Source organism: Candidatus Enterovibrio altilux, assembly GCF_002381345.1.
Taxonomy (GTDB): domain Bacteria; phylum Pseudomonadota; class Gammaproteobacteria; order Enterobacterales; family Vibrionaceae; genus Enterovibrio; species Enterovibrio altilux.
Genome location: NZ_CP020660.1, coordinates 173,015 through 288,357, shown reverse-complemented (window position 1 = coordinate 288,357; position 115,343 = coordinate 173,015). Strand labels below are relative to the sequence as shown.

Sequence of the window (115,343 nt, the reverse complement as noted above, 5' to 3'; positions counted from 1 at the left end):
TTGTTCATAGCAAGCTCAATAATATGTTCTTTTATACCAGGCTTGCAAGCTATGTAGGTATATTCAAGTTGGAAGGTTCGACAGCATTGTTTACAACGGTAACGTTGGTGTCCACCGTGGCCTACTCCATACTTTGAGACTGCACTTGTTTGCTGGCAAAAACGACATTTAACATTAATGGTAACCACAATAATCACTCCATAAAAATAGCACATTACACTAAGTTCAATGGATTGAATACATAACCTGTATCTGTACATGGATTGAGTATAGAGCGTAATTTATTTGACAAACGAAAGTTTCAAATTAATCAATGCTAAATTTACCTTTCTTATACTGATTTTCAGCAAAATAAAAAAATATTTATGCAATACGAATGTTATCTAGTTTCTAGAATCTGATTTTATTTCCTAAGCCAGGGAACTAAGTTATCAATCTTCGCTGCAAAACAATTAACTAAAAGAAGTATAGTCAAACTTTAAGTAATCATGATTCACTAATATTCTGGGTTGATGAAAAAGCCATTCAATTATGTAATTACATTAAGCCGGGTAATTATGGGAGACCTCGTTTATTTAGCGACTTAGCCATTACAACAGCTCTCATGGTCAAACGCTTATTTTAGTGCTATTGAGAGGTTAGTAAGGGTTCATTACCTCTGTTTTCCAACTTTTCCAACGGCCGTTACTATGCTCTCACTACCCATGCATTCGCAAGCGAGCCAACACAATTAACGTCGCGTTCAAGGTGAAGATTAAAGGAACGATCCAGTACTTCGCTAATGATTTCACACGGCTAAAAGTCTACGGTAGAGACTAATGAAAAGTAAAAAGCATGGTACTGATGGGAAACGATGAGTCTGGATCAAGTCACATTTAGCGGTAGATATAGATGTGTATGAACTTATTGCGACTGAGTTAAACTCATTAAATTTGATTGACGGTGAAGTGCTACCTAACTTTCTCAAACAGACCTGCCGAAAAATCAGTATAATATCAGACAATGGCGCTTACGACATTACACAGTGTGACGAAATCGAACGTATTAAACGAGCGGCTCTACTCATTTCACTAAGAGAGGAGCAATTTTTTAAAAATGAGATTATCCGTGTAATCTCATGGTCAGTTACCAAAAGTTATACGGTTCAAATCAGCATTGGAAAAGGAGATATAGTTACTATAAACATTCCCTATTGAAGACGGTAATATTTGGAACCAAAAAACTTTCTGAAAAACATTGAGCTTAATAGATCAGATTAGCGCAATGTATATTATGATAAAAGCATTAAATAAGCGGACTGGGCTAGGTATGCCTAAAGCAATAGCGATTGTTCAATCGTTCATATATTGGGATTGATTATCTAAACTCAAATTAGGAAAAAAACTTCTAGAATATGTCTTTTTTTGCCTCTTACTTTTAAACATAATTAAACAGAGTTAATTGTTTCACTTTTGCAAAAGCTTTTTGTGAGGCTTGAAGTGCCAATAAATTTTCATTCATTTCAATAACGGCAGTGGGATAATCTAGATCTTCCATTGTTCCCAAAGAGCGATGCAGCACCAATTTAAAATCTTTGTGCATGTTTTCCTGACGATCGAGCGTACTCAAACGAGTACCAACTTCGGACCTCGTTTTATTCAAATGCTTAAATGCTGCAGTAAACTGCTCTGTTACCTGATGCAATTCTGCCGTTGCAGATGCATCAAAAATACTTTCTTGAGATAGTTCCATCCCTTTCCTAAATGTATCGAATATATTGAAACTATCCTGACGTACTAAAGAGACGGAATCACCATCTAGTATTTCGCCTGCAAAATTTATGTTTAATGTTCCCCATTGAACACCTGCTTGAGGGTCGTATTGTCCCGAACTTACTACCGCACCATTTTGTGTTAATTCATAAAGTGTCTGCTCATTACCGTCCACACTGAAGTTGATCGCATAATTTGATAAATCAGTGTGATTGGTATTGGTAGCCGATGAAAGTAACAACAACGAACCACTTTTTATTGTATAATCTGGTTGGTAATTGCCAAACGGATTTTTGACAGTCATAAAAATTTCATTACCTGAATCGCTGGTCTGCACTTCAACCGATGGCGCTATTTGCGCTGTCCGATGGTAGCTGTCGCCAGCATATTGCACGCTACCTCTATTGTCACGAAAGAAAGGTTGTTTGTTGGCTTGGGTACCAGAAAACAAGAAATTACCTGATTCATCCTTGGCATTTACTAAGTTCATAAAGTTATCATATAAACCTTTTAAATCTTGACGATGTGCCATGCGATCATTATCTGACAATGAACCATTGATCATTTCCATTGTTTTACGCTTAGCCCTATCAATTATTTGCTCAGAATTATCAATAGCAATTTCAGCGCGTGTTTGGCGGTTACGAGCTAACGTGATCGAATTAATGTATTGATCAAGTTGCTTGTCTTGTTGTCGAAAATTTTGAATATAAATTGAAGCAACAGGATCATCACCAGAGGTAAGCACACGCTTACCTGTCGCCAACTGAACTTGATTATTTTGTAATTTTACCTGCTGGCGCATCAAACCATTCGAGACAGCTTGATAGTTATGAAAACTGGCAATACGGACAATCATTAGTCATATCCTTATCTGGTTGCGCTCAACAGAGCTTGGAAGGTTTCATTGGCAGCTGTCATTATGCGTGACGATGCCATGTATGCCTGTTGAAATTTCATCATATTAGCCGCTTCTTCGTCCAAGTTCACTCCCGAAATTTCGGCGATGCGCCCAGCGGCTGCATCATGCTCAATCCGGCTAACATCTTCAAGACGTGCAAATGATGCTTTTTGAACACCAATATTAGTATTCAGTCCTTCATAAACATCAATGAAACTGGAACGGCCATTATCCATCAATTTTTGTGTTTGCAGTTTCTGCATTCGGATTAAATTACCATTCTCTCCGTTTGCTGGCAGTAAGCTAATAGCAAAAAGGTCTTCAGGGGCTGCTCCCTTTGATAGCTCAAAAACAGTACCGTTTACATTGACGGCACTTACTGGTGGATACGTTTGTAATGCGACCAATATATTATTTTGCATGTCTAAGACCGTGAATTGTGAAGCATCTGACGAAATCGCTACTTGGAATTCTTTTTGCGCACCCTGAGTAATAACTTTCACATCACCTTGACCCATAATATTTGAGTTGGAGCTGACATAACTCTGAGCGGCAATTTTTGCCGGATCTTCCATGGTCACACCAATCTGGCCTGCAGCGTGACGTATGGGACGAATAATCACACGTTCGCCTGCCGCCAAACCAGAATCCATTTGCACTGTAAGTCCGTCAAACTCAAACGATGCCGGTGTTCCCATTGGTATTACGTTTACTACATTCTTTTCCGGATCCACCATCATGTATTGGCTGCCGTCGAATTTTAACTGATAGTCTCCTATTTTTAGCCCCAATAGGTCGCTAATCGTAATTTTTATATCAGCTGTTGATGTAGGACTTTTGAGCACGCGCTCACGTGAAATATTATCACCATTAAAGTCAGTAAATATATCTTCACCCACTGTACCATTCAAATCAAATCCTTGGGCTTGCATTTCATTTAAAGACAGAGCAAAACCTGCCGCAAGGCGGCCTAGCTCATCATGCGCTTGCAACAAAGACTTATCGCGATATTCAAATATCGCTCCTAATTTTCCGCTAATATCATTATAATCAATAGGTTTGAAAGTTTTTCCTTCCACTAGTGCTAGTCGGCGTTTTTGATGGTCAAGAATACCAGGTACAGTCCGTAGTTTACTGTGATTAAGCCTTGAAACAAGCGTGTGACCACTACCAATAATTACATTATAAAGATCATCATCACACTGATTCACGCTCACTTTGGTAAACTCAGACAATTCGTTGATTAATCGCTGATGGCGATCGAGTAAGTCATTATTTGTTGCCTGGTTCTTTATTATTGCTTTATGAATATTAACAATGGCTAGGCCAATATCATTCATTTTGGTGAGCGTGGCATCTATTTCAATCGAAATATCCTTTTCTTGCGACTGCAAAATGGTGTGCATATTATTCAGACCTGCCGCTACCATACGCAATTTTTCAAGGACCATTTTGCGCGCACCTATGTCATTCGGGCTATCAGCCAACCCTTGTATTGCGCTATAAAACTCGTTCATATTGCCAGAAATTTTTTTGGTTGAATGAGACATGATATTATCAAGCATAGTGAGCTGGCTGTTACGGGTGGTTGCATGACTTAACGATGAGTTAGTAATACTAAATTCGTTAGCAATAAATTTATCATAGTTTCTTCTTACAGAAGCTGCATATACGCCCTGCCCCCATTGGTTAGCTGATGACCCATAAGCAGAATCATTAGAACGCTGCTCTATAAACTGACGGCTATATCCTTTCGTATTCACGTTAGAGATATTATGGCCAGTTGTATTTAGTTGTTGCTGTGCTGTTAAAACGCCTTGAGAACCTAGTGCAAGCAAATCTGACCCCATTCAACCACCATTATGCGATAATGCATAGTTGCTAATATTTAAAATATCACTGCATGTTCACAAGTTATACAATGATAACACTCTTTATATATCGGCAAAAGAAGGAGAGAATGAAGTTATTTATGCAAAAATCACACAATGTAACACAATAATTTGACATTAACTTCACGCTAACACAACCAAAATACAGTCAAACCTGGTTATGAAAACAGTCAATATCAAAGGCTTAAGTATACGTTTGGTATCAGATCAATACCAATATACGCACTATATTCGATAGCAATTTCTCAATATACGTTAAATCCCATTGGTTTTGGGCGATCAAAAAAATGAAATAATAGTGCTAACCAAAAGTATAGAGCACAGTACGAACGTCAATAGCATGCTGAGTTTTGGTACACGTATAGATTTTAGCTACGTTATTAGGTATTTTTTCGAGGAATCCTCAAATAAAGGAGCTAGTTGAATTGAACCCATATGGAGACCAGCAGTCTCGCAATAGACCAATTAATAATTGGGCTAAGCTTTCTCTATTTGAGCAGGCTTTGTTTCCTACATCAAGGAACTCAATTATAAATTTACGCTGTTAAACAGCGAGGTTTACTTAAATCTTCAGGTCTGTGGGCAAGCGTCGCTATAAAACAACTCATTGGAAACAGTATATTGATCAATCGTGGTTCACTAACATTCTGGATTGCTAAAGAAGCTATTCAGCTATGGCATCCAACGAAGCAGGGCAATCATGGGAGACCTTGTTTATTCAGCGACTGCGTTATTACGATGACCTACATAGTTAAATGCGCATTTTAAACGCCATTGAGAGGTCTGCAAGGATTCATTAATTCTGTTTTCAAACTTGCTCCACTGCTATTGTCATTTCCTCACTATTTATGCATTAGCAAGTGAGCCAAAACGGTTAACGTCACGTTTAAAACGAAGAATAAAGGAAACATTCAGTGCTTAGCCATTGATGCTACGGGACTCAAAGTCTACGATGAAGAAAAATAATAAGTAAAAAAGCATGGTATTGATGGGAAGTGGCGAGTCTGACACAATTGACATTTGGCAGTAGATATAAATACGCATGAAATCATTATTGCTGAGTTAAGTGCATCAAATATGACTGGCGGTGAAGTGTTATCTAACTTACGCAAGCAGATCTGTAAAAAATTAATGAAACATCAGCGATGGTGCTTACGACACCAGACAATTTTATTAAACTGTTCGTATTAAATGAGTAGATTAACTCATTCTACCAAGAAAAGAACAACTTTTTGAAAGCGAGGTTATCCACGTAATTTAGTGGTCAGTTACCAAAAGTTATACGGTTCAAATCAGCATTGAAAAACGAGGTATGATTACCAGAAACGTTCTCTATCAAAGAAGGTAAAGTTTTGAGTCAAAAAATACTAGGAGAGATATTGAGCTTAAGAAACCATAAGGCTCAGATTAGCGAAATTCACGCCATAAGAAAAGCGTAAAATAATCTGAGAGGGCTAGATATGCTAGGCATGAAAGCGATTGTATAATAGTGAATTATGTGGAGGTTTGTGATCTACACTCGAATTAGGAAACAAAGTCTAATGCATCCATAGTAGGAGCATAATAATGGCAGTTTAGTAAATTTAAAAAATAGGATTAATGAATCCTCGTAAACTATTCAATGGCATTAAAATACACGTAAGTTGCTAAATAAGTGAGATCTTTCATAATTATCCGGCTTAGTTTAATGCACTAGCTGAATAGCTTCTTCATTAATCTAAAATGTCAGTGCGCTACGATTAGACCATATATTAATTAGATTATACTTAGCACAATATACTTACTTTTTTAAATTATTATTGTGACTACTATTAATTTGAGGATTAATAGTTAAACTATAATCAACGTATTGAATACATAATTTTGACGGTGGAAAGGTGGCTGATTAGAGCCACCACCTTTAAATTTCAGTTTTTCAGACTACTCGTAAATTTTGAGGCAATGTAAATGCATTTTTTTATAGATCCGTAAAACTATAGAAATCATGAATGTATTCCAACTTACGGATATAAGAAGCACTGTTTTTATGCGGTCATGCTCTTACCCCCCCCTGCCGCGAGCCTTATCATGTTTGATTTCAAATATTCTCAAGGGTTATTGGTATATCAATTACTTTTTATTTTTTTTAGGACGTTGAAAGATGCGCGGTCGCCTAGGGCTTCTTCAATACGGATAAGTTGGTTGTATTTAGCAACACGGTCAGAACGACTCATGGAACCTGTTTTGATTTGGCCAGCAGCAGTACCAACTGCTAGGTCAGCAATGGTTGCATCTTCAGTTTCACCTGAACGATGCGAAATAATTGTAGTGAAACCAGCATCCTTAGCCATTTTGATGGCGGCTAAAGTTTCTGTCAAAGAGCCAATTTGATTGAACTTAATCAGGATAGAGTTCATGATGCCTTCTTCTATACCGCGCGCAAGAATCTTAGTATTAGTAACGAACAGATCATCACCAACTAGCTGAATTTTATCGCCAAGAAGCTCAGTCTGGTGTTTGAAACCAGTCCAATCAGATTCGTCCAAACCGTCTTCAATAGAAACAATGGGGAACTGCTTAACCAGGTCTGCCAAGTAGTAGTTAAACTCTTTAGCAGTGAAAGTTTTGCCTTCGCCTTTTAGGTTGTAGAGGCCAGCTTCTTTGTCGAAGAACTCAGATGCAGCACAGTCCATCGCTAGAGTAATATCCTTACCTAGCTTATAACCAGCAACAGCAACAGCTTCCGCAATTATTTCCAACGCTTCAACGTTAGACGCCAGATTGGGAGCAAAACCACCTTCGTCACCAACTGCAGTATTGTAACCTTTAGATTTTAGTACTTTTGCAAGGCTGTGGAATATTTCTGCACCCATGCGAACTGCATCTTTCAAAGTTTTTGCGCCAACTGGTTGAATCATGAACTCTTGGATGTCTACGTTGTTGTCAGCATGCTTACCACCATTAATGATGTTCATCATTGGTAAAGGCATAGAGAATACGCCTGCAGTACCATTCAGTTCAGCAATGTGCTCGTACAGTGGTATGCTTTGGGCAGCAGAGGCTGCTTTTGCGTTTGCTAGAGAAACAGCTATGATTGCGTTTGCACCAAACTTAGATTTATTCTCAGTACCATCCAGGCCAATCATGATTTGATCAATGTTTGCTTGGTTTGTCGCATCTTTGCCTTGTAGCACGTTAGTAATTTCATCATTTATTGCGCCGATTGCTTTTAGTACGCCTTGGCCTAAGAAACGTGCTTTGTTGCCGTCACGGAGTTCTAACGCTTCGCGTGAACCGGTAGATGCGCCTGATGGTGCAGCTGCCATGCCAACAAAACCACCTTCCAAGTGAACTTCTGCTTCTACTGTTGGATTACCACGTGAATCGATGATTTCACGACCCAAAACTTTAATAATCTTAGACATTATGTTTCCTCTCGTATGTTAATAGCTTATAATGCGGTTACACAATGCTCGCAACTGTATATTATTCATTTACAGATCACCACGCTGATATTTACTTGCCGCTGCAACAAAACCAGTAAATAGCGGATGGCCATCACGAGGTGTCGAGGTAAACTCAGGGTGGAATTGGCACGCAACAAACCATGGGTGTTCAGGGTTTTCAATGATTTCAACTAGCTTTTTGCCCGCAGACAAGCCAGAGACAACTAAACCTTCTTTTTCGAGCTGAGGACGCAATATATTATTTACTTCATAACGGTGACGGTGACGCTCATGGATTGTAGCATGACCGTATAATTCACGAGCCTTAGTACCGTCGGCTAGGTGGCAAATCTGTGCACCGAGACGCATGGTGCCACCTAGACCAGATTTTTCACTACGCTCTTCAACGTTACCTTCTTCGTTAATCCACTCCGTGATCAAACCAACAACAGGAAATCGGCTTTCTTTGTTGAATTCCGTAGAGTTAGCGTCTTCCATGCCAACGACATTACGCGCATATTCAATAAGTGCAACTTGCATGCCTAAACAAATACCCAAATACGGGATCTTTTTTTCTCGTGCGAATTTTGCCGCTAAAACTTTACCTTCAATACCACGATCACCGAAGCCACCTGGTACAAGGATTGCGTCCAAGCCGTAAAGTACTTCTGTACCTTTGCTTTCAACATCTTGTGAGTCAATGTATTTAATTTTTACAGTTAGACGATTTTTCAGGCCTGCATGCTTCAATGCTTCGTTAACGGACTTGTAGGCATCTGGCAGTGCAATATATTTACCCACCATACCGATGACAATTTCACCAGTAGGGTTAGCTTCTTCAAAAATAACTTGTTCCCACTCAGCCAAGTCCGCTTCTGGTGTTTCAATACCAAAACGTTTACAAACAAAATTATCTAATCCTTGTGAACGGATCAGCGAAGGGATCTTGTAGATAGAATCTACATCTTTCATTGAAATAACGGCTTTTTCTTGTACATTACAGAAAAGTGCAATTTTAGCACGTTCATTAGCTGGAATAGCACGATCACTACGACAAACCAAAATATCAGGTTGAATACCAATAGACAGCAATTCTTTCACTGAATGTTGAGTTGGCTTGGTTTTTACTTCACCTGCCGCAGCAAGGTAAGGAACCAAAGTAAGGTGCATGAACATAGTACGTTCACGGCCTAATTCAACTGCTAATTGACGAATAGCTTCAAGGAATGGTAATGATTCGATGTCACCTACAGTGCCTCCAATCTCAACTATAGTAACGTCGTGATCTTCCCCGCCTGCAAGCAAGCGTTCTTTAATAGCATTGGTGATATGTGGAATAACCTGGATGGTCGCACCCAAGTAATCACCACGACGTTCTTTATGCAATACATCTGCATATACACGTCCTGACGTAAAATTGTTGTGCTTAGTCATCTTAGTACGGATGAAACGTTCATAGTGACCTAAATCAAGGTCAGTTTCTGCGCCATCTTCCGTAACGAATACTTCACCGTGTTGAGTTGGGCTCATTGTGCCCGGATCTAAGTTAATGTAAGGGTCAAGTTTCATCATGGTTACGTTAAGACCACGAGCCTCTAAAATTGCTGCCAAAGACGCTGCTGCAATACCCTTACCTAGGGAAGAAACCACGCCACCCGTTACAAAAATGTAATTTGTTGTCATGCTAAACCTGAGAGTTGGATTTAAGGTAAATTATTGGTAATCTGGATGGATGTTAACTTTACCAGAACCAGAAACTTGCTTCAACGTAAAAACTATCAATACTACACGACGTCTTTTGAGCACATATTCATTAGATTGAGCCTAATGTAAGATCTTTTTGCCTATATTAGGGAATTCCATTATTAAGTTACGTTCTAAACAACTAGATTTACTCAAATATTTAGGTCTATGAAAAAATCACGTTATAAAATAACCAACTGGGAATAGTATGCTTAAACTTTAAGTAATTGTGGCTAACTAGCATTCTGGGTTGAGGAAGCTGGGTTTTGTTTCCTAATGCAAGTGAGTTCAGGTAGCAAATCCCAATATGATTAGCAATCAAACAATTGTTTTTGCCTTAGACATACCTAATGCTGTTTAGCGTATTTAACGCTTTTATCATGGCGTAAATTTCGCTAATCTACGCATTATACTCTCTTAAACTCAAGGTCCTTCCTAGTAGTTTTTAACTCGAAACATTATTGTTTTTGAAAAAAAAGATTTATGGTAACCATATCTCCTTTTTCAATGTTGATTGGAACTGTATAACTTCTGGTAACTGACCGCTAAATTACGCGGATGACCTCCCTTTCAAAAAGCTGCTCTTTTTCTTGGTAGGATGAGTGGAGCCGCTCGTTTAATACGAACGGTTGCGTAATATTATCTAGTGTTGTAAGCATCAACGGCTGATATTTCATTGATTTTTCAATGGGTCTGTTTGAGTGCGTTATGTAACACTGTACCGTCAGTCACATTTAATGCATGGAACTCAGCAGCAATTATTTCAGACATATTTATATCTACCGCTAAATGTGATTTGCGCCAGACTCGCAGTTGCTCATTAATGCCATTCTTTTTTACTTGCGAGTCTCCTTTACCGTAGGCTTTGAGCCCCGTAGAATCAATGGCTAAGTGCTGAACGTTTCCTGCATTATTCGTCTTGAACGTGACGTTAACCATTTTTATTCGTTTGCTAATGCGTGGATAGTTAGGGTATGACAACAGCAGTTGAGCAAGTTTGAAACTATAATTAATGAATCCTGGCAGGCTTCTCAATGGCATTGAAAATAAGCCTTTAACCATTAGGGCTGTCGCAATGGCTAAGTGACTAAATAAACGTGGCTTCCCATGATTACCCTACTTCGTTTGACTTCACAGCTGAATAGCCTCTTAATTAAGCCAGAATCTTAGTGAGTCACGATTGATTAAAACTTGATTATATTGCTTCCAGTTAGTTATTTTGTAGCGAGGATTGTTCATAGACCTGAATATTTCAGTGAGCCTCACTGTTGAGAGTCTTGATTAAAAATTTAGTTCCCTTGTTTAATAAATAAAGTTGGTTACCGTAAATGTTCCCTAGCAGAAACAGTCATGGTTCGAGTAAACAAATTACTTGAAGGGACATTGAGCCTGAGGAATCACATAACTCAGGATAGTGAAACCGACGCCATGATAAAAGCATTAAATAAGTTGACAAAATGCAGTCTCTATAACACGAAAGTGATTGTCTAATAGTGAATCATGTCGGAATTTGCTAACTGAACTAAAATTAAAAAACAAAGGCAGTATTTAGGAAATAATAGATTGAACATGTTAGAATAGACTAAACAAAATGTTTTAGCGCTCGCTATTATTACATTGGAATAGAGAACAATATGTTAGAGATGTTTAACCGTTGGTGTCAACGACGGTTTTCTGATCCCCACGTGGTTAGTTTAGTCGCGATGCTAGTGGTGGGTTTCATTGTTATTTACTTTTTTGGCTATCTTATAGCACCACTTTTGGTTGCTATTGTTCTTGCTTATCTGCTTGAATGGCCGGTATCTACATTGAGAGTATTTGGTCTCCCGCGGTTTGTTGCTGTGATCGTAGTGTTGACCTTATTTATTGGATTCATGTTGATGGCTTGTTTTGGTTTGATGCCGACGATATGGACTCAGGTAGTAAATCTAATTGCTGATGTTCCGACAATGTTTAATGATTTCCAAAATTTCGTTTCTCACTTGCCGGAGCAGTACCCTGACATCATTCAACCTTACATGGTGAATACATTTATAGACACATTGCAAAGTCGTGTCCTTGGATTGGGTGAAACGGTAGTGAAAAGCTCCTTGTCTTCTTTGGTGAGTCTTGCCGGGCTGGCTGTGTACTTCATTCTTGTTCCTCTACTGGTATTCTTTTTACTGAAAGATAAACAAGAAATGCTGCGCACTTTCAGTGTGATTCTGCCACGTAATCGTCGTTTGACCAACAGAGTGGCAAATGAAATGAGCCAACAAATTTCAAACTATATCCGTGGTAAGGTCACGGAAATTATTATCGTCGGCATTGCTAGCTATATTACGTTTGCTTTACTTGATTTGCGCTATGCAGCATTGTTAAGTGTTGCAACTGGCTTGTCTGTGTTGATCCCTTACATCGGTGCGGCAGCAGTAACATTGCCTATTTTTATGGTTGCTTTGTTTCAGTGGGGGATCAGCCCAGATTTAGGATATTTGATGTTAGCTTACGGCATTATTCAAGCATTAGATGGTAATGTTCTTGTTCCTGTATTGTTTTCAGAAGCTGTGAACTTACATCCAGTCGCTATCATTGTTGCAGTACTTGTGTTTGGTGGTCTATGGAGTTTCTGGGGTGTATTTTTTGCGATTCCTTTAGCAACCTTAGTAAAAGCAGTGTGGAATGCATTACTTGTAAATAATGCTGACAAAGATGCAAATACCACTGTGCAATCTTAATCTTTAATTATGATCCTAAGCGCAATGATTAAGGTGAAAAATAAGAGACCTTAATGAGTATCTTTTCATTTTATAAAGAAACGAATAAAATAAAATCGAAAAATATCATTACACGACCTAAAATAAGAATGTCTAAGACATGTGATCGTGAGTGCTATTGATGAAGGGACAAAAGTAACAAAGATAGATTTATCGTTCAGGTGGATGTCGTCAGCGAAGGTGTTGCAGTTAGCTAGCATATTTTAGTTAATGACCCACTGGTTGATCATTTGTCTGTGGGAAGCAATCTCTATCGTGCACTTTTAAAAAATTTAATGTATTATTTTGGGATTGGTTCTCTGAACTTGAATTAAGAAACAAGGCTCATCGTCAGTTACATGTGATGCGCTGAACTCGATAGCAATGATTTCATGCGTATTTATAGCTACCGCTAAATGTCACTTGCACCAGACGGGCCGTTTTCCATCAATACCCTGCTTAATTTGATTCCATAGCTAAATGGCTTTTTAAGTAATCCAGAATATTAGTGAACCACGATTTATTCAAGCATGATAATATTGTTTCTGATTAGTTTTGTGGTTTTGTAACTTAGCTTTCTCATAGACCTGAATATTTAGGTTAATTTAGCTGTTTAGAATGTATATTAATAAGTGAATTCGCAGATTTAGAAGATAAAGTACTATATGATCAAACTACCTCATTATGCATGCATTAGCAAACAAACCAAAATAGTTAAAGTCAAGTTCAAACTGCAAACTAAAGGAATAATCTAGCATTTCTACTTTGGAGGCAAATGTAAAGTAAAAAAACATGCATTGATAGGAAACGTTAAACTTGCCGCATATTATATTTAGCGATAGAGGCAAATACACATGAAATCATGTGCGAAGACGTAAGGTAACTGACGGTGAAGGGTTACCTTACTTCTTCAAACAGACTCGTTAAAATATTAAGGATATGGCAGAAATGATATTTATGGAAGCGTTCATATTAAACAAGTGGTTACACGAATACCACCCAAAAATAACACAGCTTTTTTGAAACGGGGGCATTAATGCCATTTGGTAGTTAATTCTCAGGATAGTTATATGATTCAAATCAATATTGAAAAATTAGGCAATGTTTCGAGTCAACAAACTGTTCAGAGGGACAGTGAACCTAAAGGATCATAATGCCCAGGTTAACGAAATTTACGTAATAATAGAAACAGCTCATAAAGATAAGTATGCCTAAAACGAAAGCAAGCTCCTAACAGTGAATTAGGTTGAGGTTTGTTAGCTGAACTTGAATTAGGAGATAAAGTCATATAAAAGCAACAGTTCTTATATTATAAAGTTGGAGCATAGCCAAAATTACTCAAGCTCTAGATATCCATAAAAATTTATTCTACGTAACCTCAGAAATTACGAACTGTATAATAGACTGAAATTTAAAAAGGGTGGTTAAATAGTCCTTTTTACACCTCCGAAACCATGATCCTTATTGAACATCTAAAAAAGTTTACTGGCCACTAAAATTTAGTAAATTATTACTTATGCTTAGGAGTGGTATGGAGTGAACAAGTGGTGCTCTCATAATGTGTTTCGTTACAAAATGCCGCAATGGATGTCAAACAAGTTAAGTGCTGAAAAACAAGAAGACATTATACGTTGCTATGATGCATTCAATGCAAGCGATAAAAATTACACATGAGTGGATATACAAAGGACCGAATAAAGCCTTCGTAGTGACTGATAATTATTTTCATCTTATTGGCATCTTGAATTTTAACAAAATTGCGGTCAGCAAATATAAGATAATAAACGGCAAATACATTATTTGTTATGAACTAAGAAAAAATTACCTATTAACCCATTAGTTCCATATTATTCTAGATGAAGTGGAGTATTATCGAAGTGACATCCTCAAAAATTCGGGATTTGTTATCAACATTAAGTTTTCTTATCCTCTTCCTTATAACCCAAATTTCAATACGACAGAGCCACTGTGGTAAGTAATAAATGAACAGTCAAGAAATAGTATTTGCTTTAAAAATAAATGTTATTATAAAGAGGCTATGTAATAATTATTTTTTGAAATTTTACCAAAAATTATACAATTTTTGACGTCCCAAATGGATAATAAGTTGCAGGTATTCAAACCTGCATCTTCAAGCTGATTGAGTACAGCTCTAATGCACATCATACCCATAGCTTTATTCTTCATCCCCGGCCTTCTCCTCTGGACGCCTAAATTTAGCGTTACTATTGGTTTACTCACGGTTATTTACGCATTATTCTATTGCTTTAAATATAAATCAAAATTAAACATCAATAAGGATGATTTCCTTGTGTTTGCTATATTTGGTTCATATTTAATCACCAATATACCAATCACACTAGCAGATGAAAATAACTTTAGATATATAGATGCACCCAGTAGGATTCTTTTGTTTTTCCCTGTTTATCTCATGTTCAAAAATGAATTGCCCAAACTTAGCATTAGAACACCTTTCGAGTACGGCATAATCGTGGGAGCAATAGGTGCGTTTTTTATTAGCATTTATCAATATTATATACTTGAGATGCCAAGGGTTGAGGGGTTTTTATTTAGCATTAACTTTGGTTACCTTGCTTGTTCATTAGCATTTTTAAATCTGTCATTCATAAAAGGTTCATCACGAAAAGGGCTACTCATCTGCGGATTTTTATGTGCAAGCATTGCTACAACTCTGACTCTCACTAGAGGCGCAATAATAGCAATTCCCGTTCTGTTTACTCTGTTAACTTGGATATACAGAAAAGAAATTAATGGACGCCTGTGCATTTTGGGTGTCGTTTTTTTTATTTTTATATCTGGTGTCATCTACTCATTGTCCTCTGGAGTTCAGAATAGGGTTGGCTACACTATTTTAGAATTTAGTTCTATTGCAGCTGGTGATGTATCAGTATCTGTGTCTTCTGGGGGCCGATTACAGCTTTGGTTGGCTTCAATTAAAGCTTTTCAACAAAGTCCATTTATTGGTCTGACTCATTCGGAGAGAGAAGCTCTAAACCTCTCACTTTACAACAATGGTACCGTGACTGAATGGGTAACAGCAGTGAGTCGCGGGCATGCTCACAACCAATACTTTGAGATGCTCGCTTCCAACGGGATATTGTCTTTCATAACCATTATTATGTTGTTTGGCGTAACAACATATTTATTATTTCGAAACCTTGATTCAATATACAGTGTTTCCGGTGTTATTTTTATGTCTGGCATCGCTATATTTGGACTCACGGAGGTTTTACTCCATGCAAATATAATCAATATTTACTTTGGTTTTTTCTTGGCTTTTTTTCTGGCTTCTAGTTTGTATGGAACGAAAGATTGCAAAGGATTCATTATGCTAAAAGCATCAACTTCATAGATATTCTTATGAATATACTCATTATTGGCCCCTCTTGGATTGGTGACATGGTGATGTCACAGAGCCTTTATAAACGCTTAAAAGGGCGTCATCCTGAAGCATGTATTGATGTATTGGCTCCAGCGTGGTGTAAGCCGATTTTAGGGCGTATGCCAGAGATAAATCGTGTGATAGAGATGCCTGTTGGGCATGGTCAATTTAACATATGCACTCGTTGGGCTCTGGGTCGTTCTTTACGCAGTTATCATTATGACCATGCTTATGTGCTCCCTAATTCAGTAAAATCTGCACTCATTCCGTTGTTTGCTAAGATCCCCAAACGTACAGGTTGGAAAGGAGAGTTTCGTTTCGGCTTTCTAAGTGATTTACGCCCTGATAGAAACATTTTCCAATTTATGGTTGAACGCTATGTTGCACTCGCTCATGACGAAAATAAAATGCTATCTGAAGTTAGCTTGGAAAGTATTGCCAATCCAGCACTTAATGTCGATAAAGAAAATCAATCTGTATGTTTGCAACGATTCCAAATTTCACCAAATTTACCAATTATTGGTTTATGTTCTGGCGCTGAATTTGGACCAACCAAACGATGGCCTGAACGTTATTATGCTGATATAGCAAGTAAATTAATCAGCGAAGGCAACCAAGTTTGCTTATTCGGCGGTCCCAATGACAAAGCTGTTACAACAAATATTATGAATATGCTATCTGATAACAATAAAAATATGTGCTTTAATCTAGCTGGTGAAACATCCTTGATTGATGCCGTTGATTTAATCGCAACTTGCCATACCGTTTTTTCAAATGATTCAGGGCTCATGCATGTCGCAGCGGCAGTGGGGGCTAATATTATTGCAATTTATGGCTCAAGCTCATCCAAATATACTCCACCATTATCAGACAATGTAAAAATAGTAAATGCAGACATCAGTTGCCGTCCATGCTTCAAACGAAAATGTCCATTGGTACACTTAAATTGCCTGAATGCACTGTTACCATCACAAGTACTAATTGCCTATAAAGCTCTAACCTCTACCTCCCGCAATTAGATAAATAATAAAATTTAATTACTATAAAATTAGCCATGTATTTATTAGATTGTACCTATCGTAATACGCTGCGTGCATGGGGTAATTATTGTGGTTACCGGTGATATTATAGAAAATTTTTGTCAGTAAATAAGGTTTTTTTCTAGATGAGGAAGTTAAACCATTAATTTACGAACTTTTCCTCTTAATTCGAGCTCAGATAACAAATGTCAATATGATTCACTAGGAGATAATCGCTTTCATTTTAGGCATATTTAGTCCTGTTAGCTTATTTGATGCTTTTATCATAGAGTAGGTTGCATTAACCCTGAGTATTGTGATTCCTTAAGCTAAATGTCCCGCTGAGAAGTTGTTTGATTCGCAACATTACCATCTATGATAGGGAACGATTATGGTAATCATATCTCGTTTTTCAATGCTGATTTGAACAGTATAATTGCTGGTAACTGATCGCTACATTACACGGATAACTTCGCTTTTAACAAGTGCTTCTTTTCTTGGTGGAATGAGTGGTGCCGCTTGTTTAATATGAACGATTGCGTAAGATTGTCTGGTGTCGTAAGCACCACCACTTGGTATTTCATTGATTCTTTGGCGAGTCTGTTTGAGCAAGTCTGAAAGCAGAATAAATGAATCCCTGCAGACCCTTCAATAGCATTGAACATACGCGTTTAATTATAAGAGCCATCGTAATGGCTAAGTCACTAAGTAAACGAGAGCTTCCATGATTATCCTGCTTAGTTTTATTCCATAGCTGAATGACTTTTTCACCAATCCAAAATATTAGTGAATTATGGTTGATTAAAGTTTGATTACACTGTTTCTAATTAGTTGTTTTTTAATGAAATCTATTTATATACCCGACTATTGGAGTGAGCCTAACTATGTAGAGTACTGATTAAAAATTTAGCTACTTCACTTAAAAAATAAAACCGATTATTAGAAATATTCCTTAACAGAGATAGCGATGATTCAAGTCAAAAAATTACTGGAAGAGATATTGCATCTAAAGAGTCATAATGCTGAAAACATTAAATTATCTGATAGAGCTAAGCATTTTTAAAATGAAATCGAGTGTTTCATAGTAAATCATGTGTGGATTGGCTATTTGAACTAGAACTAAAAAATAAAGCTCCTTCAAATACAAAAGGGCATTGATGGACAGTTTTTCTATTTCTGTGTTTTAAATGCAGGAACATTGAAAAGTAAGAGAGTCAGAAGTTTATTATGGACAATATGGAGGCGTGGATGATGGCGCTCCCACAGGGATTCGAACCCCAATCTATCGCTTAGGAGGCGAATGCTCTATCCTATTGAGCTATGAGAGCTTTAACATAGACTATGAAAAAATAATAAGTATTTTAGTATACTGAATTATAGACAGGAGTTAAGGAGAAAGTTGTCTTATTGCGTGTATTTAGTAACCATATCACCAATTTGAATACTTGAGCCTAATTCTGCTGGTGAAATTGATACTTCCGATGAGTTTTCATAAATGCGTGAAACAGTTAATAATATTTCACTTTTTTTAAGTTGTGTCCGTTGAATACCATATTGATCAGTAAATGACGCATCATGCCAAAGCGAGAGCACATCATCGTATGCTACGCCATGAATCCGTCCGGCATTTATTTGTCCATGTGGACCTCTTATCGAAATTATTTTAGGAGTAGTTACTCGACAAGATAAGTTTTTTTCTAAATCTAACAATATATTGCGGCTCATTCTTTGTGCCATTTCGCCATAAGATGATGTCCAAAAGCGTGCGGTTTTAGTGTCAACTTTACTATTTTTTTCGAAAGGCCATGCTGCAGTGTCTCTATAACGGTTTTGGTAAATAACTTCTCCTGATTTGCCATTAATCACACTAATAGATAATGCGAGTTGGCGTGATGTCTTGTTTTTGTGAACAGTTTTTTTATCGATTGTTGCAGACATATCCGTAATGTTGCCAACCAATAAATATTGTGCACTCGTATTTTCGGCAATCATGGTCGTAATATAAGGCTGTGTCAATGAAATGGCGTGCGGAGAAATACCTTGAATCACAAAACTTTGAGCTTGAGTTTCAAATTGACGCTGTAGTAGTACTGTAAAATCATTACCGAACTGAAAAATACCACCTAGTGCTGCGTGCTCAGGAGAGACAATGTTGAAACGGGTCATTAATAATTCTTTACGGTACTGGTTCTTGTGGCAAGCACTTGCCGTAGGATAAATATCAATACGTGCTGTCAATTTTATGGCACCATTGAACTGCTTTGTTTTAAGCACTTGAATTTGACGGATTTCGTTACCACTAAGTAGGTAGTCGTCCTTGAGTTCTTTCAAATAGGGGCGAAGCACGGTTAACCCCCCAATATCAGCATCAGAGAATTTTATTGCTTGATAAATGGCATCTTCTAGGGCGTGTTGACGAGCCTGAGCTTTGTTTTCTAAAACTGAACTAACACCAGTAACCTCATACCATGCCGCATTGATTGATGGTACATAAAGAGCAATACAAGCAACTAAGTGTTTAATCATTTTTTTATGCATAACCATTATATCCAATAGTAGGTATAAAAATTGCTCACTCAAGAAGCATCGTAGTAAAAGTGACAAGTGATTAGTAACATATGCATGGATTAACCGCACTAATGCAAATAATATTCCCTAAAAATAGTGTAATAACTGGATGTGATGCTCTAACGAAATTTTGCAAGAAATTATCAGATGTTAAACGTGTACGGAGCCAGACAACCATGAAAAAATGGATAGTGATAATGCTGAGTTTCGCAACTGTATCTTGTGCATATAACCCGATCTATAATGGTAAAGAATCATATTCAGGTAGCCCATTTCTATTGCAACAAACACCTCGACACACTCTCGACTACTTTCTCGATGGTTTAACGACTGAATTGCTTAAAACTAACAACTACCTGACGGCTAAAATGCCAATGGCGGTTGTATCATTTGTCGATGTTGAAGAAATGGACGAGACGAATTGGCTGGGTAATTCTGTCACAGAAGGCATGATTTATCAGATGCAACGCCGTGGTTTCACTATCATCGACTTCAAAACGATAGGAGCAATCCGCGTTACTCCTGAGGGTGATTTTACATTGAGTCGTAACTGGAAAGAGCTGAACCCTGAGCAGCAAATTGATTATGTGCTGGCGGGTACTATGCTTCGTCAAGGTGGAGGTGTATTGGTTAACGCTCGTATTGTTGGTATACGCTCCCGTGTTATTGTAGCCTCTGCACAGGGCTTTTTGCCAGCAGATCGTATTGGACGAGATATTGATACATTAAGGAAAATACGCATCGAGGATGGGGTCATCATTCGTAATGATAAACGTCAGCATGCAGCTGATACTATTATATTAAAGCCTTGATAATGTTACTATTGTGTTATGAAGTGTCTAATGCGATGGAGAACACTATATATAAAATTTTTAGCTGGGTCACGTATGCAACTGATTGAATGCATAAACCATGGCTTAATGAGTGGAGTGAACATGAAAATATGGCTTACCGTGGTAATGATATACTTATTAAGTGCTTGCCAATCAACCACACAGATTCCTTCCGATGAACTTCTTAGCGCTGTTGGTACAATTTCCATTAGTGCACAACGTGGAAAAACTTTGGCAGAAAGGCAATCTCGTGCTGTGCGCGCTTCTAAATTGGAAGCGTACAAAGAATTGTCAGAGCAAGTGTATGGTATTCGTATCAGTGGGTTAACTCAAATAGATGATCAAAGCTTAGACGCGGATCAAACGCATGGTGCGGTAAATGGTATCATTCGTGCTGCCGAAGTTGTGAGTAGTTATTCTGTGGGTGATAGCTATGTGACTGAGATGCAGTTAAGTCTTAGTAAAATGAAAAAAATGATAGAGTATAGTGAATCGCATCATGTTCCGAGTAATAACACGATTATTTTTTAACGAGTAATATGAATCAAGTCAAACTAATAATATGAACGGCTTTGTAACATTGTCTGGTGTCGTAAATGTCATCGTGTGATATTTCATTGATTGTTCAGTGGGTCTGTTTGAGTAGGCTAGATAGCATTCCACTGTCAGTCACATTTGATGCACTTAACTCAGCAGCAAGGATCTCATGCGCATTTATATTTACCGCTAAATGTAACTTGCACCAGACTTGCCGTTTCCCATCAGTACCATTTTTTTTACTGTCCATTCTTCTTCACCGTAGACTTTGAGCTCCGTAAAATCAATTGCTAAGTGCTGGATGCTTCCTTTATTCTTCATCTTAAACGTGATGTTAATCGTTGTGGCACGCTTGCTAATATATGAATAGTGAGGGCATGACAACGACAGTTGAACAAGTTTGAAAACAAAACTAATTAATTCTTGCAGATCTCTCAATGGCATTGAAAATACATGCTTAACCACAAGGGTCGTTGTAATGGCTAAGTCGCAAAATAAACTATGTCTCCCATGATTACCCGGCTTAGTTTGCTTCCATAGCTGAATAGCTTCTTCATCAATTCAGAATGTTAGTGAACTATGATTGATTAAAACTTGATTATACTGCTTCCAGTTAGTTGTTTTGTAGCTAAGATTATTCATAGACCTGAATATTTAAGTGAGCTTAACTGTTTGGAGTGTTGATTGAAAAATTTAGTTCCTTTATTTAGGAAATAAAAGCCAGTTACCATAAACGTTCCCTAGCTGAGACAACAAGGGCTCGAGTCAAAATTACAGAGAGGCACATTGAGTCTAAGGGATCAGACAACTCAGATGAGTAAAATGGACGCCATGATAAAAGCGTTAAATAAGTTGATAAGACTAGGCATGCCTAACACGAAAGCGATTGTTTAATAGTGAGTTATGTTGGGATGTGCTATCTGAATTAGAACTAAGGAACAAAGCTTCTTTCCAATAAAAATAGTGTTTAGGCTTTAACGTTAGTACCTAATGTTCGACTGCCTGAGGCTTTGCCACCTCTATCGTAAGTTATTTCGTTTTTTCCACCTGCTTCTTGAAATATGTTGCTGAGTTTGTGCATACTGAGGTATGCTCTCTGTAAAGCTGAACCATTAGTATCATTCAATTGATAACACTGTTCAAGCATGGTCTGGATAGTGTTAATTAATGTTTTGTTATGTTCCGAAGGAGACGTGATCTCAGGGCATTGAGAAAGGTACTTGTCGCGTTGTTGAATTGTATTAATCAGTGCTAACTTTTTTTTTGTACAAGCGTCAATAGCTATTGATTTTCGAGATAAAATTGCTGTTATTTCATTCTTTAGGGTTTCAATTAATGCATTAATATCATGCTTTTGTGCAAAAAGTTGGTGTTCAAAGGTGAATGATTCATCTGACATCGTTCATTACTTGAAGCTACGAAGTTCGTCTTCGTGTTTCATTATATTGGCAGCCAAACGGTCGGCATCAACTTTATAAGAGCCATTCGTTATGGTTGCTTTAATTGCGTCGATTTTTGCATTGTCAAGGTATCCTTCATTTGTTATTTGTTGATGCATTGCACTAATCGCTCGGCTTCCATCGCTCATTGAAAATACATCATTTCGTGGTTTTTGCACTTCTTTGGAGGAATCAGTTGCGATGGATGCGCTTTGTGATTCATTTTGATTGTTTATGTGCGTGTTCAAGGGTTGGCCAGAGCGCAAATGATCTATACTTGCCATATTAAAGCCTTATATATGCTCGAATTTACTGTTGCTAACAGTATCGACCATACTGATATTAACTTTAGTACCTAATTAGTTTTATTTTTTAAATTAGAGAACTAAATTATTAATTTACGAGCTAAAGAGGACTTTGTCTCCTAATTTTAGTTCAAGTAGCAAATCTCCACATGATTTACTATTAGACAATCGCTTTCGCGTCAGACATATCTAGTATTGTCAGCTTATTGAACGCTTTTATCATGACGCTGGTTTAGCTAATATTAGTTTTGTGCCCCTTAGACTCAATGTCCCTCCCAGTAATTGTTTGATTTGAATCATTGCTATCTCTGCTATGGAACGTTTATGGTAATCGGCTCTATTTTTTAAATAAGAGAACTGAATGTTCCATCAACACTCTAAACAGTTAGGCTCACTTAAATATTCAAGTCTATGAATGATTTTCGCTATAAAATAACTAATTGGAAGTAGTATAATCAAGCTTTAATCAATCGTGGCTCATTAATATTCTGGATTAACGAAAAAGCTATTCAGCTATGGAATCAAACTAAGCAGGGTAATTATGGGAGATCTTCTTTATTGATTCCACGGGACTAAAAGTCTACGGTTAAGTGTTACCTAGCTGACTTAAATAGATCTGCTGAAAAATCAATGAAATATTAGCCGATGGTGCTTACGGCACCAGGCAATGTTGTGAAACAGTTCGTATTAAACGAGCGGTTCCACTAATACCACCAAGAAAAGAAGCAACTTTTAAGGAATGAGATCATTCGCGTAATGTGGCAGTCAGTGACCAGAAGTTGTGCGGTTCAAATCAGTATTGAAAAATGAAGTGTGCTTACCGTAAACGTTACCTATAAGAGACGACAATATTTCGAGTCAAAAACGACTAGGAAGAATATTGAGCCTAAGGGAGTATACTGCCAGATTATCGAAGCCTACGCAATGATAAAAACGTGAAATAAGCTGACAGAGCTCAGTTTGCCTAAAGCAAAAGTAATTGTTTAAAAGTGAATTATGCAGGGACTTGCGATCTGAATTAGGACTCAAAAACTAAGCCTACTTAATTGAAAAAAATTAAAATTTTACAGTTACTTGACTTACTGAAATGATTGTAGCATCGATAATTCGGTTCGAGTTATTGTTACGCACTTTAATTTGATCACCAAGAGTACCATCACTCAATGCTGTGCCTTTTGTAATGATATGCAGACCATTACCCCTAGCAGTTATCACAACTTTCTCATTTCGACATACCATGCAAATATCACGGCCTTGTACTGGTTGTCCCATACCAACAGCCCGTTTAATCCGCGACCCAATAATAGTTGCTGTACGTGTGTAGACTAGTCCTCGTTGAAAACGCGCATCCACTAATTGAATGGTAAGATCATCTTGTTTGAGTGTCATGCCGCGATCTAAAGGACGATTTGCAACAACTATGGGCGTTAAAAGCTTGATCTGGACGGTAACATATACTTGCCAGTCATCTGGGATGCAGCTCACCATGACGGTTACGCTCTTATTGAGCGTTTGACGGCCAGGGACTGATGTCTCCAGGGGAATTGGACAATTTGAAAGCCGTAGTCGTGAGTCAATGTTTCTGGCTTCTACTTGAAGCTCTCCTTGTGCAGGAGGCAAGATTAAAGTAGTTACATATTTTTCTGCTGTTTTTTTTACAACTAGAAGTTGATTCGTCGGAGCAGAAGCTATAATGGAGCTAAAGCCAATGAAAAATGTGCCGATAAAAAGGCAGGTTAATCGCTGATAATACATAAATCACAAATTAGTTAATATAAGTAACAATAGTTGCCGTATTCCATGAATTAGTTCAATTATACAATTTATTGAGTTAATTATTGCTGCAATATAGTAAAAACTGGATTATATGGAGTTTATTTTATGTCAGGAATTCTTGATACGGTCAACCAACGCACCCAATTAGTGGGTCAAAATCGTTTGGAACTATTGACCTTTCGATTAATACGAAAACAACGTTATGGAATCAATGTGTTTAAGGTAAAGGAAGTACTACAATGCCCTAAGCTTACTTCAATACCTCAGTTGCATCGATTGGTTAAAGGTGTAGCGTATATACGAGGACAAACGGTATCAATTATAGATATGAGTCTTGCCACTGGAGGGTCACCGATCATCGATCCTGAAAACCATTTTATTATTATTTCTGAGTTTAATCGCTCTACGCAGGGCTTCTTAGTTGGTTCAGTTGAACGTATTATCAATATGCGCTGGGAGTCAATCATGCCACCGCCAGAAGGAACTGGTAGTTCTAATTATCTAACTGCGGTAACTGAAATTGGAGGTGAATTAGTTGAAATTTTAGATGTAGAGAAAATACTTAACGAAATTTCCCCGGTGGATGAAAGGATTCGTGACGATGTGTTGGCACTAAAGCCCGTTGTTACGGCAGGGGATGAGGTTAGGCCAAACAAAGTGCTCGTTGTCGATGATTCTAATGTTGCTCGCAAACAGGTTAAAAGAGCGGTTGAAACTATTGGGTATGAAGTTCTTCTTGCTTATGATGGTCGTGATGCATTAAATCAGCTTCAGGCATTATCTCAAGAGTGTGATATTTATAAAGAGCTTGTTTTAGTTATTTCTGATATTGAAATGCCTGAAATGGATGGTTATACGCTAACGACTGAGATTAAAAAAAGTTCGAATTTAAAAAATCTTCATGTTGTATTACACTCATCGCTCAGTGGTGTGTTTAATGAGTCTATGGTAAAACGTGTGGGGGCAGATGCATTTATTCCAAAATTTGACCCAAATGAATTGAGTGCAGCAGTTATTAGTGCAGTTACAGGCCAAAAAAGTTAATCTATGATAAGTATAACAATCACAGAACAAGAATATCATGCTTTTTGTAAATACCTCGAAGCGAAATGTGGTATTATTCTTGGTCACAATAAGCAGTATCTCGTTAGAAGTAGGATTAGCCCCTTACTGAGTCGATTTAAGCTTGCTTCGATGACTGAGTTATTCCGATTGGTACTTACTAACCGTAATCATGAATTAGCTGTAGCAGCTATTGATGCAATGACCACAAATGAAACCTTATGGTTTCGTGATACCTATCCATTTGAAGTGCTAGCCAATAAATTGTTGCCTGAAATGTCAAAAAATCATTGTCCTATTAAAATTTGGTCTGCTGCAAGTTCATCAGGACAGGAGGCGTACTCGATTGCGATGATTATTCAAGAGGTATTGACGACAAAGCCTGGTTCCATTCAAGGCGTTCAAATTACTGCAACAGACATTTCATCTACTATGCTAAATAATTGTCGAACAGGTATCTATGATAATTTAGCGTTGAATAGAGGACTCTCACTTCAGCGTAAACGCCAGTTCTTTGAGGACGCTGGTGAAGGTTTCATGAAAGTTAATGATTCATTGAAACGCATGGTAGCGTTTAAAACGCAAAACCTTTTGAATAGTTATAACTTATTAGGAAAATTTAACATTATTTTTTGCCGTAATGTGCTAATTTACTTTTCGTCAGAGATGAAATCGCAAGTGCTTAATCAAATGGTGACAAGTTTAAACTCTGGTGGTTATTTGTTGTTGGGTGCATCCGAGTCATTAACTGGCATTACTGATCGTTTTGAAATGATCCGTTGTAATCCTGGCATTATCTATCGACTTAGGTAAATATTTTTCAAATAATAGGCATATTGAGTCCTATCAGCTTATTTAGTGCTTTTATTATTGCGTAATTTTCGTCAATATAGGCATTGTAATTCTTTTGGTTCAATATCCCTCTGAAAAATTTTGTGGACTAAAAACCTTACCATTTCTTAGCTAAAACGTTTATGACAAAAATATTTCATCCTCCGAAACTTATTTGAGTCGTATAACATCTGGTAATCGACATCTAAGTTACGTGAATGGCTTCGTTTCCAAAAAATGTTTTTTTGATGGAATGAGTAGAAACGCTCGCCTAACACAAACGCTTTCGTAACATTGTTAGTTTTGTAAAGACTATTGTCTGATATTTCATTAATTTTTTGACGGGTCTGTTTGCAAAAGTTAGGTAGTACTTCACTGTCAGTCACATTTGATGCACTCAACTCAGTAGCAATGATTTTATGCGTATTTATATCTACTGTTAAATGTAACTTGCACCAGACTCTTCTTGGCCTATCAGTACGGTGCTTTTTTACTTTCCTTTCTCCTTTATCGTAGATTTGGAGCCCTGTAAAATTAATGACTAAGTGCTGGATGGTTCCTTTATTCTTTATTTTGAGCATAATCTTAACCGTTTTAGCTCGCTTACTAATGCATTAGTAGTGAGGGCATGACGATGGTAGCTGAGCAAGCTTGAAACAAAATTAATGCATTCTTGCAGACCGCGTCATAGCATTGAAAACACGTGTTTAACCACGCGGGCCATCGTAATGGCTAAGTCGCTCAATAAACAAGATCTTCCATGAATGCCCTACTTGGTTTGATTCCATAACTGAATAGCTTCTGTATCAATCCACAATGTAAGTGAGTCAAAATTGATTGCAGCTTAATTATACTGTTTTCAGTTAGTTATTTTGTAGCGAAGATTGTTCATAGACCTGAATATTTAAGTGAGCCTAACTATTTAAAATTTTAATTAAAAATGCAGCTCCCTCATTTAAAAAAGAAAACTGATTACTCAAAATTACTTATACATTTTTTAATGTAGGAAGATTAATATTGAACAATGCATTGGATTCATAATGAACTTTGTTTCCTAATTAGAGTTCCAATAGCAAATCTCAACATGATTCACTATGAGACCGTTGCTTTCGTGTTAGGCATATCTAGTGTTGGCACTTTATTTAACGCTTTTATCATGGTTTTGGCTGCACTAATCTAAGTTGTGCGATCCCTGAAGCTCAATGTTTCTACCAGTGATTTTTAATTCGAACCATTGCTGTTTCTGCTAGGAAACATTTTGGCATTTATATTGCTAAACATTTGGCAGTAAATACTAGGAGATGGTCACATGGCAATATCGTTCGATAAAGCGTTAGGAATTCATCAATACACGGTAGGTGTTCGGTCTCAGCGTGCAGAGATATTGGCTAGTAATCTGGCGAATGCTAATACTCCAGGTTATAAAGCACAGGATATAGACTTCACACGAGCGCTTCAAGCGGCAACTTATGGAGCAAACTTTGGCCTGAATCAAACTGATGAGCGGCACATCGCGGCCACTTCGCAGATTCAAAGTCAAAAAATGTATCGTATCCCAAACCAACCTGACACAGGTGATGGCAACACCGTTGATGCACAGGTTGAACGAAATTTATTTATGCAGAATGCTCTTGGATATGAGGCATCAGTAGAGTTTTTAGGTGCTCAGTTTAAAAATATGTCCAAGGCACTGGGAAGGAATGAATAAATGAGTCTATTTAATGTGTTCAACGTAACCGGTTCTGCAATGAGCGCGGAATCAATTCGACTAAATACCACGTCCAGTAATCTGGCGAATGCTAACTCAGTGGGCAGTTCTGCTACTGAAACGTACAAAGGGCGTCATCCTGTATTTATGGCTGAATTAGATAAGTTCACATCACAAGCATTAGGGCACAGTGTACCTGTGCGTGTCGCCGGCATTGTTGAAAGTAAGAAGCCTCTTCGTGCAGAGTTCAATCCTGATCATCCAATGGCGAATGCTGAAGGTTATATTTTCAAACCGAACGTGAATATAATGGAAGAGATGGCCAACATGATTTCGGCCTCGCGATCCTATCAAACTAACGTAGAAGTAGCAGAAGCATGCAAACAAATGCTGATGCGTACACTGCAGATGGGTCATTAAGGCAGAAGGACGGCACTATGAATATGATTGATGGCGTAGGTAATGCAAGTAGAGGTAGCTACATTGACCAGCTAAAAACCTTGCAGGAAAAACAACGCGCTGAGCAAGGTCATGACGATAAAGTGACAGGCCAGTCAGACTTGAAGCAAGAAGATTTTCTTTCGCTATTGACGCAACAGCTTGCGTACCAAGATCCATTCAAGCCAGTGAATAATGAGCAAATGATTGGCCAAATGGCTTCGTTTGCGACAGTTGACGGTATCGGAAAAATGAATAAGCAGTTTAGTTCGTTGAATACAGTAATGACATCGAACCAAGCACTGCAAGCATCTTCATTGGTCGGCCAGGATGTGCTAGTTCGAGGTAATAAAGGTTTTAAATCTGCCATAGGTAGTATCGTTGGTATGGTAAAATTACCTCAAGCCATGAATGACGTGATGGTACGTATCCATAATGAACAAGGACAATTACTTAAAAATTTTAGTATTGGCTCAAAGTCATCAGGCGATCATCGTGTTGAATGGGATGGTTTGGATGATAGTGGTAATCTATTGTCGGAAGGCAAATATACAATAAACGTAAGCGGTTTTATTGATGGGGAGTCTCAAGACTTTGAACTGTCAACTTATGCTAATGTAAATAGCGTGCTACTGGGTAACAGTGATGGAAACATTATGTTGAATGTTGCGGGATATGCATCTCCGGTCAAACTGATCGAGGTACTTGAAGTGGGTCATGCTAGCATGGGTGGCGTGAGTAAAAGCTAAAGAACATAGGAGTTTTCAGCAATGGCATTGAATATTGCATTAAGCGGCTTAGCAGCAGCTCAAAAAGACATGAATACCACCAGTAACAACATTGCTAACGCCAATACTTTTGGCTTTAAAGAATCGCGTGCTGAATTCGGAGATGTTTACTCAGCATCGATTTTTTCGAATGCAAAAACAACAACTGGTAGCGGTGTACAGACTTCCATCGTTGCGCAGCAGTTCCATGAAGGATCGAGCATTTATACTAATAATCCACTCGATTTGCGCATCATTGGCAATGGCTACTTTGCGGTTGCTAATGATAAGTTGGCAACACAAAGTAACGTATTAACACGTAATGGAGCATTTCACCTAGATAAAAATAACAACATGGTTAACTCTGAAGGTCAGTATTTACTTGGCTATAACGTAGACACTGAAACTGGGCAAGTTAGTTCATTTGAACCTAAATCATTGCAAGTACCAGATCAATTTGGACAGCCAAGGGCATCTGAAAACATTAATATCGGCCTTAACCTCCCAGCAGGTGATGCAGCAAAAGATCCAGCATTGTTTAACGCAGAAGACCCTGATACCTATAATAAGGCAATGTCAGCAACCATTTTCGATTCCTTGGGTCAGCCGTATAAATTAACGACATATTATGTTAAAGATAATGTGACGCCGAATAAATGGGCTGTCTACTATTCAGCGACAGATGCAGCAGGCGAAAAATCATTAAGCCTTACGACGGGTGAATTTATTAATGCTACAGGTCATGTTGGCCATTCTGTGGAGTTCAACAGTGACGGCTCAGTAAGCAATCTTAATGGCGGGCAGCCACTTACGACTATTGCTCTTGGCGCAAATGGTGCTGGTCTAGAAATGAATGGGGCAGATGGTACGCAAGCGTTAACTATTAATTTCAACGAACCAACCCAATACGCATCACCATTTGAAATGCATAAATTTAACGAAAATGGTGCAACGACTGGTTATCTGGCTAAAGTTGATATCGATCCAAAAGGTACTATTATGGCGACATACAGCAACGGTGAAAATATTGCTTTGGGTCGAGTGGCTATGGTTCGAGTGTCTAATCAACAAGGCTTGTCCCAAGCGGGCAATACTCAGTGGAAAGTGACACAGCAATCGGGTGCAGCAGTTTGGGGTGAGGCAATGCAGGGAGCTTTTGGACAGGTAAAAAGTGGTACTATCGAGCAATCTAACATTGACATGACTCAAGAGTTAGTTGATTTGATCACTGCGCAACGTAATTTTCAGGCGAACTCACGTGCATTGGAAGTTAACAACGAAATGCAACAAACTATCTTACAAATCCGTTAGTGATTTAATGTTTTATTTTGCCGTTTGCATATTAAGCGGCAATGCATTTCCTTGAAAATTGAGCATGACCTTCTAATATTAAGCACTTTCTGCACTAATACCTTGTTAAACTTTAATAAATAAAATTGGCATTTTTCTTGCTATATAAATATTAGCAGCAACAGGAGAATGTCAAGTGGATCATGCATTATTTCTTGCCATGAGTGGCACCAAACAAAACATGCAAGGATTGCAACTACACGCCAATAACTTGGCTAACGTTAAAACGACTGGTTTTCGAGCAGATTTAGCGCAGGCGAGGGCGATGCAAGCATATGGTGATGGTTTGCCAACGCGCGTATTTAATATGACGGAGCGTCCAGGCCATAATTTTGCTCAAGGGCAGCTTATTACAACAGGTCGTGAACTTGACGTTGCCATTAAGGGAAACGGTTGGCTGGCGGTGCTAGATGAAAAAGGCCAAGAAGGCTATACTCGTGTGGGCAATCTGAAAATTAATCAAACAGGTATGTTGCAAAATGAGCATGGCCATCTCATTCTTGGCAAACATGGTACACCTATCTTCTTACCACTTCCGATATCAAAAATTGAAATTGGTACTGATGGCACTGTTTCTTTGCTCCCACAAGGAGCACCTCCAGAGGCAATGGAAGAAGTTGATCGTATTAAGCTTGTGCGTCCTGATCACAATGATTTATTCAAAGACAAAAATGGTATTTTTAAACCTGTGAAACCTGATGCAACATATGACGCTGATACAAGAGTCACACTCCTTACTGGTGCACTTGAAGGAAGTAACGTTAACGCCATTGGCGAAATGATTGGCCTTATCAATCTTCAACGACACTTCGAAATGCAAGTCAGCCTCATGAAAACAGCAGAGGAAATGGATCAAGCATCTGATACTCTTCTGCGCATTAGTTAATTAAAAGGTAATTATTATGTATCCAGCATTATGGGTAAGTAAAACTGGCTTAGATGCGCAACAAGCCAATATTTCGACTATTTCTAATAATTTAGCTAATGCATCGACGATTGGTTTTAAAAAATCTAGGGCGGTGTTTGAAGATCTTTTTTACCAAAACATTAATCAGCCTGGTGGCCAGTCGTCGCAAAATACTAAATTACCCAGTGGTTTAATGTTAGGTGCAGGTGCTAAAGTGGTCGCGACACAACGCATTCACAGTAATGGTAACGCACAGACTACGGATAACGCTTTGGATTTAATGATTGAAGGTGATGGTTTTTTCCAAATTTTATTGCCTGATGGCAACATGGGCTACCAACGCAATGGTCAATTCAACCTCAATGATGAAGGCGTGATTGTAACCATAGGTGCAGGTTATTTGCTTGAACCTGAAATCGCTGTCCCACCAGATGCGGTTCAGGTAACCATTGGTACTGACGGTGAAGTCTCTGCACGACTGCGAGGACAAGCTACAAATGTAGTGCTTGGACAGATTACCGTGGTTGATTTTATTAACCCCGCCGGTCTTGAGCCAATCGGTCAAAACCTTTATTTGCCTACAGGTGTCAGTGGTCATCCACAAGAAGGTATTCCTAGCTTAGATGGCCTTGGCAGTATCCGTCAATCAATGTTGGAAACATCCAATGTCAACGTCACAGAAGAACTGGTTAACATGATCGAAGCACAACGTATTTATGAAATGAACTCTAAGGTTATTTCGTCCGTCGATCAGATGCTTAGTTACGTGAACCAGAAACTTTAATATAGCAGAGCGTGAATGAAGAAGTTTCTGATAACAGGTCTAATGCTAGCAATGATATCTGGTTGTAGTTTGATGGACCCAAAAGAGCTACTTACACAAAATGAAATAGTACAAGACACCAAAAAAATGTATGCGATAGAAGGCAGTACAGAGCTAGATGGTGAAGGTTTAATCGGTTTATTGCGACAACGTAATGATGCAGTGTTTGGCGATCCTTCATGGGCTCCCATTCATCCGCCACATGAATATGAGCATTATGCAGCGGCGACAGGCTCTTTGTTTAGTATGTCTCAAGCTCAGGACTTATATGACGATACCAAGCCTCACCGCATTGGAAATATTGTGACCGTATTATTAAAAGAAAAAATACAGGCGAAAAAAAGCGCTAGAAGTGACACGAACAAATCGAGCGATTTGAGTATGGATCCACTGAAAATGGGTGGAGAAGAAGTCACTATGGGTGAATCAAATCTTTCTTATGCTGCCGGACATGACAATAAAACAAATGGCTCAACCAGTGCAAATCAGAGTAATAGTATTAATGGCTCTATTTCTGTCGAAGTGGTTGATGTGTTGACAAATGGCAATCTTATCATTCGTGGTGAAAAATGGCTGACGCTGAATACGGGTGATGAATATATTCGCCTGAGTGGTACCATTCGTGCAGATGATATTAATCAAAACAATACAGTGGCTTCAACTCGTATTTCGAACGCTCATATTCAATATTCTGGCACCGGAGACCTCCAGGATACCCAAGATCAGGGATGGTTGGCACGATTTTTTAACGTTGTTCTTTAAACGCAATGATATTTTTGGAGATTTGACGTGAAGAATTGGTTAGTACTTATATTCATAGCTACACTAGTTAACTCAGTGGCGGAGGCTGCAAGAATTAAAGATATATCAGAAGTGGCTGGTGTACGGAGTAACCAATTAGTTGGCTATGGGTTGGTTGTGGGGCTTGCCGGTACAGGTGAAAACACACCATTTACAGATCAAAGTTTTTATAGTATGTTAAAAAATTTTGGCATTCAGTTACCATCGGGCATTAAATTAAAAACAAAAAATATTGCTGCAGTCGCTGTTAGCGCTGATCTCCCTCCTTTCTCTAAGCAGGGACAAAAAATTGATATCACCGTCTCATCCATAGGATCTGCAAAAAGTCTTCATGGTGGTACGCTCGTTCAAACGTTCATGAAAGGCTTAGACGGTAAAACGTATGCTGTTGCACAGGGTAATCTTATCGTCGGTGGTTTCAGCGCTGAAGGTGCTGATGGTTCTAAAATCGTGGGTAACACGCCAACGGTTGGCCGTATTGTGAATGGCGCAATGGTTGAGCAAGAAGTGCCTTCTCCGTTCGGACATGGCTCCTACATTAACTTTAACTTGTTTGAGTCTGATTTTACCACTGCTCAACGTATGTCGGATTCTATTAATAATTTCCTTGGACCAAATACCGCAGCTGCACTGGATGCTACCTCAATACGTGTGCGTGCACCTCGAGACTTGTCACAACGTGTCGCATTTTTATCTACGGTTGAAAATCTTGAATTTGTGCCTGCAAATGCTGCTGCAAAAATTATCGTTAACAGCCGAACCGGCACAATTGTAATTGGCAAAAATGTTAGGCTTCGTTCTGCAGCAATAACGCATGGTACGATGACTGTCATCATAAATGAAAACTTAAAAGTGAACCAACCCGGTGTATTTTCGAGTGGCGCAAGTGTAGTCGTACCGGATTCTGATGGTTCAATGGCAGAGGAAAATGGTCGGATGTTCCACTTTAAACCGGGAGTGACACTCGACAATCTAGTTCGTGCAGTTAATGGTGTGGGAGCAGCTCCGTCAGATTTGATGGCAATTTTGCAGGCACTCAAGCAGGCGAGTGCCATCGATGGCCAACTAATAGTGATTTAAGCCTATGAAAGCTCCCATGAATATCAGTTTTATTCATGATCTTAGCAGTCTCGATCTCCTTCGCCAGAAGACCATGAAAAAGAATAGTGAGGAATCAAATGATGTCATGCGCTCAGCCGCAGAACAATTTGAAGCAATTTTTACACAGCTATTGTTCAAGTCTATGCGTAATGCTAACGAGGCTTTCAAATCAAATTTGATGGATGACCGTACTTCCCGATTTTACGAACAAATAGCTGACGAGCAATTGTCGAGTGCGTTATCTCATGAAGGTTCGCTGGGGCTTGCTGATTTGATTGTTCAGCAATTACAAAGCAGCCAAGGTAGTGAAACAATGGATGTGGAGGTGCGTAGTGCTAGTGATCATATTCAGTTGTCACCTATGTTACGTCTTCCTTCTGTAAATCCTCAAGAGGAGAATGTTGCGGTAATGTTTTATGAGCTTGGTGACACTCCTATTCCTAGAGCTCATGGGTTAGTAGAACAGAATCCTCGGCCTGTTAAAACGAATATGAAGCCCTTTGAGTTTCCACATGAGTTTACTGCGCGGTTAACGCCATATGCTAAATATGCAGCGCGTACGCTAGGAACGGATCCTGCAATATTGATTGCGCAAGCTGCATTAGAAACAGGTTGGGGCAAAAAAATTATAGCGAATGAACGTTGTAATAGTCACAATTTGTTTAATCTCAAAGCTGACCCAAAGTGGGCTGGCCAGAAAATAATGAAACAAACATTTGAATTTCATGATCAAATTCCAGTGCAAAAAATTGCGTGGTTTCGAGCATACACCTCATACCAAGACAGTTTTGATGATTATGTTTATTTTTTAAGTACTAATCCTAGGTATGCTAATGCATTGCAACAGTCAGAGGAACCTGAGCAGTTCATACGCGGGTTGCACGATGCAGGGTATGCAACCGATCCGCACTATTCTGACAAGGTGATGAGAGTATTTTATCAAGTTCAAGACTTGATGAAGCAATAATTTATCACAATTTAGTACTGTATGTTTTGTGCATTGTACTAATGATGGTACTGCTATTCTGGTTTTATTTCACTGAAAGGTAAAGTGAATGCGGAAATAGCTTCGTTTTGTAACGCAAATTTAGATTACAAATCTCAATCTAGTTAATTATTAGACGATTGCTTTCATTTTAGGCATACTTCGTCCTGTCAGCTTATTTAACATTTTTATCATTACGCAGGCTTCCGCAATAGAAGCATTATCATTCCTTAGACTCCATGTTTTGAGTCAAAAAAAGCTCTGCTTCATAAAGTCTGGGATTTAATTATCAATTAACGTTTTAAACAGCTAGGTTCACTTAAATATTTCGGTTGATGAATAAGCTTTGCTATAAAATAACCAACTGGAAGTAGTATAATGAAGCTTTAATTAATTGTGGTTTACTAATATTCTGGTTTGATGAAAAAATTATTTAGTTATGGAACCAAATTAAGCTTGGTGATCGTGGGAGACATAGCTTATTTAGCGATTTAACGATTCCTATGGTTCTCATGGTTCAACGCGCCTTTTCAATGCTATTGAGAGGTTTACCAGGATTTGTTAATTCTGTTTTCAAACTGGCTCAACTACTACTATTATGCTTTGATTATTCATGTGTTAGCAAGCGAGCCCAAACGGTTAATATTACATTCAAGATGAAGAACAAAGAAACTACCCAGCACTTCATCATCGATTCTACTATGCTCAAAGTCTATGGTGAAGGCGAAAGGGCAAGTAGAAAGCGTGGCACGGATGGAAAACAGTGAGTCTGGCATAAATTACATGTAACGATCGATATCAATATGTATGAAATGATGGCTGCTGAGTTAAGTTCATTAAATGTGATTGACAGTGAAGTGCGATCTAACTTGCTTAAACAGATCCACCGAAGGAGTAATGAGATATTAAGTCAAGTAATGGTGCTTACGACACTAGATAATGTTACGAACATTATTCATATTAAACGAGTAGTTCCACTCAATTTCTCCAAAAAGGAACAATTTTTTGGAAACGAGATCATCCGCGTAATTTAGCAGTCAGTTACCAGAAGTTATATGATTCCAATCTGCATTGAAAAAGGAAGTATGGTTACCATAAACGTTCCTTATCAGAGAATCAATATTTCAAGTCACAAAACTATTCGGGGGGACATTTAGCCTAAGGGATTATAATGTCAAAACTAGCTCAATCTCCGCTATGATAAAAAATTAAAGAAGCTGGCGTAGGTTTAGGTATGTCTCAAACGAGAGTAAGCGCCTACTAGGTCATAGTACTAGGGTTTTCTGTTTGAACTCAGACTAGGAAATAAAGCCGTAATGCCGTAATGCCGTAATGCCGTAAAAATTAGGTATTTTTTCATGCATAAAGTAAAGTCTGGCTGAAGTCATCTACATTGACGAAAGACATGTTTAAATTATTTATGCTCAAGTTTTCGTGCAGTCCATCGCTTATGCCAAACGATTAGATTGTAACTTTGACATTGAATTTCTTTCTTATGCGCAGCTTAAGTTAGGTAATGTTATTTTTTTTAACTTTAAAAATAACGTGGTTTGATATAAATTTTTTAATAACTGGGTACAGGAATGAGAAAAATTTTTTTGACTATAGGGCTTCTGATTAGTTCCTTATTAGTACTGGAAAGTTGCAAACAAACACCAAAACAAATGCACCTGACAGGTTCTACAATGGGAACCTATTATTCAGTTAAATTTTTAAATAATGTTGTGCTTCCTCGTATTGAAGAAGTACACACTGAAATAGACAAGCGACTTGCATTGGTGAATACTCACATGTCTACGTATCGCAAGACATCGGAGTTAAGTTTATTTAATCAGCATAAAGACCGCTCTCCATTTAGAGTATCTGTTGATACGGCCGAGGTAATTAATGAAGCTCTCCGAATTAATAAAATTTCGAATGGTGCATTGGACGTAACTGTGGGTCCCTTAGTTAATTTATGGGGATTTGGACCGGAAGAGCGTCCTGATCGCGTACCTTCCGATGAGCTTATTGCCCAGCGACGTGCAATGACTGGTATAAGGCACCTCAGTGTTGATGGCAATAATTTGATCAAAACTAATCCAGATCTTTATGTTGATCTTTCATCAATTGCAAAAGGCTTTGGTGTCGACGTTATCGCCAGTTATTTAACTGAGTTGGGTTTGAAGAATTATTTAGTTGAAATTGGTGGTGAACTTAAGCTCAAAGGAATGAATGCTGAAAGTCAACCTTGGCGTATAGCCATAGAGAAACCAAATAATGCACAGCAAACTATTCAAGAAATAATTGCACCTGGAGATATGGCAATGGCTACGTCGGGTAATTATAAAAATTACTTTGAAGTAGACGGTATACGATATTCTCACATTATCAATCCAGCAACAGCAAAACCCATAAATCATCGAATGGTATCAGTAACTATAGTGGATAAATCATGCATGACGGCAGATGGTTTTTCTACAGCGTTTATGGTGATGGGACCAGAAGATGCACTAGTTGTAGCTAATGATGAAGCAATTGCCGCGTTTTTCATCGTTAAAACTGATACTGGTTTTACAGAAATAGCCTCAGATGCATTTAAAAAATATCTATTATATTAGGATATAAAATGTTTTTATATTTAATAACATTTTTGATTTTTTTGTTGGTGATTGCTAGCATGTCAATCGGTTACATCATTCAATGTCAAACAATCAGTGGCAGCTGTGGTGGTTTAAGTTCTGTTGGTATTAAGAAAATATGCAATTGTCCTGAGCCTTGCGATGCTAGAAAAAAACGCGAGGCGCGTGCTGCCAAAACGGAAGGATGGAAGAATAATAAGATCCTATAATTTACCTTAGCTACGAAGCTTTATTTCCTAATTTGAGTTCAGATAGCAAATCCTTATATAGTTCAATATTAGGTAATCGCTTTCGTGTTAAGTATATCTAGTTTTGTTAGCTTATGTAACACGTTTACCATGGTGTCGATTTTATTAATTTAAGTTGCGTGATTCCTTCAGTTCAATGTCCTTCTAGGTAATGTTTTGACTCGAACCATTGCTGTCTCTGCTATGGGATCTTTATGGTAACCGGTTTTATTTTTTAATAAAAAAACTAAATTTTCATTCGATACTCTAAACAGTTAGACTCACTGAAATATTCAGATTTATGAATAATCTTCGTTATCAAATAATTAACTGGAAGGAGTATAATCAAGCTTTAATCAATTGTGGCTCACTAATGCTCTGGCTTGACGAAGAAGCTATTCAGCTATGGAATCAAACTAAGAAGGTTAATGATTATGGCAGACCTCATTTATTTAGCGACTTAGCCATTGCTTCTGAGTTAAGTACATCACATGTGACTGACGATGAGGTGCTACTTAGTTTACTCAAACAGACTCACTGAAATATTATCCGATGGTACTGACGACACCAAATAACGTTACGAAACTGCTCGTATTAAACGAGCGTTTCAACTCATACTACCAAGAAAAGGAGTAATTTTTTGAAAACGAGATCATCCTCATAATTTAGCGGTCAGTGACTAGAAGTTATATATTTCCCATTAGCATTAGAACAGGAGGTATGGTTACCATCAATATTCCCTATCAAAAAAGGCAATGTTTCAAGTCAAAAAACGACTAGAAGAAACATGAAACTTAAGAGATCATAATGCTCAGATTAGCGAAATTTACGCCAGGATAAAAACGTTAAATAAGCTAACAGAACTAGGTATACCTCATACAAAAGCGATGGCTTAATAGTGCATCATGTTGAGATTTACTATCTGAACTAGAACTAGGAAAGAAAGCTAAGTAATGCAATGAAGAATATAATCTAGTTACAATCAAAAACAAAAGTAATTAAATAAAAAATTTAAGTTGGTTATCCCACGCGATATGACCTTGTCGAATCTACTTCTTTGCAAATGCCGGCAAATCCCCACTTAATCCAAGAGCACGTTTAATAAACTGTGTCTTAATACCAGGAAGCGTAGCGGCTGCCATCAAACCAATACCCCGAATCAATTTTTTCGTTGGATTCTTGCCTGCGAAAAGATCTCGTAAGCCCTGCATTACAGCGATCATTTGCGTAGCTTCAGCTTTACGCCAACGTTCGAAATGGCGCAGCTTCGATTTTTCACCAATGTCTTTCCCTTCTTCTTGTAAGTAAATAAGTTCTTGAGCGAGAGAGGTTGCATCTAGCAAGCCGAGATTAAGACCTTGGCCAGCGAGAGGATGAATAGTGTGTGCAGCATCACCAATCAATGCGACACGATCTAAAATAAAATCACGTGCATAACGCATCTTAAGTGGGAATACAGCTCGCTCTCCTTCTACTGAACAAAAACCTAAGCGGAAATCGAATGCTACGCTAAGGGCTTTATTGAAGCTTTTTGATGGCATGGTGCAGTTTAAATCGGCTAATTTTGGCGATTGTGACCAGACGATAGCGCAAAGATGGGGGTCTGATAACGGCAAAAATGCCAGAGGTCCATCAGGTGTAAAAATTTGACGTGCAATACCAGCATGATGCTGTGTGGTACGAATATTAGCAACAAGTGCGCTGTGCCCATAATCCCAATGAGTAAGTGGGATTGATAGTTGGGTACGCACCCAAGAATTTGCGCCGTCAGCTCCAACCACCAACTTAGTAGTGAGAACTCTTCCAGAGTCGAGAGTTAACCATGCTTTAGTTTCACTGAACATTATTGAAGCACATTTATCGGGGCAAAATATAGTCACATTATGTTGGTGTTTGACTTTGTCAAACAGTGACAGTTGGATTACGCGGTTCTCAACGATATGACCTAAGTTTGGTTGCCCTAAATCTATGGCATCAAATTCAATAGACGCGAAGCTGTCTTGCTCCCATACAATTATTTTTTGATAAGGACTATATCGACGGCTCAGAACGCCGTTCCAAGCACCAATATTTTTTAAAATGTTTTCGCCCGCACGATTGAGTGCTGAAACACGCAGATCGGGTAGAATATTAAATCTAGAGTCAGGTGCATTACCTTCAATAATGGCAATACGCAGATTACTGCTTTTAAGTGCCGCAGCAAGTGTTAAACCCACCATACCACCACCAACAATAGCAATATCCATATTTATCATTTTCATTCTATTAATCCCATAGCTTTTTGCAATAAAGGTGCTTTTATTTCATGGAATATAGACATACTGGCTAATCCGAGGTTCCGGCTAAGTACGAGCGGTATTGAGGTGTTGGAAAAACCATAAACTAGTCCCGATGTCATGGCGATAGTGTTATCTCGATCATGAGTTCTGCGTTTCTGGTAGCGCAGTAGAAGCGCTATGTCTCCGCAATCTTTTGCTTCTCGATATGCGGAAGCAATCTCTTCTGCTAATGCAATTACATCGCGTAAACCAAGGTTAAACCCTTGCCCTGCAATCGGATGAAGCGTTTGTGCTGCATTACCAACTGCGGCGAAGCGATGGCTGATGAGTTGGGTTGATTGATGTAAAATAAGCGGGTACGTGTTTCGTTGCCCGACGTGAACTAAATGTCCTAATCGCCATCCAAAAGCGCATTGAAGCGCATCAAGAAAATTATTGTCGGAAAGCGCTAGTAGCTTTGGTGCTTCTAAAGGAGTAACGCACCAAACTAAAGAGCTTCGAGCTTCTGACATTGGTAGTAAGGCGAGAGGTCCTGAACTGGTAAAGCGTTCAAATGCACGGCCGTGATGTGGCATGGATGTGGTAATATTGGCGACAACCGCAACTTGGTTGAAATCATGTTCATGATGGCCAATCCCTACCATTGCACAACATGATGATGTTGTCCCATCTGCTGCGACAAGTAACTGTGCTTGAAGTGCTTGACCACTGCTTAGCGTTAACTTTATGCATTTTTGCTCACGCTCAACAGATAACACGATAGCAGGGCAAAAAAAAGTAATATTTTTTGCAGTTTTAAAAGCGCTAAAAAAAACCTGTCCCGCATGAATCAGTTCTATAACGTTGCCAAAGAACGGAAAATTGTCATGTTGAGCGTGCATTTCTGTTAAACCGAAATGGCCTTGGTCTGAAACATGAATGCTTTTTATAGCGGAAGAAAAATGGGATAATGCCCGCCAGATACCAATGCGCTCTAATAAATTGCAGCTGCTATAGGATAGCGCAATGCTTCTTGCATCATAACCGGGGTGAGAGTTGTCATGTATGGCCGCTTCAACAACTGCTATGGACAAGCCTGCGTCGGTGAAATATTCGATAGCAAGTGCCAGTGTGGCCCCTGTCATTGCCCCACCTACAATAACGACGTCAAAGTTCAATACTGTTGGCGAGTAACTTTTTGCCTCTGATATTAAAGGCTTAGTTATTTCCATTTTTACGTATTCTCCAATGATAATTAGTGCATGTTGGTTTAGAATTATACGTTATTGTATGGCTTTAAACTTAGTTCAATATGCAAAATCATTGTACATACGCGAATGTGCTCTGTAACTTGTTCAAATAGTAGTTCATGCTCTGCCATGTTAGCATTTTCATCAATGCCTAATTGTACAATTTCAGCGAGATTAGCGAGAATTTCATTGCTATCTTCAGACAGAGTACCTAACGTTACGCTAACTAAGTTGATGCTTGTAATAGATACAACTAATCCAGTTGGTTAACGCATCTCCGCGCCCAAGTAAACTTTTGTTAGCTGTTGGAAGTAGAAGTTCTAAATCAAGCGCTTCACCCGTCAATTGCTTTAATGCTCATAGTACACATGATGCCTCTTGACCTTTGGATTAAATTGGCCAGTTTTACTCATCATACGTGTAATCGTGCAATATGATTATCCAGTCACCCAATGACAAATTTCATCCGCCACATAGCGTACCAGATAATAGTCCATGTATTTCCGTTGTGCTGACTGCTATACTATCTGTAGAAAGAATGGCTGCAATTTTACTGTAATTGAATAAAGTTATTGGGATCACGTTGGATCACCTTATATATAGTTAATTCTCTATTAAATATTACCATATCCTTAAACTTGGAAAATATTTTGTAAAAAAAACATTATGATGCAGTATTATTTGTATGTACGAGATAAAAAGTACTTTGATTTTCACTATATGTACAATTTTTGAACTGTTTAGTGTATCGAAAAAGTATTACTCAATAGAATATACTTAAGGTAACCTATTATTTTTTATAACTTATGTTCTTTGTATCAGTGGATAATACTGTGCTTTAAAGGGAGTTCTAAACGATTGTGACTATGCAGGCTGTTGAAATTCAAATTCTTGGTAAAATCACTCGTGTGATTTGCCCTGTGGGTCAAGAGCAGTCTTTGGTTAATGCTGCAAATGACTTTGATCAGCGGTTGCATGAATTGTCTAAACGCACTAAAGTAATGAATATAGAGCAACTGCTCATCATTGCGGCCTTGAATATGTGCAATGAATTTCATGAAGAAAAAAAGAAAAATATCAGTGATACACGTGAAATGGAACAGCGCCTTATGCTTCTGCAACAAACAATTGAAGAGGCGTTATTGAAGCATAGCGTCTCGAAGGCCTAAAGGCTTTATCAGCTTGACCCTGGAGTGTGCGTCAGCGGATCTATGTCCCTGAGCCGATAAGTAAATTTAAGGATATATCGTTATTAGACTTTTGAGTAATTTCGGTTCGTACCGAGAAAGCTACAGTCTATTCTTCATATTCGCCTTGAACCACAGGGTTCAAGGGCTGATTATCCTAACGGTACTCTGGGGTCATCTTTTTTCTACAACCATAACGTTACGGCAAGAATTGCCGATGCAAAATCAAACATCCACTTCAGAACAGCGCTCTATGCTAAGAAAATTTATTCATTCAAAACTATATGCTCTTAATAAAAATGAGCAACATTGTGCTGCGCAGGCCCTACTGTCACATTTTTAGCACATTGATAGTATGAATGCTGCATCTTCTGTTGCTCTTTATCTAGTTGTCGACGGTGAACTCAATATTCAGCCTTCAATTGAATATTGCTGGGATTTAGAAGAAGACGATGTACCTTTCTGTCACCCATCCTTTTAGCCAAGGTAATCTCCTGTTTTTTTTACTACATCCAGCATTGGAACTGGTATTAAACCAGTATCGAATATTAGAACCTAAATTGGATGTGCGTGATATACTATCAGTTCATATGTTGGATGTTATTTGCACACTCCTTGTTGCGTTTGATAAACCTGGATAACGTTTGAGCAAGGGAAGAAATTACTATGATCGAACGTTAGCTCTTGGGTTGCTTTCAAGTGACGGACCTCAACCTGTGGATATTGCGCATGATTGTCAGCAAATTGATACATTGCCAGTAGAAGCATGATACGCTTCACTACCATTAATTTTGACTCCATCTCGCGTGTAACAATAATAATTAATTAAATTCTTCAGTATTTTGCAGACTATAAAATATTTAATAAAAACATTTTTTTAAAAAGCTACGCATGTTTTGTATTGATCTGTACGATCACTGACAAATCATTCATATATGATATTAATCCAAATTAGCAGGAGACCCTAATGACTCAAGATGACATGAAAAAAGCAGCAGGATGGGCTGCATTAAAATACGTAAAAAAAGACAGTATTGTTGGCATTGGCACTGGTTCAACCGTGAATCATTTCATCAATGCACTAGAGACAATGAAGGAGCAAATTAAAGGGGTTGTGTCGAGTTCTATTGCATCAACTGAGCGTCTTAAAAAAATTGGCATTCCTGTATTTAATGCAAATGAAGTGGCATATTTAAACATTTATGTTGATGGTGCTGATGAAATTAACCCAACTAATGACATGATAAAAGGCGGTGGTACAGCATTGACGCGGGAAAAAATTGTTGCTGCTATTGCTGAACAATTCATCTGTATCATTGATGATAGTAAGAAAGTGGATGTAATGGGAAGTTTCCCACTTCCTGTTGAGGTGATCCCAATGGCGCGTTCTTATGTGGGTCGCGAATTAGTGAAATTAGGCGGAGATCCTTGTTACCGCGAAGGTTGTATTACTGATAACGGAAATATAATCTTGGATGTACACAATTTAAAAATCATTGATGCAAAAGCATTAGAGAACAAAATTAATGCTATCGCAGGCGTGGTCACAGTGGGGCTATTTGCAAATCGAGGTGCAGATGTTGTGCTTGAAGGCACCCTAAATGGTGTTATAAAAAGTTAAAATTTCTTTAGCTCATAAGCCCTTAGCGTTTGATTTTTTAAAGGCTTAACTAAACGTTTTGGTGTAGAAGATTAAATAAGTTAATGGTGCTATTATGACACTGCTTTTTCGTATATATAATGTAATGTTCTTACTCTCTCTTAATGTTATGTGCTATGTGTTATGTTAGTTATTATTGAATGCAATTTGCATGGTGAAAATTAATTTTCTAGTTTTGTTTTTAAGGATGAAATTTTCGATGACTGAAACATCTTTTAAAAAAGGAAAGATAAAAATTTTGCTTCTTGAAGGTGTTCATCCGTCTGCATTAAAAGTTCTTCAAAGCGCTGGTTACAGTAATATTGAATATTATAACAGCCCTCTGGCAGTCAAAGAACTTGAAAAAGCCATTAAAAATGTACATTTAATTGGTATTCGTTCCCGAACTCAATTAACAGAAAATATTTTTCAAAAAGCTCAAAAATTAATTGTGGTCGGTTGTTTCTGTATTGGTACTAACCAAGTCGATCTGGCTGCTGCCGCAAAATGTGGTATTCCTGTTTTCAATGCTCCATTTTCAAATACACGTAGTGTTGCTGAGCTTGTGTTGGGTGAAATTTTATTATTGCTGCGTGATATTCCGGCAAAAAATGCAGCGGTGCACCGTGGTGATTGGATAAAATCTGTTGATCGTTCGTTCGAAGCGCGTGGTAAAAGCCTTGGCATCATTGGCTACGGTCACATTGGTACTCAATTAGGTATTTTGGCTGAAAATTTAGGGATGCATGTTTTTTACTACGACATTAAGAATAAATTATCTTTAGGCAATGCCACGCAAGTGGCTTCTATGTCAAATTTGCTGAATAAGAGTGATATTATTACGCTTCACGTTCCAGAAACAAATTTAACACAAAATATAATAGGTAAAGAAGAGTTTGCTTGCATGAAATTTGGTGCTATTTTTATCAATGCTGCGCGTGGCACTGCAGTGAATATTGACGCACTTTGTGCCGCGTTAGAAAGTGGTCATATTAGCGGTGCTGCAGTTGATGTATTCCCAGCTGAACCAAAAACTAATAATGATCCATTTTTGTCGCCATTGCAAGCATTTGATAATGTTATCCTGACACCACATATTGGTGGTTCTACGCATGAAGCGCAGAAAAATATTGGTATTGAAGTGATTGGTAAGATGATTAAATATTCAGACAATGGTTCAACGTTGTCATGTGTCAACTTACCAGAAGTGTCACTGCCAGAACACTTAGGAACTTCTCGTTTGCTTCACATCCATGAAAATAGATTTGGTATTTTGACTAAAATAAACACTATCTTTGCAGAAGAAGGTATCAATATTGTTGGTCAGTACCTGCAAACTAATGTTGAATACGGTTATGTTGTGATTGATGTTGAGACTAAGTATGCAGGGACTGCATCGAAAAAACTTAAAGCGATTGAAGGAACGCTTCGTTCACGTATCCTGCACTAATGTACTAATTTATTCCTCTAAGTTTCTTTATTTCCTAATTTCCTAAATCAGAGAACTAAATTATCAACCTATGCTCTAAACAGGTAGGTTAACTTAAGTGTTTAGGTTTTATAGACAAACATAGCTATAAAATGACCAACTGGCAGTAGTAGAGTCAAATTTTAATTAATAGTGGTTCACTAATATTTTTGATTGATTCAGCAATTATTTAGCTATTGAATTAAATTAATAAGGGTCATAATGGGAGACTTCATTTATGTAATGACTTAGTCATAATGACGGTTTTCATGGTCAAACGTGTATTCTCCATACCATTGAAATGTCTGCAATGATTTCTTAACTCCATTTTCAAATTTGCTCAACTGTCGTTATTATGCCTCATGATTCATGCATTAGTAATCGAGCAAGAATGGTTAACATTGTGTTCAAGACGAAGACTAAAGGATCCATTCAGCACTTAGCCATTGATTCTACAGGATTAAAAATTTACGGTGAAGGTAAATGAAAAATAAAAAAATATTCCATTGATGGAAATGCGGAGAGTTTGGCGTAAACTACATGTAGCGGTGGCTTTGTCGCCTAATCTGAGCATTATTATTGTCGAGCAAGTCTGTTATTTTCGCTTGGTATGTTACCCATGTTAGTGCGGTATGGGTTGATATCCAAACCACCCCTCCGCGTATAACGAGCATACACGGTTAACAATTTCGGTTGACAGTATTTCATTAAATCAGTGAAGATTCGTTCTACGCATTGTTCGTGAAATTCTTTGTGATGACGAAAAGACACAATATATCGCAGCAGTTTTGTGCGATTAATACGTTTACCTTTATAAGTAATTTGCACTGAGCCCCAATCAGGCTGATTAGTAATCAGACAGTTAGATTTAAGCAGGTGACTGTGTAAGGTCTCTGTCACTATAGTGCCATCTGCGGCGCCTTTCAGTAAGTCTGCATTGAACTCATAATCGTCAATGAAGATATCTTGTGTATCAATATGTTCACCGCTAAATGCAACAATGGTGGTATTAGTAAATTTTTCCAAAGGAAGAATAGTGACATCAACACTTTTCCCCACACATGCTGAAAGATCTGTTGCTAATACATTGACAACTTCTTGCCATATTGCAAATTTGGTTTGATTAAGGCTATTAAGATACAGTTTAAAAGACTTGGATTCGATTAAATTCGGGCTGGTGGCGGGTATGCGTACTTCACCAATGCCAACTTGTGGCAAGCCTTTAATATTGAGCCAAGACAGTTCGTATAGTGTCCAAACGTCATAACCAGTAAAAGGAAGTATTTGTTTTAAATTGAGATTATCCCGGTTAAGGCTACGTGAGATAGGCTGCAGTAATTCTGGAGCATAATGATTCTGGTAGTCTGTTTTTTGCCTTAATGTCATGCCTGCAAGTTTATGTGCTGCTTTATATTTATGCATACGATTTTACCATAGATCGATTAAAACAAAAAAGCTTACTAAATTTGGATGAATCATTGTTAATGAATTATGCTATTATTAATAGTTTTGGTCGTTCAGAGAGTGCTTTATTTCGGTTTGGTGTGGTTTTATTTTTTAATACAAGTTCAGGTAGTAAATTCCAATATGATTTACTACTAGATGAACGCATTTATTTTAAGTATACTTAAGTCTGTTAATTTCTTTAATATTTTTGTCATTTTGCAAATTTTATCAGTCTGGCCATTGCAAGCCGTAGGGCTCAATATTTCTCTGTGCAGTTTATTAATTTGGAATATTACTGCTTCTGATAGGGAATGTTTATGGTAACTATACCTCGCTTTTCAATGCTTATTTGACCATATAATTTCTGGCAACTGACCACGAAATTGCGTGGATGAGCTTGTGTTCAAACGGCTTTATTTTTTTCAATCAGGTAACTTAATTATTAATTGACACTCTAAACAATTAGGTTAATTGAAATATTCAAGTCTATGAACAATCTTCACTACAACATACCTAACTGGGAGCTGTATAATCAAGCTTTAATTGAGTGGAGATCACTAACATTTTGCATGGATCATGAAGCGATTCAGCTATGGAATCAAATTAAGCAGAGTAATCATGGGAGACTTCGCTTATTTAGAGATTTAGCTATTACGACGGCTTTCATAGTTAAACGCGTATTCTCAACGCTATTAAGATGTCAGACAGGATTCATTCATTTTATTTTCAACCTTGCTGAATTGCTGTTGTCATGCCCGAAAATAATAAACGAACTCATAAATGCACAAAAGTTTATCTTTTTTTGTATGCATTTACCCGCCTTGTTAATATCCATTCCACTTGCAAGAAGTTTTGTTTTTAATTTAAGTTCAGATAAAAAAATCTTAATATGAGTCACTATGAGACAATCGCTTTCTTGTTGTACCTGTTGAGTCCTATCTGCTTATTTAACGTTTTTATCATGGCGTAGGTTTCGTTAATTTGAGCATTGTGATTCCTTAGGCTCAATGTCCTCCGAGAAATTTTTTGATTCTAGACATCGCCGTCCCCGATAAGGAATATTTATGGTAATCACACTCCATTTTTCAATACTGATTTGAATCGTATAACTGCTGATAACTGATCGTTAAGTTACGTAGATGACCTTATTCCCAAAAAGCTGCTCCTTTTTCTTGGTGGGCTGAGTAGAGCCATTCGTTTAATACGAACTGTTTCGTAATATTATTTGATGTCGTAAGGACTATAGCCTGATATTTTATTGGCTCTGCGTCGGGTCTGTTTGAGCCAATTAGGTAGCACTTTAGTGTTATGCTTTTTTACGACTCATCCGCCTTTACTGTAAATTTCGAATCCTGTATAATCAATGCTTCAATGTTGGATAGTTTCCTTAGTTTTCGTTTTGAATGCGATGTTTACCGTTTTGGCTTGCTTGTTAATGTATGAATAGTGAGGGCATGACAACAACGGTGGAGTAAGTTTGAAAACAGAATGAATGAATTCATGCAAACCTGTCAGTAGCATTGAAAATAAGCGTTTAACCATGAAAATCGCTGTAATGGCTCAGTTGCTAAATAAACGAAGTCTCCCATGATTACCCTGCTTAGTTTGATTTCATAGCTGAATGTTTTTTTATTAATTTAAAATGCTAGTGAACCACGATTGATTAAAGATTGATTATACTTCTTCTAGTTAGTTGTCTGGTAGCAAAGCTTCTTCATAGACTTGAATATTTAAGCCAGCCTAGCTGTGTAGAGCATAGATTAATAATTGAGTTCTCTAATTTGGGAAATAAAATTTTCCAAAGTATAAACGTTTAAAAAAGTAATGTAGTATAATTGGTGTGCAGTTGATTAGAATACCATTATGAATAGTGAGATCAGTGGTTATGATCCGTTTGGTTATTTCATGTTTAATTGAAGATGCGTCTATAGCTCAGTTGGTTAGAGTACTGCCTTGACATGGCAGGGGTCGGCAGTTCGATTCTGTCTAGACGTACCAAACGTTACATTGGGAAATATTATGCGTTCATAGCTTAGCTAGTTAACCTGAAATACGTATAAACAATTGACTACATACCAAAGTTTACATTTGATTGTTTGCCTTGATGTAAATGACTGCTACTAAATTTTTTCTTGGCACGAGAGTAGTACTTAATTTTTATGAGTATTAAAAAATGAAATAAGCTTTATTACGTCTTCATTAGCACAGTAATGATGATAGTGATAACTTTCAAACCTATTATATACACTTTCTTTGTTGCTACTTTATCAACTGATTTCCTGAATTAGTCAGCTACGCATGAATGATTAAGCTCAAGACATTTTAGTGCTGTTTTATTATTACCTGAATCAACGCCATGCAAGAACAAGAGGATTATCCTCGTTAATTGGCTTTGTTTCCTAATTTGAATTAAGATAGTAAATCCTAACATAATTAATGATTAAATAATTGCTTTTGTTTTAGGCATACTTAGCTCTGTTAACTCATCTAATGCTTTTACCATAGCGTAAATTTCGCTAATCTGAGCGTTATGATCTCTGAAGTTCAGTTTCCTTCTTAGTGGTTTTTTGACTCGAAACATTGTTATCTTTGGCAGGGAACGTTTATGGCAACCGTACCTCATTTTACAATGCTGATTTGAACCGTATAACTTCTGCAACTGACCGTTAAATTATGTGGATGACTTCGTTTTCAAAAAGTTGTTTCTTTTCGTGGTGGGATGAGTGAAAATGATCACTTGATATGAAAGATGTTTACAACATTATCTTGTGTCGTAAGCACCATAGGTTAATATTTTATTGCGTTTTCGACGGGTCTGTTTGAGTAAATGAGGTAGCACTTAACTGCCAGTTACATTGGATGTACTTAACACAGCAGCAATGATTTAATTCGTATTTATATCTACCGCTAAATGTAATTTGTGCCAGACTCACCGTTTCCCATGAGTAACATGCTTTTTTACTGTCCATTCGTCTTCACCGTAATTGTGAATCCCCGTAGAATCAATGGCTAAGTGCTAGATGGCTCCTTTATTCTTCGTCTTGAACGTAACGTAACCGTTTTGGCTCGCTTGCTAATGCATGAATAGTAAGGGCATGACAATGGCAGTTAGGTAAGTTTGAAAACAGAATTAATGAATCCTTGCAAACCTCTCAATGGCATTGAAAATACGCATTTAATCATGAGGGTCGTCGTAATGGCTAAGTAGCTCAATAAACGAGGTCACCCATGATTACCCTGCTTAGCTTGATTTCATAGCTAAATAGTTTCTTCAGTAATCCAGAACGTTAGAGAGCAACGAGTGATTCAAGCTTGATTATGCTGTATCCAGTTTGTTGTTTTGTAGCGAAGCTTATTCATAGACTTGATATTTAAGTTATCCTAGTTGTTTAAAGCGTAGGTTGATAATTTAGTTCTCTGATTTGGGAGATAGAGCCTAAAGATAGATGAATAACGTTGTACTGTGAGACAAATATTATAAAATATTATATAATATATATTTTTTAGTGTTAGCTTGCTGTCCGCACTATGTAAGGTTATTTTATCGCATGTCAATATTTATAAATGTACCGGTAGATATAGTTTCAAGGTAGGCTCCGATGGTTGATCATGACAGTATTTTTGCTGTTCCCATTGAAAAATTGGGTGATTTTACGTTTGATGAGACCGTGGCAGAAGTATTTTCTGATATGGTCCAACGTTCAATACCAGGCTATAGTAACATCATCTCTACTATTGGCACGCTGGCAGGACGCTATGCGTCCGCAGGATCTAACATCTATGATTTAGGTTGTTCATTGGGTACAGCTACCTTGTCTATGCGCCGCCACATTAATGTTCCAAACTGCAAAATCATTGCTGTAGATAACTCTCCTGCTATGATTGAACGCTGCAAAATTCATGTAAATGCTTACTATTCTGATACAAACGTTGATGTTATCGAGAATGACATTCTCAACATGGATATTCAAAACGCCTCTGTTGTAGTGTTGAACTTCACGTTACAATTTTTAAATCCAGATGACCGCCAAACATTACTTGAACGCATATATGTAGGATTGAAACCAAAAAGTATTTTAATTTTATCTGAAAAATATAGTTTTGAAGACAAAACAGCACATGAACTTCTCATTGACTTACACCATGATTTTAAATGTGCTAACGGTTACAGCGAATTGGAGATTAGTCAAAAACGTAGCGCACTAGAAAATATTTTGAAACCAGATACCATTGACTACCATAAGCAACGCTTGAGTAACATCGGTTTTAGTAGCGTAACCGTATGGTTCCAATGCTTTAACTTCGGTTCGATGTTTGCGATTAAATAACCGTATGCAAGATTTGATATAGCTTGTTGTTTTCCTCGTAACTAATACTTAGCACGTTAACTTACAGTATTTAATAAATACATAACGGACAGATTTATAATTCATGTTTGATTTTTCTGATTTTTATCAACTGATCGCCAAAAATCGCCTACAGAACTGGTTAAATATTCTTCCAGCGCAGTTAACCAAATGGCAATCCTTGCCGCACAGAGACATGCTAAAATGGATGCGCGTTTTGAAGAAAATCTCTACTGATCCACCATCTATGTCCGAGCTCAAAAATTATATAACCATTGGTACTGACGATGAATTGCCAGAAGAACAACGTATAAAGCTAAAAAATATGCTTCATTCATTCCACCCTTGGAGAAAAGGTCCTTACCGTGTCCACGGCATTAACATTGACACAGAATGGCGCTCAGATTGGAAATGGAATCGCGTATTGCCGCACATCTCTCCGTTGAAAGGCCGGTATGTCTTAGATGTTGGTTGCGGGAATGGCTACCATATGTGGCGTATGTTAGGTGAAGGAGCAGAACTTACCATTGGTATCGATCCATCAGAACTATTCTTGGTACAGTTCGAAGTTATTCGTCGATTGATGGGTAACGCTCAACACGTACACTTACTGCCATTGGGTATTGAATGCCTTCCAAAATTAAAAGCCTTTGATACTGTGTTCAGTATGGGTGTGTTGCATCACCGTCGTTCTCCACTGGATCATCTGATCCAGTTAAAAAGTCAGTTAGTGAAAGATGGTGAATTAGTGTTGGAAACCTTAGTAATAGAAGGAGGTGAAAATGAAGTGCTGGTGCCAATTGAATGCTATGCTAAAATGCGCAACGTTTACTTCTGTCCTTCAGCCAAAGCATTGAAAATATGGCTTAAAAAAATGAAATTTATTGATGTGCGTATTGTTGATGAATGTGCAACAACCACTGATGAGCAACGCACAACTAAATGGATGACTCATCATTCGCTACCTGATTACCTTGACACAGACAATCCTGCAAAAACAGTCGAAGGTTACCCTGCGCCTAAGCGAGCTATTCTTATTGCGAAAAATTCTGACTAATTTATAATATAGACACTGGCTAGGATCCTACATTTTCAGTGCACTTTTGCTTCATTTCTTAAAAAAAGAATTAAATCAGTAATCTACGTTCTAAACAGCGAAGTCCACTTAAATGTTTAAGTTTATGGGTAAGTCGCACTACAAAATAATCGATTACAAACAGCATGATCAAGCTTTAATCAATCGTGGGTGCATTAACCTTATGGATTGATGAAGAATATCTATCTATGGACTTAAATGAAACAGGGCAATCATGGGATACCTCATTTATTTAGCAAATTAATCATTACTTCGGCTAGCATGGTTAAATGCGTATTTTCAATGACATTGAAAATTTGGAAGAATTCACTAATTTTATTTTTCAACTTGTTTAACTGCTACTATGCTCTTATTATTCATTCATTTGCAAGTGAGTTAAAATGATTAACGTCGAGTTCAATACGAAGAATAAAAGAACCATTCAGCACTTAGCCATGTCTTTTACGGGGTGATAAGTCTACAGTGAAAGTGAATGATAAGTAAAAAAGCATAGTATTGACGGTAAACGTTGAGTTTGGCGCAAGTTACGTTTAATAATAGATGTTAATACGCATGAAATCATTGCTGCTGAGTTAAATGCATTTAATGTGACTGCCCGCGAAGTGCTACCTAATTTGCTTAAACAGACCCGCCAAAAAATCAATGAAATATCAGGCAATGTTACGAAACCGTGCGTATTAAACGAGCGGTTCCACTCATCCCACTAAGAAGAGAAGCAACTTTAGGAGAATGATGTCATTCGCGTAATTTAGCGATTAATTACTAGCAGTTATACGGTTCAAATCAGCATTGTAAAACGAGGTATGATTATCAGAAACGTTCTCTATCAGAGACGGCAATGCTTAGAGTTAAAGAATTTTTTAGCGGAACATTGAGCTTAAGGGAGCATAATTTTCAGATTAGTGAAGTCTGTGCCATGAAAAAGATCGTAATGGCTAAATGACTAAATAAATAAAATTTTTCATGATTACCCTGCTTAGTTTGATTTCATAGTTGAATAGCTTCTTCATCAATTCAAAAAATTAGTGAGCCAAGATTGATTAAAGCTTGATTATACTGCTTCTAGTTAATTGCTTTGTAGTGAAGTTTGTTCATAGACCTTAATATTTAAATGAACCTAACTGTTGAAAGTGTAGATTGATGATTTAGTTTCCTTATTTAGAAAACAAAGTTAGCATTACATTTCATTCATGGCATACATGTCTGAAAAGACATAGAAATAAAAAGCACTAGCTAGAGTTTAATAACTCCGGATTGAGTTCAACATTGACATAAAGTGGTTGAGAAAAATTTGGTTTAAAAGGTTGAACTAACAAACAAGCTCTCTGACCAATAGTAACTTTGGCATTTGGGAACACAACCGCTTCTCCACCCAGCCCTGCAGTATAGAAAATATTATTTTCTTGCGCCAAAAGTTCCCCTTCAATAAAAAAGGTAAAATTCGCTACTTGTTTGTCGAATGCCAACCTAAAACTTTCATCCATTTTCGTGATGGTTCGGCTTACTTTATACGCTTTGAGAGCGTACGAGCTTTTGCGTTGCAGTACTGCATCACTACTGAGAAGCGATTTCATTGCTTGCTTAAGTGGCTTAAATGCCTCCATATTATTTTGATGAAATAGTGTAACACAGCCCATTTCAAATGTTGCTGCTAAAGCACCAAAATTTTCACAAGTCCACCAACTAAACGTTGAGGATGGCGTTCTACTCAATAGTATTGCATCTATTCCTGCTGCACTTAAAAACACCGTAAGTGGACGGATGTCTATTGCGTGAGTGGAAGCAGGAATGACAGCAAACATATAATGCTTCGAATTACGTATTGTACTATGAAGGTCAAAATGCCACCGATTTGTCTTATCCTGAGAAAAACTATTGGCTGATGTAGAGGCGAAGAAAGTAGAAACATGTCGTTGTAACCGATTCGCCAATGCACATTCAGCATTTCGGTCATCATTTTTCCCTGCAAAAAGTTGATTCAAGTTTTCTTCAATGAATCGCGTATGCGCATGTATTGCTGCTGGATAAGCAATGATAAAAAGAATTCGGTGCATTGGAACAAACTTTTGGTTAAAAATATCAGTAACTAATTCATCAATGAGTATAATTGGCGCTGTTTCATCGCCATGGATACCCGATGAAATGACAACGTTTATCTGCGAGTTAGGTGACACAATTTCAACTACACCAACATCATGATGCTTAATACCTACCCCATTATTTAAAACAAAATGCTGAGGTTGAAAATTAGTAGGAGAATATAGCGTATGATGCAGAAAACCGCCCGACAAATAGCTATCAATCATTATACTATCCTTAATAACTGTCTAATTCTGTAATCAAAATAGTTTATCGTCTTTTTAAAAAAATACACAAAATAAATAAATTGAAAACAATGATTTAACCTTGTTACGGAGATAATTTGAAAATCCAACAGTATAGAACAGAGCTCATTAAATGTAGCAGTAATAAAAAACCGCAGTGGTTACACCACGGCTTTTTAATGTCAAACTAGAGTGTTACTTTTTCAACTTGACATCTTCAACGCGTGCTTTGAGTTTTTGTCCTGGACGAAAAGTGACCACACGTCGAGCAGTAATTGGAATGTCTTCACCCGTTTTAGGGTTACGACCAGGACGTTCATTTTTATCTCGAAGATCAAAATTACCGAATCCTGACAATTTTACTTGTTCACCAACTTCAAGCGCCTTTCGAACTTCTTCAAAAAAAGCTTCGACAGTCTCCTTGGCATCCCGCTTGCTCATTCCGATACTTTCAAACAGGTTCTCAGCCAAATCAGCCTTCGTGAGCGCCATAGGTCATTCCCTCAAGAAATATTAAACACAAATGTAATACGTCGTATTCACACCATGATATTTCACTGCATCGAAATATTCAGTTGCTCCGCATTAGGGCAATTAATTTCTCTCCAGTAACTGATCAATAGTGTAAGCCAACCGGCTGATTTGCGCTAATTTTTTCCATACCATTAATTGTAACAGTGCTCTGTTTATGGGGGTTTACATTTTTAAATTATGTATACAATATGAAACATATATTATTGCTATGCTTTTTATCAACTGTTTTTATTCATTTTGATTTGCTTACTTGTTATCAATTTAATAAAATTAGAATTTATTAAAATTATATGTGTTAGAATTATTAGATAAAAAAGTAACTCTATGGTTATTTTATATGGATGGTTTTCATATTAGTCGCGAAGATGAGCGTTAAATTTATTGCCAAGGTGTTTAATGACTTCTGCAACCGACTCAGAAATATCATTTTCTTCGAGGGTACGCTCTGCAGATTGAAGCGTCAGTGTAATAGTGAGGCTTTTCTTTCCATACTCAACGCCCTTACCTGTATAAAGGTCAAACAATTGTGAACTTTGTATAAGTGCATTGCTGGTGCCCAAACATGCGCGAACAACAGCTACTGACTCAACGTTATCAGCAACGATCACTGCGATATCACGACGGTTCGCTGGAAACTTTGATATCATAATTGCTTCAGGGATAATGCGTTGATTGATCGCAGCCCACTCAATTTCGAATACGATAGTGCGACCATTCAGGCCGAATAGAGGTTCTAGTTTTGGGTGGACAGTGCCAATATGACCAATAATTTTACCTCCAACTTCAATTGCTGCACTCTGATCTGGCTGCAATGCGTTATGTTTAGAAGCTTTAAAGCTATACGCAATCTCGTTAGCTGTTAGCTCCAGAATAGCTTCTAAATCTCCTTTTAGATCAAAAAAATCAACAGTGTTAGATTCAATGTTCCAATGCTCTTCAGAGCTAGTACCCGTAATTACACCTGCAAGCATCATCTCTTGACGCATACCGTTTTCCGCTGTCACTTCAGGAATAAAGCGCAGACCTGCTTCAAACAAGCGAATACGTGATTGCTGACGTTTTTGATTGTATGCAACTACGTTTAATAGACCTGGCCATAAGCTCAAACGCATTGATGACATTTCAGCAGAAATGGGGTGTTGCAAGATTAATGGTTTGACGTCACACACGATTAATGCTTGTTGTTTAGGTTCAACAAAACTATATGTAATTGCTTCATGGTACCCACGGTCAACCAGTAGATCACGAACACGTTTCAGAGGTTGATTCATCTCTTTACAATTCTTCATAGTCAGGCATGCCTTTGGTACTTGGTTTGGGATGTTGTTGTAACCAAAAATACGCCCAACCTCCTCTACCAAATCTTCTTCGATAGTAAGATCAAAACGCCATGAAGGAGTTTTTGCTACCCAACCTGATTCTGTGGTTTCGACATCACAACCTAGACGCGTTAGGATTTCAACAACATCATCAGATGAAATGCAGTGCCCCAGCAAACGATTTAACTTAATACGACGTAAGGAAATAGTTTTCGCTTTTGGCAGATGCTCTGCAGATTCTTTACTAACGATTTCTCCCGTTTCACCACCACAAATTTCAATTAGCAGCTGTGTAGCTCGTTCCATGGCATGATACTGCAGATTTGAATCAACACCACGTTCAAATCGATGTGATGAATCTGTGTGCAGACCGTAGCTACGTGCTCGACCACGGATTGCATCTGGTGCAAAGAATGCAGCTTCTAATAATACGTCAGTTGTCTCGTCAGTCACACCTGAGGATTCGTCACCAAAGATGCCTGCAATAGCTAGAACTTTATTGTGGTCAGTGATAATAAGCGTATTATCATTCAATTCAACTTCATTGCTATTCAGGAGAGTCATCTGTTCGCCTTGCTTAGCCATACGAACAACAATGCCGCCTTCAATCTTCATAAGATCGAATGCGTGCATCGGTTGGCCTTGTTCAAGCATCACGTAGTTAGTAATATCAACGATTGGATTGATTGAACGAATGCTGCTACGACGAAGTTTTTCTTGCATCCAGAGTGGAGATGTAGCTTTTGCATTCACATTTTTAACAATACGGTTCAAATAACGTGGACACGCAATAGGTGCTTCAATAGCAACAGATATCTTGTCATTAATTAATGGTTTTACATTTTTAAATGCAGGAACAGACACGTCAGCTCGGTTCAATATACCAACTTCACGTGCCATACCTTTGATGCTCAAACAATCCGCACGGTTTGCTGTAACATCAACATTAATGGTAACATCATTGAGTGAAAGGAATTCACGGAAGTTAGTACCAAGAATGGCTTCTGCAGGTAACTCCATAATACCGTCAGATTCGACGTTGATACCCAACTCGGTAAATGAACAAAGCATCCCGTAAGAAGATTGACCTCGCAGTTTTGCTACCTTTATTTTAAAATTGCCCGGTAGAACAGCACCAATGGTTGCTACTGCTACTTTAATACCCAATCGGCAGTTTGATGCCCCACAAATTATCTCCAGTAGCTCTTTACCGCCAACATTAACTTTAGTTATGCATAGTTTGTCAGCATCGGGGTGTAGGCCACATTCAACCACTTCACCAACAACAACGCCAGTAAACTTACCCGCCACGGGTGCAACATCATTCACTTCTAGACCAGCCATAGTAATTTGGTGTGTTAATTCTTCGCTATTTATAGCAAGTTTAACCCACTCACGAAGCCAAAATTCACTGAATTTCATTTATGAATTGCCTCAATGCTTACTTAAATTGTTTCAAAAAACGCAAATCGTTTTCGAAGAACGCGCGCAGGTCGTTCACGCCGTAACGCAGCATGGTTAAACGCTCAACACCCATACCGAAGGCAAAACCTGAGTATTGTTCTGGGTCGAGATTAACAGCGAGCAGTACATTAGGGGAAATCATACCGCAACCTAAAATTTCTAACCATTTACCATTGTTATGACGAACATCCACTTCTGCGGAAGGCTCCGTAAATGGGAAGTAGGAGGGACGAAAACGTACTTCAAGATCTTTTTCAAAGAAGTTGCATAGGAAGTCATTAAGGATCCCTTTTAATTGGGCGAAGTTAACATTTTCATCAATCATCATACCTTCTACCTGATGGAACATTGGGGTGTGCGTTTGGTCATAATCATTTCGGTAAACGCGTCCAGGTACAATGAATCGTAATGGTGGTTGATTTTCTTCTAATATACGAATTTGAACCCCAGAGGTGTGCGTACGTAGCATCAAGTCTGGGCTAAAAAAGAAGGTATCATGACCAGTGCGAGATGGATGATCTTCTGTAATGTTCAGCGCGTCAAAGTTATGGAATGCATCTTCTATTTCCGGGCCCGTTTTTACATCAAAGCCCAAGTAACTGAAAAAATTTTCAATGCGTTCTATGGTACGCGTAACTGGGTGAAGACCACCGTTCTTCATGCGGCGACCTGGGAGAGTTACATCGATAGCACTAGTAGCTAACTTGGCTTCAAGTTCAGCACTTTTTAATGCATTTTTGCGTTCAGATATCGCTTGCTGAACCATTCGCTTTGCTTTGTTAATGTTCGAGCCAGCTTCACGACGTTCATCAAGTGGCAGTTTACCAAGAGCCTTAAGCTGTGTGGTCAGCTTACCTTTCTTACCTAGGTACTTAACGCGCACTTCATCCAGAGCTACAATTGAATCAGATGCTTCGATGGTCGATGTTGCGTTGGATAGAATATTTTCTAGTTGTTGCATCGTTTCCTTACCCATCTTGTCTAGCGATTACTTACAGAGTAAAAGGTATACCAGTTCTCGTCACAAGATACACAAACTAATCTTAATTTGCATCAGCTAGTTTTACCCTGATAATTTATATATGCGTAATGTTACATAGTAAATAAACAACGTAATAAAGCCAAACTGAAAATACGTTTACGTGCTTATCATGATTAGTTTTCGTCTTTGTTAGTAATAAACTAAAAAAATAGCAGTTTAGCTATTCAGGCTTAACGTATATGGAAAAAATTAAATGATTATGTCTTCAATAACTTTCTTTTGGTTAAAAGGTAATATGCATGTTTAATGAGACTTTGTGTCCTAGTTTGAATGCAGATAACAAATCTCAGCATGATGAACTATGAAACAATCATTGTCGTTTAAGGCATGCTTAGTTTGGTCAGCTTATTGAACGTTTTTATCACTGCATAGGTTTCGCTAATCTGAGTATTGTGAGCTTTTAAGTTCAATGTTCCTCCGAGGAGTTTTTTTAATTCGAACCATTGCTGTCTTTAATAGGGAATGTTTATGGTAACCATATCTCATTTTTTAATGCTGACTTGAACCGTGTACCTTCTGGTAACTAACCACTAAATTATACAGATGACCTCGTTTTTTAAAACGTGCTCCTTTTTTTGGTGAGATAAGTTGAACCGCTTGTTTAATACGAACTGGTTCGCAATATTGTCTGATGTCGTAAGCACCATCATCTGATATTTCATTAATTTTTCGGTGGGTATTTGAGTCAGTTAGGTAGCACTGCACCGTTAGCTACATTTGAAGCACTTCACTGAGCAGCAATGATTTCATGCATATTTATATCTACCGCTAAATGTAACTTGCGTCCGGCTAACCGTTTCCTATAAGCGCCATACTTTTTTATTTTTCATTATTACCCTGCTTAGTTTTGTTCCATAACTGAATGTTTTTTTTATTAATCCAGAATGTTAGTGAGCCACGATTGCTTAAAACTTGATTGTACTGTTTCAAGTTGGTTATTTTGTAGCGAGGCTTCTTCATAGACTTGAATATTTAAGCTAATCTAGCTATTTAGAATATTGATTGAAAATTTATCTCCCTGATTAACAAATAAAGCCGGTTACCATAAACGATAATATTTTGAATCTCAAACTACTGGTAGGAGCATTGAGTTTAAGAAATCACACAACTTAGATTAGCTAAATCTATGCCATGATAAAAGCGTTAAATAAGCTGACAAGACTAGGTATGCCTAACATGAAAGCTATTGTTTCACCGTGAATCATGTGGAGATTTGCTATCTGAGCTTGCATTAGGGAAAAAAGCTTTTACCTGCTGACAAAATGGTACTTAACGTTAATGGTAGCCACAACAGTTAATCTACGTTAAATAAATGAACACATGATCAGAACTACACTTGCCATCGATAAGAACTAGAATAATCATTCCATAGAAAATAGGTTTTGTTTCCTAAATAAGGGAACTAGATTATTAATCTACGTTTTAAACAGTTAGCTTCGCTTAAATATTCAAATTTATGCTTAAGTTTCGCTATGAAAAAACCAACGAAGAGTAGTGTGATTAAGCTTTAATCAATCGTGGCTAACTAACATTCTGGAGTGATGAAGAAGCCATTCATCTATGGAACTAGACTAAGCGAGGTCATCGCGAAAAACTTTGTTTATTTAGTGAGGAGTTTAGCTATTATTGTGACCAGTTCGTAGGAAGACAAAGTGCGAGCTAGGTTTGTGAAATTAGTTATGCGATTAAAAATAGTATTGCCAATTTTGGTACAGATGAATTGGCAGAACTGACTTAAAAATGTGGGACATGGAAAATTTAGATAAAAAGCATGGGTACATGCGCAACTTTTATATCTAATGTCTATGCAGCAGCGTACGACTTCTGAATACAAAGCGTTAACTAGTCAGAGCGATTTATTTAATTATTAAACATAATTCGAAAGATGAATTGGTGACTAACAGTTAAGTGTTATTCATCACCTAGTAGGATCTCTTTGATTGCTTGCGAAAGCTTATCACGGTCATGCCGCCACTGGTGGCTTACGGATGCTAAATCCACAGATACTTGTTGATAGACTTCTTCGATGGTTTCGTCGTTGTCTGGCCCTAAAACTAAGTTAATTTTTCTTCCGCCCATGGAACGTTCACACCATTTTAATATGGTGCTCAGCGTCATTTTTTTTGCAGGACCAGCTTCTTTACTTAAATTCCGTACAAAGATTATTCTTGCCGGTGTGCATTCAAGTGCTCGATTGATTTCAGGAAGTAAAAGGGGAGGCATTACGCTGGTTAAAAAACTGCCTGGTCCGAGAATAACCAATTTTGCATCATTAATTGCTTGTATGGCTTCTTTGGTCGCGGGTACGATAGGTTTTAGCATGAGTAGTGCTGGAGGTTCTTTGAGATTATCAATGTTAGTTTCACCTGATATTATTTGTCCTGCATGAGTTTGTGCTATTAAATCAGCGGGATATTCAGACATAGGAATGATATGTGTGGATACGTTAAGCATATTACGAATCAGGTTGATCGCTTCTAGAGGGCGAATAGACATGTTATCTAATGCGGTTAACATTAAATTACCTAAATTATGGCCATTTAGTTCGCTATTTCCTTTAAAACGATATTCAAAAATCATTGAACCGATAGAAGGTTCTGTTATTAATTGGTTAAGACAGTTACGGGTATCCCCCCAAGCGATACAATCCTGACAGGCTCGAATTCGACCCGTTGAACCACCATTATCGGTTGTGGTGACAATACCTGTAACCTGATCTCCGCATTCATTAAGCGCAGAAAGCATGCGGCCTAAGCCGTGCCCACCACCAATAGCTATGATGTTTGTTCTTTGATTTTTATTGTTCATGTAGTGCCATTAATCCTGAGTTTTCAAGTAAAAAATAAAGTATAATTAGAAGAAAAAGCACCATCTTATTTTTAAGGAGTAACAAAGTAAGCTATTAGGTTAATCTGTAAATTTTTATAGCTAAAATAAGCTTTGTTTCCTAGTTCTAATGTAGATAGTAAACCTCAACATGATTCACTATTAAATAATAGCTTTTGTTTTAGGCATATCTAGCCCTGCCAGTTAATTTAATCTTTCTCTCATATTGTTGGTTTTTTTAATCGATATATTGCCGACTTTGATAAAGAGTTGCTCCTATTCTGGGTGGGATTATTGGAACCGCTCGTTTAATACGAATGGTTTCGTAACATTGTCTTGTGTCGTAAGCACTAGTACCGAATATTTCACTGATTTTTAGACGGGTCTGCTTGAGTAAGTTAGTTGCATTTTACTGTCAGTCACATCTAATGCACTTAATTCGGGGTTGTTATAACTAATTATAGGATGCAGATCTACCCAGTAATGGGCTTAACGATTACTGATAACTCACCTCAACATTGAAGAGACGATTCATGAAGGCGGATCTCTCCCGAACAAGAGTTTTACCCTCATCATGACGTAACCAGAAATCAAACTGGCCTTTGTTCAACATTCGCAGTGATTTGAATCCCTCGATGGTTGACCAGGCTCGCTTTCGTATTTTAAAATTGCCGAAGCTGACAACGAGCTTCTTGATAGGAGTGTGATCGGACTCGATACCATTATTGAGATACTTCACTTGCCGTTGCTCGACATCCGCTTGCAGTCGTCCCTCCTTCTTCAGACGCGAGATAGCATGAGCATACGAGGAATGCTTGTCTGTGTTCAAGGTCTTAGGCGGAGTGTCTACATCATAGTATCTTAGACACCGTTTCAAGAACTGATAAGCCGTGCTTTTATTACATTTTGGGGGAGAAATAGCAGCCCAGTGTCTCACCTTGCTTATTGATAGCTCGATACAGATAATGCCATATCCCTTTCACTTTGACGTAGGTTTCATCGAGCTACCACGCAAAATTTGCTCGGATGAATTGATGGCGACGTAACTTCTTGCGTAATGCTGGGGGCATATTCCATGAACCAACGATAAATGGTCGAGCGGTTAACCGAAACCCCTCGCTCTGTCAGCATGTCGCTGCAGTTGGCGTAGCTCATTGGGGTCGAACCATACCAGCGCAGGCACCAAAGAATGATTTCAGGAGCAAAATGTTTCCATTTGACTGCGAGATTGGTCATTGAGTCACTAGATCAGAAAAGACAGAATTAAATTCTGAGTTTTGGTTGATTTTTTTGCAACAAAGCCCTTGAACTAGCTCACCAGAAAAAACTGTTACAATTAAGTATAGATGCATCAAAAGTGGCCATGCCAATTTTTAAAGTATGGGGCTTTAAAATAAAGCTGGTTAATAAAACCACCAGAAAAGGTTAGGTGCTGACCAATTACCACATGTATAAAATGCTTTGATCTTTATTAAAGTATATACCCCCCAAAAGGTTGTGATCTTGCAAATGTAGTTCACTGCAGGTCTGATTAATCAGCGCATGAATACCACCAACCAGTTTAAACTAACTCATGATAACGATAGAAAGTTTTTCTTGATACCCCAAGGTAACTGTTCACCCGTCTCCTATTAACAGCCCCTAACTGGATGGCTTCTTCATTAATCCAGTAAGTCAGTGAACCATAATTGATTAAAGCTTGATTATACTGCTTCCAGTTAATAGTTTTGTAGTGAAACTTGTTTATAAACTTAAATATTCAAGTGACTTTAGTTGTTTAGAGGGCTTTGTTGCAAAAAAATCAACCAAGACACAGAATTTAGTTCTGTCTTTTCTGATCTAGTGACTCAATGATCAATCTCGCAGTCAAATGGAAATATTTTGCTCCTGAAATCATTCTTTGGTGCCCGCGCTGGTATGGTTCGACCCCAATGAGCTACGCCAACTGCAGCGACATGCTGACAGAGCGAGGGGTTTCGGTTAACCGCTCGACCATTTATCGTTGGTTCATGGAATATGCCCCAGCATTGCGCAAGAAGTTACGTCGCCATCAATTCATCCGAGCAGATTTTGCGTGGCAGCTCGATGAAACCTACGTCAAAGTGAAAGGGAAATGGCATTATCTGTATCGAGCTATCAATAAGCAAGGTGAGACACTGGGCTGCTATTTTTCCCCCAAAATGTAATAAAAGCACGGCTTATCAGTTCTTGAAACGGTGTCTAAGATACTATGATGTAGACACTCCGCCTAAGACCTTGAACACAGACAAGCATTCCTCGTATGCTCATGCTATCTCGCGCCTGAAGAAGGAGGGACGACTGCAAGCGGATGTCGAGCAACGGCAAGTGAAGTATCTCAATAATGGTATCGAGTCCGATCACGCCCCATCAAGAAGCTCGTTGTCAGCTCCGGCGGTTTTAAAATACGAAAATGAGCCTGGTCAACCATCGAGGGATTCGAATCACTGCGTATGTTGAACAAAGGCCAGTTTGATTTCTGGTTACGTCATGATGAGGGTAAAACTCTTATTCGGGAGAGATCCGCCTTCATGAATCGTCTCTTCAATGTTGAGGTGATTTATCAGTAATCGTTAAGCCCATTACTGGGTAGATCTGCATCCTATAATTAGTTGCAGCAGCCCCTTGTTACCAAGGCAACATCTGTCCATCATAGTTCAAAAATTTTCCGCTATCCTCTTGCTTCAATGTTGCTATTACATCAAACAAGCCTCGTGCGCTTGTGCTCGTTGATATTAAGGCATGTGGACCACCCATCTCTGTTTTGACCCAGCCAGGGTGTAGGACGACCGAGATAACACCTTGTGGAGCAAGGTCGATGGAGAGACTTTTGACTATGGCATTTAACGCAGCTTTTGATGATCGGTAAATGTAACCTCCGCCTGAGATATTATCAGTTATGCTACCAACTTTCGATGATAGCGCGACATAAATGCTGGGTGTACCGGCCAGCAATTGAGAATAAAAAGCTTCAGCTATTTTAAGCGGTGCGATGGTATTAATTTCCAGCACCTTCCGCCATTCACTTACGCTTACATTACCAAATTTATAGCTTTTTGGCCCATGATATCCAGCGTTGCTGATAATAAGGTTAAACTTTCGTGAGAAGAGTTTGGCTGAAAGCACATTCACCGCAGTATAATCTGTGATATCTAGATCATAGATATTGAGGGTCTTGAATTGCGTGGTTAAGGCATTAAGATCGGATGCTTTTTCTGGGCTGCGACAACATGCATCTACCTGCCAGCCTGCATTTAAATATAACTGAGTCAGCGCTAAACCAATGCCTCGATTAGCGCCGGTGATCAGAAGACATTTTAAAGAGTGCGGATAAAGGTAAGCTGTAGACATCTTGATTCTCCTTAAACAAAGCCAAAACTCATTGAAGTAGTGTTTCAGAGTAACAGTTTGATGAAGAAAGGTAAAATGTAGTCTTGCATGATTCACTGTGTTTCAGTATTAATGTTAGCGAATATTGGTGAATGTATTTAAACAATACAAATTTTGGATGCACACTGGAGATTCATGAATCATAACTGCCAACACTCATGTGATAGCTGTTAATGCATAGATAAAAATGGTTTTGTTTCTTAAATCAGGGAGCTCAATTATTAATCTACGTTTTAAACAGCTAGATTCATTTGCATATTCAAGCCTATAGACAAACGACGCGACAAAACAACCAATGGGAAGCAGTATAATAAAGCTTTAATGAATCGTGGCTTACTAACATTCCGGAGTGATAAAAAAGTCATTCAGTTATGGAATTAAATTACACAGGGTAATCGTAGGAAACCTAGTTTATTTAGTGACTTAGCCTTTACAATCGGTAGCATTGTAAAATGCGCATTTGCAATGGTACTGAAGGGATCTGCAATAATTCATAAATTTTATTTTTAAATTTATTCAACTGCCGTTGTCATGCCCTTACTATTCATGCATTAGCAAGCGAACTAAAGCGGTTACAGTGCGTTTAATACGAAGACTAAAGGAGCCCCATCCAGTACTTAGCTATTGATTCTATTAAAAAGTAAAAAGTACGATCCTGACAGTATACGTTGAATTTGGCGCAATTTATATTTAACGGCAGATATAAATACGCATGAAATCATTGCTACTGCGTGAAGTTCATAAAATGTGATTAACAATGGGTTCTGTTTCCTCATTTGAATGCAGATAGCAAAATTCATGAAGCATTGTTTTTTGGCGCTTCACGCAGACGAATGTCATTTGCAACGATCATTATCGCTTCACCACTACTCATACCTTTTGCCATTAATGCATGGATGCGATCAGTGGCCTCCTGTTGCTCACTGTGTGTTAGCGTTGGTATATTATTCATCAATGATCTCTATTTTCATTAATCAAACTCAACATAGTATACTGTGATTCAAATATTTGTCATCGTAAAATACTTTGTTTCCTCATTTGAATGCAGATAGCAAATCGTAACATAATTAACGATTAAGCAATCGCTTTTGTTTTAGGCATACCTAACCCTATCAGCTTATTGAATGCTTTTATTATGGCATAGGTTTCACTAATCTGATTTGTGTGATTCATTAGGCTCAATTTTCCTACCAGCAATTTTTTGACTCGAAGCATTGCTGTCTCTGCTAGGGAATATTTGTGAGAATTGGATTTATTTTCTAAATAAAGGAACTCAATTTCCAATCAACACTTTAAACAGTTAGGCTCACTTAAATATTCAGGTCTATGAACAATATTCGCCACAAGACAACTAACTGGAAGCACTATCATCAAGCTTTAATTAATCGTGGCTCACTAACATTTTGGATTGATAAAGAAGATATTCAGCTATGGAATCATAGATAAGTAGAGTCATCATGGAAGATCTCGTTTATTTAGCGACTTAGCCATTACGATGGCCCTCATGGTTAAGTGCGTATTTTCAATGCTATTGAGAGGTCTGCGAGGATTCATTAATTTTGTTTTCAAACTTGCGCAACTGCCGTTGTCATGCCTCATTATTCATGCATTAGCAAGCGAGCCAAAACGGTTAACGTCACATTCAAGAAGAAGAATAAAGGAAGCATACAGCACTTAGCCATTGATTCTACTGGGCTCAAAAACCTATAGTGAAGGAAAAGTAAAAATACATGGTACTGGTGAGAAACGAAGAGTCTGGCGCCAATTAAATTTAGCTGGAGATATAAATACGCATGAAATTATGGCTGCTAAGTTAAGCGCATCAAATGTGACTGACTGTGAAGTTCTACCTGACTTACTCAAACAGACCTGCGGAAAAATCAATGCAATATCAGCTGATGATGCTTACAACACCATTCGTATTAAACTAGCAGTTCCACTTATACCACTAAGAAAAGGAGTAACTTTTTGGGAACGAAGTCATACGCGTAATTTAGCGGTCAGTTATCAGAAGTTATACGATTCCAATCAGCATTGAAAAACGAGATATGCTTACCATAAATATTCCTTACCAGAGATGGCAATATTTAGGATCAAAAGGCTACTAAAAGAGACATTGAGCTTAAAAAATCATAATGCTTAAATTAACGAAGTCTACGGCATGATAAAAGCGATTATTTAGTCGTTAATCATGTTGAGATGTGTTATCTTAACTCGAATTAGGAAACAAAGCTTCATGTAATGTAACTTTAGGTAATAGAACGGCCAAGAGAAATCACAATCCGTCGGTTTTTATTGCGCCCAATTGGGCTTTCGTTTTCTGCAATAGGACGGCGCTCCCCAAATGCTTCGACGCCAATCCTATCCTTAGGTAAGCCAAGTTCCACAAAATAGTCTTTAAGTTCTTCCGCTCGTCTTTCCGAAATGCGTTGATTGTCTGCTTTCGCACCATGATTATCTGTATAAGTTGCAAAAAATACCAAATTAATATCAGGACTATACCGAATAAACTCGGCAATTTGAGCCAATTTAATTATTGACGATTGGTTTAGCGTATCCCCATTTTTATTATAATGGAGCGTAGTAAAAGCAATGTCTTCAAAAGAGTACTTTAATAAACGATTTATGCAGCTGTTAAATTCATTATAAGACTGTTGAAACGAAACAGGAGAGAGGGCCACATTTAAACGCTTCTCTCTATTTTGCCATTCTCGAAAACTGAACGTTGGAAAGCGTCCATCTTCTAATACAGCAAGTATGCTCCAAGCTGTTTGGCCATCAACATAACCATTAAATTGCTTATAAAAGTGCAAGCGATCAATGTATTCAGCAGATTCACCCGGCATCCAAGCAGCAGGCATAGAAAGTAACGCGACATCTTCTATTTGACCCATAGGACGCTGCATTTCTAATTCAAGATCAAGATTAATTTTTTTATTCGCTCGCGATGTGAACATCGCATTACCAAAGTTTAGGATCATATGCTCAACTCGACACTTAACAGGCGTATCAATTGTCACTTGCCACACCGACTCTGTTGGTTTGGTACCGTACAACTTCGTCGTATTTGCAGTTGAAGGCAGTATGCTGACTGCAATACTGACCGATAACAGAGTTAAATGCTTGGCTAGCATCATAGCAGGGAGATGTCCTGTGCCTGATTAGGTTGCATGATTACTGAGTATATCGGAAAAGAAAGGTACATCTTTAGCAGTAATTCTATTTATGTACACATAAGATTGAACCCCGCATAATGTTTCTGTTTTCCGGTCATGTGTTCAATGCTTTGCTATTTTAAGTATGATAATATCTCTATCGAGAATAAAATATAGCTAAAATTCACAAGGTAATGCATTCACAGAGCTTTGTTTCCTAAATCAAGGAACAAAGTCCTTATTTATCAACAAAAATACCAATAATAACCATAATAATCATTTCAAAAAATAAATATATAGTATAAAATACAAGCTATGTAATATATGATCAATTGCATGGTTGTATCATGATAAATTTTCAAAAAAGGAAGACGAGAAATGTGGGTCGTATACTTATTTATTGGCTTTGTTTCCTAATGCGGGTTTAAATAGCAAATTTCAACATGATTAACGATTAAACAATTGCTTTTGTTCTATGCAAACCAAGCTCGGTCAGCTTACTTAACCCTTGTATCCTGATGCAGGTTTCGCTAATCTAAGCATTATGATTTTTTAAGCTCAACGTTTCTCTGAGGAATTTTTTAACTCGAAACATTGTCGTTTTTAATAAAAAATATTTATGGTAGCTAACCTCTCGTTTTATAATGCTTGTTTTAACCATATAACTTCTGGTAACAAACCTTTAAATTATACGGATGACTTAGTTTTCTCCTAAATTGTTCTTTTTTGGTGAAATGAGTGAAATTATTCATGTAATATAAACAATTTTGTAACATTATCTGTGGTTATAAGCATCACTGTCTAATCTTTCATTTATTCTTCTGCGAGTCTGTTTGAACAAGCAGACAGGACTAAGTATGCCTAACATAAAAATGATTGTCTAATCGTCCATCATGTTAAAATTTGTTATCTAAATTTGAAGTAAAAAACAAAGCTCCTTAATTGCTGAATTGTATCTAAAGAATAATATAGATGTTGCTTTTGTAAATTATGCGACAAAGCTTAAAAAAGGGCCATAATATGGCCCTTTTACATTGATGTATTTACTATGACACAAACCGAGTTACTTGGTAACGCGCTTGTACTTCATGCGATGAGGTTGTATCGCTTGCGCGCCCAACTTCATCTTCAGCCAATTATTGTATTCGTTGTAGTTACCTTCGAAGAAGTGTACTTTACCTTCATCACGATAATCCAGAATGTGAGTCGCAATACGATCAAGGAACCAACGATCGTGCGAGATAACCAGCACGCAGCCTGGGAATTCTAGCAACGCTTCCTCCAACGCACGCAGGGTTTCTATATCCAAGTCATTGGTTGGTTCATCCAGGAGCAATACGTTACCACCAGATTTTAGCAGTTTCGCAAGGTGCACACGGTTACGCTCACCACCTGATAAATCGCCTATATGTTTCTGTTGATCGTTGCCTTTAAAGTTAAAACGGGAGCAATAAGCACGAGCCAATAGCTCAAAGTTATGAATACGGATAATTTCCGCACCTTCAGATATTTCTTGATAAACCGTATTCGAGTCAATCATGCTATCACGAAACTGTTCAACTGACGCCAATTGCACAGTTTCACCCAGTTCAATCGTGCCACTGTCAGGTTGCTCTGTGCCACTTAGCATTTTGAACAGGGTTGATTTACCCGCACCATTAGCACCAATGATGCCTACTATTGCGCCTTTAGGTACGCTAAACGATAAATCATCAATCAATATGCGTTCACCAAACGATTTAGTTAGGTTATTAATTTCAATAACTTTATTACCCAGACGCAAGCCGGGAGGGATGAATAACTCGTTGGTTTCATTACGTCTTTGATGTTCAGTGTTATTCAATTCTTCAAAACGCGTCATACGTGCTTTAGATTTAGCTTGACGACCCTTAGGATTATGATGAATCCACTCAAGCTCTTTTTCAATGGTCTTTTTGCGAGCGCTGTCTTGTGATGATTCTTGTTGTAAACGAGCATCTTTCTGCTCAAGCCAAGAGGTGTAGTTACCTTCCCATGGAATACCTTCACCACGGTCAAGCTCTAAAATCCAGTTAGCAGCATTATCCAAGAAATAACGATCATGCGTAATCGCTATAACAGTACCCTTGTAATCCACTAAAAAACGTTCTAACCAGCCTACAGATTCAGCATCCAAGTGGTTAGTTGGTTCGTCTAGAAGCAGCATATCAGGCTGTTCTAACAATAACCGACAGATAGCAACACGACGACGCTCACCACCAGACAGATGCTTAATTTTTACGCCCCATTCTGGCAGGCGAAGTGCATCTGCGGCGCGGTTAAGAACGTTTTTAAGGTTATGACCTTCTTTTATTTGAATCAGCGCTTCCAGATTACCTTGCTCTTTTGCTAGTGCATCAAAATCAGCATCTGGTTCAGCATATGCTGCATAAACTGCATTAAGACGTGAAAGCGCGTCAGTTACATCGGCAACCGCTTCTTCTACAGTTTCGCGAACGGTTTTCTCTTCGTCTAGTTTTGGTTCCTGTGGAAGGTAACCGACTTTGATACCAGGTTGAACACGAGCTTCACCTTCGATATCAGTGTCTATACTCGCCATAATGCGAAGAAGCGTTGATTTACCTGCTCCGTTCAGACCCAATACGCCAATTTTGGCGCCAGAGAGAAAGCATAGGGAGATATTTTTCAAGATTTGGTGCTTCGGTGGCACAAATTTGCTAACGCGCGACATAGTGTAAACGTACTCAACCATTTCTGTTTGTATTCTCTTGTTACATAAAAGTTCTATACTATCCTAATCCACCTCGGCTTGCAGGTATCAAATAGATTAACTTAGTCGGAAACTCAGGCTTGATCAATGCATGTATATCTGCATGTAACCATTTTTTCCAAGTTAACAATAAAAACAGGCTTTGTTTCCTAATGCGAGTTTAGATAGCAAATCCCAATATCATTCACTATTAAATAATCATTTTTATTTTAGGCATACTTGACCCTGTCAGCTTATGTAACGCTTTTATCATGAAAACAGTTTCGCTAATCTGAGTTGTGTGATTCCTTAGACTCAAAGCCCCTACCAGTAATTTGTGACTCTATAGATTGCCGTCTTTGATAGGGAATATTTATGGTAACTATACCCCCGCTTTCCAACGCTGATTGGAACCGTATAACTTCTGGTAACTTATCGCTAAATTACACGGATGACCTAGTTCCCCAAAAGTTGCTCCTTTTCTTGGTGGTATGAGTGGAGCCGCTTGTTTAATACAGCCGGTTTAGTAGTATTGCTGGTGCCGTAAACACCAGCGGCTGATATTTCATTGATTCTGCGACGGGTCTATTTGAGCACACTGGCTAGCACTTAACTCAGCAGTAACGATTTCATGCGTATTTATATCTGCCGCTAAATGTAACTTACATCAAACTCACCGTTTCTCACCAGCACCATGTTTGTTTACTTTCCATTTTCCTTCACCGTAAATTTTAAGCCCCGTAAAATCAAGGGCTAAATACTGTATGCTTCCTTTATTTTTTGTCTTGAATGTAACGTAAATCGTTTGGGTTCGCTTGCTGATCCATGGATAATGAAGGTATGACAATGGAAGTTAATAAATTTCAAAACAGAGTCCACGGATTCTTGCAGACCTCTCAATAACATTTAAAATACATATTTAACCATAAGGGTTATCGTAATGGTTAAGTAACTAAATAAAAGAGGTCTCTCATGATTGCCTTACTTAATTTGACTTCATAGCTAAATCGCTTCTTCATCAATCCAAAATGTTAGTGAGTCACGATTAATTAAAGCTTTATTATACTGTTTTCAGTTAATTATTTTATAGCGAAGATTGTTCATAGACCTGAATATTTAAGTGAGCCTAGCTATTTACAGTGTTGCTTAAAAATTTAGTTCTCTTATTTAGGAAATCAAGCAGGTTACGAGAAACATTCTCTAGCAGAGTCAGCAATGGTTAGAGTCAAAAACTACTGATAGGGACATTGAGTCTAAGGAACCACATAACTAAGATTAGAGAAACCAACGTCATGATAGAAGCGTTAAATAAGCTGACAGGACTAAGTATGCCTGACACGAAAGAGATTGTCTAACAGTGAACCATGTTGGGATTGGCTATTTGAATTCAAATTAGAGAACACAGCCATATGTTGGTAAAAATAACATATGATATCAATTATAGATATAATAATAACCATAAAATACAGCAGTTTATACGGATAATAACGTATTGAATACATGATCAATACGGTAGCCTTGTTCAGTTATCTATTCAAGAATTATATGTGGCAAATAACGTGATAAATTTTGAGTGATGAGCGAGGTATCTTCCCGTATCGAGATACCGGCAGCTTTGTCATTAACTAGCCAACTTCCAATTAGAGTATAGTTGTCACTAAATTTTGGTAACGGATGATATGCTTGAATAATCATACCTTCTTCACCGTATGGACCATCGACTACCATTGTTTCTTTACCATCCAAAAAGATTGAGATGTTGGCACCTTCACGAGAAAAGAGTGGTTTAACCACAAAATTATTTAAATTTTTGCTTGCAGGATCATCAGCAAAATAAGATGCGAGTAGGTTAGGATGATGGGGAAATAATTTCCAGAGCATGGGCAAAAGCGCTTTGTTAGACATCATGCTCTTCCACATGGGTTCCATCCAGTTAATATTAGCAGTATCTAAGCATTTTTCATACTCTTCGTCAAACATAAACTCCCAAGGATACAGTTTGAATATCCAGTTGATGACTCTATTTTGACGATCAGTAAACTGACCTTGGGCATCGACACCAATATCTTCAATAAAAACGAAAGATGACAGAAGGCCCGCCTCTTTTGCACAATCTTCCATATATTGTACGGTTCCTCGATCTTCCTCCGTATCCTGACAGCAAGAAAAATATAGCATTTTGCCTGAAAATCGATGGCCCAATTCTTTAAACCGATTGATCAATAGGTCTTGTAGTAAGTTGAACTGATCTGCATCTTGCCGGATCTTACCATTGTTAACCATTTCTTCTAACCAAACCCATTGCCAAAAACCTGTTTCAAATACAGATGTTGGGGTGTCCGCATTATTTTCGTATAGTTTGGCGTTATCGCTGCCGTTGTAAGCTAAATCGAGCCTTGAATAGAGTGAAGGTTCGCATTTAGTCCAAGAGTCTAATATGCCTTGCCAGCGAGTTTGTGGAATTTGGAACCGTTTTAACCAGTACTCGTCTTTGACAACATGATTGACGACTTCCAAGCACATTTGATAAAGCTCTTCTGTTGGAGTTTCAATATGTTGTTCAATTTGTTTTAAAGTAAACTGGTAGTAGGCGGATTCATCCCAATATGGCTCGCCATACATGGTGTGGAAGCCAAATCCATATTCATCTGCTAGTTTTTTCCAATTTTGTCGAGGAGTACTGTTAACTCTAAACATCAACTAGACCCATAAGTTATTAGCGCTGGTTAATACGTAAATGTGAAAAAATGAAAGGAAAAAGTAACGAAAAATAGGGTTTTGTTTCCTAATTCACGTTCAGATAGTAAGTCCCAACATGATTAACTATTAAATGATTGCTTGCGGCTTAGACATACCAGCCTTGATGGCTGATTTAACGCTCTTATCATGGTGCAAATTTTGCCAATATGAGCAATGTGATCCATGAAAAAATTTATATTCTGTCAAGCAATTTTTGACTTTAAATATTGCTATCTCTAATAGAGAACGTTTATTTATAACAACTATATCTTGTTTCTCAATACTGATTTGAACCGTATAACTTCTGGCAACTAACCGTAAAATTGTGTGGATGATCTCGTTTTCAAAAAACTGTTTGCTTTCTTGGTGGTCTGCGTGGAACCGCTCGTTTAATATGATGGGATTCGCAACATGGTTTGGAGTCGTAAGCACTATCGCCCGATATCTAATTAATACTTCGGCGAATCTATTTGAGCACTTTAGTCAGTACTTAGCATTAGTAACAATAATTTTATACGTATTTATATCTATAACTCAATGTGACTCGCGTTAGACTCAACGTTTTGCGTCAGTACTATACTTTTGACTACTATTCGCCCTCACTGAAGACTTTTGCTTTCGTAGAATCAATACCAAGTGCTGAATGGTCCCTTTATTTTTCGTCTTGAACACGACGTTAACCATCTTGATTCGTATGATAATGCACAGATAGTGAGGATATGACAATAGTAGTTAAGTCAGTTTAAAAATAGAATTAATGAATCTTTACAGGCTTATCAATAAAATTGAGAATACTCGTTTGACCATGAGAGCCGTCGCTATGGAAGGTTACTAAAAAACGAGGTCTTCCACGATTACCATGCTTAGTTTAATTCCATAGTTGAATACTTTCTGTACCAATGCAAAGCATTATTGAGCCACGATTAATTAAAGTGTGATTATACTGCTCCAAATTGGTTGTTTTGTAGCGAAATTTGTTCATACACTTGAATATTTAAATGAATTTAATTGTTTAGAGCGTAGATTAATAATTGAGTTCCCTTATTTAGAAAACAAAGCTAATTTTATAGATAGTTCTGAAAAATATGGTTATGAAATATTCAAAATATGAGTTAGTAATCACTAAATTTGAAAAAGTAATAAAAGTATTTGAAAAAAATACAAATAATGCTTTACTAAGCGTTCGGTTAGAGTAATATATACTTTGCTCTGTATGTTCAGATTTATTAATGAAACTTCAAGCCAAAGTAAAACCCAAAGATTTCTTCGTTACGACGTTATCCTTAGTGTTTCCCTTAGCTTCATCGTCACATTCAATAATTCAAGCGCCAGTGCCTCGCATTATCGTGAAAATTTATTATTAATTCTATATATAAGGGACACAAAATGTCTAAGACAACTGGTATCGTTAAATGGTTCAACGAAGAAAAAGGTTTTGGTTTCATCACTCAAGATAACGGTGGTGCTGATGTATTTGTTCACTTCCGCGCCATTGCATCAGAAGGTTTTAAAACTTTAGCGGAAGGCCAGAAAGTATCTTTCGAAGTTGAGCAAGGTCAAAAAGGCCCACAAGCTGCTAACGTTGTGGCTCTATAATTTTTAAAAGATGGCGTAGAAGGCTCCTGTTTTGTACGCCACTTTTTTTATTTAATGCTAGCTTCTACTTTAGATATTGACTGCTGAAATATTATTTATCGTACTATATATTTTTTGAGCTATCTATATAGTGGCTTTATCTTCTAAATTAGGTTCACTTAAATATTCAGCTCTACAAACAAGTTCGCTACAAAATAACCCACAGGAAACAATATAATCAAACTTTAATCAATCATATCTCACGTACATTTTAAATTAATGAAAAAACTCTTTAATTATCGAGCTAACTGAGCAGTGATAATCATGGGTAACCGTATTTAACACTTATATTATTGTGGAAATTTCATTAATCTGAATATTGTGTTTCCCTTAGGCTCAAGGTCTCTCCCAGTAGTTTTTGTGCTCAAAACTCCGAAATATTGCCATCTCTTATAGGGAATCTGTATGGTAATCATAACTCATTTTTTAATACATATTTTAACTGTGTTGTAACTAACTACTTTATTACGCGTATCACTTCGCTTTTTAAAAATTATTTTTTGGGGGGGGATGACTGGAACCACTTATTTAATATGAATAGTTTTGTTATATTATCTGGTATCGTAAAAGTCGCTGCCTAATCTTTATTAATTTTTTAGCGGGTTTGTTTGAGCAAGTTTAAAAACAGCATTAATGAATCCTTACAAATTTTTCAATGGCATTGAAAATACACGTTTGGCCATGAGAACTACCGTAATGGCTAAGCCATTAAAAAACGAGGGTTTCTATGACAACTCTGCTTAGTTTAATTTCATAACTGAATAATTTTTTTAATCAATCACAATGTTAGCTAGTCACGATTGATTAAAACTTTATTATACTGCTCCAGTTAGTTTTTTTGTAGCGAAGCTTATCCATAGGCCTGAATATTAAATAAATTTAGCTGTTTACAGCGTAGATTGGCGAAACCTACACAATGATAAAAAATTCAATAAGCTGACAAGTCTCATATGCCTAAAACGAAATAAGCGACTAATAATTAATCATATTAGGCTCGGCTACCTGCACGCCAATTAGGAAACAAAGAAAGTCTTCGTGTTAAAGAAAACAATGTTAATGCTTACCATAAAACTGTGATAGTATTACAAGTACATTTAAAATGAGTATTTCAGTAAAAATAATCACCAACCACTGTGGCATGGAAAGATCGAGAAAATTCCATACAATTTTGCTGCAATTTCCATTTGCTTCAAATATCCATGGTGCCCATTTATTTAGTGGTACCCAAGAGGGAAATGACACAAATATATCACATGTTGTGCCCAAAAAGCCATAAAGATCCTGAAATTGGTAGCTAACATGTTCAACTGCGAGTTTCAAGCCCCAGCCTGAAGACAGACCCCACCCAATCAAACCTAACCAACGGAAAAGTCCGTTTTGTGGCATGAAGCTAGCTATCAGCACCGAGACAAAAAGACCTAACATAGCAACACGTTCGTAGATACACATGACGCAAGGTGCTAATTTCATTACGTACTGAAAGTAAAGTGCACAAAATTCACATCCCATAATAATGAGAAGAAGGAGGAACCATGGACCTTGGATTTTTGAGATTCCATTGAAAAAAGCTAACATAATTAACGATCCGTTTAAAAAAATAAAGTCTCGTGTTTGATATTTATGTAGGTAGCTGTCTGTGAATAACTAACAGGTTTGAGTGCATTTTAAACCAAATCTAACTTTGTTCCCTAATTTTGGTTCAAATAGCAAATCCCAACATGATTCACTATTAGACAATCACTCTCGTTGTAGATATAGCTAGCCCTGTCAGCTTATTGCATGCTTTTATTGTTGCATAAGTTGCTCCAATTTGAGCATTCTAATCCCTTAGGATCAATGTCTCTCTGAGTCATTTTTTTGATCCAAACCATTGCTGTTTATGGTAACTTAGTCTCCTAAATAAGGGAACAAAATGATAAATCTATGTTCTAAATAGCTAACTGGAAGCAGTATAATCAAGTTTTAATCAATCGTCGCTTGCTAATACTTTGGGTTGATGAAGAGGCCATCATTCAGCTATGCAATCAAACTAAGCGAATTAATGAATGGGAAATTTCATGAATTCAGCGACTTAGCTATTGCGACGGATCTCATGATTAAATATATATTTTTAATGCCATCGAGCAGTCTGCAAGAATTCATTAATTTTGTTTTCAAACTTGCTTAACTTCCATTGTAATGCCTTCACTATTTATGCATTAGCAAGCGAACCAAAACGGTTAACGTTGCGCTCAAAACGCAAAATAAAGGAACCTTCCAGCACTTAACCTTTAATTCGATGGAGCTCAAAGTCTACTGTAGGGGTGAATAGCAAGTAAAAAATATGGAGTTGATGGAAAACAGCGGTGTTTAATGCAAGTAATATTTAGTGGTAGATATAAATACATATGAAATTATTGCTGTTGGGTCAAGTACATCAAATGTAACTGGCGGTAAAGTGGACTTTGTCTCTTAATTCGAGTTCAGATAGCAAATCCCAACATGATTAACGATTAAACAATTACTTTTGTTTTAGGCATACTTAGTCAGATCAGTTTATTTGCCGCTTTTATCATGGCGTAAGTCTCGCTAATCTCCCGCTAATCTGAGCATTATGCTCTCTTAAGCTCAATGTCCCTCTAAGTAGTTTGCTAACTCGAAATATTGACGCCTTTAATAGGGAAGGTTTTTGGTAACCATACCTCATTTTTTTGTGTTGATTGAAACCGCTCATTTAATACGAATGGTTTCGTAACATTGTCGGGTGCCGTAAGCACCATCGGCTTATATTTCACTAATTTTTAGGCAGATCACTTTGAGTAAGCTAGGTAGCACTTCACCGTCAGTCACATTTGATGCACTTAACTCAGCCACAATGATTTCATGCGTCTTTAATATTTACCACTAAATATCGCTTGCATCAAACACACCGCTCCCCACCAATTCTATATTTTTTACTTGCCATTCATTAGCTCGCTTAGTTTGATTCCATAGCTAAATAGCTTCTTCATTAATCCAGAATATTAGTGAGCCACGATCGATTAATTTTGATTAAATTACTTCCAGTTAGTGGTTTGTAGTGAAATTACCCATAGATTTAAATATTGGTGTAAGCTTAATGCTTTATAACGTAACTCATTGATTAGTTTTTTACTTCAGAACATAAAACAGCATTAAGAGGGAGAACTTGAACCTTTACATTCGTTTCAAATGCAGAAATAGGCAAATAATTGAATACCATAATTAACGTAAATGCATGGTAAAGTTATGGGTGCATTTATTGAACGCAAGTATTACCTTAAATCACAATTAACTTATTGATACATAGCTCGATGCGGCACTCTTTATACTAATTTTTGTTGATATTCCAGATCAATTTAATATTAATAGTTAACAAATGATTTAGATAAAATAAAATAGTAACTAAATACAAAAAAACAAAGCTTGCTGACTAAAAGTTGAGCTTGTATTATTATTTTGACGTAATGAGTTGAGACAATAAGAGGGAACACTATGACCTGGCAACTAAAAGATTTGCAAACACTATTGACGGAACATCAAGGTTGGAGTGTTGCTGAAGCAGAAAAGTCTTTGTGTCTAACCAATGAAGATGGCATCGAAGCATTTTTGGCGGTTGCAGGAGAACAAATTCTTGTTGAAGTACTCCTTTTTTCCCACAATGTAGTTAAAGATGTTCCACGTTTGAATGATACCATACTGCGTACCCATAAACTATTCCCACTCAGCACTATCTGCATAAACGAAATTGACGGACACAGTTATTATGCTGCATTTGGCTCGCTTTCATCGCAATCAAAAGCGGAAACCATTATAATTGAGGTGGCTACTCTGTTTCGTAGTGTTGAAACTTTTCTTGAATTGTACCAAGATTATCTATAAGGAAACCGCACGATGAACATATGGAAAAAATTATTTATGGCCATGAAAGGTGGCGCAACTGAAGCAGCTGAAGCAATCGCAGACAATCAAGCATTACGGATTTTAGATCAAGAAATTCGAGATGCGAAAGAAGAACTTAGACGCTCGGATAACGCTTTAGTGGGCATTATCGCTAAGCGCAAACTTTCAGCTCAAAAAGTAGCTAGTTTTAATAGCAGTGTTACTGAATATGAAGGGCACGCCCGCACTGCAATGGAAAAGGGTCAGCAAGAACTCGCGTTAGAGTGTGCAACCCGCGTAACCACACTTCGTAATGAACAAGATACAGAAAACACCTACCTCCAACAATTCATTCAGTCAGAAGGGTCTCTCAAAACCAACATTGCACAAGCTAAAGACAAGCTGCGCCAACTTGAGCAACAAGTTGATGTGGTCAAGGCCAACGAATCAGTACAACGAGCCCAAATTGCGGTATCGAATACTAATTTAGGTGCTAACGCAAAAATGCATACTGCTATTGAATCTTTGGAGCGAATTAAAAATCGTCAGCAAGACCGCCAAGCACAATTCGAAGCCGCCACAGAGCTAGAACACGAACTATCCGGTAGTAGCTTCGATAAAAAACTGCACGAAGCAGGCATCATAGGCAATCAAAGTGCATCTGCTGAAGACGAACTTGCCCGTATTTTAGGGAAAAAATACCTTTAATAGAGGATGGTTATGTATTTTTGGCTACTTATGCGCCGATGGCTGTTTACACAGTTCAGTTACCTCTCTGGTAGAAATATATTATTTGCGTGGATAGTCTACAGTGTCATTTGTTGGTTGATGCTGCGTATTGTTGGGGAACAAGCACTCACATTAAACATTACTGATTTTATTTACTACCTATTAGTCACCACTTCGACTGTCGGTTATGGGGATATGTATCCGCAGACTGTTGCAGGTAAATGGATTGTTGTACTTTTTGTCATTCCTGCTGGATTGAGTTTGTTTGGTCTCACAATCGGTCGGCTTGCCGCTATGACGATGCAACTCTGGAAAAGCAGCATAATGGGGAAAAGAAGAGTCAACGTGTCTGGGCATATTTTAATTTTAGGTTGGAATGGACAACGCACATTGTACCTTATCCAAATGCTATTACATGAAGAGAAAAAACGCCGTCGCATTTTATTATGTATCAGACCAGAAATGGAAAATCCATTACCAGAAGACATAGATTTTGTTCAACTGGCTAGCTTCACTGATACTGTAGGGATGGAAAGAGCGGGAGTAGCAGAAGCAGATTGTATCATCATCGACAATGAACAAGATGACATTACCCTTTCTGCTGCCTTATTTTGTTCAAATAAAAATCCTAACGCTCATATACTGGCTTATTTCAATGAAGCAGTACTATGTGATCTTCTCAAACAACATTGTCCTAATGTGGAGTGTATACCATCATTATCTGTTGCAATGTTGGCAAAAGAAGCTGTTGACCCTGGTTCTAGTGAACTACATCACGAGCTACTTCACAGTCAAAAAGGAATGACGCAATATTCTGTAAAATATCCGCCAGAATCACCGACATTAACAGTTAAAGATTTATTCATTTATTTCAAAAATATACACGATGCCACGCTCATCGGCATAGATACTGGGAGAGGATTAGCCTTAAATCCCTCATTCGATACTCACATTAAAGAAGGTACTCGACTTTTTTATATTGCTGATGAACGAGTAAATAAATTTCAGTGGCCCCGCAGCGCAGCGTAATAATATACAATCACTGAATTCATGATATGTTGTCGTATTTGTGAACCCTGATTATCGGAGCTTTATATGTTTAATTGGTTAAAAAAACGCACTCCCGCACTAGAAGCCAGCGCTCCTGAGGTGCTTGGACTGCGATTAGGAGGAGCGATAGAACTAGACGATCTGAAGTTTCGACTGATAGAGCCAATTTTAACAATAGATCAAGTATCCAGAATTCAAATAATCAAAGCAGTTGGTGAAGTTAGACTAGATGCTCAAACTCGGTTAATCAGATTCTATACCGATGATGATGGGTATTTTCAAGTATTACAGTCCGGCATTAATGATTTGGATGTGAATGAAGTGCATTTATTTTATTTTTACGAGTCCAAGCCTGTCAATACGGACGCCGTGTGGAATGATTGGATAACCAACAAGATTGTCCAACCCTATTGGAATCTAAATGGCATAACTTACGAAAAAGTTTGGGACAACACACAACCAGTTGCAATGACCGAAAAGACCTGGGCCGAAGATGGGAGCACATCAACAACCGACCAATTCATCATGGTTTACGAACGAAAAGCTGGTGAAGATATCTTCGAATCATTATTAGTCTCTGGTGAAGAAATTATATCAGAGTATCATACCGAACATGTAATTGTACTAAGCACAGGTATACCACTATCTTTCACTGACTTTACCAGTACGGGCTAAACCCGTCGCCAAACATCAAATGTAGAAAGGAACTCTTATGTCTCAACTCGCACTTTCATTGGTAAACCTTGGTTCATTCGCTCTTTATCTAGGTTTATCGCTTTTATTTTTAATAATTTTTAAATTCGTTTATATACGCATTACACCTTATGATGAATGGCATCTATTAAAAGAAGAACATAATATTGCAGCTGCCCTCACACTATCTGGTGCTTTTATTGGATATAGCGTAACCATCGCAAGTGCAGCCAGTAACTCAGTGAACATCTTAGATTTTGTCATTTGGGGCATTATTGCACTTATCACTCAAATTCTAGCTTTCTTAATTGTCAGATATGGTTTCATGCCAAAATTAGTTGAACGTATTCAAAACAATGAGATCTCAGCGGGTATTATTATGGGTTCGATGTCTATCGCCATTGGTCAGCTTAATGCGGCTTGCATGACGTATTAAAAGGAATTGACATGAAAAGAAGCCAACAGGTCATAAGAGCTCAAATGCGTAAAAGCTGGAAACCAACGGTAACCATTATGGCCATTATTTTGGTATCTGGTTGCAGTGATAACGGCAAAACGATGAACATCTATGCTAATGTTCCTGATTGTATCGATGATAATCCTGGATACAGTAACGTATGCCGTGCGGCTTATCAAGATGCTGTGGATAGCGCAGCGAGTACGGCGCCGAAATACGACTCTCGCGATGATTGCAGCCATGAATTTGGCTACAATAGTTGTATTCGTGCCCCTCAAAATGATTGGTTTATGCCAGCAATGGCCGGATTCATGTTTGGTCGAGCTATAAATAATCAACCTTACTACCAGCAACCTATATTCAGCTCTACCTACCCTGGGAGTTCTTATTATGGCAGTTGGATCTCTTCTGACGGATACTCTTACGGTAAGAAAGGGCGATATTCCAAAGTTTATGTTCCCAAGGATCACCTGAAGCAGAAACCCGCAGTAACCAAAACTATTTCTCGGGGAGGCTTTGGCTCTAAAGTTGCAGCAAAGTCTAGCTGGAGCCGCTCTAGTAGTAAAGGTTGGGGCGGTTAACGTTACCATCTATATCCTGTTTAGAACATAGATTGCTCGTTTAGCTCCCTGAATCAGGAAATAAAGCCTAAGCTATGGAATCAATCTAAGCAGGGTAATCGTGAGAGGCCTTGGTTATTTAACAACTTAACCAGTACAACTATTTTCATGGTCAAATGAGTATTTGTAATGCTATTTAGAGGCCTGTACAGATTCATTAAATACTATTTCAAGCAAACTACAGTGGTTAATATCATATTCAAGACGCAGACTAAAGGAACCATCCAGCACTTGCAATGGATTTTAAGAAACTAAAAATTTATGTTGAAGGTAAATTGTAAGTAAAACAATATGAACCTGATGGAAAACGTTGAGTTTTACGTAAATGACATTTAACGATCGATATAAATACGCATGAAATCACTGTTGCTGTGTTAAGTTCATGAAATGTGACTGTCGGTAAAGTATTTTTTATAAATATTAGAAGATGGTGCTTACGACACAAACTAGTATTCTGAAGCCGTTCGCATGAAACGAGCGGTTAGCATCATTTTATCAAAAAAATATTTTAAAAAAATGATATTATCCGCGCAATTTAGTGGTTAGTGGCTTGAAGTTAGATGGATCAAAGCATCATAAAAAAACGAGGTATGATTACCCTAAACGTTCTTGCTTAAAAACGATAATTTTTTGAACCAAAAACTACTCGGAGGAATATTACATCTATGGGATCACAATGCCCAAATTAGTGAAACTGCTTCAATGATAAAAGGGTGAAATAAATTCATTTTTATGTAGCCACATACTCGACTAACACGAGTCTTATCATGTTGAAGTTTAAATGTTATTTTTGGTTATTGGTGAGAAAAACTTGCATAGTTTACAGTATGGCTCTTAAGTATTACGTAATTTAGTCCCTTCAATGCTTACAAGCATTAACTAGGCTTCCTACGATTATTTTGTTCGATTTGATCGTATAACTGAATATTTTCTTCAGTAAATTCAAATATCAGTGAACAACTAATTGATTATAATTGGGTAATATTGCTTCCAGTGGATTGTTTTGTAACGAAGCTTGTTTATAAACCTGAATCATTACGTGAACCTAGCCGTTTAGAACATAGGTTGATAATTTAGTTCCCTGATTTATGAAACAAAGCCCAAATTGAACTAAAATTATCAATCAACTTACTGGCACAATATTATACTAGATAGAGCGGCTATGAAAGGTGACGAAAAAACAAGCAAGTAACAACGTTTACTTTTGCAGTACATGTTGTTTTAAAAAAATTATTGAATAGTTTTTCACGATGACTCTGTCAGAGATTACAAATTTTTTAAACGTCAAGAATAAATGACAAGTTTCAGATGCTCCAATAAACATTTTCAAATTGATTGAGCTTAGTCAATAATAAAGCGGAATGAATAAGTACATTAAGGTTGATCTGGTGCAACACAATAAATTATAAAGTGATTGGCAGATTAGGTGCATAGCATTGGGCACATACACCCTCTAATTACTGTGCTCAACGTATCCTTGTTCATTGTCGTATTCGTTTATCGAATGATAAGTGGCAAAATGCTTGAATAAAAGTGGGTGAAAATCGTACCTCATATTATCGATATGGCAGGCTTTATTTCCTAAATCAAGGAATTAAACTATCAATCTACACTCTAAACAGCTAGGTTAACTTACAATATTCAGGTCTACGAACAAGATTCGCTACAAAATAACTAACTGGAAGCAGTATAATCAAATTTTAATGAAGAGTAGTTCACTATTCATGCATTAGTAAGCAAGCCAAAACGATTAGTATCAAGCTCAAGACGAATATTAAAGGAACCATCCAGTATTTAGCCATTGATTCTGCAGAGCTTACAGTCTACGGTGCAGAATAATAGCAAGTACAAAAAAGCATGATACAGACGAAAACTGTTTAGTTTTGTGTAAATTATATGTAGTCGTCAACATAAATACGCATAAAATAATTGCTGCTGAGTTAAATGCATCACATGTGACTAACTGTGGAATACTATCTAACTTGTTACAACAGATCTGCTGAAAAATTAATGAAATATCAGGTAATGATGCTTACGACACCATTCGTATTAAACGAGTGATTTTACTTATCTCACCAAAAAAGAGATTTTTTTGAAAACGAGATCATCAGAGTAATTTAGCGGTCGGTTACCAGAAGTTATACGGTTAAACTCAGCGTTGCAAGGTGAGGTATGGTTACCATAAACGTTCCCTATCAGCGATTGCAATGCTTCGAGTTAAAAAATTTACTGGGAGGAACATTGTGCCTAAGGGAGCATAATGTTCAGATTAGTGTAATCTACACCATGATAAAAGCGTTACATAAGCTGACAGGGTCAAGTATGCTTAAAATAAAAGCGATTGTCTAATAGTGAATCATGTTGCCATTTTCTATCGAAACATGAATTAGGAAACAAAGCTAATATAGGACTGTTTCTCCCTGGTATATTTTTTGGTTTTTGTCATTAGTTTCACACTATTGGAGTTTTAAGCGGAATGGATGACGAAAAAATTAACTTCTGAGACTGTTAACATTGCTCTTAGTTTTTTTGCACTCAATTAGAACCAAAGTATCTTATTTTGTCTGTTTGCTTTCTTCGGTACTTTAAGTTGGGTTTATGCAGCTGCTAATTTGATAATAATCAAAACATCGTAGTTATTGAGGTAAAAATGATGGCGTTTGCGGATCAAAAATTAGATAAACTAACATTAGTTGAAGGTGCTCTGGCACTGAATGTAGCCATTGATCCAACGATGTCCTTGCATTGGGTGAGTACTGAACTTGAGCACCTTGCTCAAGAAACCGACCATTTACTAGCAGGTGAAACTAATGCTGAATTTCGATTGGATGGTCTACTCCGTTTGTTTTATAAAGAATGGAAGTTTAAAGGTGATTTTGAGCAAGACTTTTCATCTGATAATGTCTTTATAGAAAAAGTATTGAGACGTCGAAAAGGTATTCCTGTAAGTTTAGGTACACTCTTTCTCTACTTGGCACATCGATTAGATCTACCATTGCAGCCTGTGGGGTATCCCACACAAATGATATTGAAAGTAAATGGGCTAGATAAAGAAGCACGATACATAAATCCGTTTGATGGCGAGTATTTATCGCAGCGTATTTTGCGGGGTTGGTTGGTGGGCAAAGAAGGACCAAACGCAGAAGTAAAAATTGAATATTTAAAAGCATCAAACAATGCTACGCTGATTGGCCGTTGGCTCGCAGTCGTAAAAAGCGCACTTCTTCGTGAAGAAAATTACTCTATGGCATTACGCTGTAGTGAACTTGCTTTGACATTTAACCCTGATGACCCCTATGAAATTCGTGACCGTGGCTATATTCTCCAACAGCTAAAATGCGACTGGATAGCGGCGGAAGACTATGAATATTTTATTGCTCAATGTCCGGATGATCCTTCGGCTGAATTACTAAAGTTACAAGTTAAAGCATTGATGGCAGAAACCCCAATTTTTCACTAATTAGGAAACTGCTATGACAGTACAAAAAATAGTTCAAATTGGCGATATTAAAGTTGCTAATGATAAGCCATTTGTTCTCTTTGCCGGAATGAATGTGTTGGAATCTTATGATCTGGCGATGCAAATATGTGAGCATTATGTGGAAGTGACGCAAATGCTAGGTATTCATTACATTTTTAAAGCTTCGTTTGATAAGGCTAATCGTTCATCTGTGCACTCTTATCGTGGTCCTGGCCTTGATGAAGGCCTAAAAATTTTTCAAAAATTAAAAAAAACTTTTGGGGTTAAAGTAATCACTGACATCCATGAAATTTGGCAAGCACAGCCAGTTTCTGAAGTGGTTGATGTAATTCAGTTACCGGCATTTCTTGCACGTCAAACGGATTTGGTTGAAGCTTGCGCAAAAACTAACGCCGTCATTAACGTGAAAAAACCTCCGTTCATGAGCCCAGATCAAGTTAAACATATTGTGAACAAATTCGCGGAATGTGGTAATAAAAACATTATTCTTTGTGAGCGTGGCTCATGCATGGGTTATGACAATCTAGTTGTTGATATGCTGGGCTTTGATGTAATGAAGAAAGCGAGCTATGGAAGTCCAATAATTTTTGATGTAACGCATTCTCTGCAATGTAGGGATCCGTTGGGCTCGGTGTCCGGTGGCCGTCGTGAACAAACTGTTAATTTGGCGCGTGCAGGTTTAAGTACCAAAATTGCTGGCCTCTTCATTGAAACACACCCAGATCCAGATCATGCGCGTTGTGATGGTCCTTCTGCATTACCTTTGGATAAATTAGAGCCATTCCTTAAGCAAATGAAAGCACTAGATGACCTGATAAAAAATTTTGACGAGCTTGACATTCGCTAAATGATCACGTGATAAAAACTCAGAACGTCGACAGATATGAAGACGATTTTTTATTATGCATATCGTTTCTATCGTAAAGTTGATTCAGGACTATTTGGACTTTATTTCCTAAATCAGGGAACTACATTATCAGTCTATGCTCTAAATAGCTAGAATCGGTTTTGTTGTAACGTTAGTTGTAGCGCTAGGAAAACATTGCTTCTGTATGTCAACTAATCTTACAGTACAGGGTTAAATGATGTCACTAGAAGATTTCTTGGTTGCCGTTAGAAGTGGTATGATGAGTTCCTAATCAAGATAAGAAACAACTTGGGTACAATATCAAATGGTTATTAAAGCTGATAGTCCGGCAACATTTGCTGAGAAATACATAATTGAAAGCATCTGGAATAATCACTTTCCTAAAGGTTCTATTTTGCCTGCAGAGCGAGAGTTGTCAGAACTTATCGGCGTGACTCGAACCACACTACGTGAAGTACTTCAGCGTTTAGCGCGAGATGGTTGGTTAACTATTCAGCACGGTAAACCCACGCGGGTAAATGATTATATGAATACGTCTAGTTTGAGCATTCTAGATACCCTCGTGACACTTGAAGGTGAAGACGTTCATGGAGTTCTTGAAAACTTGCTTGCATCCAGGACCGATATTAGTAGCATTTTTATGTGCTATGCAATTAAAGGTGATGCACCGTCATGTTCAGCTTTGATTACGAGAATCATTGGCCGTTGTGAAAACTTGCTTGCGAGCGATAGCTTCAGTGTATTTGTTGACGCTGTAGAAGAAAAAATTGCGATTCAGCAAGACGTGAAGAAAATTTTTGACACATTTGGCAAGCAAGATACTAAATTGTGTGAAGCTGTTTGTCGAGGCCGTGCTTTCAACTATTTTGATTACATGTTGTTTCAAGGCATGGCGCAGCGTTCTGGCAATAAGATATATGTATTGACCATGAATGGTATGCGTAAAATTTATTCACGAGTGGGTGGCTATTACTTCATGGATACTCGCGCATGTGAAGCTGCTCTGCAATTTTATCGCGATTTATTAGAGCTAACGATTGCAAATCGCCATGGTGATGTTGCTGAGTGTATTAAACAATATAGTCGTGAAAGTGGTGCCATGTGGTTTAATAACCGTGATGCAATTGCGAAGTTGATGGCACAAGAAGAAGCATAATGTCTGACATGAAATAGGCTTGGTTTCTTAATTGAAGTTCAGATAACAGATCTCCACATGATGAACTATTAGACAATCGCTTTCACGTTAGGCATACCTAACTCGGTCAGCTTATTTAATGCTTTTATCATGGCGAAGATTTTGCTAATTTGAGCTGTGTAATCCTTTAGGCTCAATGCCCTCCTAGGAAGTTTGCTGATTTAGAACATTGCCGTCTCTGATAGGGTACATTTATGGTAACCATACCTTGTTTTTCCACTTTTGATCTGAGCCGTATAATTTCAGGCGACCGACTTTATTTCCTAAGCTAAGGAACTAATCAATATTTAGACCTATAGGTAAACTTCGCTATAAAACAATCAACGGGAAGCAGTACCATTAAGTTTTAATCAATAATGGCCCATTTACATTTTGAATTGATGAAGAAGTCATTCAGCTATGTAATCAAACTAAGGAGAATAATCCTAGGAGATTTCGTGTATTTAATGACTTCACCATGGCAACGGCTATTGTGGTTGAACGCTTATTTTTAATATCATTGGTAGGTCTGCACAGATTTATTTATTCTATGTACAAACTTGCTCAACTGCCGTTGTCATTCCCTCACTATTAATACATTAGCAAGCGAACCCAAACGATTAACGTCACGTTTATAATAAAAAATAAAGGAGCCATCCAGTACTTACCCATGGATTCTACGGGGCTTAAAGTCTACGATAAAGGTGAACAGAAAGTGAAAAAGCATGGAGGTGATGAGGAACTTCTAGTCTGATGCAAGTTACATTTAGTGACGGATATAAATACACTTAAAATAATTGTTGCTGAGTTAAGTGCATTCAATGCGGTTAACAGTGAAGTGTACCTAACTTGCTTTAACAAACTCTCCGAAGAATCAATGCAGTATCAGGCGATGGAGCTTACGATACCAGACAATGTTATGAAACCGTTCGTATTAAACGAGTGGGTTCATTCATTGCACTGAAAAAGGGAGCGCGGTTTGGGAACTAAAACATCAGCATAATTTAGTGGCCAGTTGCCAGAAATTATACGATTCAAGTCAGCAGTGGCGAACAAACTTCGGTTACTATACACTATTATAAAGAATAATTTTTAAATAAAAAATTATTTTAAGGGACGTTGAATTTAAGATAGAATAATATTCAGGTTAGTACAATTTACGCCATGATAAAAGTGTTAAATAAGTTAATAGGGCTAGGTATACCTAAAATAAAAGTAATTATCTCATAGTGAATCGTGGGGGGGCATTATTTATGATCTGAACTCGCATGAGGTATTTTATCAAAAATAATATGAGACTTGTGAATTTTTAGATAAACTGCTCAGTTTACAGAAATAAAAGTACAATATTATTGAACTTTATCGTTTCATACGCGTAGCGTAGTATCCAGAATATTGATAATAATTGAGGTGCAAATAAGATTAAGATAGCTACAGCTACCCGTTGTCTTGAAAACTATATCTTGACCATTATATAACTATTTATGCTAGATGTACTACTACAGTGAGTAGCATCATACTGATAAGTTAAATCATATTGCTTTTTGATCAAATGTGTACAAAATATTTTTTGGTATCTTATAACTGAGCGCAATATAGTGAAGCTATTTGTTTATTCATTTTAATAGGTCTGGGGTAAGTGAATATTCTGCAATTTTTAGTAAAATAGTAGTTTTTACGGAAAAAATAGTAATTTGAGACACTATTATTATTTTTTAGTGCATTAAGCTCTGTATAGTCTTTAGATAGAGTGATGAAAAATATTATTTATGAATACAGAGAGCTTGCAAAATCAGGGTTATACATTTTATATATAATTATGCACTCGACCATCACAACACTGATCATTTTATATTTTAAAGTCTGTATCCTTAACTATCAGTCACATCAATTCTTGTAATCATAACATAATTCCAAATTATTAATAAATCAACTATTTGTAATGATTACGTATGTAGTTTCATCTTGTTAAAATAAAGTATTTTATGGTATAAGTATACAATTGAAAACTCAGTAGTACAGTGGTGAGTTGTCCGAGTGGCTTAAGGAGCACGCCTGGAAAGTGTGTATACGATAACGTATCGAGAGTTCGAATCTCTTGCTCACCGCCATCTGTAAGCTTAAGTAAAAGATTTATTTTGAGTTATTATATTAAATCAACTTGAAAAGATAAGCGTAAAAATTTGAAATTTATCATTTATATTGAACACCAATAAGTCTACATTTTTTTAAATAATTACAGTCAAAAATTATTCAATAGCCTCTTTAATACAATTACTTCGATGATATCCCGTTTCATTGAGCAAAATAGTGAACTGGCAAGTTGGTGGGTAACTTTATCGTAGTATGCTGGAAAACAAGTAATATCTATGCTTTTTATTGTCTCATACCAGTGAACTACAGTACTGGAATATCACTAAAATTGATGCATCCTTAGAACAAGCGCTTTCTATGCATCATAGTGATCCATTAGATCATGCCTTCAATGTATTGCTTATGATTCATAAGGTACTACTTACGTTCAATGAATGCATTAATCTCTTTAGTATATATACCTGTTAATTTTGAGTATCAAATTATTTCTATTTTAAGTAGCTTCAAGCAATAATGAAAAAACTATGTATTTATTGAACTACACCTAGCATAATACATCGTATTTTTTAAATGATTGCTGTGGCTACTGTTTACTTTGAGGATTAACTTTAAGTTATAATTGTCTATTATGAATACATATTTAAACTTTTTTCAATATGTTGCGTATAAAATTTATTAATATAAGGCCTATTATCAGATAAGATATCACATAAAGAACCAAATTCATTTGCAATAATTGTCTTTACTCGAACGGTTCCACCTAAGCATAGCCAGCGTAAAGTATTGTCATCACCATGAAGTATGATCATTCATTCGCTTCGTAAATCAGCAGTTTTGTTTCCTAATGTGAGCTCGGATAGCAAATACTAATATGATTAACTATTAGGTGAGTGTTTTTGTTACAGGTATATTTAGCTCTGTTTACTTATTGTACGCATTTATCATTGTGAAGATTTTACTAATCTAGGCATTGTGATCTTTTAAGCTCAATATCTCTTCGAGCAGTTTTTGACTTGGAACATTGCCGTTTTTGATAGCAATGGAACTGTGCTCTATTCATCTCTGCTGACTGGAATCGTATAACTCCTAGAAACTATACCGTTACATTATGCTGATGTCTTCATTCCCCAAAACTAGTGGGCTGTTTAAGTGCAATGAGTGAAACCGCCCATTTAATATGAACGGTTTTATAACATTATTTTGTGTCGTAAACGCCGTTACCTGATATCTCGTGAATTTTTAGGCGAGTCTGTTTGAATAAATTGAGTAGTACTTACTCCGTTAGTCATATGCAATGAACTTAATTCAGCAGTGATTATTTTAAACATATTTATGTCTATTGCTAAATAAACTTGCGCCATGTTTACTATTTCCCGTGAGTACCATGCTTTTTTATTTTCTATTTTTTCGTTGTGATAGATGTCAAGTCCCATGAAATCAACGTGCTTAACACAAAATTAATCATTTTGATTTGCTTGCTAATGCATAAATAGTAAGGGTATGATAACGGTAGTTGAGCAAATTTAAAAAGAGCATTAATGAATCTTTGCAAACGTCTCAACGATATTAAAAATACTCGTTTAACCATGAAAAGCATCATAATGATTAAGTCGTTAAATAAGGTCTCTTCCAATTATTCTGCTTAGTTTAATTCTATAACCAAATAATTTTTTTTATCAATCCAAAACATTAGTGAGTCACAATTAATAAAACCTAAATTATACTGCTTTCAGTTGGTTGTTCTGTCGCTAAGTTTATTCCAGAGACTTGAATATTTAAGTGGCCTAGCAGTTTAGAGCGTATATTGATGATTAAATTTCCTGATTTAGGAAACAAAGCAACGTTCTGAATTAATGATTAATTTCGGTACTCGAGTTTGTATATTCAGGTTGGTTGAGTATATATTGCTTGTCAGACAGGCATAAAAGAGTACATACTTAAATTTACTATGAATAATATCGATATTGATGATTTAGCTTGAGTGCTATGCATCAGTATTAATATGGTAGTTCGTGTTTTTAAAAACTGGAACCATATTACATAACTATGCAGTTCCTTCTTAATGTACAGGAAATCATGTTTATCTGCAAAGTGAATGCGTATTGGTTTTATTCCGTGGGTAGCAACCAAGGACACCCCACGTTAATTTTAGTATACAGATAATTTGAATGTACACGATCTTGTTAAAGAATATACACATATTATTGGTAAATTTTATACGCAGCCTCACATAAAAGCGAATTTAATTTTTAGATGAATTTGAAACAACCTAATAGAACAGCGGTCTATTTTTAAAATTAATAAAATAATGTAATAAAGTGATTGGTTCATTCATTGAACATGTGTAGTACCATGGGATACATTACTGGAATATTGTTCTAAGTAACATTGAGTAAAATTACCCTGCTTTGTGGAATTCTTACGCAGGTTCCATTTCATCACTAAAGCTAAAAATAAGTTCATCCTTTTTCACATCTACTTTCACCGTACCACCATTAATTAAACAACCGAATAATAATTCATTTGCTAGGTGTTTCTTCATGTGCTCCTGCATGACACGTGCCATCGGACGTGCACCCATTGATTTGTCATACCCTTTTTCAGCTAACCATAATTTTGCTTCATCTGTCACTTCAAGAGACACACCGCGTACATCCAACTGAGCCTGAAGTTCCACAATAAACTTATCAACAACTTGAAGAATAATGCTTTTATCCAGATGATTAAACCAAATAATATCATCCAATCGGTTTCTAAACTCTGGTGAAAACACCTTCTTGATCTCTAACATTGCGTCATGACTATTATCTTGTTGAATTAAACCAATAGACTTACGGATTGTCTCAGTAACACCAGCATTGGTAGTCATGACTAAAATAATATTTCTAAAATCAGCTTTACGCCCATTATTGTCCGTTAGCGTACCATGATCCATAACTTGCAACAGCAGATTAAAGACATCAGGGTGGGCTTTTTCAATTTCATCGAGAAGCACGACACTATGAGGATGTTTAATAACGGCATCCGTTAATAGACCACCTTGGTCATAGCCGGCATAACCCGGAGGTGCACCAATCAAACGGCTAACCGTATGACGTTCCATATACTCAGACATATCAAACCGCTGGAGTTCGATATCCATAGCACGCGCTAATTGAACCGTTACTTCGGTTTTACCTACGCCAGTGGGCCCAGCAAACAAGAATGAACCCACAGGTTGATTTTCTGCACCTAGTCCAGCACGGCTAAGTTTAATAGCTTCACACAATACGCCTATTGCATCATCTTGCCCAAAAACTAATATTTTCAGTTTCTGATCAAGCGATTTAAGCACTTCACGGTCTGTTGAAGATACTGATTTTTCAGGGATACGAGCCATTTTAGCTATTAATGTCTCAATATCACCAACTCCCACTGTTTTTTTACGTTTATTAGCTGGTACTAAACGACAATGAGCTCCTGCTTCATCAATCACATCAATTGCCTTATCCGGCAGATGACGATCATTAATATATTTAGCAGAGAGTTCAACTGCAGCGCGAATTGCTTTATTGGTGTAACGAATTTCATGGTGAGCTTCATATTTAGGTTTTAATCCTAACAAAATCTTCGTTGTGTCATCTAGAGAAGGTTCAATAACATCAATTTTTTGAAAACGACGAGCCAAAGCACGTTCTTTTTCAAAAATACTTCTGTACTCTTGATAAGTGGTTGAACCAATACATCGTAGCGTTCCACTAGATAGTAATGGCTTTATTAAATTCGCAGCATCAACTTGGCCACCTGATGCAGCTCCTGCACCAATGATAGTGTGGATTTCATCGATGAACAATACCGCATGTTTTTCTTTCTCGAGTTGTTTAAGTATGTTCTTAAAACGCTTTTCAAAATCACCACGATATTTAGTACCTGCGAGCAGTGAGCCAATATCAAGCGAGTAAATTACACAGTCATGAATGATTTCAGGAACCTCACCTTCAACAATAAGCCAAGCTAAACCTTCTGCTATTGCCGTCTTACCCACACCAGCTTCACCAACTAATAAGGGATTATTTTTACGGCGACGACATAAGACTTGAATTGTACGCTCAAGTTCTTTGTCTCGTCCTATAAGTGGATCAATACCACCCACTTGAGCTAGTTGATTTAGATTGGTTGCAAAGTTTGTCAAATGTTCTGCATCACCTTCAACAGTCGCCTCTTCAGGAGACAGATCGACTCCAGATAATTTTTCATCGCAATTAACAGATTTGATTGTACCATGAGAAATATGATTAACAACGTCAAGGCGGCTAATATCATTTTTATTAAGCAAATATACCGCATGCGACTCTTGCTCGCTAAAAATAGCCACTAAAACATTTGCGCCACTAACATCACTGCGTCCAGAAGATTGAACATGGAATACAGCACGCTGCAGTACGCGCTGAAAACTTAATGTTGGCTGAGTTTCTCGATTTTCGTCATCAACAGGAATTAACGGTGTTGTTTGTTCAATGAATACTTCTAATTCTTTACGTAAGGCATCAAGATCGGCATGACAAGTGAGCAGTGCTTCTCGAGCGGCTATGTTTTCTAATAGCACTAACAACAAGTGTTCCACCGTTATAAATTCGTAACACTTCTCGCGCGCTCTTGTAAAAGCCATATTAAGGCTAGCTTCAAGTTCTTTATTTAGCATAAGGCACCTCTCTCAAAAACCACATTCTAGCAGGCCGGAAAATTTTTTTAGTTTATTTAGGCTTTCTCCATTGTGCATAGTAATGGGTATTGGTGTTCTTTTGCATACATCATTACCTGTGCAACTTTCATTTCGGCAACTTCCGACGTATAAATGCCACAAATAGTCTTTCCTTTATAGTGCACCGTTAACATCAGCTGTGTTGCTTTTTCTAAATCCATGAAAAATAATCGCTGTAAGATCTCCACTACAAAGCCCATGGGAGTATAATCATCATTATACAAAAGTACTTTGTACAATGATGGCAATTTTGCTTTCGTTTTTTCCGCTTCTTTAACGTAAAAATCCGAACTATCCATTCGCCCATTTTACTCATAATTGCTTATAATTTTTAAGATAACTCAAATGTTCTTTATAAAACAATTATTTATCGATATATTATTTATTGTATTATACCATACAAAAGAAACGCACTGATACTTAAAATATAATTTATTGATTGTGTTCTAGCAACCGTAACTATGCTATATTCAATACTTTTCTTATACATAAATAGTACTTTGTTAACTGATTTTTTAATAATTAAGGTGCCTCAAACTATTCTAAATATAATGTAGACTATAAACCTCTTTTTGTATTCCATACTGACTATATCATGTCAAAATATCCATACCTTCATTGGATTAATAGTTGTCATGTGGCTTTATTTTTTGATTCAAGTTCAGATAGTAGATCTTAATATAATTGACTATTAGTCAATCGCTTTTGTTTCAGGCGTACCTATCTCTGTTAGTTTATTTAACGCTTTTATTATTGCGTAGATTTTATTACAATTAACATTGTATTTTTTTAAACTTAATGTCCCCCCTGGTAGTTTATTGACTCAAAACCTTGTTGTCTCTGCTAGGAAACGTTTATGATAACCATACCTTATTTTACAATGCCGATTTAAGCCGTATAACTTTTGATAACTGACCACTACATTACTCGGATGGCCTCGTTTCCAACAAATTGCTTTTTTTCTTAATAGGGTAAGTGGAACTGTTCGTTTAATACGGACGGTTTCGTAACATTGTCTGGTGCCGTAAGCATTATTACCTGATATTTCCTTGTTTCTTCAGGGGGGGTCTGTTTAAAAAAATTAGGTAGCACTGCACCGTTAGTTCTACTTGATGTACTTAACTTAGCAATAATAATTTCATGTGTATTTATATTTACTGCTAAATGTAACTTACGCTAGATTTGCCGTTTTTCATCAGTACCATGCTTTTTTATTTTTCATTCTCTTTCACCGTAAACTTTGAGCTCTATAAATTTAATGACTAAGTGATAGATAATTCCTTTAGTCGTCGTCTTGAACATGGTGTTAACCATTTGGATTCGCTTACTAATGCATGAATAGTAAGGATATGACAAGGGCAGTTGAACAAGTTGAAAAAATAAAATTAATAAATTTTTGCAGACCTTTCAATGCCATTAAAAATACACGTTTAATCATGGGAACAGCCGTAATGGTTAAGTCTATAAGTAATGAGGTCTTCCATGATTACTCAGCTTAATTTGATTCCATAGATGAGTGGCTTCTTCATCAATTTATAATGTTAGTGAGTCTAGCTGTTTCGATCGTAAATTGATAATTGAGTTCCTTTATATAAAAATAAACCTACTTTTATGTGGTTATACCTTCAATTATCACGAATCTTATCGTGTTGAATTTCAAATTTAATTCTAATTTATTGAAAAGTCAAGTATCCTTCATTATCAGATAATATCAAATTAAATCGAAAAACATCCTAAAGTAACACGATCTTGCCCTCCATAATCCTGAACCGTTTGCACATTCCGAAATCCAGCACTTGCAAAAAATATTTTTACAGCGTGACTTTGATTATGACCATGTTCAATCAATAGCCAGCCACCATCTTGAAGATAGTACGGGGTGTGTTTACAGATATGCCTAATGTTTGCCAATCCATGATCACCAGCTACCAATGCAGTTCTAGGCTCAAACCGCACGTCACCTTGCGAGAGATGTAAGTCTTCAGAATCAACATAAGGCGGGTTACTGACGATCATTGTGAAAGTACGTTCTGGCAGGGCATCAAACCAATTACTTTGCAAGAATTCAGCGTTAGTGATCGCATTTTTCCGCTGATTACGTGCTGCCAGTAAAACCACTTCTGGTCGAATATCAACACCAATAACATGCATATCTAGTCTCTCTTTCGCAATGGACAGAGCAATCGCTCCTGTGCCTGTACCCAAATCAAGCACATGACCCATCCTTTGTGGTAAACGCTCTAAAGCAAGCTCCACTAAGCGTTCCGTATCAGGACGTGGAATTAATGTATTAGGTTCTACATTCAACTGTAGCGACCAAAAATCACGGTGTCCGATGATATAAGCCACTGGCTCGCCTTTTACACGACGTGCAATCAACATACTGAATTCGTTTACTTCTTCATCGGATAAAAGTTTGTCAGACCAAGTATATAAATAGCTACTAGGCTTTTTTAAAACATGACAAAGCAATATTGCTACATCAATTTGCGGAGATGATATTTTATTTTTTGTCAGTAAATGTACTGTATCATACAGTGTATTTGCAATGTTTATTGACATTAGTGTTGTACAGCCAGTGCTGCCAACTGATCAGCTTGAAATTCTTGCATTATTGGCTCAATCAGGCAGTTTAAATTTCCTGCCATTACGTCATCTAAGCAATAAACCGTAAGGTTAATTCTGTGGTCAGACACACGCCCTTGTGGGTAGTTGTAAGTCCGGATACGGTCAGAACGATCGCCAGAACCAAGCAAATTACGACGTGTCCTTGCTTGGTCAGCGGTGCGTTTTTCTTCTTGCGCTTTGATCAAGCGTGCCGCCAGTACTGACATCGCTTTTGCTTTATTTTTGTGCTGTGAACGCTCTTCCTGACACTCAACCACAGTACCTGTAGGCAAGTGAGTAATACGAATTGCTGAGTCAGTAGTGTTCACGTGCTGTCCTCCTGCGCCCGATGAACGGAAAGTATCAATCTTCAAATCAACCGGATTAATATCAGGGATTTCAGCTTCTGGGATTTCTGGAAGTATTGCAATCGTACAAGCTGATGTATGCACGCGACCTTGAGATTCGGTCACAGGTACCCGTTGAACACGGTGACCGCCAGACTCAAACTTCAATGCACCGTAAGCACCATCACCAGATATTCTTGCTATCATTTCTTTGTAACCACCCTGCTCAGAACTATTTGCACTAATTACTTCAATACACCACCCTTTTGATTCAGCAAAACGGCTGTACATGCGGAACAAATCACCTACAAAAAGACCTGCTTCATCACCTCCAGCACCCGCACGAAGTTCAACATAGCAATTACGCTCGTCATTAGGGTCTTTGGGAATCAACAGAACCTGAAGCTCTTCTGTCAAACGTTCAATTTCACCTTTTGTGATTTTTATTTCTTCTTGCGCCATTTCACGCATTTGCGCGTCATTTTCTTGTGCCATTTCTAGCACGATTTCTAGATTATCAATAGCTTGTTTATAGAAGCCAAAGCATTTTGTGACTTCTTCCAGTTGGCTGTATTCTTTTGATAAAAGCCGAAATTTATGTTGTTCACCAATTATGCTAGGATCGCTCAGCAAATTTTGTATTTCTTCGTAGCGCTCGCTCAGTGCTTCAAGTTTAGACATAATAGATGGTTTCATAGGGCATCTTTTAAACTACTTTTGAGGATCCAGACCTAAACTCTGACGAAGCACATCTAATGTACGTTCGTCACCATTTCTGGCAGCTTCTTGCATAGCCTGCGTTGGCGCATGGATCAGTTTATTGGTTAATTTATTACTTAACTCTTTAAGTACCTTTTCTGGGTCTGTACCACTGGCAAGAGCTTGTATGCTTCGATTAAGCACTTCATTTTTTAGTAATTCAGAGTGAGCCCGGTATTGTTTAATGCTGTTTACTGCGTCACGGGAACGTATCCAGGTCATAAACTCCATGCTTTCTTCATCAACAATAGTTTCGGCTCGAACAGCCGCAATTTTTCGCTGCTCACGATTTTGTTCAATAATAGAGTGAAGATCGTCAACTGTATAAAGGTAAGCATTATTCAGTTCACCTACTTCTTCTTCAATATCTCGTGGCACTGCAATGTCTATCAATAACATTGGTTGATGACGTCGCTTGTTTAAAGCTTTTTCAACCATGCTCTTACCAATAATTAGCAAAGACGCAGCAGTAGAGCTGATTACGATATCAGCACGGTGTATGTGCTCCGGGATTTCTTCAAGAGAAATAATATCTGCACCAAATGCGTCAGCAAATAGCTTTGCTCTTTCTTTCGTGCGATTAGCGACGATTATTTTTCGGCAATTATGTTCATAAAGATGCTTAGCAACAAGTTCGATCGTTTCCCCAGCCCCCACCAGCAGTACAGTAGAAAATTCTAGAGATTCAAATATCTGTCGAGCCAGAGAACATGCAGCAAACGCCACAGACACAGCGTTACCACCAATATCAGTTTCTGTACGAATACGTTTTGCGACAGTGAATGTTTTATGAAATAAACGCTCTAATAGCCCATTAATAGCATCAAGATCAACAGATTTAGCATACGCTTGTTTTACTTGTCCTAAAATTTGCGGTTCTCCAAGCACTAAGGAATCTAAGCCACTTGCTACACGCATAAGGTGTTGAACGGCAGCTTGATCATGGTGAGTATACAGGCAAGAAAATAGCGTTTCACTATCTAATTTGTGGAATTGCTGCAGCCAATCAACGACAACACCTGAACTAGGGTGTTCTAACTCGCAATAAATTTCAGTTCGGTTACATGTAGACACAATAACTCCATTCTGCGCAACCTGCTGTTCTTTCAGCTGGAGAAGCGCATCCCTAAGTTGTTGCGGTGAAAAAGCAATTTTTTCACGCAAATCGATCGTAGCGGTTTTGTGATTAATTCCGAGAACTAACAAATTCATTCAAAAGAGTTACCGACAGCGCTTGGTAAAATCCAAACAGGTAATTTTACTTGATGGGTTCATCGATTAAAAGAGAACATTGCTTTCTCAGCCCACAAACCTTTATATATGTAATAACTTTGCATTAAAAATTATATTTTTTATTTATTTTTCTGGTAACCTCTTTAAACTCATATTATTTTATACCTGAAATAAAAGTCTGTACTATAATGTCAATGAAATTATTACTCCGTTCTAGATAAGCTCACTGTAGATAGATATTAATTAACCTCAGGTTAGCATAAAACTTTTGTTTATCCAGCCTAGTAACATTAATGCTCGGTTTCTTTGGTGGAAATAAGTACGCGATAAGCCCAACCAGCAAGTTGACCATAAACTGAGGCTTTATTTCTTAAATTAGAGAACTCAATGATTTATCTACACTCCAAACAGCTAGGTTCACTTAAATAGTTAGGTTTATGAACAAATTTTATTATAAAGTAACTAACTGAAAATAGTATAATCAAGCTTTAATCAATTGTGGCTTACTAATATTCTGAATTAATAAAAAAGTTATTCAGCTATGGCATTAAACTAAGCAAAATAATAATAGAAGACCTCATTTTTTAATAAATTAGCCATTACAACGACGTGGTTAAACGTATATTTTTAATGCCATTAAGAGGTCTGAAAGGACTCATTAACTTTGTTTATAAACTTACTCCACTGCCGTGTCATACCTCTACTATTAATGCGTTAGTAAGCGAGCGAAAACGGTTGGCATTGAGTTCGAGACGGAGGACTAAAGGAACCATTTAGCACTTAGCCATTGATTCTCCAGGGCTAAAAATCTACAATGAAGGCGAGTGGTAAGTAAAAAAGCATGGCACTCATGGGAAACGGCTAGTCTGACGCAAGTTACATTTAGCAATAAATATAAATACGCATGAAATCATTGCTGCTGAATTAAACGCATTAAATGTAACTGACGGTAAAATGCTATCTAATTTGTTTAAACAGATCCACCGAAGAGTCAATAAAATATCATCCGATGGGACTTACGGCACTAGACAATATTACGAAACTGTTCGCATTAAACGAGCGGTTCCACTCATCCCTCTAAAAGAAGGTAACTTTTAAAAACTGAGGTTATTTGTGTAATTTAGCGGTCAGTTGCCCAACGTTATAAAGTTAGAATGACATTGAAAAATAAGGTCTAGTTACCATAAACATTCTCTATCAAAAACGGTAATGTTCCGATTTAAAAAGTTACTAGGAGAAGCATTGAGCCTAAGCGATCATAATGCTCAGGTTAGGAAACAAAGCCCCTTCAAAGACAAAGAATAAAACATTATTTGTTCTTAAGCGAATGGTCTTAGCTTATTAACTAGCTTTTATTGAAGCACCTAACTGAGACTGCTTATTTCTTCAGAAGCGGCAGCGATATTTCCTCAAAATAATTTTTACGCCAACCAGAAAGTAAATCGGGTATTTTATCTGGATTTTGCTCATGTATCCACGCCCACTTTAACATTTGGTGGACCTGTCTTTTTGAGCTTATGAATTCAGGAACAATACCTAGCGATTTAGCCACCGCATTCGTTTGAACTTTAATGTTCTTTACTGTTTGCTTATAATATGGAAAATTTATCAACCTTTCGATAGGTTTTGGGTAACGCGAATCTGGCATATTATCAACTTCAATAGCCAGTGATATCAAATGCTTACCATGACGCTCAAGCTCAAAATGATTAAACCCTCCATCCATCATTTTTTCTAATGAACGAATATCAAATCGAGCCATTTTCCAGAGATTTAACTCTTGCACAACGAAGTTCAGAGCTAAATCTCGGTGCTGCGCTTCTTTCAAGCGCCAGCTAGAAAGCTTGCGCAATACCGCAAGTTGCTTTGGCTTCAGCTGCCACGCATTTTTAATGTCAAGATATACTTTTTCTGGATCCGATATTTTACCACGCTTGCTCGCCATTAGCTCACATTCTTGCTGAACTGCTTCTCTCCATCCCGCTTGTTCAATGCTCTCAGTAAACAAGTTATAAAGAGGAAGCAAATAGTAAACATCCGCTGCTGCATATTCAAGTTGCTTTGCGCTTAAAGGACGAGCGCACCAATCAGTACGAGCTTCACCTTTATCTAAGACTACATTTAAATATTCATTAACCAATGCTGCAAAGCCAGTAGACAACCTATGCCCTAAAAATGCAGCCATAATTTGAGTATCAATCATTGGAGTTGGCATACCACCAGCGTGGTGATGAAAAATCTCTAGGTCTTCACTGCTGGCATGTAGCACTTTAATCACAGATTCATCTGCTAAAAGTGCCCAAAATGGTAATAAATTTTCTAGCTCTATAGGATCAAGTAGGGATATTGTGTCACCATCATACATTTGGATCAAACCTAATCTTGGGTACAATGTACGTGTGCGGATAAATTCAGTGTCCAACATTACTGCAGGAACCTGCCGTGCTTCTTGGCAAACACATTCCAAGTGGGCTAGTTCAGTTATGATTTCAAAATTCACACTACTTTCCATTTGTAATTTTGCTGCGAAGTGCAGCGTGCCATTTCCAACAGTCAGATTCAAAAAAATATGCTGTTCTGAGCCAGCATGTCTTTTAATTGACAGTAGACTTTATTGTACGCACTACTCATTCAATTGGCACGAAACATAGGTTTTGTTTCCTAAACCAAGGAACTAAATTATCAATCAATATTCTAAATAACTAGGCTAACTGAAATATTCAGGCCTATAAATAAGCGTCACTACAAAACAACTAACTAGAAAAAGTATAATCAAGCTTTAATCAATCGTGGCTCACTAACATTCTGGATTGATGTAGAAGCCATTCAACTATGGCATTAAACTAAGCAGAATAATCATGGGAGACCTTGTTTATCTAGCTACCTAGTTATTACAACGATCCTCATGGTTAAATGCATATTTTCAATGCCATTAAAAGGTCTGCAATAATTCATTAATTCTGTTTTCAAACTTGTCCAACTGCCGTTGTCATGCCTTCACTATTCATGCATTAGCAAGCAAACCAAAACGGTTAACGTCACGTTCAAGACGAAGAATAAAGGAAGTATACAATACTTAGCCATTGCTTCTACAGAACTTAAAATCTACGGTGAAAGAGAATAAAAAATCAAAAAGCATGACCTGATAGAAAACGGCGAATTTGAAGCAAGTTACATTTAGCGATAGATCTAAATAAGCATAAAATCATTGCTGCTGAGTTCAGTGTGTCAAATATGACTGACGATGAAATGCTACCTAACTTACTTCAACAGACCTGTCGAAGTATCAATGAAATATAAACCTACGGTGCTTACGACACCAAATAATGTTACTAAACCGTTCGTATTAAAAAAATTTTTCGAAGGAACATTGAGCTTAAGAGATCACAATGCTAAGATTAACAAAACTTACGCATAATAAGAATGTTCAGTAAGCTTATTGAGCTAGGTATGCTTAAAATACAAACGATTATATAATCGTTAGCCATGTAAAATGTTTTATCTCAACTCAAATTAGTAAACAATGCTTCATGATGATTACAAGGACTTAAGCTAAAACGGTGAATAAGCCAAAAGAGGGACAACAGTCACATGAAATTTTGATATATAAATTAAACAAGTGTTCCCAGCAACATCTCTGCATTATTTTCCATCTTTAGTGTTTCTAACATTTCACTCGATCTCAAAAATATATATCAAGACGCCGCGTATCAACTCATTATAAGGCTACGCAGAAAGGATTGGTAAAATTTTACTGAGCTTATCGAACGTTTCTTGATATTCCGAAGCTACATCACTGTCTGCAACTACACCTCCGCCAGCCCATACGTATATTTGCTGCTTATGACACACCAAGGTGCGGATGGTAATGCTGGTATCCATCGTGCCACAACGGCTTAAATAGCCGATGCTTCCACAATACACGTTACGACGGTGCGGCTCTAATTCTTCAATTATTTCCATTGCTCGTATTTTAGGCGCGCCAGTGATTGAACCACCTGGAAAACACGCTCGTAGTAAATCAGTAGCGTGTTCACCATCAGAAAGTGTACCAGTTATAGTGCTGACTAAATGATGAACGGCTGGAAATGTCTCAATGTTAAAAAGTTTAGGTACATTTATAGAACCCGGCGAGGCGACGCGACCAATATCATTTCTCAATAAATCTATAATCATTAAATTTTCAGCGCGATCTTTCTCAGAGTTAAGCAAATCATTCATATTTTGAATGTCAGTTTCTCTGGTTTTACCCCGCTGACGTGTGCCCTTGATTGGCTTAGTTTCAATTGTATGGCCATGTAATTGAAGGAAGCGCTCTGGTGAAACAGAAAGAATGCAGGCGTTTTCCAATCGGATAAAGGCAGAGAATGGTGCACCATTATTATCAGCGAGTCGTTGATATGCTTGCCATTCACTGCCATGGTAGGGTGCTTGGAAGCGTTGCGCCAAATTGATTTGATAGCAATCACCTGACATAAGATAATCCTGAACACAATTAAATTTCTGTTCATAACTTTCAGGCGTCATGTTGGATTGCCACTTTCCAATGAGCTCAAAAGAAGGTGTTGCCGTCGTTATGTACCCGTCTAACCAAGCTAGTCGATCTTCGCCTTGAGGTTGTATTAGTACAAGCTCTTGCTCTTTATGATCGGCTAATAATGCCCAGTTATAAAAGCCCACGGCCATATCTGGGATAGCAATGTCTTGTGCTGCGATTACTGGCAAGGTTTCAACTTGTCGGCTTAAATCATAGCTAAAGTAACCTAGCGCACCGCCTAAAAAAGGCCATTGGGCAATTGATTCAAGGGGAGGTAAAAGAGTTTCTTGTAGTTGGCGCAGCACGTCAAATGGATTGTCATTATTTGTTGTTTCATGGCCATTCCGGTAATACAGTGTATTGATACCATTATTACTGCACAGAGTTGCTATAGGATCGGCAACTAGAATATCAAAGCGATTATCAGGATGAGAAACTGCTGCTGATTGTAAAAGCATTGCCCAAGGTTGTATTTCGACGCGCGCAAACAGCGTGGAAAGTGCGTAAGGCGAATACTCAAGACACTGCAAGGTTATTTGCATTAGTCTATATTTTGTCATTTTATATAATAGGGTTCAGCTATTTTCGTATTTTTATGAACAATATTGACGCAGTATTAAGCGTAAGATTATTATGATTTCTAGCTTTATGGTAAATATTCAAATCTCATATCTATAATGGCATAGTAGGGTATTCCGTGCTTTAATGCCACTACTATTTTGCAGCAACAATGTATTTTAGCTTTTCTTCATGGGTGCCTAGGAGTGTTCCGGTAAAGCCTCGTTAACAATAATATGTATACTAAAGAACCTTAATCCTTCATCGTTAGATTATTTAGTAGACAAGGTTCTAATGATATTTAGAGTCTCGCTTATACACTAAAAACCACTTACATTATTAAATATAGCAGTCATGCAGCTAACATAATAAAAAATGAGTCATGGATGCTGTTTTTCCTAATTTGAGTTCAAATAGCAAATTCAAACATGATTCACTATGAGATAATTACTTTCATTTTCGGCATACTTAGCTCTGTCAGCTTATTTAACACTTGGATTATGGCTTAAATTTTGTTTATTTAAGTGTTTTGACTCCTTAAGTTCAATGTCCCTCCAAGTAATTTTTTAATTTGCAAGATTGCCGTCTCTGATAAGGAATCTTTATGGTAACTATACCTCATTTTGTAATGCTAATTTACAATGTATCACTTATGGTAATTGACTTCTAAATGATGCGGATGACCTCATCCCCCCAAAATTACTCCTTTTCTTGGTGGGATGAATGGAGCCACGCGTTTAATACGAACAGTCTCATCACACTGTCTGGTGTAGTAAGCACCATCGCCTGATATTTTACTAATTGTTAAGCGGGCTTTAAATAGCATTGCACCAGCAGGCATATTCAATGAGCTTAACTCCGAGACAATGATTGCATGCGTACTTATATTTACCGCTAAATATAGACTTTGTTTCTTAATTCGAGTTCAAATGATAAATCTCAGCATGATTCACTATTAGACCATCGTTTTCGTGTGAGGCATGCCTAGTCTTGTCAGCTTATTTAACGCTTTTATCATGGTGTAGATTTCGCTAAGCTGAGTTGTGTGATCCATTAGGCTCAATGTCCCTCCGAGAAATTTTTTGATCTGGATCATTGCTGTCTCTGCTAGGAAACATTGATGATAATCAGTTTTATTTCCTAAATCATGGAACTAAATTGTAAATCAACACTCTAAAAAACTAACTGACAGTAGTATAATCAAGCGTTAATCAATCGTAGCTCACTAACATTCTGAGTTGATGAAAAAGCTATTCAGCTATGGAACCAAACCAAGCAGGGTAATCGTTGGCGACTTAGTTTATTTAGCGACTTGCCATTATGATGGCCCTCATGGTTAGATACGTATTTTTAATGCCATTGAGATGTCTGTAAAGATTCATTAATTTTATTTTAAAATCTGCTTAACTAGCATTGTCATGCTCTCACGGCTCACACATTAACAAGCGAGCCCAAACGATTAACGTTACGTGCAAGACGAAGAATGTAGGAGCTATCCAGCACTAGGTCATTGGTTTTACAGGGCTCAAAATCTACGATGAAAAATAATGAAAAAGCAAGAAAACATTGCACTAATGAAAAACGGTGAGTTTGACGTAAATTACACTTAGCAGTAGATTTAAATACACATGAAATCATTGCTACTTAGTTTAGTGCATCAGATGTGACTGACGATGTGTGCTACCTCACTTACCCAAACAAACCCGCTGAAAAAATCAATGAAATGTCAATCGAGGGTGCTTATGATACCAGACAATATTACGAAACCGTTCGTATTAAATGAACGGTTTCACTCATGTCACCAAGAAAAAGAGTAACTTTTTGAAAACGAGTACATCCGCATAATTTAGCGATCAATGACTAGAAGTTATACAGTTCAAATTAACATTAGAAAACGAGGTATGTTTACCATAAACATTCGCTATCAAAGACGGCAATGTTTTGAATCAAAAAACTCCTATCAGGTACATTGAGCTTAAGAAATCACAATACCCAAATTAGCGAAACTTACGTCATGATAAACATGTTAAATAAACTGACCGAGCTAGGTACACCTAAAATCAAAACGATTATTTAATCGCTAATTATGCTGTAATTTGCTATCTAAGCTCGAATTAGGGAAGAAAGCCTCTTTGACGAGATGTTAACCGTCTTATCTTGCTGGCTAATGTATGAATAATGAAAGCATGAGAACGGTAGCTGAATAAGTTTGAAAACAGAATTAATGAATCCTTGCAGACATGGCACTTATGGTATTGAAAACACGTGTTTAACAATGAGGGCCATCATAATGGCTAAGTCGCTCAATAAATAAGGTCTCCCATGATTACCCTGCTTAGTTTTATTCTATAGCTAAATGACTTCTTCGTCAATTCAAAATGGTAGTGAGCCATAATTTATTAAAACTTGATTATACTGCTTTAAGTTGGCTATTTTGTAGCTAAATTTGTTTATATACCTGAATATTTAAATGAATCGAGCTGTTTAGAACGTAGGTTACTAATTTAGTCATTTTATTTAAAATTTAACGTTATTTCAAAGCGGCTATTGATCAATTTTTCACTGTGACCATTTCAAAAATTAGAGGTTCCTCGATGCCTCAAATAAATATAAATTTTCAGCGCTTAAACCTGTGTTATTTATTGAATGACGATAAAATACGTCATAATGTAGGATAATGAGTATATTACGCTTCACCTGTTTCCCAAGCTTGTTTCTTACGGTATAAGGTAGAAGGGCTAACTTTCAGCAATACTGCTGCTTTCAAAACATTTCCATTACAAAATTCGATAGCATGCTGAATAGCTTCTCGTTCAACGTCCTCTAATGATCGAATACTTAATTCTTCCCCTGATGTTGCAATGCCAACGCACTCAATTGGACTAGCAATTGGTGTAGGATGAAGTGGTACAGTGAGAGATTGAATTTCTTTATCACTCAAGGTTTCGTTAAGAGGTGGTGGCAATTGTGTTACGCTTACTTCCTCACCATCGTGTAGCACCACAATATTGCGTATTACATTTTGCAATTGACGAACGTTGCCTGGCCACGAATAATGACGAAGTACCACTTCGGCTGCGGGTGAAAATTGTAAAAAGATTTTTCCTTCTTCCTGTGCATAGGTTTTAAGGAAACTGGTAGCAATGGTAAGAATATCATTCTCGCGTTCTCGGAGTGGTGGTAACGCAAGTAGTACAACATGAAGGCGATAATACAAATCTTCACGAAATCTACCAGCAGCAACTTCATGAAGGGGATCTTTGTTCGTTGCACAAAGAAAACGAATGTCAACGCTTTCTTCTCTACTACCGCCGACTTTTTGATAACGTCCTGTTTGAATGAAACGCAATAATTTTTTTTGAAGATCTAAATCCATTTCACAGATTTCATCAAGAAATAGAGTGCCACCATTTGCTTGTGCAGCTGCTCCTTTACGTTCGCTGCTCGCTCCAGTGAATGCTCCTTTTACGTGACCAAATATTTCGCTTTCCATTAAGTCATGCGGAATGGCACCACAATTCAATGGTATGAAAGCTTGTTGAGCGCGAGGGCTTTGATTATGAATTGCTTCTGCACACACCTCTTTTCCTGTACCACTTTCTCCAGTAATAAACACTGTTGCTCTACTGGGTGCTGCTGCATCAATGATACGGTAAACATTTTGCATTGGAAGACTTGAGCCAATGAAACCGTGATACGTATTTCGATTAAAATTAGTTGTAATATCATCAACAAGGTGTTGTAAGCGTATATGTTCAAGTTGATTAGTCAATGTAGTTTTGAGTCGTTCAGCACTCACTGGTTTTTCTAAAAAATCATCAGCACCTTGCTGCATCAACTTAACAGCAGTATTGACGGAGCCATGACTGGTTACAATGATGATGGCACAAGGTAAGGCTTGTTTTTTGATCCAACGCAATATGTCTTTTCCAGACATATCTGGTAGCTTGAGATCCAACATGATTAGGTGAGGGGTGTTCTGTTGTAAGTAATTAAGTGCAGTTCGTCCCGTGTTCAAGCACACTAGGTCAATGGGTTCGTTCGATAGATATTTGCTATAAAGATTCGACAATGGTTTAGAGTCTTCAATAAGTAAAACTTGGTATTTTGACTTCATGTGGCTATGCTTCCTCTGAAATATATACCAACGCCATGCAAAATTTATAGTGGTGAAGGTAAGCAAGATGGATAAAATTCATATGCATGTAAGTGTATGACAAAATTTGATTCTACAGCGTGATACATTAAAAACAAGATAATACCTATGTTCTAAACCCCTGTTGTAAGCGCATTTCCAAGGCTAAGAATGATTGTTTTGCTATATTTTCTAGCTGCGCTGTATTATCAATCGCTTGGTCAAAATGTTCATTTAAACAAAATCTTTCAATGCGCCTGCATAATTGACTTAATGCACTGTTGCCATGCGCTGCTGCACTGCTTCCAAGTGTATGAGCCTCAAATTCAAGCGTATAATAATCATTTTCTTTTGCTGCTTGAAGAAGTTTTATTGTTCGCACCTTAGCGTCTTTAACATAGAATGCAACGAGACTGAGGGCTGCATCTGCTGAAGTGTCGAACACTAGTTGTGTCAGCGTCTCTTCATCAATAATGCATACTGGTTTGGTGGGTGTTTTCATGTCATTGGTAGTGTCTGGCCCATTTAATGAGGTAGTGGTGCTGGTTTGTTCAATCAGTGCTGACAACAACTTAAACAATTAGTAATAGCTTGGTGTGAATCATCCATTTCTTGTTTAAGAAGATGTTCTCTATCCATTCACATGGAATGCACGGTGAGCACTATAATATTGATTTTTTGGCTGGTTGCTCCATTTTTTGGATGCGCTATATGATTTTAATTTGACCCATTCCTGGTATGGAGATATTCAGAAACAAAATGTCATAAGGTACTCTACTTTTGACAGCAACTTTTTCTTTCTATTACTAATTATGTATGCAGCCAAATTTAAAAATTCAAGCATAGTATGCAATATAATTTAGTTTGCTGTATTGTCATATGCTAATAAAATTAGCATATGCTTATCTGACTTAAAAGTAGAGTTTCTAGCATTATTATGTAAATTTTTTAAGGTAGAATCTTTCTGTTCAACTAATATTAGCTTTAAAGTGAATAAAAAATTGATCCAACTTCTTGTGAATTTTGTACTAAAAGTTTAATTCACTGTCTTCATGATGTAGGTTATATTCATTTGTCACCATCGAAAACTCATCAAATAATAAAAAAATGTCAATTGTCTATACTAGGTCACGTGTATAAAATTCAGGTCTGCGGCTTACATGCGGCTTTGTTTCCTAACCCAAGGAACTAAATGATTAATCTACGCTTTCAATAACTAGGCTCACTTAAATATTTAAGTCTATGAACAAGCTTATCTACCAAACGACTAACTGGAAGGAGTATAATCAAACCTTAATCAATCGTGGCTCACTAACATTGTGGGCTGATGAAAATGTCATTTAGCTATGGAATCAAACTAAGCAGGGTAAGCATGAAAGACCTCATTTGTTTCGTAACTTAGCCATTGCGATGGTTTTTATGAACAAATGAATATTTCCAATGCTGTTGAGAAGTCTACAAGGATTCATTAATTCTGTTTTTTAAATTTGCTCAATTGCCGTTTTATGTCCTCAATAGTTATGCATTAAAAACGAGCCAAAACGGATAATGTCACGGTTAAGGCGAAAGAATAAAGAAACCATCCCGCACTTAGCCATGGATTTTAGAAAAATCAAAGTCTACGATAAAGACACATAGAAAGTAAAAAATCATGGCACTGATGGGAAACAGAAAGTTTGGTGCACATTACATTTAGCAGTAAATATAAATACGTACTCAATCATTACTGCTGAATTTAATTCAGCAAATGTGACTAATGGTGAAGTGCTACCCACCTTCCTCAAATAAATCCGCTGAAAAATCAATAAAGTATCAAGTAATAATCCTTATGACACATGCAACGTTACGAAACCGTTCGGATTAAACGAGAGGCCACTAATTCAGCAAAAAAGGAACAACTTTTTAAAAACAAGATCATCCGCGTAATTTCGTGATCAACTATTAAAAATTATACAGTTCAAAGCAGCATAAAAAATGAAATACGGTTGCCGTAAATCTTCTCTAACAGAGACGGCAATGTGTTGAGTCAAAAAACTACGTGAAGGTACATTGAGCCTAAGGAATCACAATTCAGATTAGCAAAACCTACTGTAGGGTGTCAATTTGCACGTTGCAGCAATACAAGAGTTGCATCATCACGATACCTTTCTCCTTTACGGTCAAATGTTTGCATTACGCGTTGTGCAGCTTCATCAATCGGTAGTATTAGCGTGTTTTGCAGTGTAGTCATAATGCTATTACTCAAAATTTTCCGAGCCTGATCATTTTCAGCTGCTTCAAATAATCCGTCAGTGTAAATAGCTAGACGCTCATTGTTGGCTAGATAAATAGTGATGCTTTCGTAGTTAGCTCCATAAATAACACCTGGTAAAATACCACCAACATCTATTAGTTGAGTGCACGTTGGCGAAATTTTAAACGGAGCAGGATGGCCAGCGGTAGCAACCTCAATTTTTCCGTTATCCGACAGTACGGCAGAGCAACACGTTAGGATAACTTGTGATAATAAACCATCTTCCAATGCGCTGTCTGAGAGTCTACTCAGTAGCGTTGTACACGGGTTGGTTTCATGGTCAATATGATACATTAGGCCACGTAAATATCCGCCAAACGCATATGAAAAAAATTTTGCAGTGACATCATGACCCATGATATCGACCACATTAAGCATCATGCATCGACTATTCCCACGATGAAGAACGAGGTCACCCCCCCCAATGCCAGTGTTTCGACTAATAACCGTCATTTCCCAACCATATGCTTTTTTGGGTAAGGATGGAGTTAAAGAATCAGTGATGCGTTTGTTCACACGATCAGTGAGCTGTCGGTAAATCTGAGCTGAGCGATTCAATACTCTTGTTACGCTTTGAATTAGTGCGGGTTTACTTACTGGTTTAATTAAATAATCGTCAATACCTAATCCCATCGCACTTTCTAGGATTTCTGGATTGTCTGCATAGGTTAGAAATATGAAAGGAGTTAATAGTGTGTTACTTTCTTTATGGAGTGCTTTTTTAAGGCTTAAGCCGTCCATTCTCGGCATTCTAATGTCTGATATTACTAAATCTACATCTTGTTGGAGCAGCAGTGATAAAGCAGCCTCACCACTTTCAGCGTCGATAACATGATAGTCTTCACACAGATACGCGCTATATAATCGACGCTGGCAGATATCATCATCTACTATCAATATGCTAGGTTTTGTTAAAAATTTTTGACGGTGCCATTTCAAAGTTAGTGTATTTTTACCAATTGTATCATGAATCTTGTATTCCATATCATCAGATAAACTATGAATCAATGCTAGACCTCGTCCTCCTTCTTTATCTTTAAATATATCGTGCAATTGAACACGATCTGGTGGTTTAGGATTCCAGCTTTGTCCGTCGTCACTTAAGTGTAATTTCCAACTATCATTATTGCATTCTAAATCGATATGAATGAATGTAGGCTGAAGGTTTGAATGATTCACAAGGTTTGTGGCAGCTTCTGCAAAACACAACAGTATTTTATTCGTTATGTGGTCAGGTACGGCGTGTTTTTTAAACACATTATTTAAGTTCTTTCTTGCGAGACTGATGGATTTAAGTGTGGCAGGACGACATTCATGACTAACAATTGACACCATGACTAAATCTCCAAAGAGAGCAAATGGCTACTAAGAATTTTATGGCGTAGCATCCTTGCTATTTTGGGTAAATATTTTTGAAGTTTATCTATTTCAAGCAATAAAGCAATTTTTAATGAATGGTTTTTTTTGTCATTTAGGACACAGCCGAGCAAATGTGCGCCTGCATCGTTAAGTCTTTTCACTGATTCAGATACCATGGCTTCTGTAGTTTGTCCTGCCATCACTATAAAAATAGTGCCATCTGCGGCGGCGGCAACACGCTCTGGAGGTATGTTGTTGGCGTTCATGCGAGATATCGGTGATGTATCAAATATGACCAAATCATATTCTTTATGCCATTCTTTCAAATAACCTTCCAATGAATCAGGACGGCGCAGTTCCATGATGATCCCACGTTTTGACGGTGCAATGATGCCAGTACAATAAGTATGTTCTCCGATGACACCAACAAGTTCAGGGCTAGGAAGCAGCCGCTGGGATTTTACTACCGGAGTTATTCCTTGACTCTCTAAGTTAGGATGGTACAGGTTTAAATCAACAATCAACGTTGATTTTCCAGCTAGTAATGACCGTTGCGCAATGGCTGTGGCAAGAGAAGTCACTCCCTCACCTGATTCAGTGGCCACAACGGCCAATGTTTTATAGTCATTACGAACAACTTGAGAGTAAATTCGCTCGACTTCTAAGTTTAGTGGAGAAATATGCATTATATAATACCTATCAATGCTGCGATACCAGCAATCTGGAAAATATCCGTTAAGCTTTGCCGAATTTTCGACGCTGTACTTTCCTGGTGGCTTGGAATATAAATAGTGTCGCCAGCCCGTAACACTGGAAGATCTTGGAATCGTGCTGTACGACTAAACTCCGACAAATTGAAGGTGCGTGCTTGATCTCTACAGCATGATATATTTACAACTGTAATTTTTTCAATGTAGGCGTTGCTACTAGGACCACCTGCTTCTGCAAGCAAGTCTAAAATGGTCATATGATCATCGAATGTGTAGCGACCAGGACGATTTATCGCTCCAAGAACACGGATTGTTTCTTCTTTTGGCCTATCCAGCCAATCGCGATTTTTATCAGGTATGTAAATTGTATCGCCTATTTTGACTTCAGGTAAAATAGTGGTGTCACCGGTTTCAAAAAAAAGAGCTAAATTTAATTTATTAACGCGCGCATGTTTTCCGTCTAAATGAGTCACGCGAATATTGTGTAAGTCGGCATTTACAGTTGGTCCATCTGCCGCCGAAAGAATATCGAGAAAGTGCATTTCTTCGGTAAATCGATAACGGCCTGGGGCACCTACTTGACCGAATACATAGATGGAGCTGTCTGAACTTTGGCGAATCCATTTTGATTTGTTGTCTACAGGATCATCAGGCAAATCATGAACGCGAATGGTAGAACCTGCATTCACTGGAGGAAGATCAGAGTCAGAAAGGCCTTGCTTAATAAATCTGTCAAGGTTAAATATATAAGTTTGAGATTTTGTGACACTGGTTGGTGTTACTACTTCGATCTTGCTTGTGTCTGCACGACTCGTTGGGCCCCCGACATGCGCAAGAAGATCAAGTAATGACATTTCATCTGACCATTCTACGCGGCTTGGGCGCAGTACTTCACCAATTACACGTACCGCACGCTCAGGGGTTACCTTAAGCCATGATTTTTCATTCATATCAAGCTTTTCTGGAACGAAAATAGCATCGCCTGGGTTGACTTGGGGTGGATCCCCAACCAATTTGCCTTCAGTAAAAAGCGTCAAATCAAAGGGGACAGTTGAACCATCTGCTTTAATCACGCGAATTTGTCTACTTTCAGCAAAACGTGTGGGCCCGCCAGCATTTGCAAGAATATCAATAAAAGTTGCGCTTTTTTTGCTTTCATAAGCACCAGGTTTAGCGACTTCACCCATTACGTATACCGTATTTGAGC

The 115,343-nt window shown here is 37.6% G+C and carries 81 protein-coding genes, 3 tRNA genes, 1 other RNA gene and 34 pseudogenes (2 of these 119 running past the window's edge); 60 read left to right on the top strand and 59 right to left on the bottom strand.

Features of this window, described 5'->3' with window-relative positions; all coding sequences use genetic code 11:
• Positions 1–188 carry the 5' portion of an IS1 family transposase gene (locus BTN50_RS01230; protein ID WP_161492880.1) on the bottom strand. 79 nt of this gene lie to the left of the window's left edge, so 188 of the gene's 267 nt are visible here — the first part of the coding sequence; its start codon is at positions 186–188; its stop codon lies beyond the left edge, outside the window.
• A gap of 272 nt (positions 189–460) precedes the next feature.
• Here BTN50_RS01230 and BTN50_RS01225 point away from each other — a divergent pair.
• A pseudogene (locus BTN50_RS01225) lies at positions 461–1,356 on the top strand (IS5 family transposase); the annotation flags it as partial.
• Between the two features lie 60 nt (positions 1,357–1,416).
• Here the strand turns inward: BTN50_RS01225 and flgL are convergent.
• Positions 1,417–2,610, bottom strand: a complete 1,194-nt coding sequence (gene flgL, locus BTN50_RS01220) for a flagellar hook-associated protein FlgL (RefSeq protein ID WP_096618734.1) — start codon at positions 2,608–2,610, stop codon at positions 1,417–1,419.
• 11 nt (positions 2,611–2,621) lie between these two features.
• Positions 2,622–4,502, bottom strand: coding sequence for a flagellar hook-associated protein FlgK (flgK, locus tag BTN50_RS01215; protein ID WP_096618733.1), 1,881 nt, complete (start codon positions 4,500–4,502; stop codon positions 2,622–2,624).
• A gap of 620 nt (positions 4,503–5,122) precedes the next feature.
• Here flgK and BTN50_RS01210 point away from each other — a divergent pair.
• Positions 5,123–5,983 (top strand): annotated as a pseudogene (locus tag BTN50_RS01210) (IS5 family transposase).
• Positions 5,984–6,649: 666 nt separating this feature from the next.
• On the opposite strand, the gene eno reads toward BTN50_RS01210, so the two are convergent.
• The 3 genes and pseudogenes from eno to BTN50_RS01195 all read right to left on the bottom strand — a co-directional run bounded on the left by eno (position 6,650) and on the right by BTN50_RS01195 (position 10,951).
• Positions 6,650–7,948: a phosphopyruvate hydratase gene (gene eno / locus BTN50_RS01205; RefSeq protein WP_096618732.1), complete on the bottom strand. Its 1,299-nt coding sequence runs from the start codon at positions 7,946–7,948 to the stop codon at positions 6,650–6,652.
• Between the two features lie 69 nt (positions 7,949–8,017).
• Complete coding sequence (locus BTN50_RS01200; RefSeq protein ID WP_096618731.1) at positions 8,018–9,652, bottom strand: CTP synthase; 1,635 nt, start codon at positions 9,650–9,652, stop codon at positions 8,018–8,020.
• 378 nt (positions 9,653–10,030) lie between these two features.
• Positions 10,031–10,951 (bottom strand): annotated as a pseudogene (locus BTN50_RS01195) (IS5 family transposase).
• 72 nt (positions 10,952–11,023) lie between these two features.
• Between BTN50_RS01195 and BTN50_RS09230 the strand changes: the two are divergent.
• From BTN50_RS09230 to waaF, 5 genes and pseudogenes are all read left to right on the top strand, one after another.
• Positions 11,024–11,203, top strand: a pseudogene (locus BTN50_RS09230) (IS5/IS1182 family transposase); the annotation flags it as partial.
• A 143-nt stretch (positions 11,204–11,346) separates the two neighbouring features.
• Positions 11,347–12,429 (top strand): AI-2E family transporter, encoded by a 1,083-nt coding sequence (locus tag BTN50_RS01190; protein ID WP_096618730.1) that lies wholly within the window; start codon positions 11,347–11,349, stop codon positions 12,427–12,429.
• Positions 12,430–13,983: 1,554 nt separating this feature from the next.
• Positions 13,984–14,121 carry a hypothetical protein gene (locus BTN50_RS10700; protein ID WP_190319749.1) on the top strand — a complete coding sequence of 46 codons (138 nt, stop codon included), beginning with the start codon at positions 13,984–13,986 and terminating at the stop codon, positions 14,119–14,121.
• A gap of 466 nt (positions 14,122–14,587) precedes the next feature.
• On the top strand, positions 14,588–15,820 hold the full coding sequence (locus BTN50_RS01185; RefSeq protein WP_223825597.1) for an O-antigen ligase family protein: 1,233 nt from the start codon (positions 14,588–14,590) through the stop codon (positions 15,818–15,820).
• A gap of 8 nt (positions 15,821–15,828) precedes the next feature.
• Positions 15,829–16,869 carry a lipopolysaccharide heptosyltransferase II gene (gene waaF / locus BTN50_RS01180; RefSeq protein WP_096618728.1) on the top strand — a complete coding sequence of 347 codons (1,041 nt, stop codon included), beginning with the start codon at positions 15,829–15,831 and terminating at the stop codon, positions 16,867–16,869.
• A 222-nt stretch (positions 16,870–17,091) separates the two neighbouring features.
• Here the strand turns inward: waaF and BTN50_RS01175 are convergent.
• The 3 genes and pseudogenes from BTN50_RS01175 to BTN50_RS01165 all read right to left on the bottom strand — a co-directional run bounded on the left by BTN50_RS01175 (position 17,092) and on the right by BTN50_RS01165 (position 19,407).
• Positions 17,092–17,671, bottom strand: a pseudogene (locus BTN50_RS01175) (transposase).
• Positions 17,672–18,121: 450 nt separating this feature from the next.
• Positions 18,122–18,197, bottom strand: a tRNA-Arg gene (locus BTN50_RS01170).
• Between the two features lie 76 nt (positions 18,198–18,273).
• Complete coding sequence (locus BTN50_RS01165) at positions 18,274–19,407, bottom strand: flagella assembly protein FlgT (protein WP_096619504.1); 1,134 nt, start codon at positions 19,405–19,407, stop codon at positions 18,274–18,276.
• A gap of 206 nt (positions 19,408–19,613) precedes the next feature.
• On the opposite strand from BTN50_RS01165, the gene BTN50_RS01160 reads away from it, so the two are divergent.
• Entirely contained in the window at positions 19,614–20,249 is a 636-nt protein-coding gene (locus BTN50_RS01160) for a FlgO family outer membrane protein (protein ID WP_096618727.1), read from the top strand.
• Between the two features lie 123 nt (positions 20,250–20,372).
• Positions 20,373–20,801: an LPP20 family lipoprotein gene (locus BTN50_RS01155; RefSeq protein ID WP_096619503.1), complete on the top strand. Its 429-nt coding sequence runs from the start codon at positions 20,373–20,375 to the stop codon at positions 20,799–20,801.
• 34 nt (positions 20,802–20,835) lie between these two features.
• Here BTN50_RS01155 and BTN50_RS01150 read toward each other — a convergent pair.
• Positions 20,836–21,449, bottom strand: a pseudogene (locus BTN50_RS01150) (IS5 family transposase); the annotation flags it as partial.
• An 83-nt stretch (positions 21,450–21,532) separates the two neighbouring features.
• Here BTN50_RS01150 and BTN50_RS10695 point away from each other — a divergent pair.
• Positions 21,533–21,701: pseudogene (locus BTN50_RS10695) on the top strand (IS5/IS1182 family transposase); the annotation flags it as partial.
• 73 nt (positions 21,702–21,774) lie between these two features.
• On the opposite strand, the gene flgN reads toward BTN50_RS10695, so the two are convergent.
• Complete coding sequence (flgN, locus tag BTN50_RS01145; RefSeq protein WP_096618726.1) at positions 21,775–22,206, bottom strand: flagellar export chaperone FlgN; 432 nt, start codon at positions 22,204–22,206, stop codon at positions 21,775–21,777.
• A 6-nt stretch (positions 22,207–22,212) separates the two neighbouring features.
• On the bottom strand, positions 22,213–22,530 hold the full coding sequence (flgM, locus tag BTN50_RS01140) for a flagellar biosynthesis anti-sigma factor FlgM (protein ID WP_096618725.1): 318 nt from the start codon (positions 22,528–22,530) through the stop codon (positions 22,213–22,215).
• A 486-nt stretch (positions 22,531–23,016) separates the two neighbouring features.
• On the opposite strand from flgM, the pseudogene BTN50_RS10340 reads away from it, so the two are divergent.
• Positions 23,017–23,490, top strand: a pseudogene (locus tag BTN50_RS10340) (transposase).
• A 117-nt stretch (positions 23,491–23,607) separates the two neighbouring features.
• Here the strand turns inward: BTN50_RS10340 and flgA are convergent.
• Entirely contained in the window at positions 23,608–24,306 is a 699-nt protein-coding gene (gene flgA / locus BTN50_RS01130; protein WP_096618724.1) for a flagellar basal body P-ring formation chaperone FlgA, read from the bottom strand.
• Between the two features lie 126 nt (positions 24,307–24,432).
• Here flgA and BTN50_RS01125 point away from each other — a divergent pair, with 126 nt between their 5' ends.
• Together BTN50_RS01125 and BTN50_RS01120 are read left to right on the top strand one after the other, a co-directional pair.
• Complete coding sequence (locus BTN50_RS01125; RefSeq protein WP_096618723.1) at positions 24,433–25,371, top strand: chemotaxis protein CheV; 939 nt, start codon at positions 24,433–24,435, stop codon at positions 25,369–25,371.
• Between the two features lie 3 nt (positions 25,372–25,374).
• Entirely contained in the window at positions 25,375–26,202 is an 828-nt protein-coding gene (locus tag BTN50_RS01120) for a CheR family methyltransferase (protein WP_096618722.1), read from the top strand.
• Positions 26,203–26,209: 7 nt separating this feature from the next.
• Here BTN50_RS01120 and BTN50_RS01115 read toward each other — a convergent pair.
• Positions 26,210–27,058 (bottom strand): annotated as a pseudogene (locus BTN50_RS01115) (IS5 family transposase).
• 471 nt (positions 27,059–27,529) lie between these two features.
• On the opposite strand from BTN50_RS01115, the gene flgB reads away from it, so the two are divergent.
• The 13 genes and pseudogenes from flgB (at position 27,530) to BTN50_RS01050 (ending at position 38,844) form a co-directional block, all read left to right on the top strand.
• Positions 27,530–27,928 (top strand): flagellar basal body rod protein FlgB, encoded by a 399-nt coding sequence (flgB, locus tag BTN50_RS01110; protein ID WP_096618721.1) that lies wholly within the window; start codon positions 27,530–27,532, stop codon positions 27,926–27,928.
• Positions 27,929–28,348, top strand: coding sequence for a flagellar basal body rod protein FlgC (gene flgC, locus BTN50_RS01105; protein ID WP_096618720.1), 420 nt, complete (start codon positions 27,929–27,931; stop codon positions 28,346–28,348).
• A 17-nt stretch (positions 28,349–28,365) separates the two neighbouring features.
• Positions 28,366–29,115 carry a flagellar hook assembly protein FlgD gene (locus BTN50_RS01100; protein WP_096618719.1) on the top strand — a complete coding sequence of 250 codons (750 nt, stop codon included), beginning with the start codon at positions 28,366–28,368 and terminating at the stop codon, positions 29,113–29,115.
• A 21-nt stretch (positions 29,116–29,136) separates the two neighbouring features.
• Positions 29,137–30,444, top strand: a complete 1,308-nt coding sequence (flgE, locus tag BTN50_RS01095) for a flagellar hook protein FlgE (protein WP_096618718.1) — start codon at positions 29,137–29,139, stop codon at positions 30,442–30,444.
• 175 nt (positions 30,445–30,619) lie between these two features.
• Positions 30,620–31,369 carry a flagellar basal-body rod protein FlgF gene (flgF, locus tag BTN50_RS01090; RefSeq protein ID WP_096618717.1) on the top strand — a complete coding sequence of 250 codons (750 nt, stop codon included), beginning with the start codon at positions 30,620–30,622 and terminating at the stop codon, positions 31,367–31,369.
• Between the two features lie 16 nt (positions 31,370–31,385).
• Complete coding sequence (flgG, locus tag BTN50_RS01085) at positions 31,386–32,174, top strand: flagellar basal-body rod protein FlgG (RefSeq protein WP_096618716.1); 789 nt, start codon at positions 31,386–31,388, stop codon at positions 32,172–32,174.
• A gap of 15 nt (positions 32,175–32,189) precedes the next feature.
• On the top strand, positions 32,190–32,975 hold the full coding sequence (locus BTN50_RS01080; RefSeq protein WP_096618715.1) for a flagellar basal body L-ring protein FlgH: 786 nt from the start codon (positions 32,190–32,192) through the stop codon (positions 32,973–32,975).
• A gap of 27 nt (positions 32,976–33,002) precedes the next feature.
• A complete protein-coding gene (locus BTN50_RS01075; RefSeq protein ID WP_096618714.1) occupies positions 33,003–34,094 on the top strand; it encodes a flagellar basal body P-ring protein FlgI in 1,092 nt (363 codons plus the stop codon).
• 4 nt (positions 34,095–34,098) lie between these two features.
• Positions 34,099–35,082: a flagellar assembly peptidoglycan hydrolase FlgJ gene (gene flgJ, locus BTN50_RS01070; protein ID WP_096618713.1), complete on the top strand. Its 984-nt coding sequence runs from the start codon at positions 34,099–34,101 to the stop codon at positions 35,080–35,082.
• Between the two features lie 407 nt (positions 35,083–35,489).
• Positions 35,490–36,312: pseudogene (locus BTN50_RS01065) on the top strand (IS5 family transposase).
• A 371-nt stretch (positions 36,313–36,683) separates the two neighbouring features.
• Entirely contained in the window at positions 36,684–37,700 is a 1,017-nt protein-coding gene (locus tag BTN50_RS01060; protein WP_096618712.1) for an FAD:protein FMN transferase, read from the top strand.
• Between the two features lie 8 nt (positions 37,701–37,708).
• Complete coding sequence (gene nqrM, locus BTN50_RS01055; protein WP_096618711.1) at positions 37,709–37,930, top strand: (Na+)-NQR maturation NqrM; 222 nt, start codon at positions 37,709–37,711, stop codon at positions 37,928–37,930.
• Positions 37,931–38,249: 319 nt separating this feature from the next.
• Positions 38,250–38,844 (top strand): annotated as a pseudogene (locus BTN50_RS01050) (transposase).
• 153 nt (positions 38,845–38,997) lie between these two features.
• Here the strand turns inward: BTN50_RS01050 and BTN50_RS01045 are convergent.
• Genes BTN50_RS01045 through BTN50_RS11935 form a run of 3 tightly spaced genes read right to left on the bottom strand, consistent with a single transcriptional unit; the run spans position 38,998 to position 41,605 of the window.
• Positions 38,998–40,209: an FAD-dependent 2-octaprenylphenol hydroxylase gene (locus tag BTN50_RS01045; protein WP_096618710.1), complete on the bottom strand. Its 1,212-nt coding sequence runs from the start codon at positions 40,207–40,209 to the stop codon at positions 38,998–39,000.
• Positions 40,206–41,438, bottom strand: coding sequence for a 2-octaprenyl-6-methoxyphenyl hydroxylase (ubiH, locus tag BTN50_RS01040; RefSeq protein ID WP_096618709.1), 1,233 nt, complete (start codon positions 41,436–41,438; stop codon positions 40,206–40,208). The genes BTN50_RS01045 and ubiH overlap by 4 nt, the downstream gene beginning before the upstream one ends.
• A 44-nt stretch (positions 41,439–41,482) precedes the next feature.
• A complete protein-coding gene (locus tag BTN50_RS11935) occupies positions 41,483–41,605 on the bottom strand; it encodes a hypothetical protein (protein ID WP_394336770.1) in 123 nt (40 codons plus the stop codon).
• Between the two features lie 711 nt (positions 41,606–42,316).
• Here BTN50_RS11935 and zapA point away from each other — a divergent pair.
• From zapA to BTN50_RS11740, 3 genes are all read left to right on the top strand, one after another.
• Positions 42,317–42,625 carry a cell division protein ZapA gene (gene zapA / locus BTN50_RS01030; protein ID WP_096618708.1) on the top strand — a complete coding sequence of 103 codons (309 nt, stop codon included), beginning with the start codon at positions 42,317–42,319 and terminating at the stop codon, positions 42,623–42,625.
• 13 nt (positions 42,626–42,638) lie between these two features.
• Positions 42,639–42,822: non-coding RNA, 6S RNA (gene ssrS / locus BTN50_RS01025), on the top strand.
• A 176-nt stretch (positions 42,823–42,998) separates the two neighbouring features.
• Entirely contained in the window at positions 42,999–43,124 is a 126-nt protein-coding gene (locus BTN50_RS11740) for a hypothetical protein (protein ID WP_256386973.1), read from the top strand.
• A 119-nt stretch (positions 43,125–43,243) separates the two neighbouring features.
• On the opposite strand, the gene BTN50_RS10685 is transcribed toward BTN50_RS11740, so the two are convergent.
• Positions 43,244–43,429 (bottom strand): hypothetical protein, encoded by a 186-nt coding sequence (locus BTN50_RS10685; protein WP_235610973.1) that lies wholly within the window; start codon positions 43,427–43,429, stop codon positions 43,244–43,246.
• A gap of 181 nt (positions 43,430–43,610) precedes the next feature.
• Between BTN50_RS10685 and rpiA the strand changes: the two genes are divergently transcribed.
• From rpiA to BTN50_RS10680, 3 genes and pseudogenes are all read left to right on the top strand, one after another.
• Positions 43,611–44,264, top strand: a complete 654-nt coding sequence (gene rpiA, locus BTN50_RS01015) for a ribose-5-phosphate isomerase RpiA (RefSeq protein WP_096618707.1) — start codon at positions 43,611–43,613, stop codon at positions 44,262–44,264.
• Positions 44,265–44,502: 238 nt separating this feature from the next.
• On the top strand, positions 44,503–45,732 hold the full coding sequence (serA, locus tag BTN50_RS01010; protein WP_096618706.1) for a phosphoglycerate dehydrogenase: 1,230 nt from the start codon (positions 44,503–44,505) through the stop codon (positions 45,730–45,732).
• A 158-nt stretch (positions 45,733–45,890) separates the two neighbouring features.
• Positions 45,891–46,301, top strand: a pseudogene (locus BTN50_RS10680) (transposase); the annotation flags it as partial.
• Between the two features lie 25 nt (positions 46,302–46,326).
• Here BTN50_RS10680 and queF read toward each other — a convergent pair.
• The gene (gene queF / locus BTN50_RS01000; protein ID WP_096618704.1) at positions 46,327–47,172 is read right to left on the bottom strand and encodes an NADPH-dependent 7-cyano-7-deazaguanine reductase QueF; all 846 of its coding nucleotides are present in this window, start codon (positions 47,170–47,172) and stop codon (positions 46,327–46,329) included.
• Between the two features lie 512 nt (positions 47,173–47,684).
• Between queF and BTN50_RS00990 the strand changes: the two are divergent.
• Positions 47,685–47,954, top strand: a pseudogene (locus BTN50_RS00990) (transposase); the annotation flags it as partial.
• 139 nt (positions 47,955–48,093) lie between these two features.
• Here BTN50_RS00990 and BTN50_RS00985 read toward each other — a convergent pair.
• Positions 48,094–48,860: pseudogene (locus tag BTN50_RS00985) on the bottom strand (transposase).
• 257 nt (positions 48,861–49,117) lie between these two features.
• Between BTN50_RS00985 and BTN50_RS00980 the strand changes: the two are divergent.
• A tRNA-Val gene (locus BTN50_RS00980) sits at positions 49,118–49,194 on the top strand.
• 442 nt (positions 49,195–49,636) lie between these two features.
• On the opposite strand, the pseudogene BTN50_RS00975 reads toward BTN50_RS00980, so the two are convergent.
• Positions 49,637–50,502, bottom strand: a pseudogene (locus BTN50_RS00975) (IS5 family transposase).
• Between the two features lie 293 nt (positions 50,503–50,795).
• Here BTN50_RS00975 and cmoA point away from each other — a divergent pair.
• The 3 genes and pseudogenes from cmoA to BTN50_RS00960 all read left to right on the top strand — a co-directional run bounded on the left by cmoA (position 50,796) and on the right by BTN50_RS00960 (position 53,581).
• Positions 50,796–51,524 (top strand): carboxy-S-adenosyl-L-methionine synthase CmoA, encoded by a 729-nt coding sequence (cmoA, locus tag BTN50_RS00970; protein ID WP_096618702.1) that lies wholly within the window; start codon positions 50,796–50,798, stop codon positions 51,522–51,524.
• 103 nt (positions 51,525–51,627) lie between these two features.
• Positions 51,628–52,599, top strand: coding sequence for a tRNA 5-methoxyuridine(34)/uridine 5-oxyacetic acid(34) synthase CmoB (gene cmoB / locus BTN50_RS00965; protein WP_096618701.1), 972 nt, complete (start codon positions 51,628–51,630; stop codon positions 52,597–52,599).
• 124 nt (positions 52,600–52,723) lie between these two features.
• Positions 52,724–53,581, top strand: a pseudogene (locus BTN50_RS00960) (IS5 family transposase).
• 286 nt (positions 53,582–53,867) lie between these two features.
• On the opposite strand, the gene BTN50_RS00955 reads toward BTN50_RS00960, so the two are convergent.
• The 9 genes and pseudogenes from BTN50_RS00955 to BTN50_RS09225 all read right to left on the bottom strand — a co-directional run.
• Positions 53,868–54,944, bottom strand: a complete 1,077-nt coding sequence (locus BTN50_RS00955; protein WP_096618700.1) for a succinylglutamate desuccinylase — start codon at positions 54,942–54,944, stop codon at positions 53,868–53,870.
• Between the two features lie 213 nt (positions 54,945–55,157).
• Positions 55,158–55,454 (bottom strand): integration host factor subunit alpha, encoded by a 297-nt coding sequence (gene ihfA / locus BTN50_RS00950; protein ID WP_096618699.1) that lies wholly within the window; start codon positions 55,452–55,454, stop codon positions 55,158–55,160.
• A gap of 395 nt (positions 55,455–55,849) precedes the next feature.
• Entirely contained in the window at positions 55,850–58,237 is a 2,388-nt protein-coding gene (gene pheT / locus BTN50_RS00945; protein ID WP_096618698.1) for a phenylalanine--tRNA ligase subunit beta, read from the bottom strand.
• A gap of 19 nt (positions 58,238–58,256) precedes the next feature.
• A complete protein-coding gene (pheS, locus tag BTN50_RS00940; protein ID WP_096618697.1) occupies positions 58,257–59,240 on the bottom strand; it encodes a phenylalanine--tRNA ligase subunit alpha in 984 nt (327 codons plus the stop codon).
• 570 nt (positions 59,241–59,810) lie between these two features.
• Positions 59,811–60,026 carry a hypothetical protein gene (locus BTN50_RS11930; RefSeq protein WP_394336760.1) on the bottom strand — a complete coding sequence of 72 codons (216 nt, stop codon included), beginning with the start codon at positions 60,024–60,026 and terminating at the stop codon, positions 59,811–59,813.
• 1,206 nt (positions 60,027–61,232) lie between these two features.
• A complete protein-coding gene (yvcK, locus tag BTN50_RS00930; protein WP_096618696.1) occupies positions 61,233–62,129 on the bottom strand; it encodes a uridine diphosphate-N-acetylglucosamine-binding protein YvcK in 897 nt (298 codons plus the stop codon).
• 274 nt (positions 62,130–62,403) lie between these two features.
• Positions 62,404–62,588: pseudogene (locus tag BTN50_RS10670) on the bottom strand (IS5/IS1182 family transposase); the annotation flags it as partial.
• Between the two features lie 55 nt (positions 62,589–62,643).
• Positions 62,644–63,383: pseudogene (locus tag BTN50_RS00925) on the bottom strand (IS6 family transposase).
• Positions 63,384–63,795: 412 nt separating this feature from the next.
• Positions 63,796–63,894: pseudogene (locus BTN50_RS09225) on the bottom strand (IS5/IS1182 family transposase); the annotation flags it as partial.
• 103 nt (positions 63,895–63,997) lie between these two features.
• Between BTN50_RS09225 and BTN50_RS00920 the strand changes: the two are divergent.
• A pseudogene (locus BTN50_RS00920) lies at positions 63,998–64,735 on the top strand (IS6 family transposase).
• A gap of 58 nt (positions 64,736–64,793) precedes the next feature.
• On the opposite strand, the gene BTN50_RS00915 reads toward BTN50_RS00920, so the two are convergent.
• Complete coding sequence (locus BTN50_RS00915) at positions 64,794–65,516, bottom strand: SDR family oxidoreductase (RefSeq protein WP_096618695.1); 723 nt, start codon at positions 65,514–65,516, stop codon at positions 64,794–64,796.
• 360 nt (positions 65,517–65,876) lie between these two features.
• On the opposite strand from BTN50_RS00915, the pseudogene BTN50_RS11925 reads away from it, so the two are divergent.
• Positions 65,877–66,224, top strand: a pseudogene (locus BTN50_RS11925) (transposase); the annotation flags it as partial.
• Between the two features lie 127 nt (positions 66,225–66,351).
• On the opposite strand, the gene BTN50_RS00910 reads toward BTN50_RS11925, so the two are convergent.
• Both BTN50_RS00910 and BTN50_RS09215 read right to left on the bottom strand, forming a co-directional pair.
• Complete coding sequence (locus tag BTN50_RS00910) at positions 66,352–66,507, bottom strand: YoaH family protein (RefSeq protein WP_096618694.1); 156 nt, start codon at positions 66,505–66,507, stop codon at positions 66,352–66,354.
• A 122-nt stretch (positions 66,508–66,629) separates the two neighbouring features.
• Entirely contained in the window at positions 66,630–66,770 is a 141-nt protein-coding gene (locus tag BTN50_RS09215) for a hypothetical protein (protein ID WP_394336759.1), read from the bottom strand.
• A gap of 280 nt (positions 66,771–67,050) precedes the next feature.
• On the opposite strand from BTN50_RS09215, the pseudogene BTN50_RS11920 reads away from it, so the two are divergent.
• Positions 67,051–67,265: pseudogene (locus tag BTN50_RS11920) on the top strand (transposase).
• Positions 67,237–67,593: a transposase gene (locus BTN50_RS11915; RefSeq protein ID WP_394336758.1), complete on the top strand. Its 357-nt coding sequence runs from the start codon at positions 67,237–67,239 to the stop codon at positions 67,591–67,593. Before BTN50_RS11920 ends, BTN50_RS11915 begins: the two are co-directional and overlap by 29 nt.
• 211 nt (positions 67,594–67,804) lie before the next feature.
• Here the strand turns inward: BTN50_RS11915 and motY are convergent, their stop codons facing one another.
• From motY to BTN50_RS00890, 3 genes and pseudogenes are all read right to left on the bottom strand, one after another.
• Positions 67,805–68,692: a flagellar protein MotY gene (motY, locus tag BTN50_RS00900; protein ID WP_096618693.1), complete on the bottom strand. Its 888-nt coding sequence runs from the start codon at positions 68,690–68,692 to the stop codon at positions 67,805–67,807.
• A gap of 1,081 nt (positions 68,693–69,773) precedes the next feature.
• Entirely contained in the window at positions 69,774–71,441 is a 1,668-nt protein-coding gene (ettA, locus tag BTN50_RS00895) for an energy-dependent translational throttle protein EttA (protein WP_096618692.1), read from the bottom strand.
• Between the two features lie 208 nt (positions 71,442–71,649).
• Positions 71,650–72,488 (bottom strand): annotated as a pseudogene (locus BTN50_RS00890) (IS5 family transposase).
• A gap of 132 nt (positions 72,489–72,620) precedes the next feature.
• On the opposite strand from BTN50_RS00890, the pseudogene BTN50_RS10665 reads away from it, so the two are divergent.
• Positions 72,621–72,793, top strand: a pseudogene (locus BTN50_RS10665) (IS5/IS1182 family transposase); the annotation flags it as partial.
• A gap of 175 nt (positions 72,794–72,968) precedes the next feature.
• On the opposite strand, the gene BTN50_RS00885 reads toward BTN50_RS10665, so the two are convergent.
• On the bottom strand, positions 72,969–74,135 hold the full coding sequence (locus tag BTN50_RS00885) for a glutathionylspermidine synthase family protein (RefSeq protein WP_096618691.1): 1,167 nt from the start codon (positions 74,133–74,135) through the stop codon (positions 72,969–72,971).
• 122 nt (positions 74,136–74,257) lie between these two features.
• Positions 74,258–75,159 (bottom strand): annotated as a pseudogene (locus BTN50_RS11910) (IS5 family transposase).
• Positions 75,160–75,563: 404 nt separating this feature from the next.
• On the opposite strand from BTN50_RS11910, the gene cspE reads away from it, so the two are divergent.
• Entirely contained in the window at positions 75,564–75,773 is a 210-nt protein-coding gene (cspE, locus tag BTN50_RS00875) for a transcription antiterminator/RNA stability regulator CspE (protein ID WP_005423776.1), read from the top strand.
• Positions 75,774–76,865: 1,092 nt separating this feature from the next.
• On the opposite strand, the gene dsbB is transcribed toward cspE, so the two are convergent.
• Positions 76,866–77,387, bottom strand: a complete 522-nt coding sequence (gene dsbB, locus BTN50_RS00870; protein ID WP_096618689.1) for a disulfide bond formation protein DsbB — start codon at positions 77,385–77,387, stop codon at positions 76,866–76,868.
• A 950-nt stretch (positions 77,388–78,337) separates the two neighbouring features.
• Positions 78,338–78,877: pseudogene (locus BTN50_RS11905) on the bottom strand (transposase).
• A gap of 427 nt (positions 78,878–79,304) precedes the next feature.
• Here BTN50_RS11905 and BTN50_RS00865 point away from each other — a divergent pair.
• From BTN50_RS00865 to fadR, 10 genes are all read left to right on the top strand, one after another.
• Positions 79,305–79,691: a DUF2170 family protein gene (locus BTN50_RS00865; protein WP_096618688.1), complete on the top strand. Its 387-nt coding sequence runs from the start codon at positions 79,305–79,307 to the stop codon at positions 79,689–79,691.
• 12 nt (positions 79,692–79,703) lie between these two features.
• The gene (locus BTN50_RS00860) at positions 79,704–80,399 is read left to right on the top strand and encodes a PspA/IM30 family protein (RefSeq protein ID WP_096618687.1); all 696 of its coding nucleotides are present in this window, start codon (positions 79,704–79,706) and stop codon (positions 80,397–80,399) included.
• Between the two features lie 12 nt (positions 80,400–80,411).
• On the top strand, positions 80,412–81,449 hold the full coding sequence (locus BTN50_RS00855) for a potassium channel family protein (protein ID WP_096618686.1): 1,038 nt from the start codon (positions 80,412–80,414) through the stop codon (positions 81,447–81,449).
• A 66-nt stretch (positions 81,450–81,515) separates the two neighbouring features.
• Positions 81,516–82,145 (top strand): YjfK family protein, encoded by a 630-nt coding sequence (locus tag BTN50_RS00850; RefSeq protein WP_096618685.1) that lies wholly within the window; start codon positions 81,516–81,518, stop codon positions 82,143–82,145.
• A gap of 37 nt (positions 82,146–82,182) precedes the next feature.
• Entirely contained in the window at positions 82,183–82,599 is a 417-nt protein-coding gene (locus tag BTN50_RS00845) for a DUF350 domain-containing protein (protein WP_096618684.1), read from the top strand.
• 11 nt (positions 82,600–82,610) lie between these two features.
• Positions 82,611–83,201, top strand: a complete 591-nt coding sequence (locus BTN50_RS00840; protein WP_096618683.1) for a DUF1190 domain-containing protein — start codon at positions 82,611–82,613, stop codon at positions 83,199–83,201.
• Between the two features lie 2,211 nt (positions 83,202–85,412).
• Positions 85,413–85,589, top strand: a complete 177-nt coding sequence (locus BTN50_RS11900; protein ID WP_394336757.1) for a hypothetical protein — start codon at positions 85,413–85,415, stop codon at positions 85,587–85,589.
• Positions 85,590–85,890: 301 nt separating this feature from the next.
• Positions 85,891–86,700: a SirB1 family protein gene (locus BTN50_RS00830; protein WP_096618682.1), complete on the top strand. Its 810-nt coding sequence runs from the start codon at positions 85,891–85,893 to the stop codon at positions 86,698–86,700.
• A gap of 13 nt (positions 86,701–86,713) precedes the next feature.
• Positions 86,714–87,568 (top strand): 3-deoxy-8-phosphooctulonate synthase, encoded by an 855-nt coding sequence (gene kdsA, locus BTN50_RS00825; protein ID WP_096618681.1) that lies wholly within the window; start codon positions 86,714–86,716, stop codon positions 87,566–87,568.
• 325 nt (positions 87,569–87,893) lie between these two features.
• The gene (fadR, locus tag BTN50_RS00820) at positions 87,894–88,745 is read left to right on the top strand and encodes a fatty acid metabolism transcriptional regulator FadR (RefSeq protein WP_096618680.1); all 852 of its coding nucleotides are present in this window, start codon (positions 87,894–87,896) and stop codon (positions 88,743–88,745) included.
• Positions 88,746–88,813: 68 nt separating this feature from the next.
• On the opposite strand, the pseudogene BTN50_RS10650 reads toward fadR, so the two are convergent.
• A pseudogene (locus tag BTN50_RS10650) lies at positions 88,814–89,039 on the bottom strand (IS5/IS1182 family transposase); the annotation flags it as partial.
• 94 nt (positions 89,040–89,133) lie between these two features.
• On the opposite strand from BTN50_RS10650, the pseudogene BTN50_RS00815 reads away from it, so the two are divergent.
• Positions 89,134–89,993 (top strand): annotated as a pseudogene (locus BTN50_RS00815) (IS5 family transposase).
• 793 nt (positions 89,994–90,786) lie between these two features.
• Positions 90,787–90,874, top strand: a tRNA-Ser gene (locus BTN50_RS00810).
• A 1,382-nt stretch (positions 90,875–92,256) separates the two neighbouring features.
• Here the strand turns inward: BTN50_RS00810 and BTN50_RS11895 are convergent.
• The 8 genes and pseudogenes from BTN50_RS11895 to hemA all read right to left on the bottom strand — a co-directional run bounded on the left by BTN50_RS11895 (position 92,257) and on the right by hemA (position 100,523).
• On the bottom strand, positions 92,257–92,490 hold the full coding sequence (locus BTN50_RS11895; protein ID WP_150137388.1) for a transposase: 234 nt from the start codon (positions 92,488–92,490) through the stop codon (positions 92,257–92,259).
• A 786-nt stretch (positions 92,491–93,276) separates the two neighbouring features.
• Positions 93,277–95,538: an ATP-dependent Clp protease ATP-binding subunit ClpA gene (gene clpA, locus BTN50_RS00795; RefSeq protein WP_096618677.1), complete on the bottom strand. Its 2,262-nt coding sequence runs from the start codon at positions 95,536–95,538 to the stop codon at positions 93,277–93,279.
• A 56-nt stretch (positions 95,539–95,594) separates the two neighbouring features.
• A pseudogene (gene clpS, locus BTN50_RS00790) lies at positions 95,595–95,914 on the bottom strand (ATP-dependent Clp protease adapter ClpS).
• 647 nt (positions 95,915–96,561) lie between these two features.
• A complete protein-coding gene (locus BTN50_RS11730) occupies positions 96,562–96,690 on the bottom strand; it encodes a hypothetical protein (RefSeq protein WP_256386971.1) in 129 nt (42 codons plus the stop codon).
• Positions 96,691–96,816: 126 nt separating this feature from the next.
• Positions 96,817–96,954, bottom strand: a complete 138-nt coding sequence (locus tag BTN50_RS09200) for a hypothetical protein (RefSeq protein ID WP_161492876.1) — start codon at positions 96,952–96,954, stop codon at positions 96,817–96,819.
• A 360-nt stretch (positions 96,955–97,314) separates the two neighbouring features.
• The gene (prmC, locus tag BTN50_RS00785) at positions 97,315–98,160 is read right to left on the bottom strand and encodes a peptide chain release factor N(5)-glutamine methyltransferase (protein WP_096618675.1); all 846 of its coding nucleotides are present in this window, start codon (positions 98,158–98,160) and stop codon (positions 97,315–97,317) included.
• Positions 98,160–99,248, bottom strand: coding sequence for a peptide chain release factor 1 (gene prfA / locus BTN50_RS00780; protein WP_096618674.1), 1,089 nt, complete (start codon positions 99,246–99,248; stop codon positions 98,160–98,162). The genes prmC and prfA overlap by 1 nt, the downstream gene beginning before the upstream one ends.
• Before the next feature lie 15 nt (positions 99,249–99,263).
• Positions 99,264–100,523 carry a glutamyl-tRNA reductase gene (gene hemA, locus BTN50_RS00775; protein ID WP_096618673.1) on the bottom strand — a complete coding sequence of 420 codons (1,260 nt, stop codon included), beginning with the start codon at positions 100,521–100,523 and terminating at the stop codon, positions 99,264–99,266.
• Between the two features lie 903 nt (positions 100,524–101,426).
• Between hemA and BTN50_RS09190 the strand changes: the two are divergent.
• Positions 101,427–101,642, top strand: a pseudogene (locus BTN50_RS09190) (IS5/IS1182 family transposase); the annotation flags it as partial.
• A gap of 280 nt (positions 101,643–101,922) precedes the next feature.
• Here BTN50_RS09190 and rnd read toward each other — a convergent pair.
• Complete coding sequence (gene rnd, locus BTN50_RS00765; protein WP_096618672.1) at positions 101,923–103,044, bottom strand: ribonuclease D; 1,122 nt, start codon at positions 103,042–103,044, stop codon at positions 101,923–101,925.
• Positions 103,045–103,326: 282 nt separating this feature from the next.
• Between rnd and BTN50_RS00760 the strand changes: the two are divergent.
• Positions 103,327–103,841 (top strand): annotated as a pseudogene (locus BTN50_RS00760) (transposase); the annotation flags it as partial.
• On the top strand, positions 103,789–103,962 hold the full coding sequence (locus BTN50_RS10645) for a hypothetical protein (protein ID WP_223823306.1): 174 nt from the start codon (positions 103,789–103,791) through the stop codon (positions 103,960–103,962). The pseudogene BTN50_RS00760 and the gene BTN50_RS10645, both read left to right, overlap by 53 nt.
• A gap of 308 nt (positions 103,963–104,270) precedes the next feature.
• On the opposite strand, the gene pabB is transcribed toward BTN50_RS10645, so the two are convergent.
• From pabB to BTN50_RS09845, 3 genes are all read right to left on the bottom strand, one after another.
• Positions 104,271–105,623 (bottom strand): aminodeoxychorismate synthase component I, encoded by a 1,353-nt coding sequence (gene pabB, locus BTN50_RS00755; RefSeq protein ID WP_096618671.1) that lies wholly within the window; start codon positions 105,621–105,623, stop codon positions 104,271–104,273.
• Between the two features lie 701 nt (positions 105,624–106,324).
• Positions 106,325–106,480 (bottom strand): hypothetical protein, encoded by a 156-nt coding sequence (locus BTN50_RS09850; protein ID WP_161492875.1) that lies wholly within the window; start codon positions 106,478–106,480, stop codon positions 106,325–106,327.
• Positions 106,481–106,594: 114 nt separating this feature from the next.
• Positions 106,595–106,735 carry a hypothetical protein gene (locus BTN50_RS09845; RefSeq protein ID WP_161492874.1) on the bottom strand — a complete coding sequence of 47 codons (141 nt, stop codon included), beginning with the start codon at positions 106,733–106,735 and terminating at the stop codon, positions 106,595–106,597.
• Between the two features lie 114 nt (positions 106,736–106,849).
• Here BTN50_RS09845 and BTN50_RS00750 point away from each other — a divergent pair.
• Positions 106,850–107,716 (top strand): annotated as a pseudogene (locus tag BTN50_RS00750) (IS5 family transposase).
• A gap of 53 nt (positions 107,717–107,769) precedes the next feature.
• On the opposite strand, the pseudogene BTN50_RS10640 reads toward BTN50_RS00750, so the two are convergent.
• From BTN50_RS10640 to BTN50_RS00735, 3 genes and pseudogenes are all read right to left on the bottom strand, one after another.
• Positions 107,770–108,093: pseudogene (locus tag BTN50_RS10640) on the bottom strand (transposase); the annotation flags it as partial.
• A 232-nt stretch (positions 108,094–108,325) separates the two neighbouring features.
• Positions 108,326–109,756: a sigma-54-dependent transcriptional regulator gene (locus BTN50_RS00740; RefSeq protein WP_096618669.1), complete on the bottom strand. Its 1,431-nt coding sequence runs from the start codon at positions 109,754–109,756 to the stop codon at positions 108,326–108,328.
• A gap of 145 nt (positions 109,757–109,901) precedes the next feature.
• A complete protein-coding gene (locus tag BTN50_RS00735) occupies positions 109,902–110,354 on the bottom strand; it encodes an Hpt domain-containing protein (protein WP_150137384.1) in 453 nt (150 codons plus the stop codon).
• 662 nt (positions 110,355–111,016) lie between these two features.
• On the opposite strand from BTN50_RS00735, the pseudogene BTN50_RS12610 reads away from it, so the two are divergent.
• Positions 111,017–111,181, top strand: a pseudogene (locus BTN50_RS12610) (IS5/IS1182 family transposase); the annotation flags it as partial.
• A 691-nt stretch (positions 111,182–111,872) separates the two neighbouring features.
• On the opposite strand, the gene BTN50_RS00730 reads toward BTN50_RS12610, so the two are convergent.
• The 3 genes in view from BTN50_RS00730 to BTN50_RS00720 are tightly spaced (at most 2 nt apart) and all read right to left on the bottom strand, a layout consistent with a single transcriptional unit that may run on beyond the window.
• On the bottom strand, positions 111,873–113,402 hold the full coding sequence (locus BTN50_RS00730) for a SpoIIE family protein phosphatase (protein ID WP_096618667.1): 1,530 nt from the start codon (positions 113,400–113,402) through the stop codon (positions 111,873–111,875).
• A 2-nt stretch (positions 113,403–113,404) separates the two neighbouring features.
• Positions 113,405–114,112: a P-loop NTPase family protein gene (locus BTN50_RS00725; protein WP_096618666.1), complete on the bottom strand. Its 708-nt coding sequence runs from the start codon at positions 114,110–114,112 to the stop codon at positions 113,405–113,407.
• On the bottom strand, positions 114,112–115,343 hold the 3' portion of the coding sequence (locus tag BTN50_RS00720) for an SLBB domain-containing protein (RefSeq protein WP_096618665.1). 874 nt of this gene lie beyond the right edge of the window; only the last 1,232 of its 2,106 coding nucleotides appear in the window; its start codon lies off the right edge, out of view; its stop codon occupies positions 114,112–114,114. The genes BTN50_RS00725 and BTN50_RS00720 overlap by 1 nt, the downstream gene beginning before the upstream one ends.

Excerpts from the sequence above, each read along its gene's own strand:
- cmoA (WP_096618702.1), top strand. The coding sequence starts at position 50,796 with ATGGTTGATCATGACAGTATTTTTGCTGTTCCCATTGAAAAATTGGGT.
- BTN50_RS00730 (WP_096618667.1), bottom strand. The coding sequence starts at position 113,402 with ATGGTGTCAATTGTTAGTCATGAATGTCGTCCTGCCACACTTAAATCC.
- ihfA (WP_096618699.1), bottom strand. The coding sequence starts at position 55,454 with ATGGCGCTCACGAAGGCTGATTTGGCTGAGAACCTGTTTGAAAGTATC.
- BTN50_RS00915 (WP_096618695.1), bottom strand. The coding sequence starts at position 65,516 with ATGTCTACAGCTTACCTTTATCCGCACTCTTTAAAATGTCTTCTGATC.
- BTN50_RS00885 (WP_096618691.1), bottom strand. The coding sequence starts at position 74,135 with ATGTTTAGAGTTAACAGTACTCCTCGACAAAATTGGAAAAAACTAGCA.
- BTN50_RS00845 (WP_096618684.1), top strand. The coding sequence starts at position 82,183 with ATGTCTCAACTCGCACTTTCATTGGTAAACCTTGGTTCATTCGCTCTT.
- flgA (WP_096618724.1), bottom strand. The coding sequence starts at position 24,306 with ATGTATTATCAGCGATTAACCTGCCTTTTTATCGGCACATTTTTCATT.
- BTN50_RS00840 (WP_096618683.1), top strand. The coding sequence starts at position 82,611 with ATGAAAAGAAGCCAACAGGTCATAAGAGCTCAAATGCGTAAAAGCTGG.
- BTN50_RS00740 (WP_096618669.1), bottom strand. The coding sequence starts at position 109,756 with ATGAAGTCAAAATACCAAGTTTTACTTATTGAAGACTCTAAACCATTG.
- BTN50_RS09215 (WP_394336759.1), bottom strand. The coding sequence starts at position 66,770 with ATGCTTCGAGTCAAAAAATTGCTGGTAGGAAAATTGAGCCTAATGAAT.
- BTN50_RS11740 (WP_256386973.1), top strand. The coding sequence starts at position 42,999 with ATGAATGCTGCATCTTCTGTTGCTCTTTATCTAGTTGTCGACGGTGAA.
- ettA (WP_096618692.1), bottom strand. The coding sequence starts at position 71,441 with ATGGTTGAGTACGTTTACACTATGTCGCGCGTTAGCAAATTTGTGCCA.
- fadR (WP_096618680.1), top strand. The coding sequence starts at position 87,894 with ATGGTTATTAAAGCTGATAGTCCGGCAACATTTGCTGAGAAATACATA.
- BTN50_RS01120 (WP_096618722.1), top strand. The coding sequence starts at position 25,375 with ATGATAAGTATAACAATCACAGAACAAGAATATCATGCTTTTTGTAAA.
- BTN50_RS10685 (WP_235610973.1), bottom strand. The coding sequence starts at position 43,429 with ATGGTAGTGAAGCGTATCATGCTTCTACTGGCAATGTATCAATTTGCT.
- BTN50_RS00830 (WP_096618682.1), top strand. The coding sequence starts at position 85,891 with ATGATGGCGTTTGCGGATCAAAAATTAGATAAACTAACATTAGTTGAA.
- motY (WP_096618693.1), bottom strand. The coding sequence starts at position 68,692 with ATGATGCTAGCCAAGCATTTAACTCTGTTATCGGTCAGTATTGCAGTC.
- BTN50_RS01200 (WP_096618731.1), bottom strand. The coding sequence starts at position 9,652 with ATGACAACAAATTACATTTTTGTAACGGGTGGCGTGGTTTCTTCCCTA.
- flgG (WP_096618716.1), top strand. The coding sequence starts at position 31,386 with ATGTATCCAGCATTATGGGTAAGTAAAACTGGCTTAGATGCGCAACAA.
- BTN50_RS11900 (WP_394336757.1), top strand. The coding sequence starts at position 85,413 with ATGGTTACCATAAACGTTCCCTATCAGCGATTGCAATGCTTCGAGTTA.
- BTN50_RS01125 (WP_096618723.1), top strand. The coding sequence starts at position 24,433 with ATGTCAGGAATTCTTGATACGGTCAACCAACGCACCCAATTAGTGGGT.
- BTN50_RS01100 (WP_096618719.1), top strand. The coding sequence starts at position 28,366 with ATGAATATGATTGATGGCGTAGGTAATGCAAGTAGAGGTAGCTACATT.
- queF (WP_096618704.1), bottom strand. The coding sequence starts at position 47,172 with ATGCATAAATATAAAGCAGCACATAAACTTGCAGGCATGACATTAAGG.
- yvcK (WP_096618696.1), bottom strand. The coding sequence starts at position 62,129 with ATGAACAATAAAAATCAAAGAACAAACATCATAGCTATTGGTGGTGGG.
- BTN50_RS01165 (WP_096619504.1), bottom strand. The coding sequence starts at position 19,407 with ATGCATAAAAAAATGATTAAACACTTAGTTGCTTGTATTGCTCTTTAT.
- BTN50_RS00865 (WP_096618688.1), top strand. The coding sequence starts at position 79,305 with ATGACCTGGCAACTAAAAGATTTGCAAACACTATTGACGGAACATCAA.
- flgJ (WP_096618713.1), top strand. The coding sequence starts at position 34,099 with ATGAAAGCTCCCATGAATATCAGTTTTATTCATGATCTTAGCAGTCTC.
- prfA (WP_096618674.1), bottom strand. The coding sequence starts at position 99,248 with ATGAAACCATCTATTATGTCTAAACTTGAAGCACTGAGCGAGCGCTAC.
- flgC (WP_096618720.1), top strand. The coding sequence starts at position 27,929 with ATGAGTCTATTTAATGTGTTCAACGTAACCGGTTCTGCAATGAGCGCG.
- nqrM (WP_096618711.1), top strand. The coding sequence starts at position 37,709 with ATGTTTTTATATTTAATAACATTTTTGATTTTTTTGTTGGTGATTGCT.
- ubiH (WP_096618709.1), bottom strand. The coding sequence starts at position 41,438 with ATGGAAATAACTAAGCCTTTAATATCAGAGGCAAAAAGTTACTCGCCA.
- pheT (WP_096618698.1), bottom strand. The coding sequence starts at position 58,237 with ATGAAATTCAGTGAATTTTGGCTTCGTGAGTGGGTTAAACTTGCTATA.
- BTN50_RS01080 (WP_096618715.1), top strand. The coding sequence starts at position 32,190 with ATGAAGAAGTTTCTGATAACAGGTCTAATGCTAGCAATGATATCTGGT.
- pheS (WP_096618697.1), bottom strand. The coding sequence starts at position 59,240 with ATGCAACAACTAGAAAATATTCTATCCAACGCAACATCGACCATCGAA.
- serA (WP_096618706.1), top strand. The coding sequence starts at position 44,503 with ATGACTGAAACATCTTTTAAAAAAGGAAAGATAAAAATTTTGCTTCTT.
- eno (WP_096618732.1), bottom strand. The coding sequence starts at position 7,948 with ATGTCTAAGATTATTAAAGTTTTGGGTCGTGAAATCATCGATTCACGT.
- BTN50_RS00910 (WP_096618694.1), bottom strand. The coding sequence starts at position 66,507 with ATGAATAATATACCAACGCTAACACACAGTGAGCAACAGGAGGCCACT.
- waaF (WP_096618728.1), top strand. The coding sequence starts at position 15,829 with ATGAATATACTCATTATTGGCCCCTCTTGGATTGGTGACATGGTGATG.
- BTN50_RS09850 (WP_161492875.1), bottom strand. The coding sequence starts at position 106,480 with ATGCCTGCTGGTGCAATGCTATTTAAAGCCCGCTTAACAATTAGTAAA.
- cmoB (WP_096618701.1), top strand. The coding sequence starts at position 51,628 with ATGTTTGATTTTTCTGATTTTTATCAACTGATCGCCAAAAATCGCCTA.
- pabB (WP_096618671.1), bottom strand. The coding sequence starts at position 105,623 with ATGCAAATAACCTTGCAGTGTCTTGAGTATTCGCCTTACGCACTTTCC.
- BTN50_RS01160 (WP_096618727.1), top strand. The coding sequence starts at position 19,614 with ATGAAAAAATGGATAGTGATAATGCTGAGTTTCGCAACTGTATCTTGT.
- hemA (WP_096618673.1), bottom strand. The coding sequence starts at position 100,523 with ATGAATTTGTTAGTTCTCGGAATTAATCACAAAACCGCTACGATCGAT.
- BTN50_RS00855 (WP_096618686.1), top strand. The coding sequence starts at position 80,412 with ATGTATTTTTGGCTACTTATGCGCCGATGGCTGTTTACACAGTTCAGT.
- cspE (WP_005423776.1), top strand. The coding sequence starts at position 75,564 with ATGTCTAAGACAACTGGTATCGTTAAATGGTTCAACGAAGAAAAAGGT.
- prmC (WP_096618675.1), bottom strand. The coding sequence starts at position 98,160 with ATGTCAATAAACATTGCAAATACACTGTATGATACAGTACATTTACTG.
- BTN50_RS01155 (WP_096619503.1), top strand. The coding sequence starts at position 20,373 with ATGAAAATATGGCTTACCGTGGTAATGATATACTTATTAAGTGCTTGC.
- BTN50_RS09845 (WP_161492874.1), bottom strand. The coding sequence starts at position 106,735 with ATGATCCAGATCAAAAAATTTCTCGGAGGGACATTGAGCCTAATGGAT.
- BTN50_RS00850 (WP_096618685.1), top strand. The coding sequence starts at position 81,516 with ATGTTTAATTGGTTAAAAAAACGCACTCCCGCACTAGAAGCCAGCGCT.
- clpA (WP_096618677.1), bottom strand. The coding sequence starts at position 95,538 with ATGCTAAATAAAGAACTTGAAGCTAGCCTTAATATGGCTTTTACAAGA.
- flgE (WP_096618718.1), top strand. The coding sequence starts at position 29,137 with ATGGCATTGAATATTGCATTAAGCGGCTTAGCAGCAGCTCAAAAAGAC.
- dsbB (WP_096618689.1), bottom strand. The coding sequence starts at position 77,387 with ATGTTAGCTTTTTTCAATGGAATCTCAAAAATCCAAGGTCCATGGTTC.
- BTN50_RS00955 (WP_096618700.1), bottom strand. The coding sequence starts at position 54,944 with ATGATTGATAGCTATTTGTCGGGCGGTTTTCTGCATCATACGCTATAT.
- flgN (WP_096618726.1), bottom strand. The coding sequence starts at position 22,206 with ATGTCAGATGAATCATTCACCTTTGAACACCAACTTTTTGCACAAAAG.
- flgB (WP_096618721.1), top strand. The coding sequence starts at position 27,530 with ATGGCAATATCGTTCGATAAAGCGTTAGGAATTCATCAATACACGGTA.
- BTN50_RS01045 (WP_096618710.1), bottom strand. The coding sequence starts at position 40,209 with ATGAAAATGATAAATATGGATATTGCTATTGTTGGTGGTGGTATGGTG.
- BTN50_RS01060 (WP_096618712.1), top strand. The coding sequence starts at position 36,684 with ATGAGAAAAATTTTTTTGACTATAGGGCTTCTGATTAGTTCCTTATTA.
- flgM (WP_096618725.1), bottom strand. The coding sequence starts at position 22,530 with ATGGCAAGTATAGATCATTTGCGCTCTGGCCAACCCTTGAACACGCAC.
- BTN50_RS00860 (WP_096618687.1), top strand. The coding sequence starts at position 79,704 with ATGAACATATGGAAAAAATTATTTATGGCCATGAAAGGTGGCGCAACT.
- flgK (WP_096618733.1), bottom strand. The coding sequence starts at position 4,502 with ATGGGGTCAGATTTGCTTGCACTAGGTTCTCAAGGCGTTTTAACAGCA.
- flgL (WP_096618734.1), bottom strand. The coding sequence starts at position 2,610 with ATGATTGTCCGTATTGCCAGTTTTCATAACTATCAAGCTGTCTCGAAT.
- kdsA (WP_096618681.1), top strand. The coding sequence starts at position 86,714 with ATGACAGTACAAAAAATAGTTCAAATTGGCGATATTAAAGTTGCTAAT.
- BTN50_RS01190 (WP_096618730.1), top strand. The coding sequence starts at position 11,347 with ATGTTAGAGATGTTTAACCGTTGGTGTCAACGACGGTTTTCTGATCCC.
- rpiA (WP_096618707.1), top strand. The coding sequence starts at position 43,611 with ATGACTCAAGATGACATGAAAAAAGCAGCAGGATGGGCTGCATTAAAA.
- BTN50_RS00725 (WP_096618666.1), bottom strand. The coding sequence starts at position 114,112 with ATGCATATTTCTCCACTAAACTTAGAAGTCGAGCGAATTTACTCTCAA.
- BTN50_RS10645 (WP_223823306.1), top strand. The coding sequence starts at position 103,789 with ATGAAATGCTACCTAACTTACTTCAACAGACCTGTCGAAGTATCAATG.